The organism is Prodigiosinella aquatilis (assembly GCA_030388725.1).
GTDB lineage: Bacteria > Pseudomonadota > Gammaproteobacteria > Enterobacterales > Enterobacteriaceae > Prodigiosinella > Prodigiosinella aquatilis.
The window spans coordinates 2,823,165-2,938,507 of sequence record CP128857.1 but is presented as its reverse complement, the minus strand read 5'-3'; the positions used below and the strand labels follow the sequence as shown (position 1 = coordinate 2,938,507).

General features: G+C 48.3%; 97 protein-coding genes, 2 tRNA genes and 4 pseudogenes (2 of these 103 cut by a window edge). 65 read left to right on the top strand and 38 right to left on the bottom strand.

What is annotated here, in order from left to right; all coding sequences use genetic code 11:
• The 8 genes from PCO85_13615 to PCO85_13580 form a co-directional block, all read left to right on the top strand.
• Positions 1-449, top strand: the 3' portion of a protein-coding gene (locus PCO85_13615) for an ABC transporter permease (GenBank protein ID WJV52282.1). The gene continues 505 nt to the left of window position 1, outside the view; 449 of the gene's 954 nt are visible here — the last part of the coding sequence; the start codon falls outside the window, past its left edge; the stop codon is at positions 447-449.
• Entirely contained in the window at positions 449-1,300 is an 852-nt protein-coding gene (locus PCO85_13610; protein ID WJV52281.1) for an ABC transporter permease, read from the top strand. The genes PCO85_13615 and PCO85_13610 overlap by 1 nt, the downstream gene beginning before the upstream one ends.
• A complete protein-coding gene (locus tag PCO85_13605) occupies positions 1,297-2,973 on the top strand; it encodes an ABC transporter ATP-binding protein (GenBank protein WJV52280.1) in 1,677 nt (558 codons plus the stop codon). Before PCO85_13610 ends, PCO85_13605 begins: the two co-directional genes overlap by 4 nt.
• An 87-nt stretch (positions 2,974-3,060) precedes the next feature.
• Complete coding sequence (locus tag PCO85_13600) at positions 3,061-4,392, top strand: FAD-binding oxidoreductase (protein WJV52279.1); 1,332 nt, start codon at positions 3,061-3,063, stop codon at positions 4,390-4,392.
• A 7-nt stretch (positions 4,393-4,399) separates the two neighbouring features.
• The gene (locus tag PCO85_13595; GenBank protein WJV52278.1) at positions 4,400-5,245 is read left to right on the top strand and encodes a GNAT family N-acetyltransferase; all 846 of its coding nucleotides are present in this window, start codon (positions 4,400-4,402) and stop codon (positions 5,243-5,245) included.
• The gene (locus PCO85_13590) at positions 5,245-6,171 is read left to right on the top strand and encodes a glyoxylate/hydroxypyruvate reductase A (GenBank protein ID WJV52277.1); all 927 of its coding nucleotides are present in this window, start codon (positions 5,245-5,247) and stop codon (positions 6,169-6,171) included. Before PCO85_13595 ends, PCO85_13590 begins: the two co-directional genes overlap by 1 nt.
• Positions 6,172-6,346: 175 nt before the next feature.
• A complete protein-coding gene (gene gabT, locus PCO85_13585; GenBank protein ID WJV52276.1) occupies positions 6,347-7,663 on the top strand; it encodes a 4-aminobutyrate--2-oxoglutarate transaminase in 1,317 nt (438 codons plus the stop codon).
• Positions 7,664-7,823: 160 nt separating this feature from the next.
• Positions 7,824-8,339, top strand: coding sequence for an Lrp/AsnC family transcriptional regulator (locus PCO85_13580; GenBank protein ID WJV52275.1), 516 nt, complete (start codon positions 7,824-7,826; stop codon positions 8,337-8,339).
• Between the two features lie 62 nt (positions 8,340-8,401).
• On the opposite strand, the gene PCO85_13575 is transcribed toward PCO85_13580, so the two are convergent.
• From PCO85_13575 to PCO85_13560, 4 genes are all read right to left on the bottom strand, one after another.
• Positions 8,402-10,360 (bottom strand): methyl-accepting chemotaxis protein, encoded by a 1,959-nt coding sequence (locus PCO85_13575; GenBank protein WJV52274.1) that lies wholly within the window; start codon positions 10,358-10,360, stop codon positions 8,402-8,404.
• Positions 10,361-11,132: 772 nt separating this feature from the next.
• A complete protein-coding gene (locus tag PCO85_13570; GenBank protein WJV52273.1) occupies positions 11,133-11,474 on the bottom strand; it encodes a carboxymuconolactone decarboxylase family protein in 342 nt (113 codons plus the stop codon).
• Positions 11,475-11,671: 197 nt separating this feature from the next.
• Positions 11,672-12,190: a NifB/NifX family molybdenum-iron cluster-binding protein gene (locus tag PCO85_13565; protein ID WJV52272.1), complete on the bottom strand. Its 519-nt coding sequence runs from the start codon at positions 12,188-12,190 to the stop codon at positions 11,672-11,674.
• A complete protein-coding gene (locus tag PCO85_13560; GenBank protein WJV52271.1) occupies positions 12,165-12,482 on the bottom strand; it encodes a DUF134 domain-containing protein in 318 nt (105 codons plus the stop codon). Before PCO85_13560 ends, PCO85_13565 begins: the two co-directional genes overlap by 26 nt.
• Before the next feature lie 357 nt (positions 12,483-12,839).
• Here PCO85_13560 and efeU point away from each other — a divergent pair, with 357 nt between their 5' ends.
• From efeU to PCO85_13540, 4 genes are all read left to right on the top strand, one after another.
• Complete coding sequence (gene efeU, locus PCO85_13555) at positions 12,840-13,688, top strand: iron uptake transporter permease EfeU (protein WJV52270.1); 849 nt, start codon at positions 12,840-12,842, stop codon at positions 13,686-13,688.
• A 14-nt stretch (positions 13,689-13,702) separates the two neighbouring features.
• Positions 13,703-14,827, top strand: coding sequence for an iron uptake system protein EfeO (gene efeO / locus PCO85_13550; GenBank protein WJV52269.1), 1,125 nt, complete (start codon positions 13,703-13,705; stop codon positions 14,825-14,827).
• An 11-nt stretch (positions 14,828-14,838) separates the two neighbouring features.
• On the top strand, positions 14,839-16,134 hold the full coding sequence (gene efeB / locus PCO85_13545; protein ID WJV52268.1) for an iron uptake transporter deferrochelatase/peroxidase subunit: 1,296 nt from the start codon (positions 14,839-14,841) through the stop codon (positions 16,132-16,134).
• A gap of 298 nt (positions 16,135-16,432) precedes the next feature.
• Positions 16,433-17,119: a hypothetical protein gene (locus PCO85_13540; protein ID WJV52267.1), complete on the top strand. Its 687-nt coding sequence runs from the start codon at positions 16,433-16,435 to the stop codon at positions 17,117-17,119.
• A 98-nt stretch (positions 17,120-17,217) separates the two neighbouring features.
• On the opposite strand, the gene PCO85_13535 is transcribed toward PCO85_13540, so the two are convergent.
• On the bottom strand, positions 17,218-17,562 hold the full coding sequence (locus tag PCO85_13535) for a SymE family type I addiction module toxin (protein ID WJV52266.1): 345 nt from the start codon (positions 17,560-17,562) through the stop codon (positions 17,218-17,220).
• 623 nt (positions 17,563-18,185) lie between these two features.
• Between PCO85_13535 and PCO85_13530 the strand changes: the two genes are divergently transcribed.
• The 9 genes from PCO85_13530 (at position 18,186) to potE (ending at position 30,422) form a co-directional block, all read left to right on the top strand.
• A complete protein-coding gene (locus PCO85_13530) occupies positions 18,186-19,283 on the top strand; it encodes a linear amide C-N hydrolase (protein WJV52265.1) in 1,098 nt (365 codons plus the stop codon).
• An 825-nt stretch (positions 19,284-20,108) separates the two neighbouring features.
• Positions 20,109-21,329: an arginine deiminase gene (arcA, locus tag PCO85_13525; GenBank protein ID WJV52264.1), complete on the top strand. Its 1,221-nt coding sequence runs from the start codon at positions 20,109-20,111 to the stop codon at positions 21,327-21,329.
• Between the two features lie 22 nt (positions 21,330-21,351).
• Positions 21,352-22,266, top strand: a complete 915-nt coding sequence (arcC, locus tag PCO85_13520) for a carbamate kinase (GenBank protein ID WJV52263.1) — start codon at positions 21,352-21,354, stop codon at positions 22,264-22,266.
• Positions 22,267-22,366: 100 nt separating this feature from the next.
• Positions 22,367-23,371, top strand: a complete 1,005-nt coding sequence (gene argF / locus PCO85_13515) for an ornithine carbamoyltransferase (GenBank protein WJV52262.1) — start codon at positions 22,367-22,369, stop codon at positions 23,369-23,371.
• A 124-nt stretch (positions 23,372-23,495) separates the two neighbouring features.
• Complete coding sequence (locus tag PCO85_13510) at positions 23,496-24,899, top strand: YfcC family protein (GenBank protein ID WJV52261.1); 1,404 nt, start codon at positions 23,496-23,498, stop codon at positions 24,897-24,899.
• A gap of 123 nt (positions 24,900-25,022) precedes the next feature.
• Positions 25,023-25,511, top strand: a complete 489-nt coding sequence (locus PCO85_13505) for an ArgR family transcriptional regulator (GenBank protein WJV52260.1) — start codon at positions 25,023-25,025, stop codon at positions 25,509-25,511.
• A gap of 783 nt (positions 25,512-26,294) precedes the next feature.
• On the top strand, positions 26,295-26,399 hold the full coding sequence (speFL, locus tag PCO85_13500) for a leader peptide SpeFL (protein WJV52259.1): 105 nt from the start codon (positions 26,295-26,297) through the stop codon (positions 26,397-26,399).
• Between the two features lie 453 nt (positions 26,400-26,852).
• Entirely contained in the window at positions 26,853-29,015 is a 2,163-nt protein-coding gene (speF, locus tag PCO85_13495; protein WJV52258.1) for an ornithine decarboxylase SpeF, read from the top strand.
• Between the two features lie 78 nt (positions 29,016-29,093).
• Complete coding sequence (potE, locus tag PCO85_13490; GenBank protein ID WJV52257.1) at positions 29,094-30,422, top strand: putrescine-ornithine antiporter; 1,329 nt, start codon at positions 29,094-29,096, stop codon at positions 30,420-30,422.
• A 168-nt stretch (positions 30,423-30,590) separates the two neighbouring features.
• Here potE and betA read toward each other — a convergent pair whose 3' ends face one another.
• The 3 genes from betA to betI are packed head-to-tail and all read right to left on the bottom strand — an operon-like array spanning position 30,591 to position 34,387.
• On the bottom strand, positions 30,591-32,276 hold the full coding sequence (gene betA, locus PCO85_13485) for a choline dehydrogenase (protein ID WJV52256.1): 1,686 nt from the start codon (positions 32,274-32,276) through the stop codon (positions 30,591-30,593).
• A gap of 24 nt (positions 32,277-32,300) precedes the next feature.
• Positions 32,301-33,773 carry a betaine-aldehyde dehydrogenase gene (gene betB / locus PCO85_13480; GenBank protein ID WJV52255.1) on the bottom strand — a complete coding sequence of 491 codons (1,473 nt, stop codon included), beginning with the start codon at positions 33,771-33,773 and terminating at the stop codon, positions 32,301-32,303.
• 26 nt (positions 33,774-33,799) lie between these two features.
• The gene (betI, locus tag PCO85_13475) at positions 33,800-34,387 is read right to left on the bottom strand and encodes a transcriptional regulator BetI (GenBank protein WJV52254.1); all 588 of its coding nucleotides are present in this window, start codon (positions 34,385-34,387) and stop codon (positions 33,800-33,802) included.
• Positions 34,388-34,759: 372 nt separating this feature from the next.
• Between betI and PCO85_13470 the strand changes: the two genes are divergently transcribed.
• On the top strand, positions 34,760-36,796 hold the full coding sequence (locus PCO85_13470) for a choline transporter (protein ID WJV52253.1): 2,037 nt from the start codon (positions 34,760-34,762) through the stop codon (positions 36,794-36,796).
• Between the two features lie 108 nt (positions 36,797-36,904).
• Here the strand turns inward: PCO85_13470 and PCO85_13465 are convergent, their stop codons facing one another.
• Positions 36,905-37,804: a proline iminopeptidase-family hydrolase gene (locus PCO85_13465; GenBank protein ID WJV52252.1), complete on the bottom strand. Its 900-nt coding sequence runs from the start codon at positions 37,802-37,804 to the stop codon at positions 36,905-36,907.
• Between the two features lie 101 nt (positions 37,805-37,905).
• Complete coding sequence (locus PCO85_13460) at positions 37,906-38,661, bottom strand: LuxR family transcriptional regulator (protein ID WJV52251.1); 756 nt, start codon at positions 38,659-38,661, stop codon at positions 37,906-37,908.
• A 190-nt stretch (positions 38,662-38,851) separates the two neighbouring features.
• On the opposite strand from PCO85_13460, the gene PCO85_13455 reads away from it, so the two are divergent.
• The 6 genes from PCO85_13455 to PCO85_13430 are packed head-to-tail and all read left to right on the top strand — an operon-like array spanning position 38,852 to position 44,331.
• Positions 38,852-39,040 (top strand): hypothetical protein, encoded by a 189-nt coding sequence (locus PCO85_13455; protein WJV52250.1) that lies wholly within the window; start codon positions 38,852-38,854, stop codon positions 39,038-39,040.
• A gap of 2 nt (positions 39,041-39,042) precedes the next feature.
• Positions 39,043-39,981 (top strand): ABC transporter permease, encoded by a 939-nt coding sequence (locus PCO85_13450; protein ID WJV52249.1) that lies wholly within the window; start codon positions 39,043-39,045, stop codon positions 39,979-39,981.
• A complete protein-coding gene (locus tag PCO85_13445) occupies positions 39,978-40,823 on the top strand; it encodes an ABC transporter permease (protein ID WJV52248.1) in 846 nt (281 codons plus the stop codon). Before PCO85_13450 ends, PCO85_13445 begins: the two co-directional genes overlap by 4 nt.
• Positions 40,820-41,812, top strand: coding sequence for an ABC transporter ATP-binding protein (locus PCO85_13440; protein ID WJV52247.1), 993 nt, complete (start codon positions 40,820-40,822; stop codon positions 41,810-41,812). Before PCO85_13445 ends, PCO85_13440 begins: the two co-directional genes overlap by 4 nt.
• Positions 41,802-42,836: an ABC transporter ATP-binding protein gene (locus tag PCO85_13435; protein ID WJV52246.1), complete on the top strand. Its 1,035-nt coding sequence runs from the start codon at positions 41,802-41,804 to the stop codon at positions 42,834-42,836. The genes PCO85_13440 and PCO85_13435 overlap by 11 nt, the downstream gene beginning before the upstream one ends.
• Entirely contained in the window at positions 42,817-44,331 is a 1,515-nt protein-coding gene (locus PCO85_13430; GenBank protein WJV52245.1) for an ABC transporter substrate-binding protein, read from the top strand. Before PCO85_13435 ends, PCO85_13430 begins: the two co-directional genes overlap by 20 nt.
• Positions 44,332-44,527: 196 nt before the next feature.
• Here PCO85_13430 and PCO85_13425 read toward each other — a convergent pair whose 3' ends face one another.
• The 3 genes from PCO85_13425 to PCO85_13415 form a co-directional block, all read right to left on the bottom strand.
• A complete protein-coding gene (locus tag PCO85_13425) occupies positions 44,528-44,746 on the bottom strand; it encodes a hypothetical protein (GenBank protein WJV52244.1) in 219 nt (72 codons plus the stop codon).
• Complete coding sequence (locus PCO85_13420; protein WJV52243.1) at positions 44,736-45,038, bottom strand: hypothetical protein; 303 nt, start codon at positions 45,036-45,038, stop codon at positions 44,736-44,738. Before PCO85_13420 ends, PCO85_13425 begins: the two co-directional genes overlap by 11 nt.
• Before the next feature lie 535 nt (positions 45,039-45,573).
• Positions 45,574-46,395, bottom strand: coding sequence for an AraC family transcriptional regulator (locus tag PCO85_13415; protein ID WJV52242.1), 822 nt, complete (start codon positions 46,393-46,395; stop codon positions 45,574-45,576).
• Positions 46,396-46,658: 263 nt separating this feature from the next.
• On the opposite strand from PCO85_13415, the gene PCO85_13410 reads away from it, so the two are divergent.
• Complete coding sequence (locus PCO85_13410; protein ID WJV52241.1) at positions 46,659-48,056, top strand: MFS transporter; 1,398 nt, start codon at positions 46,659-46,661, stop codon at positions 48,054-48,056.
• A gap of 22 nt (positions 48,057-48,078) precedes the next feature.
• Positions 48,079-50,037: a glycoside hydrolase family 127 protein gene (locus PCO85_13405; GenBank protein WJV52240.1), complete on the top strand. Its 1,959-nt coding sequence runs from the start codon at positions 48,079-48,081 to the stop codon at positions 50,035-50,037.
• Positions 50,038-50,247: 210 nt separating this feature from the next.
• Here PCO85_13405 and PCO85_13400 read toward each other — a convergent pair whose 3' ends face one another.
• The 4 genes from PCO85_13400 to PCO85_13385 all read right to left on the bottom strand — a co-directional run bounded on the left by PCO85_13400 (position 50,248) and on the right by PCO85_13385 (position 54,667).
• Complete coding sequence (locus PCO85_13400) at positions 50,248-51,270, bottom strand: sugar kinase (GenBank protein WJV52239.1); 1,023 nt, start codon at positions 51,268-51,270, stop codon at positions 50,248-50,250.
• Positions 51,271-51,465: 195 nt separating this feature from the next.
• On the bottom strand, positions 51,466-52,992 hold the full coding sequence (locus tag PCO85_13395) for a DHA2 family efflux MFS transporter permease subunit (GenBank protein ID WJV52238.1): 1,527 nt from the start codon (positions 52,990-52,992) through the stop codon (positions 51,466-51,468).
• Between the two features lie 11 nt (positions 52,993-53,003).
• The gene (locus PCO85_13390) at positions 53,004-54,182 is read right to left on the bottom strand and encodes an HlyD family efflux transporter periplasmic adaptor subunit (GenBank protein WJV52237.1); all 1,179 of its coding nucleotides are present in this window, start codon (positions 54,180-54,182) and stop codon (positions 53,004-53,006) included.
• A 29-nt stretch (positions 54,183-54,211) separates the two neighbouring features.
• Positions 54,212-54,667 (bottom strand): MarR family transcriptional regulator, encoded by a 456-nt coding sequence (locus PCO85_13385; GenBank protein ID WJV52236.1) that lies wholly within the window; start codon positions 54,665-54,667, stop codon positions 54,212-54,214.
• Positions 54,668-55,378: 711 nt separating this feature from the next.
• Between PCO85_13385 and PCO85_13380 the strand changes: the two genes are divergently transcribed.
• Positions 55,379-56,545, top strand: a complete 1,167-nt coding sequence (locus PCO85_13380) for an iron-containing alcohol dehydrogenase (GenBank protein WJV52235.1) — start codon at positions 55,379-55,381, stop codon at positions 56,543-56,545.
• Between the two features lie 232 nt (positions 56,546-56,777).
• Here PCO85_13380 and PCO85_13375 read toward each other — a convergent pair.
• A pseudogene (locus PCO85_13375) lies at positions 56,778-56,942 on the bottom strand (IS30 family transposase).
• A 633-nt stretch (positions 56,943-57,575) separates the two neighbouring features.
• Between PCO85_13375 and PCO85_13370 the strand changes: the two are divergent.
• The 5 genes from PCO85_13370 to PCO85_13350 all read left to right on the top strand — a co-directional run bounded on the left by PCO85_13370 (position 57,576) and on the right by PCO85_13350 (position 61,698).
• Positions 57,576-58,277: a GntR family transcriptional regulator gene (locus PCO85_13370; protein WJV52234.1), complete on the top strand. Its 702-nt coding sequence runs from the start codon at positions 57,576-57,578 to the stop codon at positions 58,275-58,277.
• Between the two features lie 40 nt (positions 58,278-58,317).
• The gene (locus tag PCO85_13365; GenBank protein ID WJV52233.1) at positions 58,318-58,623 is read left to right on the top strand and encodes a PTS sugar transporter subunit IIB; all 306 of its coding nucleotides are present in this window, start codon (positions 58,318-58,320) and stop codon (positions 58,621-58,623) included.
• 123 nt (positions 58,624-58,746) lie between these two features.
• Positions 58,747-60,027, top strand: a complete 1,281-nt coding sequence (locus PCO85_13360) for a PTS sugar transporter subunit IIC (GenBank protein WJV52232.1) — start codon at positions 58,747-58,749, stop codon at positions 60,025-60,027.
• Between the two features lie 47 nt (positions 60,028-60,074).
• Positions 60,075-60,410, top strand: a complete 336-nt coding sequence (locus PCO85_13355; protein WJV52231.1) for a PTS lactose/cellobiose transporter subunit IIA — start codon at positions 60,075-60,077, stop codon at positions 60,408-60,410.
• A complete protein-coding gene (locus PCO85_13350) occupies positions 60,403-61,698 on the top strand; it encodes a 6-phospho-beta-glucosidase (protein WJV52230.1) in 1,296 nt (431 codons plus the stop codon). Before PCO85_13355 ends, PCO85_13350 begins: the two co-directional genes overlap by 8 nt.
• A gap of 212 nt (positions 61,699-61,910) precedes the next feature.
• On the opposite strand, the gene PCO85_13345 is transcribed toward PCO85_13350, so the two are convergent.
• Positions 61,911-62,819: a LysR substrate-binding domain-containing protein gene (locus tag PCO85_13345; GenBank protein WJV52229.1), complete on the bottom strand. Its 909-nt coding sequence runs from the start codon at positions 62,817-62,819 to the stop codon at positions 61,911-61,913.
• 90 nt (positions 62,820-62,909) lie between these two features.
• On the opposite strand from PCO85_13345, the gene PCO85_13340 reads away from it, so the two are divergent.
• The 3 genes from PCO85_13340 to PCO85_13330 all read left to right on the top strand — a co-directional run bounded on the left by PCO85_13340 (position 62,910) and on the right by PCO85_13330 (position 65,224).
• Positions 62,910-63,926 carry an NADP-dependent oxidoreductase gene (locus PCO85_13340; protein WJV52228.1) on the top strand — a complete coding sequence of 339 codons (1,017 nt, stop codon included), beginning with the start codon at positions 62,910-62,912 and terminating at the stop codon, positions 63,924-63,926.
• A 643-nt stretch (positions 63,927-64,569) separates the two neighbouring features.
• Positions 64,570-64,731: a hypothetical protein gene (locus PCO85_13335; GenBank protein ID WJV52227.1), complete on the top strand. Its 162-nt coding sequence runs from the start codon at positions 64,570-64,572 to the stop codon at positions 64,729-64,731.
• Between the two features lie 10 nt (positions 64,732-64,741).
• Positions 64,742-65,224 carry a glutathione peroxidase gene (locus tag PCO85_13330; GenBank protein ID WJV52226.1) on the top strand — a complete coding sequence of 161 codons (483 nt, stop codon included), beginning with the start codon at positions 64,742-64,744 and terminating at the stop codon, positions 65,222-65,224.
• A gap of 186 nt (positions 65,225-65,410) precedes the next feature.
• Here the strand turns inward: PCO85_13330 and PCO85_13325 are convergent.
• The 3 genes and pseudogenes from PCO85_13325 to mtfA all read right to left on the bottom strand — a co-directional run bounded on the left by PCO85_13325 (position 65,411) and on the right by mtfA (position 67,434).
• Positions 65,411-66,289, bottom strand: a pseudogene (locus PCO85_13325) (site-specific integrase).
• 162 nt (positions 66,290-66,451) lie between these two features.
• A tRNA-Asn gene (locus PCO85_13320) sits at positions 66,452-66,527 on the bottom strand.
• A gap of 148 nt (positions 66,528-66,675) precedes the next feature.
• Positions 66,676-67,434 (bottom strand): DgsA anti-repressor MtfA, encoded by a 759-nt coding sequence (gene mtfA, locus PCO85_13315; GenBank protein ID WJV52225.1) that lies wholly within the window; start codon positions 67,432-67,434, stop codon positions 66,676-66,678.
• Positions 67,435-67,527: 93 nt separating this feature from the next.
• Here mtfA and PCO85_13310 point away from each other — a divergent pair.
• Positions 67,528-67,617 (top strand) — tRNA-Ser (locus PCO85_13310).
• Between the two features lie 744 nt (positions 67,618-68,361).
• On the opposite strand, the gene PCO85_13305 is transcribed toward PCO85_13310, so the two are convergent.
• The 6 genes from PCO85_13305 to moeA form a co-directional block, all read right to left on the bottom strand.
• Positions 68,362-69,840 (bottom strand): sensor domain-containing diguanylate cyclase, encoded by a 1,479-nt coding sequence (locus PCO85_13305; GenBank protein WJV52224.1) that lies wholly within the window; start codon positions 69,838-69,840, stop codon positions 68,362-68,364.
• Positions 69,841-70,209: 369 nt separating this feature from the next.
• On the bottom strand, positions 70,210-70,764 hold the full coding sequence (locus tag PCO85_13300; GenBank protein ID WJV52223.1) for a flavodoxin family protein: 555 nt from the start codon (positions 70,762-70,764) through the stop codon (positions 70,210-70,212).
• A gap of 231 nt (positions 70,765-70,995) precedes the next feature.
• Complete coding sequence (locus PCO85_13295; GenBank protein ID WJV52222.1) at positions 70,996-71,595, bottom strand: nitroreductase family protein; 600 nt, start codon at positions 71,593-71,595, stop codon at positions 70,996-70,998.
• A gap of 175 nt (positions 71,596-71,770) precedes the next feature.
• On the bottom strand, positions 71,771-72,166 hold the full coding sequence (locus PCO85_13290) for an acyl-CoA thioesterase (protein WJV52221.1): 396 nt from the start codon (positions 72,164-72,166) through the stop codon (positions 71,771-71,773).
• A gap of 95 nt (positions 72,167-72,261) precedes the next feature.
• Entirely contained in the window at positions 72,262-73,014 is a 753-nt protein-coding gene (gene moeB, locus PCO85_13285) for a molybdopterin-synthase adenylyltransferase MoeB (protein ID WJV52220.1), read from the bottom strand.
• A complete protein-coding gene (moeA, locus tag PCO85_13280) occupies positions 73,014-74,249 on the bottom strand; it encodes a molybdopterin molybdotransferase MoeA (GenBank protein ID WJV52219.1) in 1,236 nt (411 codons plus the stop codon). Before moeA ends, moeB begins: the two co-directional genes overlap by 1 nt.
• Positions 74,250-74,377: 128 nt before the next feature.
• Between moeA and PCO85_13275 the strand changes: the two are divergent.
• A pseudogene (locus PCO85_13275) lies at positions 74,378-74,680 on the top strand (glutathione ABC transporter permease GsiD).
• A 47-nt stretch (positions 74,681-74,727) separates the two neighbouring features.
• On the opposite strand, the gene PCO85_13270 reads toward PCO85_13275, so the two are convergent.
• The 6 genes from PCO85_13270 to bioA form a co-directional block, all read right to left on the bottom strand.
• Entirely contained in the window at positions 74,728-76,425 is a 1,698-nt protein-coding gene (locus tag PCO85_13270) for an NAD-dependent malic enzyme (protein WJV52218.1), read from the bottom strand.
• A gap of 169 nt (positions 76,426-76,594) precedes the next feature.
• Positions 76,595-77,482, bottom strand: a complete 888-nt coding sequence (gene cdd / locus PCO85_13265; protein WJV52217.1) for a cytidine deaminase — start codon at positions 77,480-77,482, stop codon at positions 76,595-76,597.
• Between the two features lie 194 nt (positions 77,483-77,676).
• Positions 77,677-78,372, bottom strand: a complete 696-nt coding sequence (locus PCO85_13260) for a CidB/LrgB family autolysis modulator (GenBank protein WJV52216.1) — start codon at positions 78,370-78,372, stop codon at positions 77,677-77,679.
• Positions 78,372-78,767, bottom strand: coding sequence for a CidA/LrgA family protein (locus PCO85_13255; GenBank protein ID WJV52215.1), 396 nt, complete (start codon positions 78,765-78,767; stop codon positions 78,372-78,374). The genes PCO85_13260 and PCO85_13255 overlap by 1 nt, the downstream gene beginning before the upstream one ends.
• 172 nt (positions 78,768-78,939) lie before the next feature.
• Complete coding sequence (locus PCO85_13250) at positions 78,940-80,919, bottom strand: glycoside hydrolase family 3 N-terminal domain-containing protein (GenBank protein WJV52214.1); 1,980 nt, start codon at positions 80,917-80,919, stop codon at positions 78,940-78,942.
• Positions 80,920-81,118: 199 nt separating this feature from the next.
• Complete coding sequence (bioA, locus tag PCO85_13245; GenBank protein WJV56085.1) at positions 81,119-82,417, bottom strand: adenosylmethionine--8-amino-7-oxononanoate transaminase; 1,299 nt, start codon at positions 82,415-82,417, stop codon at positions 81,119-81,121.
• A 91-nt stretch (positions 82,418-82,508) separates the two neighbouring features.
• On the opposite strand from bioA, the gene bioB reads away from it, so the two are divergent.
• From bioB to bioD, 4 genes are read left to right on the top strand one after another with little or no spacing between them, the layout of a single operon-like run.
• On the top strand, positions 82,509-83,546 hold the full coding sequence (gene bioB / locus PCO85_13240; protein ID WJV56084.1) for a biotin synthase BioB: 1,038 nt from the start codon (positions 82,509-82,511) through the stop codon (positions 83,544-83,546).
• Complete coding sequence (gene bioF, locus PCO85_13235; GenBank protein WJV52213.1) at positions 83,547-84,695, top strand: 8-amino-7-oxononanoate synthase; 1,149 nt, start codon at positions 83,547-83,549, stop codon at positions 84,693-84,695.
• Positions 84,682-85,446 (top strand): malonyl-ACP O-methyltransferase BioC, encoded by a 765-nt coding sequence (gene bioC / locus PCO85_13230; GenBank protein ID WJV52212.1) that lies wholly within the window; start codon positions 84,682-84,684, stop codon positions 85,444-85,446. Before bioF ends, bioC begins: the two co-directional genes overlap by 14 nt.
• Positions 85,439-86,119 carry a dethiobiotin synthase gene (gene bioD, locus PCO85_13225; protein WJV52211.1) on the top strand — a complete coding sequence of 227 codons (681 nt, stop codon included), beginning with the start codon at positions 85,439-85,441 and terminating at the stop codon, positions 86,117-86,119. The genes bioC and bioD overlap by 8 nt, the downstream gene beginning before the upstream one ends.
• An 804-nt stretch (positions 86,120-86,923) precedes the next feature.
• Here bioD and PCO85_13220 read toward each other — a convergent pair.
• Complete coding sequence (locus PCO85_13220; GenBank protein ID WJV52210.1) at positions 86,924-87,844, bottom strand: LysR family transcriptional regulator; 921 nt, start codon at positions 87,842-87,844, stop codon at positions 86,924-86,926.
• A gap of 156 nt (positions 87,845-88,000) precedes the next feature.
• Here PCO85_13220 and PCO85_13215 point away from each other — a divergent pair, with 156 nt between their 5' ends.
• The 10 genes and pseudogenes from PCO85_13215 to acnB all read left to right on the top strand — a co-directional run bounded on the left by PCO85_13215 (position 88,001) and on the right by acnB (position 99,079).
• Positions 88,001-89,086: a 4-oxalomesaconate tautomerase gene (locus PCO85_13215; GenBank protein WJV52209.1), complete on the top strand. Its 1,086-nt coding sequence runs from the start codon at positions 88,001-88,003 to the stop codon at positions 89,084-89,086.
• Between the two features lie 76 nt (positions 89,087-89,162).
• Positions 89,163-90,398: an MFS transporter gene (locus PCO85_13210; protein WJV52208.1), complete on the top strand. Its 1,236-nt coding sequence runs from the start codon at positions 89,163-89,165 to the stop codon at positions 90,396-90,398.
• A 64-nt stretch (positions 90,399-90,462) separates the two neighbouring features.
• On the top strand, positions 90,463-91,326 hold the full coding sequence (locus PCO85_13205; protein ID WJV52207.1) for a fumarylacetoacetate hydrolase family protein: 864 nt from the start codon (positions 90,463-90,465) through the stop codon (positions 91,324-91,326).
• Positions 91,327-91,341: 15 nt separating this feature from the next.
• Positions 91,342-92,367, top strand: coding sequence for a [citrate (pro-3S)-lyase] ligase (gene citC, locus PCO85_13200; protein ID WJV52206.1), 1,026 nt, complete (start codon positions 91,342-91,344; stop codon positions 92,365-92,367).
• A 15-nt stretch (positions 92,368-92,382) separates the two neighbouring features.
• Positions 92,383-92,676, top strand: a complete 294-nt coding sequence (citD, locus tag PCO85_13195) for a citrate lyase acyl carrier protein (protein WJV52205.1) — start codon at positions 92,383-92,385, stop codon at positions 92,674-92,676.
• On the top strand, positions 92,673-93,548 hold the full coding sequence (gene citE, locus PCO85_13190; GenBank protein WJV52204.1) for a citrate (pro-3S)-lyase subunit beta: 876 nt from the start codon (positions 92,673-92,675) through the stop codon (positions 93,546-93,548). Before citD ends, citE begins: the two co-directional genes overlap by 4 nt.
• A 10-nt stretch (positions 93,549-93,558) precedes the next feature.
• Positions 93,559-95,070, top strand: a pseudogene (gene citF, locus PCO85_13185) (citrate lyase subunit alpha).
• Positions 95,071-95,077: 7 nt separating this feature from the next.
• Positions 95,078-95,617, top strand: coding sequence for a citrate lyase holo-[acyl-carrier protein] synthase (citX, locus tag PCO85_13180; GenBank protein WJV56083.1), 540 nt, complete (start codon positions 95,078-95,080; stop codon positions 95,615-95,617).
• Complete coding sequence (citG, locus tag PCO85_13175) at positions 95,595-96,434, top strand: triphosphoribosyl-dephospho-CoA synthase CitG (protein WJV52203.1); 840 nt, start codon at positions 95,595-95,597, stop codon at positions 96,432-96,434. The genes citX and citG overlap by 23 nt, the downstream gene beginning before the upstream one ends.
• A 47-nt stretch (positions 96,435-96,481) precedes the next feature.
• Positions 96,482-99,079, top strand: a complete 2,598-nt coding sequence (gene acnB, locus PCO85_13170) for a bifunctional aconitate hydratase 2/2-methylisocitrate dehydratase (GenBank protein WJV52202.1) — start codon at positions 96,482-96,484, stop codon at positions 99,077-99,079.
• Between the two features lie 750 nt (positions 99,080-99,829).
• Here the strand turns inward: acnB and PCO85_13165 are convergent.
• Together PCO85_13165 and PCO85_13160 are read right to left on the bottom strand one after the other, a co-directional pair.
• Positions 99,830-100,198, bottom strand: a complete 369-nt coding sequence (locus tag PCO85_13165) for a cytochrome b562 (protein WJV52201.1) — start codon at positions 100,196-100,198, stop codon at positions 99,830-99,832.
• A gap of 570 nt (positions 100,199-100,768) precedes the next feature.
• Positions 100,769-102,199, bottom strand: a complete 1,431-nt coding sequence (locus tag PCO85_13160) for an EmmdR/YeeO family multidrug/toxin efflux MATE transporter (protein WJV52200.1) — start codon at positions 102,197-102,199, stop codon at positions 100,769-100,771.
• 533 nt (positions 102,200-102,732) lie between these two features.
• Between PCO85_13160 and dsrB the strand changes: the two genes are divergently transcribed.
• A complete protein-coding gene (gene dsrB / locus PCO85_13155) occupies positions 102,733-102,939 on the top strand; it encodes a protein DsrB (GenBank protein ID WJV52199.1) in 207 nt (68 codons plus the stop codon).
• 53 nt (positions 102,940-102,992) lie between these two features.
• On the opposite strand, the gene PCO85_13150 is transcribed toward dsrB, so the two are convergent.
• Positions 102,993-104,723 carry a methyl-accepting chemotaxis protein gene (locus PCO85_13150; GenBank protein WJV52198.1) on the bottom strand — a complete coding sequence of 577 codons (1,731 nt, stop codon included), beginning with the start codon at positions 104,721-104,723 and terminating at the stop codon, positions 102,993-102,995.
• 1,325 nt (positions 104,724-106,048) lie between these two features.
• Between PCO85_13150 and flhD the strand changes: the two genes are divergently transcribed.
• The 9 genes from flhD to PCO85_13105 all read left to right on the top strand — a co-directional run.
• Positions 106,049-106,399: a flagellar transcriptional regulator FlhD gene (flhD, locus tag PCO85_13145; protein ID WJV52197.1), complete on the top strand. Its 351-nt coding sequence runs from the start codon at positions 106,049-106,051 to the stop codon at positions 106,397-106,399.
• Positions 106,400-106,404: 5 nt separating this feature from the next.
• Entirely contained in the window at positions 106,405-106,983 is a 579-nt protein-coding gene (flhC, locus tag PCO85_13140) for a flagellar transcriptional regulator FlhC (protein WJV52196.1), read from the top strand.
• A gap of 126 nt (positions 106,984-107,109) precedes the next feature.
• The gene (gene motA / locus PCO85_13135) at positions 107,110-107,997 is read left to right on the top strand and encodes a flagellar motor stator protein MotA (GenBank protein ID WJV52195.1); all 888 of its coding nucleotides are present in this window, start codon (positions 107,110-107,112) and stop codon (positions 107,995-107,997) included.
• Positions 107,994-109,094, top strand: a complete 1,101-nt coding sequence (motB, locus tag PCO85_13130) for a flagellar motor protein MotB (protein ID WJV52194.1) — start codon at positions 107,994-107,996, stop codon at positions 109,092-109,094. Before motA ends, motB begins: the two co-directional genes overlap by 4 nt.
• A gap of 17 nt (positions 109,095-109,111) precedes the next feature.
• Positions 109,112-111,133: a chemotaxis protein CheA gene (gene cheA, locus PCO85_13125; protein ID WJV56082.1), complete on the top strand. Its 2,022-nt coding sequence runs from the start codon at positions 109,112-109,114 to the stop codon at positions 111,131-111,133.
• A 36-nt stretch (positions 111,134-111,169) separates the two neighbouring features.
• Positions 111,170-111,667, top strand: a complete 498-nt coding sequence (gene cheW / locus PCO85_13120; protein ID WJV52193.1) for a chemotaxis protein CheW — start codon at positions 111,170-111,172, stop codon at positions 111,665-111,667.
• 137 nt (positions 111,668-111,804) lie between these two features.
• On the top strand, positions 111,805-113,499 hold the full coding sequence (locus PCO85_13115) for a methyl-accepting chemotaxis protein (protein ID WJV52192.1): 1,695 nt from the start codon (positions 111,805-111,807) through the stop codon (positions 113,497-113,499).
• Positions 113,500-114,020: 521 nt separating this feature from the next.
• Positions 114,021-114,893, top strand: coding sequence for a protein-glutamate O-methyltransferase CheR (gene cheR, locus PCO85_13110; protein WJV52191.1), 873 nt, complete (start codon positions 114,021-114,023; stop codon positions 114,891-114,893).
• Positions 114,893-115,343, top strand: the 5' end (the start) of a protein-coding gene (locus tag PCO85_13105) for a chemotaxis response regulator protein-glutamate methylesterase (GenBank protein ID WJV52190.1). It continues 602 nt past the right edge of the window; the window shows 451 of its 1,053 coding nt (coding positions 1-451); its start codon is at positions 114,893-114,895; its stop codon lies beyond the right edge, outside the window. The genes cheR and PCO85_13105 overlap by 1 nt, the downstream gene beginning before the upstream one ends.

Below are 115,343 nucleotides of genomic sequence, written 5' to 3'. Positions count from 1 at the left end.
TGTCTCTGGGGTCGCCGAATCAGGATCTGGCGGGGTTTTTACGTACCTACGCGCTGCCGGTGATAACCCTGTGTTGCGTGCTGGTGGCACAAATGGCGCGGATGACGCGTTCAGCCATCATTAATCAGATGGACAGCCCTTATCTTGAAATGACGTTGCTCAAAGGGGTTTCACCGCTGCGTGCCATCCTGCGTCATGCTTTACCCAACGCAGTAGGGCCGATTGCCAATGCTGTTTCGCTCAGTCTGTCCTATCTGTTCGGCGGGGTACTGATCATTGAAACCATTTTCAGCTATCCCGGTCTGGCCAGTCAGATGGTGGATGCGGTCAGCAACCGTGATCTGCCGGTGGTACAGATCTGCGTGATGTTTTTCTCGGTCTGTTATCTGTCGTTGTTACTGGTGGCGGATATCATCACCATTGCGTTCAATCCTAAGTGGAGGGGCTGATGAACCGACTCTTGTTGCCGTGGCGCTTTGTTTTATCACTGTCGAACGCTGGGCGGGTGGGTTTATCGATCACCCTGTTCTGGATCTTGATGGCGGTGTGCGGAAATAGTCTGGCGCCGCACAGTCTGGAGGATATCGGCAGCGGTGATCTGTTCGGCGACGTCAGCCGTCACTTCTGGCTGGGTACCGACTATCTCGGCCGGGATATGCTGAGCCGAATTCTGTATGGCGCGCGTTATACCCTCGGACTGGCGCTGACGGCCGCATTGCTGGCAAGCCTGCTGGGAACGACGCTGGCGTTGTTTGCCGCATTGGCAGGGCGCTGGCTGGAGGAAGTGATTGGCCGCATCAATGATGCGTTGCTGATTATGCCCGGCAAGATTCTGGCCTTGATGATGGTCGCGGTGTTTGGATCGTCACTACCAATGCTGATTCTCACTGCGGTGGTGACTTACTGGCCCGGCGCTTATCGTATTGCCTACGCGATAGCCGGTAGTCTGCGCTCAATGGACTATGTACAGGTGGCCCGCTTGCGCGGCGAAAGTCGCTGGTATATTGCCGTACACGATATCCTGCCGAATATGCTGCACCCGATGCTGACTGATCTGGGTCTGCGATTTGTCTATATCGTCCTGCTACTCAGTGGCTTGAGTTTCCTCGGGCTGGGCGTGCAGCCACCTTATGCCGACTGGGGTACGCTGGTACGGGAAAACATGCAAGGGTTGTTTGATGGCGCTCCGGCGGTGCTGATGCCGGCCATCGCTATCGCCAGCCTGACCATCGGCGTCAGCCTGTTTATTGACAGTCTGCAAACGCGGCGTCCACTTACGCTGGCCAGGGGGAGTGCATGAACGTGACAGCGCATACAGCGCGGCCGCTGGTTTCGGTAGAGAACCTGCGTATTGTCGCTCAGACTGATGAGGGACAGGAGGTGAATCTGGTCTCCGATATTCGCTTTACGGTACAGAAAGGCGAAGTGCTGGCGCTGATTGGTGAATCCGGTTCCGGCAAAACCACCATCGCACTGGCGTTGATGGGCTATGCCCGTCACGGTTGTCGGATTGCCGACGGTAACATTCACGTTGCCGGTACGGATGTCCGCTCGTTGACGCCATCCCGGTTATGTCAGTTTCGTGGCAATCGGGTGGCCTATATTCCCCAGAGCGCCGCCGCGGCGTTTAATCCGGCGATGCGCATTATGGAACAGGTCATTGAGCCGGTACTGATCCATGGTTTGATGCGGCGTAAAGAGGCACAGGCCAAAGCACAGACGCTGTTCCGCGATTTGGCGCTGCCTGAACCGGAAAGTATTGGTCAGCGCTATCCACATCAAGTGTCCGGTGGTCAGTTGCAGCGGTTGATGACGGCGATGGCCTTAATGAGCGACCCGGAAGTGGTAATTCTGGATGAACCCACCACCGCGCTGGATGTCACCACGCAAGTGGAGGTACTGAAAGTGTTCCGGCGTGTGGTGCGTCAGCGCGGCATGACGGCGATTTACGTCAGTCACGATCTGGCGGTGGTAGCCCAGATGGCAGACCGTATTCTGGTCTTGCTCAATGGCAATATCGCGGAATATGGCACCACCAACCAACTGCTGACGGCACCGCAGGCGGAATATACCCGCGCCTTGCTGGCGGCGGCCCGACAACATCAACGTGAAAGCGTATGGCAGCCACAAGAATCAACGGTGCAGCCGCTGCTGGAAGTGCGTGATTTGGTAGCAGGTTATGGACCAAAGGGGGCAGATGGGCAGCCACGGGTCAAAATACTGGACGATTTTAATTTCCGGCTATATCGCGGTCAGGCTCTGGGGATAATCGGTGAGTCCGGATCGGGGAAAACCACGTTGGCGCATGCGATTGCCGGCATCAACGTGCCGGGTGACGGTCACATTCTGTTTAATGGTCACTATATTGCCGCCAGCTTGTCGCAACGTTCACCGGATGAGCTGCGGCGTATCCAGTATGTATTCCAGATGGCGGATACGGCGCTGAATCCGGCCCACGCCATTGGCACCATTATCAAACGCCCGTTGATGCTGTTTCACGGACTGTGCGGCGCGGCGCTGGAACGGCGGATGCGGCAATTACTCGATCTGGTTAAACTGCCGCATGATGTGTTGCATCGCTGTCCCGCTGCGCTGTCCGGTGGTCAGAAACAGCGGGTTAATCTGGCGCGGGCGCTGGCCGCCGAACCCGATCTGATTTTGTGTGATGAGGTTACCTCGGCGCTGGATACGGTGGTCGCCGCCGCCATCCTGGATTTAATTACCGACCTGCGCCGGGAACTCGGATTGACGGTGATATTTATCAGCCACGATCTGCATGCGGTACGTGCCGTGTGCGATGAGATTATTGTCATGCAAGGAGGCCGTAAGGTGACACAGGTCGCGCGGGCCGATTACGATAAACCCTCGACTGATTTGTATTATGAACGATTGAAACGGGCGGTGCCGGAATTACGGCAAGGCTGGCTGGAAGAGCATGAAGCACTGCCTATCGAGATTTTAAAAGCGGAATAGTGTCGGATGACACCACTACCTTGCAGCAATAAGCTCGTATACCGGGCAAGATAATACGACAACATACGGTTAAACAGAGGAAAACAGATGCCAGCACCGATCAGATATGTTCAGGATAGCGGTCACTTACCGGAAGCAGTGGATGTGGTGGTGATGGGTGCCGGCATTGCCGGTGCCGCAGCGACGTACGAACTGGCAAAAAAAGGGATCAGTGTCTTGCTGCTGGAGAAAGGGTTGGTCGGGGCGGAGCAGTCCAGCCGTAACTGGGGCTGGTGTCGACAGCAGAACCGGGATGAGCGGGAGTTGCCGTTAATTATTTATGCTTTGCAGCGTTGGGAAGAAATACAGCATGAAACCGGCGAGGAACTGGGATTCCGTCGCTCCGGTTTACTGTATGCCACGCAGGATCAGACGGAGATTGATGCCTGGGATCGTTGGGGGCAAATGGCTAAAGCCTATGGTGTGCGCAGCGATATCCTGACCGCTGAGCAGGCCAAAGCCATGACGCCGGGCAGCACCACCCGTTGGTTGGGGGGCGTATCATCGCCGATGGATGGTCATGCTGAACCCGCGCTGGCCTGTGCCGGACTGGTGATCGCCGCACAACGTCTGGGTGCCGATGTTATCCAGCAGTGCGCAGTGCGCGGGCTGGATATTTCCGCAGGCAAGGTAAGTGGAGTGTGGACGGAACGCGGGCTGGTTAAAACGACCCGTGTGATTTGTGCGGGTGGCGTGTGGACCTCGATGTTCTGCCGCCGTCATGGTATCGAACTGCCATTGGGTAATGTTATCGGAACCGCGTTTCGTACCGCGCCGATTGAACAAGTGATCAGCATGCCTTTCTATACCGCCGCATTTGCCTGTCGACCACAGATGGATGGCAGCTATACGGTCTCCGTTTCTGGTCGGGGAAGATTGGAACCGGGCATCCAGAGCTTGCGCTATGCCCGGCAGTTCTATCCAACATTCAAGTCGCGCCGCAAAAATCTTTCACTCCGTATCGGGTTCAAGCCGTTCTTCACTGGCCCGGAAACTGTCGCGTCCTGGCAATTTGATGCACGTTCACCGTTTGAAAATGTACGTATCCTTGATCCGGCAGCGGATATGTCGATGGTGCAGGAAGGTCTGGCGGCGATGCGGAAAGAGTATCCGGCGTTGGCTGCCGTGCGAGCGGTACAAGCCTGGGGCGGGATGATCGACAGCACGCCGGACGCCATTCCGGTTATTTCTCCGGTGGAAAAATTGCCGGGTCTGTTACTGTCGGCTGGTTACAGTGCTCATGGTTTTGGTATCGGTCCCGGTGCCGGACGTCTGGCAGCCGACTTGATCGCGGGTGATACGCCGATTGTTGACCCGACCCCGTTTCGTTATTCACGACTGGTGGATGGTTCCGGGCTTGATGTGCCGGGCATGATGTGAGGGAAAAATGAGTCTGAGATTACGCACGATGACTACCGCAGATGCTGACTGTGGTTGGATGTTAACACAACAGATGGATTGGCCGCATCGCCGGGAAGACTGGCGGGATGCGCTGAAGCTTGGTACGGGTCTGATGATGGAAGCGGATGGTCAACCCGTCGGCACCGCACTGTGCTGGCGCTGGGGGCATGAGTGGGCGACTATCGGTCTGGTGGTGGTGGATAAGGCACGGCAAGGGCAGGGGATCGGACGTTTGCTGATGGAAGGATTGCTGGATGGGTTAGCGGGATGCAATGTCCGTCTGCATGCGACCGTCGCGGGTCAGGGACTCTATGCCAGGCTGGGATTCGCCGCCACTGGAGAAATTCACCAGTATCAATGTTCGCGACTGAGGCCAATAGCGGCGATCCCACTGCTGCCAGGCCAGCAATTACGTCTGGCGTTGCCCGATGACATGGCGTTGTTGACCTCGTTGGATCAGCAAGCTCATGGGTTGTATCGCCCGGCGCTGTTTGAGCATTTGTTGGCGACGGCCAGAGTGATAATGCTGGTGCAGGATGGCAAAACCGTGGGGTTCGCGGCCATACACCATTTCGGCCGCGGATGCGTGATCGGCCCCGTTATCGCTGATAGTGCGATGGCGGCGCAACAACTGATCAGTGCTTTGATGTCATCACGGCGCGGGGAATTTGTGCGCATCGACAGCGATCCAACATTAGGTCTGGGAAGTTGGTTAAGGGATTGCGGCCTGCAACAGGTGGATGCGCCGGTGATGATGATCCGTGGTACGCCCTGGCAACCGACACCGGCTGGCATGAGTGCCTTTGCTCTGATGACGCAGGCGCTGGCCTGATGAACATTCTGTTTAAATCCACGCCGGGGCGTGGACAACAATGGGCGGCGCTGATTGCCCAACAACAGCCAACGGCGATCTTTCGTCAGTGGCCGGAGATACCGGATCCCGCAGCGGTGGAGTATCTGGTGGCTTGGGATGCGCCAGCAGAATTGATGGCGAGTTTACCGAATCTCAACGTGCTGTTTTCAGTGGGGGCGGGAGCCGATCAATTTGATTTTCGCAGATTGCCGCAATCATTGTCGGTGGTGCGTATGGTTGAACCGGGCATTACCCGTGGGATGGTGGAATATGTCACGTTTGCCGTTTTAGGATTGCACCGTGACATGCCGTGCTATCTGCAACAACAACGTGAAGCTCGCTGGCAAGGGCATCAACTGATCCCTGCGCCGCAACGCCGCATCGGCGTGATGGGGCTGGGCACACTGGGAAAAGCGGTGCTGGCGCAGTTGCAACAGTTTGGTTTTGACTGTGGGGGTTGGAGCCGTACGCCTAAGGCGTTACCGGGTGTGCGCTGCTGGTATGGTGAAGCTGAACTCGACATGTTTCTGGCGCGTACCGATATTTTAGTTTGCCTGCTGCCATTAACACCCACGACGACTGGCATGCTGAATACCCGACTATTTGCACAGCTTCCGCAGGGGGCGGCGCTGGTTCAGGTGGGAAGGGGGGCACAGCTTGATCATCAAGACTTATTGCGGGCGCTGGATAGCCACCATTTACGCGCAGCAGTGGTAGATGTGACGGATCCTGAACCCTTGCCGGCCACACATCCTTTTTGGTCCCACCCGGCATTATGGCTGACGCCTCATATCGCCAGTCAGACTCAGGCTGAAGGAGCGGTTGCGGCATTGCTGGAGAATATCGCCCGTTTTGAACGAGGTGAAACGATGATTGGGCTGATTGACCGGCAACAGGGATATTAGCCGTTGATCTGCCATTGTCGGCGCTTCCATTCGTGCAATGTGCTCTGAAATGTAACTTACGCAATACCCATTAACTCAATACTCCATGCTATTGATACGGTGATTCCGATTGTCAGCAGAATGCGCTTATTACATTACATCAGCGCAGATATTTTCTCGTCGAGGAGGTAACGCAATGCAGAAATTTATGGCTGAACAGCAGGTATTTGCTGATAACACCCTTTTATTTGATTCCCGCGTAGAGCATATTCCGCGAGGTGTTGTTACCGCACATCCATTGGTTATCGCCAAAGGAAAAGGGGCCGAGGTCTGGGATATCGAAGGTAATCGTTATCTCGATTTTGTCGCCGGAATCGGCGTCTTGAATGTGGGCCATAATCACCCGGCGGTGGTGTCTGCGGTACAGCAACAGCTCCAGCAGGTTTCTCATGTCTGCTTCCAGGTGGCGGCGTACCCCGGTTACATTGAATTGGCACGGCGGCTGAATCAGTTGATAGGCAGCGATGTGGCGTATAAAAGCGTATTTTTTACCAGCGGTGCTGAAGCTGTGGAAAATGCGGTGAAAATAGCCCGAGCCTATACTGGGCGCAGTGGTGTGATAGCTTTTGACGGCGCTTTTCATGGCCGAACATCGCTAGGTATCGCGCTCACCGGCATGAGTCAGCCCTACAAACAGAATTTCGGCCCGTTCCCCGGAGATATCTATCGGGTTCCATTTCCCAATACCTTCCATGGCATCAGTGAAACCACCTGTCTGGCGGCGCTGGAGTCGCTGTTTGTCACACAAATTCAGACGGAGCGGGTCGCAGCGATAATTATCGAACCGATACAAGGGGACGGTGGTTTTTTGCCCGCATCACCTCATTTTATGCAGGCGCTGCGGCAATTGACCCAGCAGCACGGTATCGTATTGATTTGTGATGAGATCCAGAGTGGTTTTGGCCGCACCGGAAAAATGTTTGGCTATGAGCACAGCGGCATCGTGCCTGATTTGATCACGGTTGCCAAAAGTCTTGGCGGCGGATTACCGATTTCTGGTGTGATGGGTCGCGGCGATATAATGGATGCCGCTCTGCCAGGCGGGTTGGGCGGTACTTATGGTGGTAACGCCCTGGCCTGCGCCGCTGCGCTGGCGGTGTTGGATCTGATGGAAGAAGGGACGTTGCTGGTTCGGGCAAATACGCTGGGGCAGCAACTGTGGGCCAGATTGCAGCAACTGGCGGAAAAGTATGCCTGCATCGGTGACGTGCGCGGTACGGGCTTTATGCTGGCTGCCGAAATAGTCGATCCAGATAGCCGTAAACCGGATGCCACATTGGCGCAGAAAATTCTGGATTATGCCTGTCAGGAAGGGCTGTTACTGATTAAATGTGGGGTATACCGTAATACCATTCGTTTTCTGGCACCGCTGGTCACCAGTGATTCGCAACTGGAAGAAGCTTCGCATATCTTTGATATTGCTCTGGCTCGTGCCTCGGGACGGTTGGGATAGTAATTTCACTCCTTATTGATTTTAAAGCATTATTCACAAAGCACACACCGATGGTATGCCCAGGGTTAACACTGGCGTAACAGGCCGAAAGCGTGTTATACCGTCGGAGTCGTGCTATATCATCTGAGTAATAGCGTCTGACTGGCCAATGAGGGGGGTTATGAACGGTTTAATGAAACTTGACCGCATTGATATCAATATTCTGGTACACCTGCAAAAAGATGGTCGTATCAGTAACGTGAACCTTGCTGACGCGGTTGGCCTTTCCCCCAGCCCTTGCCTGCAACGGGTAAAAAGACTGGAATCCGCAGGCTTTATTACTGGCTATGAGGCACATATCAACCTCACTAAAATTACCGATTCGGTAACGGTGTTTACTGAAGTGACGTTGGCAGGGCATCGCCGGGAAGAGTTCATCAAGTTTGAAAACGCGATCCGCGAGGTAGATGAACTGATGGAGTGTCACCTGATTACCGGTGGGTACGACTATTTGCTGCGTTTCATTACCCGCAGCATTGAGCATTATCAGGAAGTGATAGAAGGGCTGTTGGACCGCAAAGTCGGTATCGATAAATACTTTAGTTATATTGTTATTAAATCGCCGATTATGAAAAGCAGTGTTCCGTTGCGATCACTGATTACCCGCCAGACTCACGTAGAATTCCCTTTATCCTGACTATTAATGCTGGCCCCCTCGTGTATTCGTCACGGGTAGGAGGGGGCCGAATATTCAGTACATCAGGATGATGTCAATCGTTGCAACATGGTTAATTGGTCAAGTGCGTCCTGCATGGCATCCATCCCTTTGACCAATTCTTTTAGATTATTCAGATTTGCGGTGAGGTTGCTGTGGTTTTTGTTGGTATCCGCACTCATGCTGGCAATCTGATTCGCAGCAGAAATGCTCTTATCAGCCATTCCTTGTGTCGTACTGACTGTTTGTGAGGCAATTTCCCGAATATGAGCAATGGTATTCACCGCTTCTTTAATGCTTTTTGTGGTGGCATCCACCTGCTCTTTTGACGAGCTGGCAAGTTTGCGCACTTCCTCAGCGACGACGGCAAAACCCCGGCCTGCCTCACCAGCCCGGGCAGCCTCGACTGCCGCGTTAAGCGCCAGCAGATTGGTTTTATCGGCAATGGCATTGATACCGCCGGTTATTTGACTGATATCGAGCGAAATATGCTCAAGATCGTTAAGACCGTTTTCCAGCCGATCCTGTTCGGAGCGGGTTAATGTCGCACTATCGCTGATTTCGAGGATACTAGATTGCGCCATTTCCAGTGTTTTGCTCTGACGCATCGTCGCATCTTCGAGTTGGGGCAGAGTGCTTAACAACGGCGCGAGTGTTCGTTCATAGTCTACGACCTGATTGACAACATGAGATTGAATGCTGTTGAGCGCTTCCCAGCGACGCAATGAACGTTGCGCATAATGACCAGCATATGCCGCATATTCGACAGGAAAGCGAGTCATGGCCTGGATATCGCGATTGAAGAAAGCCAGCGCTGACAAGGTTTGGTTAATAGGAACACCGAGAATTTCACCAAAGCTGGAAAAGCCTGCGGCCGGGACGTTTCCGAAAAAACTGGCCTTATCCAGCTTTGTGAGATTTCCCATTCGTCGTAGAACACAATCGTTAAGCAGCAGGCCACTAGGTGTTGTACCGCAGTGGGAAACGAACTGTTGCCAGTCATTGTGGGTTGTGGCGATAAAATCGGTTGCCTGAAGCAGATGGAGTCGGTCGCCGAACTCCAGATCGCAGAAAAAGTCGATATGGTCAGCTTTGATTGCCGCCACAGAACGAATGAAATATTCGTTATCCACTTTTACTGCAAAGGTTTTTCCCTCCAGGCGATTGCCGATTTGATCTGGTGGACAACGGAGGTAATCGGCTAATGCTGCAACAATGGGTATTGTCTGGCCTTGATCATCGAATACTGAGGTAACGGTACGTGCCACCGGGTCGGCTTCGGCAACCAGCCAGCTTTTTGATGTCGGTTCAAAGTTTTGACTTTTGAATGGTGCAAAGGATTTGCCTTTAGCCATTCGGCAAAAAATTAATACCGCTTTTCCCTGTAGTACTGCACCGCCAGTACCGATATAAGTGGCGCTAAAATCCAGTTTACCGCCAGCAGAACCACCAATCGGCAGGCAGGGAAAGCGTCCGCAGGCATACCAGGCCTGCATCAAAAAACCTTCCGAGGCAGAAAGTCCATCGCAATACACCAGGGCAAACGTTCTGTCCGCCGATAACGGCATTTTGACATCAAGTCGTTCCAATTCCTTGCGAATAGCATCAATCCGCTGACGTGCAGTGGCTTTTCTCTGCACGTGCAGATCAACCATGTGGACTTCATGTTGGGAAATCAATGACTGAGGTAACCATAACCAACTGCCCTGATGGCCCTCCATGTCGCAATAGGTGGAGGTGTCTGATTTGGTGCACAACGCTCCTGTCGATGAAAGGGTAACCACGGTTCTGTTAGGGGTGGAGAGCTGCTGCCAGGCAGCACTGACTTGCGAGAAATTTACATTGGGAGGCACGAAAGTAAGCAGCAGACCTGATTTATTGGGAACACCGGCTGCGTGGAGTGATGTTGGCAGGGCATCACAATCAAAGCTACCACTGGTGGGGCTGGTTCCGTGAATGCCGATTTTACCGGCAGTAGAGAGGAAAGACGATATTATTCCCATTATTCTCTCCATTATCCTTGAGTAAATGTTAAATCATCGTAAAGTATATTGATATGACATAACGTTGATCTGTGTCACGCGATGAATTAAGCAACCAATCTTTATTCCTTAATTCAGTGGAAATAATTATCTGTTTTCACTTTTTCGATAACTATTTTATCTGTACTAACTATGTCACGGGATTATATCGCAATGCTGTTATACCCAACAGGTTTCAATATGCCAGAAGATAGTAGGTGAGTGGCTTCTGATTTTACAATATAATTTATTGATTTTATTTAATATTATATAGAGTTATTTGCGTGCGACTGGCGGCTGGGCTAAGGGGGGAAACCCAGAGATGTGCCGGGTAACTGAAGGATACCAATATACCTGTAATACGTGAGATAACAGGTATATTCATCGGATCAGTAACTATGGTTATCACAATCTGTTATTAGTATGAGTAGTGATATTTTTTATTATTTTTTATTGAATGTTTCATGTTATGAATAATATAAGACTTAACTAAAAATTAATAATGCTGTTATCAGCCGACTCGCATTAGTACCTATTGCTATACTCATGATCCTTCAAATGGCAGGGGTGTTGGCTCTCCTTACTCATCCTGGTCACTTATGGGAGTAAGTTCCCGGGGATTCGCTGTGTTGCCGCCTTCCTGCAACTTGAATTATTCAGGGTATATTCTGGTTTTTACATCCGCGCCTTTTTGATAATTGCTGAAAGTAGTCAATGAATACAGGCTCAGGCGCGGTATGGAAGTCAGTCGAAATTACTCAGTTAATTCAGTAACGGCGGCAAGTGCCTGGGTGCCGTATATCATCGATGGGCCACCGCCCATTAAAATGGCAATATCAATAGCCTCTACCAGTTCTTCTCTTTTGGCTCCGGCCTTGAGTGAGTCGGCAACATGAGCAGCGATACAACCGTCGCAACGTGCGGCAATAGCGATGCCCAGCGCGATTAGCTCTTTTTGCTTGATGCTTAGCGCACCTTCCTTTATGGCTGCTTTGTGCAGCGCCATGAACGCATCCATGACCTCCGTACTCTCTTTTTGGTAAGCCACGCTTAACTGACGTTGTTCCTGATTAATGGTTTTGTAACTCTTGCTCATGCTTGGCTCCTGTTAACAAACGTATGGCTCGATAGTGGGTGTTCCCACCGCAAGATAAATAAGTATATACCCGTCATACTTCAAGTTGCAGGTGTGTTGGCTGCGCTCATTCACCCGAATCACTTATCTGAGTAAGCTTATCGGGATTCACTCTCTTGTCGCCTTCCTGCAACTCGAATTATTTTGAGTATAGAACATCATGAATGGCAGCATTTACCGTGACCATGACCGGATTTGTTCCCACCGGAATGGCAGGCGCTATGTCCAGGCGCATGAATGGCATCTTGCTGGCAGCAGCGTCTGACAATTCCGCCAGTAGCGGGATTGTCATCATGATGATGACAGCCACATCCACCTTCCGGCTTGTTAGCATGGTTTGGTGAGGCTTTCCCTTGACTGGCTTCAGTTAATGCGGTTACGGGGATGTCGTCTGGTTTGAGCGTATCAGGTTGACGGCCATTCAGCTGGAATACCTGGAAATGATGTTCCAGTAAGCGTCCCAGCATCTGTGTACCAATATTACGCACAATGATATGGTCGGCCTGTTGTTCAAGAAGTAACTCAATCAGTTGCTGCTTGCCGGTACAGTTGGTGTCCAGTGCCGGATTAGCATGGCGACTTATCTCTGTGCCATGCTCATTAATGAACGCTATGCTCAGCGCTTTGGTAAAGTGCCCGGCAATACGATCTTCATTCATCGGAATGGCTGTGATCATTGTCAATACTCCTCTCATTATGGGACATCATCAGGGCTTTCCCCTGAGACAGGCAGTTGACGACTTTAAAGCGGGCTGCTTTTAATACGTTGGCCAGTGTTTGACGGGAAACGCCCATTTCGACGGCGGCTTCCTGTTGTTGCATTCCCATCAGATCAACCAGCCGTAATGCTTCAAACTCATCTTCTTTCAGATAAACACGTTCAAGCTGGTTCATTGATCGGCCATTAGGTTTGAAACAGCTATTAGCGGGCCTTCCACAAATGATTCTTGGAATTTTAGGTCGCGGCATAACGTCTCCTCTTTAATAGCATATGCCATTTATACGCTTGGTTTATAGCATATGCAAATTATTATATTCAATTACGAGCCGATGCACTGATGTATAACGCGCTGCTACTCCGTCCAGTAGCGTCGGTATTTCAGCGCATTACCTGTGTTTTTCGGTTTCCGTGATGCAGGAACCCTATAGCCGGGCTGTCAGCGGGTTCGTTTTTTTACACTATTTAATTAGAAAAATCACTTTGTCTCATCTTACTTTTTATTGTTAAATAAGAACTATTATTGTTACTACTTGTGTTTGCATTTATATTGTTGCGGCGGAGGTGTATTCCGCTGCGCATCATGCCCGCTTAAGGAGCCATTATTCATGTTTGTTCCCTTACTCATCATGTTCCGTGAGGGGCTTGAGGCGGCACTGATCGTCAGCCTGATCGCCAGTTATCTGAAACGTACCCAGCGTGAACAGTGGCAGGGTGCGGTTTGGGCCGGGGTCATTCTGGCCGTAGTGCTGTGTCTGGCGCTTGGGGTGTTTATCAATGCCACTACGGGAGAGTTTCCGCAGAAACAGCAGGAACTGTTCGAAGGTCTTGTTGCGGTGATCGCCGTTGGCATACTGACCTACATGGTGTTCTGGATGCGTAAAGTGTCCCGGTCGGTTCGGGTGCATCTGGAAGGCGCTATCGATCAGGCACTCGGCGCCAGTAAACGTCAGGGCTGGACGCTGGTGGCGATGGTTTTTTTTGCCGTCGCGCGTGAAGGGCTGGAATCGGTGTTCTTTCTGCTGGCGGCTTTTCAGCAGGATGTCGGTATTGCCGCGCCGATTGGCGCCGTACTCGGGCTAGTGTGTGCCATCGTGGTGGGGATGATGATCTATTGGGGCGGCGTGAAACTGAATCTGGCCCATTTCTTCAAATGGAGCAGTCTGTTCATCCTGTTTGTTGCCGCTGGTCTGGCCGCAGGGGCGATCCGCGCCTTCCACGAAGCGGGCTTGTGGAACCAGTTTCAACAGGTAGCGTTTGATTTCAGTACCACACTTTCTACCCATACACTGTTTGGCACGTTGCTAGAAGGCATCTTCGGTTATCAGGAAGCGCCAACTGTCAGTGAAGTGGCTGTCTATTTTATTTATTTGATCCCGGTGCTGTTTTTCTTTTTCTTTCCGCAACGCGTGGGGCCAATAGCGGTTCCGGCACAACATAAAAATCATTATTTGTAAAAAGGGATATGTCTATGTCTGCACCATTCTTTAACCGTACATCGTTGTGCGTCGCTTTATTTACCCTCCCCGTGTTTAGCATACTGGCTGCGGATATTCCGCAAGTTAAGGTAACGGTTAGCGACAAGCAGTGTGAACCGATGCAAATCACCCTGAAGGCGGGTAAAACACAGTTTGTGGTATCGAATGACAGCCAGAAAAATCTGGAATGGGAGATCCTCAAAGGGGTGATGGTGGTGGAAGAGCGTGAAAATATCGCGCCAGGTTTTACCCAAAAAATGACCGCCAACCTGCAACCGGGTGAATATGACATGACTTGTGGTCTGCTCAGTAACCCTAAAGGCAAGATTGTAGTTACCGCGACGTCAGACAAGATGTCTGGAGCGCAAATCAATCTGTTGGATCTGGTCGGGCCGATCGCGGAATACAAGGTCTATGTGACTAAAGAGGTCGATGGACTGGTACAGCAGACCCAAAAGTTCACCGATGCCATCAAAGCCGGCAAGCTGGAGGAGGCGCGGCAGCTCTATGCGCCAACCCGCCAACATTATGAACGGATTGAGCCTATCGCGGAGCTGTTCTCTGATCTGGATGGAAGTATTGATGCCCGTGAAGATGACTATGAGAAGAAAGCTGAAGATCCAAACTTCACTGGTTTTCACCGCCTGGAGAAGGCGTTATTTGCTGATCACACCACTAAAGGCATGACGACGTATGCCGAGCGTCTGTACAGCGATACGCTGGAACTACAACAACGAATTGCGACGCTGACTTTCCCGCCGAGTAAAGTGGTCGGCGGCGCGTCCGGGCTAATTGAAGAAGTGGCAGCCAGCAAAATCAGTGGTGAGGAAGACCGTTACAGTCGTACTGACCTGTGGGATTTTCAGGCCAATGTTGACGGTGCGCAAAAGATTGTCAACTTATTGCGCCCTCTGCTGGAAAAAGCCAATCAGCCACTGCTGGCTAAGATCGATACCAATTTTAAGACCGTGGATGGCATTCTGGCTAAGTACCGGACCAAAGACGGTTTCGAATCTTATGAGAAATTGACTGATGCGGATCGCACGGCGTTGAAAGGGCCGATTACTGCGCTGGCGGAAGATCTGGCGCTGCTGCGCGGTGTGCTTGGACTGGACTGAGGCGGATTACCATGAGTCGTCATACAACTGGCCCGCATAACGGGCCACATGCACCGCAGCTGGAAGCCGCATCACCGTCGCGTCGGCGTTTGCTGCAAGGACTGGGTATGATAGGCGGAGCATTGGCGCTAGGAGGAGGCCGTGGGGTACAGGCGGAGGAAAAACCGTCGGCACCACAGGATGATCGTTGGGGAAAACAGCCGTTCTATGGCCTTCACCAGGCTGGTATTACCACCCCACAGCAAGCATCAATGTTGCTGGTGGCATTTGATGTACTCGCGACCAGTAAGGCCGATTTAACGCGCCTGTTTCAATTGTTGACCCAACGCATTGCCTTTCTGACCACCGGGGGCGAGGTGGCGGCAGTCAATCCTCTGTTGCCGCCAGTGGATTCAGGCATCATGGGACCGGTGATTTACCCTGATAATCTGACGATTACGGTGTCGGTGGGGACGTCTCTGTTTGATGAGCGCTTTGGACTACAGGCGCACAAACCGCTGAAACTGCAACGTATGGTTCGTTTCCCTCATGATTCGCTGGATGCCAGTCTGTGTCACGGGGATCTGCTACTGCAAATTTGTGCCAATAGCAACGAAACTGTATTGCATGCGTTGCGCGATATTATCAAACACACACCGGACCTGCTGAGTGTGCGCTGGAAGCGGGAAGGGTTCATTTCTGGCCATGCGGCGCGGACTAACGGGAAAGAGACGCCGATCAACCTGCTGGGTTTTAAAGACGGGACAGCCAACCCCAATACCGGCGATACCACGCTGATGGATAAGATTCTGTGGGTCGGTCCGCACTCTGGGGAGCCGGCATGGGCGGTGGGCGGCAGTTATCAGGCGGCGAGAATTATCCGTTTTTATGTCGAATCCTGGGATCGGACTCCTCTTCAGGAACAACAGACAATTTTCGGGCGCGAAAAAGACAGCGGCGCACCGCTTGGTATGAAACATGAGCATGACGAACCGGATTACCGTCAGGATCCGGCAGGCAAGGTGATCCCACTGGATGCCCATATGCGTCTTGCCAATCCACGGACACCCGAGACGCGTGTCAATCTGATGCTGCGTCGTGGTTACAGCTATTCTCTGGGCGTGTCCAACGCGGGCCAGCTCGACATGGGGTTGCTGTTTGTCTGCTATCAGGCTGACCTGGAAAATGGCTTTTTGACCGTACAAAAACGGCTCAATGGTGAACCGCTGGAGGAGTACATTAAACCGATCGGTGGTGGCTATTTCTTTGTACTGCCGGGGGTGAAAAACACCGGTGACTATCTGGCTCGTGGATTATTGACGGCTTGATTGTGTTGAGGGCGATATATTCGCCCTCAACATCGAGAATAGGACGATAGCGAGATCCTTTCTGATACGTATTCCTACTACACTTGCTCACAACGTATTACCAAATTCTGCAACTCGAATTATTCATAATATATATGGTTATTCAAATATATTAATACGTTATTCATAAAGCATTCTCAAATTTATACAGTTGCATGAAAATATATTGCTGCCATTTTATGGAAAAACACTCGTAGTAGTCTAAATATAAAAATAGGGTATGACACTGATAAGTTTCATCAATGGCAGAGGTTCTATTATGAAAACGACTCACGCAGAGAAAAGAACACATATACTAATAATGTGCATGCTAATTACAGGGTGTGTTAGTCCCTATCCCGTGCCAGTCACCGAGCCTTCCTCTGAAGAGATAAATAATGTACTCAACGAAGATATAAATGAGTATCAAAAAATGACGACTTTGGCGATTTTATATCGTGATGTCTGGAGTAGTAAATCATTCGGACTTGTCGCTCAATCCAATGCCTTTAGTGAATTGGGTTTTATCGGCACGGTCACGGCATTGGTTGCCGGGGTTAATGGTGCCACAACGACTGCCTGGGCTGGAGGCGGGGTCGCGGCAGGTTCTTCTATTTTGCCACAGCGGTATCAGTATTCGGCACAGGCCATGAATTACCGGAGTGCTGCTGAAGCGGCGAATTGTATTTATGATGTGGTAGTTAAGAACGGTGAATTTCTACGTGCTAGTAATAACATTAATTTATTCCCAGGGCTATTAGAAGAAGAAAAAAGATATTTAGGCGATATCACTTACGAACTAAAAAAGAAACAATCTGATGTAAAACTTCTGACACCTGATCTGGATACCTTGAAAAAAGCGCTGACGGGCGTTTCTGGTGGAACCAACAAAAATATTGATGATGAAAAAGTAAACCAATTAATTAATGATATGTATGTCTGCAAATTAGCAGTGACAGGTAAATAGGTTATGTCATTTCATTCTTCAGGAAAAAGCAGAACAGGCATTTAGCCCGACATAATCATAAAATATTCCCGGCTATTTTTATATATCCGGGATTTATATTACGCCAGCATACTATGTTGTTCAGCCCGGATAATGATCTTACCGGGCAACAGCTCAATATTATGCGTTGGGGTCATTAACCCACTGCGGGTAAGCCAGTCGCCCGCCAGATAGATTTCACCGTTGTCATGTACCCAGTCAGCGCCTTCCTGTTCAGTGCTATCCAACTGTGCCATCAGTTCGGCAATGTCGGTATCGTCGCTAAGCCGGGTGAGTACCAACCCGTTGCGGTATAGCTGGATATGAAACCATGTTCCCGCCGTAAACCCTGCTTCATCCAGCGCTTGCCCTGTCATGGTCAGCTCTGGTAGTCCATTGTTATGAAACGTAGACTGAACGTTCATTGCACACTCTCCTTTTTTATCTGGCTCATCGGGAAATCCTCTTGGTCAGCCGAATCACTTACTTTAGTAAGCTCATCGGAACGCCTTCACTTACCGCTTTCCTGCAACGTGAAAAATGACGGGTATAGTCAATTTCAACATTCCTGGAGATAAAGTAATGGTTTTACCTGGATGTTGTCCATCCTAATTCGCAGGATAGTGCAACTATAATGTCTATCTTTATTAAGACAGCGGATTACGCTATGGCGCGGCACGATTTTATCGATACAATTTTGAGTAAAAGGGGTGATATGTCGGTACGGTAAATTTTTAGTGGATTAAATCGATATTATTCTCGATGAGGATTTTTATAATCCGAATTTTGGTATGTGACGTTTTTTTTGGCTATTATGGTCATTTTTTTCTATCAGAGATAATACGCGGCCTTAATAAGGCAGTGGTTTGTCTTGGTATTCTGCCAATGTTTTAGCCAGATATAAAAAACCAACTATTATTTATAAAGTGTCGTTATGTAAGAGTGATGAGAATAAGTCTCTATCACCTGGATTATCCGGGGGACTTACAGTTCAGACTATGTGTTAACTGTTTTTTATTGCAGCAAGCCTAATAAAAGGATACAGCCCATGTGCTTAGATTTTTTAATTAACAAAAATGGTAATGAATATGCGGTAAATGGACGTTCAATGGAGTTTGCCGAGGAACTGGGTTCAAGGCTATTTTTCCGCAAGGCGGGATACCAGTACCACTCAACGGCGCGCCTTGAGCGATGCCAATTTAGTTGGATAGGAAAGTATAGTTTCGTGAGCATGAATGCTTTTAATCTTGATGTGGCAGTCGATGGCATGAATACCGACGGACTTTCTGGTGGCATGCTATGGTTGCCCGGTAGCGAATATCCTGAGAATACAAATCCAACCAACACCATTTCCAGCGTCGATTTTCTACAATGGATGCTCAGTCGTTTTTCTCGTTGCAATGAGGTCATTAGCGCACTAGGCAGAAACGTATTGGATGGAGCTGACCTCCACACATTTTTTGAGTATGAACCTCTGCCGGGCACTCAGCCACAAGTCAATGTCTCTAAAATCTCTTATAAAGAGCTTGGTATTAGTGACTCGAATGATTTCTTCCCTCTTCACTACGCCATCAATGATGCCACGGGACATAGCATTGTCATCGAATTTATCGCGGGGAAAATGCACATATATAATAATCCGGTGCATGTTTGTACTAATGTTCCTGAATTTCCAGTGCATCTTCAAAATTTGAGAAATCATGTTAATTTGCAGAAGACCAATATTACAACGGCCTCCTTCAACTCATACGTTGTAGCGGCGACAGGTAATGGAAGCGGGTTGCTTGGTATGCCCGGTGACCTGACTCCGCCAAGTCGTTTTGTCCGGGCTGTTGCCATAACCAGCTTTGCTGATCAACCAGTCAGTTCGGATGAAGCAATGAACTTGGCTTTCCATATTCTTAATACAACCGACATTCCCAAAGGGGTTCTCAAGGAACCGGGTGAACAAGGAGCGGAAGATTACACCCAATGGGTAGTAAGCAAAGATCTGATAAATAACGTGTATGCCATCCGTTATTACGACTCACCGCAAGTCACCGCAGTTAGACTCGACGATCTGGATTGGGAAGCACTGGATGGAAAATGCTATAAACCGGTATCTTCTCTCTATCACACCATCTCCAATAGCGAACTGGGGAAATAGTCAAAAAAGTATATACCCAATATATTTCAATCTGTTGTAAAGAAACAAACGAATAAATCCCTGTAGGATTGGTTTGAATGTGGTTCACAACGGCTTCAAAGAGACGAGGTCCAGGGATGGACCGGGTCACTGAAAGCAGACAAAACGCCTGCAATTTGAAAGGTGGCGGGTATGGATTTCAAACCACCGGGGTATCTTTTTCCTCTCTCTGCTATCGGTTTTCCAATATTCATTCTGACTACAGCACATAACTATTCCTTTATTATCCAAATAGCGACAAATTAAAGAGAAATGCTTATGCAACTATACTGAATAGGTAATTACCCCCGCTATCTATGTGACTATTTCAATGCGCTGTTATTAATAGAGAATTAAAAAAAATGACGACTGCGTCACGAGAATATGTTTCATCTTATTTTGCATATTTATGAATAACAATTCTGATAATTATGGCTAATGTAAAATAATTAATCGTGCCGAAAGGATACTTAGTAGATATAAGAAAAACATATGATAAATATCAATCGGTTAAATAATTCTGTAAATATTGATTTATAAATTAAAAATGGCCATTTGGAAATAAAAAAACCTTATTCATGTTATTTATTCAAATTTGATTTTATTTAAATAAATAAAACAATGCGCTGGCTCAACAAAAAAGGAGTTTATTTATTTCAAACGCCGTCATGTGATCTTTATCACAATAAGCCCACCGTTATTAAATAATATGGCCGCGTATTCCAGACAGGAATAAAAACGTTAATTGGTAAATGTTTATTATTTGCCGCGGATTAATATTGTCTGTTTTATTTAAAAGGAATCACCATGCAGAAACATTATGTCGGATCAGAGATAGGTCAATTGCGCAGTGTGATGTTGCATCGGCCAAATTTAAGTCTGAAAAGACTAACTCCTTCAAACTGTCAGGAATTATTGTTTGATGATGTGTTGTCGGTTGAACGAGCGGGCCAGGAACATGACATATTCTCTAATGTCCTGCGTCAGCAAAATGTTGAGGTTCTATTATTGACAGATTTACTTACCGAAACACTGGAATTGCCAGAAGCCAAAGACTGGCTGTTAAATACCCAGATTTCTGATTATCGTTTAGGTCCTTCTTTTGCGGCTGACATTCGTGGCTGGCTTGCTGAACAGCCGCATCGTCAATTAGCCCGGATTATGACTGGCGGGCTGACATATAACGAAATTCCCGAAACGTTCAGTAATATGGTTGTGGACACCAATCGGGCAACGGATTTTATCATGAAGCCGTTACCCAATCATTTATTTACCCGGGATACTTCATGCTGGATATATAACGGTGTTTCCATAAACCCCATGGCAAAAGTTGCACGTCAGCGAGAAACTAATAATCTGCGGGCAATATATCGCTGGCATCCGCTTTTTGCGTCAGGTGGGTTTATCAAGTATTTCGGTGATGATAACAATAATTACGATCATGCCACGCTGGAAGGCGGCGATGTACTAGTTATCGGTCGTGGTGCGGTATTAATTGGTATGTCCGAGCGCACCACTCCCCAGGGCGTTGAATTCCTGGCCCGATCTTTATTCCAGCATAAACAGGCCGATCGTGTTATTGCGCTGGAATTGCCGAAACATCGCTCCTGTATGCACCTTGATACCGTGATGACACATATTGATGTCGACACGTTCTCTGTTTATCCCGAAATCGTGAGTAACGACGCCCAGTGCTGGACGTTGACCGACGACGGTCATGGTGGGCTGAACCGTCAGGAGGAGGCGAATTTCCTGAAAGCTATTGAACGGGCACTGAGTATCGATCACGTCAGATTGATTACTACCGGTGGCGACCGTTTTGAAGCAGAGCGTGAGCAGTGGAACGATGCCAATAATGTCCTGACTGTGCGTCCCGGTGTGGTGATTGGTTATGAGCGCAATACATGGACCAATGAGAAATATGATAAGGCAGGCATTACGGTGTTACCTATTCCCGGTGATGAACTCGGACGAGGACGTGGTGGTGCGCGTTGCATGAGTTGCCCACTTGAACGTGACGCTATCTGAGCCACATCACAGGAGAAACAGAATGACAAAACCAACATTGGTTGTTGCGCTCGGTGGCAATGCCTTGCTCAAACGGGGCGAACCGCTGGAAGCGGAAGTTCAACGCCGTAATATCGACCTGGCCGCTCGGACCATTGCCGGTCTAACTGAACACTGGCGTGTGGTGCTGGTACACGGCAACGGCCCACAGGTTGGATTGCTGGCACTACAGAATAACGCTTATGCCGAGGTTACTCCTTATCCGCTGGATATTCTGGGGGCGGAAAGTCAGGGCATGATCGGCTACCTGTTGCAACAAGCCCTGCGCAATGATCTGCCGCAGCATGAGATCAGCACGTTGTTGACGCAGGTGGAGGTTGATCCGCACGATCCCGCTTTCACTCAGCCAACAAAATATATCGGCCCGGTCTATCAGCAGGAGCAGGCCGAGACTATTCGGCGGGAAAAGGGTTGGATCATGAAAGCGGATGGCGGGCATTTTCGCCGTGTTGTCGCATCGCCACAACCGCAACGCATTGTTGAGAGCGATGCCATCAGTACCTTGATTGCGCGTGACCATCTGGTTATTTGCAATGGCGGTGGGGGGGTTCCGGTGGTCCGTAACCACGAGGGTCAGCTATCGGGTATCGAAGCGGTTATCGATAAAGATCTTTCGGCCGCCATGCTGGCGCGTCAAATCAAGGCCGATGCTTTGCTGATACTGACTGACGCCGACGCTGTCTATCTCGACTGGGGGAAAACCACCCAGCGGCCACTGGATAAAGTCACGCCCGGCGATCTGGCTGGCATGTCTTTCGATGCCGGTTCCATGGGGCCTAAAATCGCTGCCGCTTGTGGGTTTGTCAATCAATGCCATGGGGTGGCAGGCATCGGATCACTCGCGGATGGTGCGGCAATTCTGGCTGGGAAAAAAGGCACCCTCATCCGTTTCGCATAAATAACACCTGGTTAATTAAACCGTTATTCACGGTCAGGAATTCTGTGCGCCAAATTCCTGATGCGTAAATATTATCCAATTGATTTTAAAGGAATAAAATATGTCTGTTAATTTATATAACCGCCATTTTCTGAAGTTGCTGGATTTCACTACCGAGGAAATACAGTTCCTGATCAACCTGGCCATTGATTTGAAAAAGGCCAAATACAGCGGTACGGAGCAACCGAAATTAACCGGTAAAAATATCGCGCTGATCTTTGAAAAAACCTCCACCCGCACGCGTTGTGCATTTGAAGTGGCCGCGTTTGATCAGGGGGCGCGAGTGACTTATCTCGGCCCCAGCGGTTCACAGATTGGCCATAAAGAATCGATGAAAGACACCGCCCGCGTGCTGGGCAGAATGTATGACGGCATTGAATATCGCGGGTTTGGTCAAGCCATTGTTGAGGAACTGGCCCGGTTTGCCGGTGTACCGGTATGGAATGGTCTGACCGATGAATTCCATCCAACCCAGATTCTGGCCGACCTGATGACCGTGCTGGAACATGCGCCGGGTAAACAACTAAACCAGCTTTCCTTTGCCTATCTGGGCGATGCCCGCAACAACATGGGCAATTCGTTGATGGTCGGTGCCGCCAAAATGGGCATGGATATCCGGCTGGTGGCACCGAAAACCTACTGGCCGGAAGACACTCTGGTACAGCAGTGCCGGGACATCGCCCACCAGACCGGGGGTCGTATTACCTTGACCGAATTCGTCGATGAAGGCGTCGCAGGGGTCGATTTCCTCTACACCGATGTCTGGGTGTCAATGGGGGAACCCAAGTCGGCCTGGGCCGAACGAGTCAGCTTGATGAAACCGTACCAGATCAACCGTGCCGTGATGGAGGCTACCGGTAATCCCCAGGCCAAATTCATGCACTGTCTGCCCGCTTTTCACAATGAGCATACCCAGGTAGGCCGTGAGATTGAACTGGCTTACCAGCTAAAAGGGCTGGAAGTGACGGACGACGTTTTCGAGTCCGAGAACGCCATTGTTTTTGATGAGGCGGAAAACCGCATGCATACCATCAAAGCCGTCATGGTTGCCACGCTGGCTGGTTAACGCCCGGTCAAGGTAGTTGTCGCCACCGGGGATGATGGATACCTCGTTTTCTCCGGTGTTTATTCCGCGATGATTATTTACCACACCTGTCAGTGCTTAATGCACTGCGCAAGGAAGTAACATCATGAAAACATTTAAATTCCCTTCAGCCTACACCATTCTTTTTTTACTTATCACACTTATGGCCATGCTCAGTTGGGTTATTCCAGCGGGTCAATATGATATGAAGATGAACCCCACATTGGGCAAAGAGGTGCCAGTGGCCGGAACCTGGCATCCGGTTGCCTCCCACCCACAGGGGATTACGGATGTGCTGCTGGCGCCGATCGATGGTCTATACAATCATCGTACTAATGAAGCTGGTGCCATTGATGTGGCGCTATTTGTTCTTATCGTGGGTGGTTTTCTCGGCATTGTGACTAAAACCGGTGCGATTGATGCCGGGATAGAACGTGTCACGGTGCGCTTAAAGGGGCACGAAGAGTGGATGATCCCCATTCTGATGGCCCTGTTTGCCGCCGGGGGAACCATTTATGGCATGGCGGAAGAGTCGCTCCCTTTTTACAGTCTGATGGTCCCCGTCATGATGGCGGCGCGTTTTGATGCGGTTGTGGCCGCCGCAACGGTGTTGCTGGGTGCGGGCATCGGTACACTCGGTTCCACCATCAATCCCTTCGCTACCGTGATTGCCGCCAACGCGGCGGGAATTCCGTTTACGGCGGGTATTGGTTTGCGCATTGCCATTCTGATTATTGGCTGGTTGATTTGTGTCGCTTATGTCATGCGTTATGCCCGTAAAGTGAAGCGAGATCCTGCCACGTCGATAATAGCCGATCAATTGGACGCCGATCGTGAGCATTTTTTGGGCAATAAAAGTCATGAGATACTGCCATTTACCACTACCCGCAAAGTGGTGCTAACCCTTTTTGCCCTGGCTTTCGCCGTGATGATTTACGGTGTATCTGTTCGGGGCTGGTGGATGGGGGAAATTTCCGGTGTTTTCCTGACCGCAGCAATTATTATCGGCTTGATTGCCCGGATGAGTGAAGCGGAACTGACTTCCACTTTCATCGACGGCGCCAGGGATCTGCTGGGTGTGGCACTGATTATCGGCATCGCTCGCGGCATTGTGGTCGTTATGGACAATGGGATGATCACACACACGATTCTCAATCAGGCGGAAGAGTGCGTAAGCGGGTTGTCCTCGGTGCTGTTCATTAACGTGATGTTCCTGCTTGAAGTAGTACTCTCTTTTCTGGTGCCTTCCTCTTCCGGTTTGGCGGTGCTCACCATGCCGATCATGGCACCGCTGGCCGACTTCGCCAACGTTGGGCGCGAGCTGGTCGTCACGGCATATCAATCCGCTTCTGGCGTGGTCAATCTGATTACACCTACTTCCGCTGTTGTGATGGGCGGATTGGCAATCGCCCGTATTCCCTATGTGCGTTGGTTGCAATGGGTCGCGCCGTTAATCGCGATTCTGACCGTACTGCTGATGATCGCTCTGAGTCTGGGGGTACTTCTGTAAGTTCCCCCGTTTTTCGGCTGTATTTCGTTGCGTAATCGTTTCTGCGGCTGATGTGCAAATTTGCCTTAGTAAACCCTTTATTTCCTATAAATTTGGCACTCTATTGTCTACAGGATTGTCGTTATGGTGAAGAAATCTCAAACAACACTCGATAAGGAACAGGCTCAACTGGCACTTTGTCAGCAGCTAATTATTGGCAATAGCTATTGTTCTCAGGAGCAACTACGTAAGGAAATGCAACGGCGTGGGTACCAGGGGATTAGTCAATCCACTATTTCCCGGCTATTAACGCTGCTCGGCGTCATTAAAATCAGAAACGCGAAAGGACACAAAATCTATGCACTTAGTCCACAAGGGCAACCTGAACCGGATGCTTCCCGACCAATCGCCGATATGGTGGTACATGTTGAGCATAACCATGAGTTTATCCTGATTTCAGTCGTTTCCGGTTATGCGCGGGCAGTTGCGCGAGTCATTGACCACCACGCTCTGCCAGAGGTTTTGGGCGTGGTGGCAACCAGTAATATTGTCTGGATCGCCCCACGGGATACTCGCAATATTTTGCAGGTACACCAGCGGGTTCTGCGTTCTCTGGGGCTGGAGGAGGCTTAACGGGGCGCCTTTCCTGACTGGCTGTGCAGCAAGGGCAGGGCGTGATAGCCCTCACACAAGAATAACGACGTAAGCGGTTCCGCGTCTGAGTGATTAACTCTTTAAATGGCGCAGTGATTATAGTCTGAGAGGGGTGATATACCGTTCTCAGATTTTTTGTTTGTGCGGTGTACTGATTCCAGATAGCGATCTGCTTTTGAACCGAGGCCGAAAATTTACACTTGTCCACAGTATTACTCCCTGAAACGATAAAATTATGCTTATCTTCATGCGACAAGTTACCCATATAACTAATTGTATTTAATGAATTATTGTTGGTTTTCGCTTTTTCCTGTTCTGATGTGGGTATTTTTTACAACCTGTTTATTTGAACTGCATCACATATTCAGCAATTCGGTTAAATTTCAATTATGCATAATTATGCATTATTTATGCACTCCAGTTTTGATTCTCCGCATCTGCCATGAATTCTTCCCGGCAGGTAACACCTTGCGAACATGTCTCCTCCGGCATTGCACTATAATGGGGCATATTACTTAGCAAGAGAACCATTAATGTTTCCAGACTGTTAATGAAATAATGATTTAAAAATAAAATAATAAAATTAACGTATAAATGAAGGAGAAAATAAAAGTCAAAATAAGTGTTTTTTTATGCAAATAAATCCATTTCTGACTGCATGGTTATTTATAATGAGCGGGAATAATTGATCTATATCACCGTTTGATGGCTTTTTAACGCTAGAATTAGCGCTAAATCATCAACCCAGGAAGGTGTCAGAAAATGGAGAACAATAACCGTTTTATGCCGCATATCAGGCGGGTTACTCATCTAATGAAGATGTCTTGTCGCAGTTGTTTTACTTTCGCCTACTTCAATAAAAAATAGTCGCCCTTCTTTAATGGCATCCGTTAATTTTGATTTTCAATTATTACGGACTGTCATCCATCTCTATTGAAACAAAAATTCACGTCGATTATTTTTTTCGAAAGGTGATGCTTTGTCTTCAATAATGGATATCACTGGATACATCCTTAATTATTGGAATCATTGCCATAACTTACGGCATTACATGTTTGCGTAGTCAACGGTAATAGGAAGAACAATTCTACTTGTCATACTTCAAGTTGCTGTGCGTTGGCCGAGCTTATTCACCCGAATGACTTACTTGAGTAAGCTCATCGGGATTTATTAGCTTTCTGCCTTCCTGTAACTCGAATTATTTAAAGTGTACAAGAATTGTCAGGCCTCCTTGCGCCCTGAATTAGGCAAGTAATAAGTTGGACTGATTAATTCAGCCTGACGGGATTGATTCACCCTAAAATAAAAGAAGATAACCAGATGCAAAAATTAAAGATTGCCACTAGTACATCGGTACAATCCTGCTTCGAAATACAAAGGGAAGTGGTGGATATTAATAATACTGATTTTACTGATATTGCAGCGGTCGTGATTTCAGTTGATGACGTTAATAATGGCATGATTAAACAGGTCGAAAGTACGGGATTTTCTATCCCGATATTTATTGCAGTCTGCTGTGAAGAAGAATTGGACAGTACGACGTTATCGTCGCTGACCGGGGTATTTGAACTGTGTACAGCGAATACTGACTTTTATGGTCGGCAACTGGAAGCGGCAGCGGCAAAATATGAAAATGAACTATTGCCGCCGTTTTTTAAAACATTAAAACAGTATGTGGAGATGGGGAATTCAACCTTTGCCTGTCCGGGGCATCAAGGGGGACAATTCTTCCGTAAACACCCTGCGGGTCGCCAGTTTTTTGATTTTTATGGCGAAACGATATTCAGGTCGGATATGTGTAACGCGGATGTCAAACTGGGGGATTTACTGATCCATGAAGGAGCCCCTTGTGACGCGCAAATTCACGCAGCTAAGGTCTTTAACGCCGACAAAACCTACTTCATTTTAAATGGGACCTCTGCTTCTAACAAAGTGGTCACCAATGCGCTATTAACCCGTGGCGATCTGGTGCTGTTCGATCGTAATAATCACAAGTCCAACCATCATGGTGCACTGATTCAGGCTGGTGCCACGCCGGTGTATCTGGAAACGGCCCGTAACCCGTTCGGTTTTATCGGTGGTATTGATGCCCACTGTTTTACGGAAAAATATCTGCGCGATCAAATCCGCCAGGTTGCCCCGCAACGTGCCAATGAAGCACGGCCATTCCGGCTGGCCATTATTCAACTCGGTACTTATGACGGCACCATTTATAACGCGCGCCAGGTCGTGGATAAAATAGGCCATCTGTGTGATTACATTCTGTTCGACTCTGCCTGGGTTGGCTATGAACAGTTTATTCCCATGATGAAAGACTGCTCGCCGTTACTGCTGGAACTGAACGAAAACGATCCCGGGATTCTGGTGACACAATCGGTACATAAACAGCAAGCCGGTTTTTCACAGACATCGCAAATACATAAAAAAGATAAGCATATCAAAGGACAAGCCCGTTACTGCAACCATAAACGCTTCAATAATGCCTTTATGCTACATGCGTCCACCAGCCCGTTTTACCCATTGTTTGCCGCATTGGATATCAACGCCAAAATGCATGAAGGGGAGAGTGGGCGTCGCTTATGGCGCGAATGCGTTGAGTTGGGTATCGAAACGCGCAAGATGCTGCTGGAAGCTTGTAAGATGATCAAGCCTTTTGTGCCGGTTACTGTGGATGGCCGTCCCTGGCAGGACTACGATACCTCTGTCATGGCCAATGATCTGCGTTTCTTTAATTTTATTCCCGGTGAAAAATGGCATGCATTTAGTGGTTATGACGAATCACAATACTTTATTGATCCTTGTAAATTACTGTTGACGACACCGGGTATTGATACCAATACCGGTGAATATACTGAATTCGGTATTCCGGCTACGGTATTAGCCAATTACTTGCGTGAAAATGGTATTGTGCCGGAAAAATGTGACCTCAATTCTATTCTTTTCCTGCTGACTCCAGCGGAAGATATTGCCAAAATGCAGCATCTGGTCGCATTGCTTGCCCGTTTTGAAAAACATATTGAACAAAATACATTGCTGAGCGAGGTGTTACCTACCATATATAAAAACAACGAGGTCCGTTATAAAAATTATACCCTACGGAAACTCTGTCAGGAAATGCACGATCTTTATGTTAGTTATAATGTCAAACAGCTACAGAAAGAGATGTTCCGCAAAGATTATTTCCCTGCCATCGCCATGAATCCACAAGATGCCAATACTGAACTTGTTCGCGGTAATGTTGAATTAATTCCGCTGTGTAAGGCAGAAGGGCGAATCGCCGCAGAAGGCGCATTACCGTACCCTCCCGGTGTATTATGTGTGGTTCCCGGAGAAATATGGGGTGGTTCAGCACTGCATTATTTCCTGGCGTTGGAAGAAGGCATTAATTTATTACCGGGTTTCGCACCAGAATTACAGGGTGTTTATATCCAACAGGATGATGATGGAATAAAAAGAGCTTATGGCTATGTCATTAGCTGCTAATTAATGCCAGTAAATTTACTGAAATACCCTGCGTTAGTAATACATTCTCACCAGGGAAAACAGAAAGAGAGATTAACCATGAGTAAGTCCAATAATAAAATGGGCGTAGTCTCGCTCACGATTTTGACGACCGTAAATATGATGGGATCGGGTATTATTATGCTGCCCACAAAATTAGCCGAAGTAGGGACGATATCCATTATATCTTGGCTGGTAACCGCAGTGGGTTCAATGGCACTGGCTTTCGCTTTTGCCAAATGCGGCATGCTAAGTCGTAAACCCGGAGGAATGGGTGGATATGCTGAATACACCTTCGGCAAGCCAGGTAACTTTATGGCGAATTATACTTACGGGGTTTCTTTACTGATCGCCAATATTGCCATCGCGATTTCGGCGGTTGGCTATGGCATCGAATTGCTGAATACGTCGTTGTCGCCGTTTGGTATCTGTATCGCGACCATCGGGGTGTTATGGTTGGCCACTGTCGCCAACTTTGGTGGTGCGCGGATTACCGGACAACTTAGTAGTATCACCGTGTGGGGGGTAATTGTTCCGGTAGTCGGGATATCCCTGTTCGGTTGGTTCTGGTTCAGCAGTGACGCCTATGTTTCGTCCTGGAATCCACATCATGTGCCAACGTTTGAAGCTATCGGGTCGTCTATCTCTATGACATTGTGGGCATTCCTGGGGTTGGAATCCGCCTGCGCCAATACCGAAACTGTGGAAAACCCAGAGCGTAACGTCCCCATCGCAGTATTGGGTGGAACATTAAGCGCAGCGGTCATTTATATTATCTCAACCAATGTTATCGCCGGGATTGTGCCTAACATGGAATTGGCCAATTCCAATGCGCCATTTGGTCTGGCGTTTGCCCATATGTTTAATCCGACGGTGGGTAAAATCATCATGGCATTAATGGTGATGTCCTGTGTGGGCTCCCTGCTGGGTTGGCAGTTCACTATTGCCCAGGTGTTTAAATCTTCTGCCGATGCCGGTTTTTTCCCCAGGATTTTCTCAAAAGTTTCCAAAGCGGATGCGCCGGTTAAAGGCATGCTGGTCATTGTTATCCTGCAAAGTGCTATGTCGTTGATGACAATTAGTCCGTCGCTGAGCAAACAGTTTGACGTACTGGTTAATCTGGCGGTGGTGACGAATATCATTCCGTATATTCTGTCGATGGCCGCGTTGCTGGTTATTCAGAAAATGTCTGGTATTGAGGCGGGTAAAGCGCGCATCGCCAATGTGATTGCTTTTATCGGTGCCTTGTACAGTTTTTATGCACTGTACAGTTCCGGTTCAGATGCGATGATGTGGGGCGCGATTGTGACGTTCCTCGGCTGGACGCTGTACGGGTTGGTCTCTGCACGGTTTATGGCATCGAAGCGGATATCGGAAGGAACGCGTTAAACAACTCCTCTCTGTCGTTGGTAACGTCGCTTCCCTGGCAAAGGGTGAGGGGGTAGAACCAGAACGGTTATCATCAAACTGAAGTCCCATTGTTATGCAATGGGACTTTTTACTGTTTGTTTTCAACTATTGTTCGAAAGCGGCCTGAGTGAGCGAAATCTGAATCTGTCAGGCAATTTCTCTAACCGGTGCTGTTCTGGCCGGCGTATCCCCGGCGACGAAATAGTTGGCCGTGCTTTTCGCCAGCGGCTGATGACCTCGTATGCGGTCGGCTATCTTTTCGGCCATCATGATGGTGGTGGCGTTAAGATTGCCGGTAATGATTTGTGGCATGATGGACGCATCGACAACCCGCAGTCCTTGAATACCATGCACGCGTCCCTGACCGTCCACCACCGCCATCTTATCGCTACCCATCTTGCATGAGCATGACGGGTGGAATGCCGTTTCGGCATGTTCGCGGATAAAGGCATCCAGCTCTTCATCACTTTGTACCTGTTCACCGGGGCTGATTTCCCGTCCACGATAGGGATCCAATGCCGGTTGCGCCATGATTTGGCGGGTAATGCGGATCGCGTCACGAAACTCCTGCCAGTCCTGTTCTGTCGACATGTAGTTAAACAGGATACTCGGATGCCGGCGCGGATCCTTTGACCTGACCTGCACACGACCTCGGCTTGGTGAACGCATTGACCCGACATGTGCCTGAAAACCATGCTCTTTCACCGCATTACTGCCGTTGTAGTTAATGGCTACCGGTAGAAAATGATACTGGATATTCGGCCAGTCAAAGACCTTGCTGCTACGAATAAATCCGCCCGCCTCGAATTGATTGCTGGCGCCGACCCCGGTGCCTTTTAGTAACCATTCCACCCCTATCTGTGGCTGATTGAACCACTGCAACGCCGGATAGAGCGATATGGGTTGTTTGCAGCTATATTGCAGGTACATCTCCAGATGATCTTGCAGGTTCTCGCCGACCCCGGGTAGATCGTGTATCAGCGGAATATCCAGCCGGTTGAGCAGTTCAACTGGTCCCACCCCGGAGCGTTGCAGGATTTGCGGCGAGGCGATGGCACCAGCGCACAGCAAAACGTCCCGGCGGACACAGGCATTTCTGGCACGGCGTTCATTACCTCTGAAATAGCTGACACCGACGGCACGCTTGCCATCAAATAAAATCCGCTCGGTTAGTGCGTGGGTGATGATGGTCAGGTTTTTACGCTGACGAGCTTGATCCAGATAACCTCTGGCAGTGCTGGCCCGACGCCCTTGCGGTGTCACGGTACGATCCATTGGACCGAAGCCCTCCTGCTGATAACCATTGAGATCGTCGGTGCGCGGATAGCCCGCCTGAACCCCGGCTTCCACCATCGCATGGAACAGTGGATTGTTGCCGTCCTGCGGTGTGGCGACACTCACCGGTCCATCACTACCGTGAAAATCATCCGGCCCGCAGTCACGGGTTTCCGCTTTGCGGAAATAGGGCAGGCAATCAAGATAACTCCAGTCCTCCAGACCGGGAAGTGTGGCCCAGTTATCAAAATCCAGTGCATTGCCACGGATGTAACACATACCGTTGATCAATGATGATCCGCCCAACCCTTTACCGCGCCCACACTCCATGCGGCGGTTGTTCATGTGCGGTTCCGGGTCAGTTTCATACGCCCAGTTATAGCGTTTCCCCTGTAACGGGAAAGCCAGTGCCGCAGGCATCTGGGTGCGGAAATCCAGCCGATAGTCTGGTCCGCCAGCTTCGAGCAGCAGCACCGTTATGGCCGGATCTTCTGTCAACCGGGTTGCCAGCACGTTGCCGGCCGAACCAGCACCAATAATGATGTAGTCGTATTCCATCGGATATTCCCTCCTGTTTATGGATTAGAAAACCGAGCTGAAATTACCCAACTCAATCTGTACCGATTTGATTTGCGTGTAGTGTTCCAGCGTACTGATCCCGTTTTCACGTCCCACGCCAGACTGTTTGTAACCACCGACCGGCATCTCCGCCGGGGATTCTCCCCAGGTGTTGATCCAGCAGATACCCGCCTGAAGCTGATGAATAACGCGATGTGCCCGGCTGATATCCTGGGTGACCAGTCCCGCCGCCAGGCCGTATTCAGTGGCATTGGCACGGTGGATAACCTCATCTTCATGCTGATAGCCAAGAATGCTCATCACCGGCCCGAATATTTCTTCACACACGATCTGCATCTCATCACGACAGTCGGTAAATACGGTCGGTGCGACATACGCGCCCTGTGCCAGTGGGCCTTCCGTCAAACAATGTCCGCCGGTCAGCAACGTGGCGCCTTCGCGCTTACCACTATTTATATAGCGCATCACCGCATCACGGTGTTGAAAACTGACCAGCGGGCCAAAGTTGACGAGCGGATCGGCAGGATCGCCAATACGGATGCGGTTCACGCGTTCAACAATTTTCTGCTCAAAGGCGCGCAGCAATAATTGCGGCACAAACACCCGTGTTCCATTGGTACAAACCTGTCCTGAGCTGTAGAAGTTGGCCATCATGGCGATATCTGCGGCTTTATCGAGATCCGCGTCGTCGAAAATAATCAGCGGGGATTTTCCCCCCAATTCCATGGTGACCTCTTTTAGCGTTGAACCTGCTGCATTGGCCATCACCTTTTTGCCGCTGGCGACACCGCCGGTGAAAGAGACCTTGGCAATCCCCGGATGTCCGGCCAGCCATTGCCCCACTTCTTGACCGCTACCGGTCAATACGTTGAACACGCCATCCGGCAAGCCGGCCTCGGTATAGATTTCCGCCAGTTTGAGGGCGGTCAGCGATGTGACTTCGCTGGGTTTAAAGATCATCGCGTTGCCTGCCGCCAACGCCGGGGCCGATTTCCATAAGGCTATCTGGATAGGATAGTTCCATGCGCCGATACCGGCGACAATGCCGAGTGGCTCACGACGGGTGTAGACAAACGCGCTGTCACGCAGTGGGATCTGCCTGCCTTCCAGTGCCGGGATCAGTCCGGCGTAATATTCCAGCACATCAGCGCCGGTCACAATATCGACAGTCTGGGTTTCGGACAGGGGTTTACCGGTGTCGGCGGTTTCTATCGCTGCCAGTTCATCGTTGCGTACGCGCAGGATATCCACCGCCCGTCGCAGGATGCGCGAACGTTGCATGGCGGTCATCGCTGCCCATATTTTCTGCCCGTGCGCGGCGGCAGCCACCGTATTGTCAACATCCGCCGCGCTGGCGGCCTGAATTTGCGCAATGATTTCGCCGTTGGCCGGGTTTATGGCATCGAAAGTGTCATCACGGGTGCTGTCGGTATAGGCACCGTTGATATAGAGTTTTTGTAAGCCGTAGCGGGACATGGTTTCTCCAGTCTTTTTCGTTGCGATTAAACGCCATTCAGTTGCTGCTCAATAAACTGATGGGTGATCAGCAGGGCTTCATCGCGGTTAAAGGTTTGCTCACTCAATGCGCTGCGTAACCATAATCCATCAATCAGGCCCGCCATTCCCTTGGCGGCCAGTCGGGCACGGTCGCGCGGCAGACAACGCCTGAATTCGGTGCATAAATTTGAGTAAAGTCGGCGATTATTGACCCGTTGTAGCCGATAGAGCTGAGGGCTATGCATACTGCTGGCCCAGAATGCCAGCCAGGTCTTCATGGCGGCGCTGTTGGTTTGGCTCTCATCGAAGTTGCCTTCTATAATGGCTCGCAACCGGGTACGAGGATCGTTATCGTTCAACGCGGCAAGCCGTTGTGTGACAGCCTCACCAAGGCGACTTAACAAGTAACGCATGGTCGCTTCCAACAGGCCATTCTTGTCACGGAAGTAGTGACTGATAATGCCATTAGATACGCCAGCCCGACGTGCAATCTGTGAAATCGACGCATCGTGCATTCCTACTTCGTTCACTGCGGACAGTGTCGCCTCAATCAATTGCTGCCGTCTTATCGGCTGCATTCCTACTTTGGGCACGGGTTTGACTCCCATCAATCCGATCAATAAATGCCATCAGAAAAGAGGTCTTCTGATGGGCCGTCTGTCTTCGATTGTGCCCATTAAACTTTTTTTTGATTGAACGTTCAATCAAAAATGAATATATTTTATTACCGCCATGTTAATAAATTGTATGATTTGTGGTCGGTGATTGTTGAATCTCAGGCATTAATTCTCTGTGGCGAATTAATGATTTTTTGGGGTTCATAACGAGTGGAGGAAGGCAAGTGTACTCAGCGGATCTCCCGTGGTTAGCCTGGTGTTATTGGCTTACTTCATCTTGATATGCGCTAAGGCACGCTTACCCAACTCACTCTGGAGCTTTAACTTTAAACCTATGCAGGGGAAACGATGGCGACTTCAGACATCGACACAAAACCGCAAAAGGATACGATAAATCCGGTGGTGTTTTTCACGTCCGCAGGACTGATCCTCGCGTTTACGTTAATGACTATTTTTTATCCCGTACTTTCCAATAAATGGATCGGTATTGTTCTCAATTGGGTATCGGTTACGTTTGGCTGGTACTATCTGCTGGCCGCCACGCTCTATATCGTTTTTGTGATTTATATCGGGGCCTCGCGTTATGGTTCCATCAAACTCGGGCCTGAACAATCCAAGCCAGAGTTTAGCCTGTTGAGCTGGGCGTCGATGTTGTTCGCCGCAGGCATCGGTATTGATCTGATGTTCTTCTCGGTCGCCGAGCCGGTAACACAATATATGATGCCGCCGGAAGGTCAGGGACAAACCCTGGAAGCGGCGCGTCAGGCGATGGTCTGGACGTTGTTTCACTACGGGCTGACCGGTTGGGCAATGTACGCGCTGATGGGGATTGCCCTGGGTTATTTCAGTTACCGTTACAATTTGCCGCTGACCATTCGTTCGGCGCTTTATCCGATTTTTGGTAAGCGTATTTACGGCCCGATTGGTCACAGCGTGGACATTGCCGCTGTCATCGGTACTATTTTTGGCATTGCCACGACACTCGGGATCGGTGTGGTGCAGCTTAATTACGGCCTCAACGTTCTGTTCCACATTCCGGAAGGTCTGACGGCGCAAGCGGCATTGATCATGCTGTCTGTGGTGATGGCGACCGTCTCGGCAACCTCTGGTGTTAACAAAGGCATCCGCTTTCTCTCCGAGCTAAACGTGCTGCTGTCTATGGGGCTGATTCTGTTTCTGCTGTTTTGGGGCGATACGGAATTTCTACTCAATGCGCTGGTGCTCAATGTAGGTGACTACATCAATCGCTTTTTGGGGATGACGCTGAACAGTTTTGCTTTTGATCGACCGACCGACTGGATGAATAGCTGGACGCTATTTTTCTGGGCCTGGTGGGTTGCCTGGTCACCGTTTGTCGGCTTGTTCCTGGCACGTATCTCACGAGGCCGGACTATCCGTCAGTTCGTGGCGGGTACACTGGTTATTCCGTTTATCTTCACCTTGCTGTGGCTGTCTATCTTCGGGAATAGTGCGCTGTATCAGGTTCTGCATGGCAACATCGGTTTTGCCAAAGAAGTAATGGCCTATCCGGAGCGTGGTTTTTACAGCTTGCTGGCACAATATCCCGGATTTACCTTCAGCGCGTCAGTGGCAACCATCACCGGTCTGCTATTTTACGTCACCTCGGCGGACTCGGGGTCTTTGGTGCTAGGGAACTTCACCTCCCGCCTGACTGACATCAATAATGACGCACCCAACTGGCTACGGATTTTCTGGTCTTTGGCTATTGGTTCGCTGACGTTGGGCATGTTGATGACCGACGGTATTACCGCTTTGCAGAACACCACGGTGATAATGGGGTTACCGTTCAGTTTTGTGATGTTTTTTGTCATGGTTGGTTTATATAAATCATTGAAAGTGGAGGATTACCGTAAAGCTGGGTCGCAGCAAATCTTCGCACCAATGCCGGTTTCTGGCGATGAAGTGCTGAACTGGAAACAGCGTTTGTCTCGGGTGATGAATTATCCTGGTACTACCCATACCGAGGAGATGTTGAATACAGTTTGTCGTCCGGCTATGCAGGACGTGGCCCGGGAGTTGGAGCTGCGTGGTGCGAAAGTGGAATTCAACGAACTGCCGCCGCAGGACGATGAACGCCTGAACCATCTGGAATTGCTGGTCCGGCTGGGTGATGAGGAGAACTTTGTGTATCAGATCTGGCCGCAACGCTATTCGATACCGGCATTTACCTATCGGGCGCGCTCAGGCAAATCTCATTATTACCGGTTGGAAACCTATCTTATGGAAGGAACCCAGGGCAATGATCTGATGGATTACAGTAAAGAACAGATCATCAATGACATTCTTGATCAGTACGAACGTCATATGCAGTTTCTGCATATCCATCGAGAGGCTCCGGGGAACACGCTGACCTTCCCGGGGTAATACCGTGTAGTCTGAAGCGTCATCGTATTACTGTGATTCCGCTTCAGGCTTCCGTCAGGTTGGTGATAAACGCCGGTCTGAAATGATTTCTGTCAATGAGGGAAATGTTCAGGCGGGCGTTTTTCGTTGCAGAAACGTCGCCACTTTGGCCATGCAGGCTTCGCGTTCTTCAACGTGCGGCATATGGCTGGAGTGTTCGAAAATCACCCATTCCACATCCTTGATGTGATCGGCGAAAGGCTGCACCACTTCCGGTGCTGCTTCGTCATAATAGCCAGAAATCAGCAGTACCGGGACGTCGATAGCGGACAGGCGATCAATCACCGTCCACTCTTTCATACTGCCGATGACATGGAACTCGGTGGGGCCGTTCATGGCGTGATAGACCGTCGGGTCGAGGTCCATGGCGTCGAAGGTGCGCTTGACGTCGTCTGGCCAGGGATCGAGGCGGCACACATGACGCTGATAAAATACTTGAGAGGCGGCTTTGTACTCGTCGCTGTCCAGCGTACCAGCAGATTCGTGAGCCAGTAGCGTGGCTTGCACCTCCTCTGGCAATTCGCTACGCAGACGGGATGCGGCTTGCAACCATAAGGCCATCGAGGCTGGCGAGTTGGCGATGATCAGCGCTTTCAGGCCTGGCGGATTGGTGACGGCATGTTCGGCGCCCAGCATGCCACCCCAGGATTGTCCGAGCAGCGCGTAGTTGTTTTCGATACCGAGATGACACAACAGGGTATCCAGTTCAGCCAGAAACAATGAAGGCTGCCAGAAATCGGCGGGTTGGTCGGGAAGGTGAGTGGAGCGGCCATTACCCAGTTGGTCGTAATGAATGACAGCCCGGCCGGTTTTGGCAATATCACGAAAGGCATCCACATAGTCGTGGGTGCATCCCGGTCCGCCGTGTGCCACGACCAGCGGCGTCATGCCATTGTGAAGGTCGCCACAGATACGATACCAGGTCTGATATTCCAGATAAGGCGCGTAGCCTTCGGTGATGTTGTACATAACGTTTCCCTTGTCGGTGAATAATAACCACAGGGTAAACGTCCGAACGGTATTGAACAGCTAGTAAAAAAGATAGAAAAGCACTGCGTTCTGACGCGTGCTCAACTATCGAGCAGACGATAGTGCAGGGCACGAACCACCGCTTGTACCCGGTTATTGGCGCCGAGTTTGCGCCCCGCGGTATTAAGATGCAGCGTCACGGTGGCGATCGATCGGTTAAGTTTGCGGGCGATCTCTTTGGCCGTCAGTCCTTCAGCCGCCCAGGACAGACATTCGCGCTCGCGTTTACTCAAGTGCACATGATGGCAGGTGAGAACACGGTCATCAAACAGCGGATAGATCTGTTCCTGAAAAGTCTGTGCCAACAAGCTGAATTCGGCCAGTACATCATGAATATCCAGCTCATGCCCGGTACCGGTGTGAATGCCCGTCACGGTCACGAAACTGCCATGAGGAAGGTGCAACGGCACTGTCGCGCCACTGGGCATATTGTTGTCACACATGTAATGAGTGACGGGTTTGTTCTTGTCGCTGAGCCGATTGTGCAGTGAGGTGCTATCTGGCCGTTGATAAGACCAGATGAAAGGGGCACAGCTTTCCAGCGCATAATGTTGAACTGGGTCGACCTGATAATAACCGCTCTCACTCCACAGCCGTTGCATATCAGCAGGCACGTTGTGCATATGCAGTATCGACGGCGTGATCAACTCACCTTCCAGCGAACGTGGTACGGGTGTGTAGTCGTAAATCAGCGCGTCAAAACCAAGACGGGATGTCCGCGCGAAAAGCTGGTTAAACGCACTATCCACCGTTGTTTCCCGCATTGGTGTGGTTCTGTCTTGCACCGCGACCTTCATGAAACTATCTCCTCTTCATCGGCACTTGCCTATTCGGGCACAAATACTGCTACCGATCAGACACCATGCAAACACGGTGCCAGCTTCCTCATTACGAAAAACTAGTATTTTTACTAACTACCGGCGGCACACCACAGAGGCTAACGTAGCTGTGAGCCTGGCAAGTATCCATCAGAAGCAGGGGGGCAACATGATAAAGCGTGACCATTCAGCGCAGCAGCAAAGGCGGGATGCCCGAATGGAAGGTCTGGGCAGTATGCGTTGTTATACCGCGTTGCACCAATCAGGTGCGCAGCCATACCCGACATTCAGGTGGCATACCCATGATCCGTTGTTTCGCCATCGTACACCGAATTTTAAGCATCACATGAGGGGATAGCCATGCACCGTTACCGCTTTATGTTGTGGCGCCCGTTGCAATTGCTGCCGGTATTGTTCGGTATCAGTGTGCTCACTTTTATTATGGTGCGAGCCATTCCCGGCGATCCGGCGCGCATTCTGCTGGGAGTACACAGTACACCCGCCGCTATCGCCCGCGTTCGGGCGCAATATGGGTTGAATGAACCGCTGTGGCTGCAATATTTCTATTTCCTACGTAATTTGCTGCACGGTGAGATGGGAAAATCGATTATCTATCGAGTTGATACCCTGAAACTGATCATGTCACGCCTTGAACCGACGGTGTATCTGGTGTTGGGCAGTGTGCTGCTATCGATACTGTTTACCATACCGCTGGCCGCCAGTGCCGCCCGTCATCGTGGAAAGCTGGCCGATCAGGCGGTCCGCCTGTTCTCTACCATTGGCCTGGGTTTGCCCTCGTTCTGGTTGGCGATCATGATGATTCTGCTGTTCAGCCTCTCGCTGGGGTGGTTTCCGGTCTCGGGCTATGGCAGTGACTGGGGCGAACGTTTGCATCATATGTTCTTGCCTTGTCTGACGATCGCGCTGGCGTTGTCCGCCGTGCTGACCCGTAATTTGCGCGCCAGCCTGCTGATGGAATTACAAACCGATTATGTCACCGCCGCTCGGGCGCGTGGACAGAGCGAAAATCGTATTTTCTGGCGTCATGTTATACCGAATTCACTGGTGCCGACTGTCAATCTGCTGGCGGTCAATATCGGGTGGCTGATTGGCGGTACTGTGGTGATTGAAAGTGTTTTTGCTATTCCCGGCATGGGGCAATTGCTGGTTAAGGCGATCATCAGCCGTGATTACATGGTGGTACAGGGCGTGGTACTGGTATTTTCCCTGGCAACGGTGGCGGTGAATCTCCTGGCTGACGTGTTGACCGTGGCGCTAGACCCGAGGGTAAAACTATGAGCGCGATGACAATCCTCTCTGGTGTCAAACGTCGCTGGCTACCGCGCCAGCAGGCGTTAAGAACCGGCATGGCGATTCTGTTTGTTTGGGTGTTACTGGCCCTGTTTTGTCCCTGGCTGGCACCTTATGATCCCATTGCTCAGAACGTTGCCGCGACACTGTTGCCGCCCGATCTGCTTCATCCTTTTGGTACCGATAACTTTGGCCGGGATATTTTTTCCCGGGTGATGTGGGGTGCACGGGTGGATCTGCAAATCTGCATCATCGGGGTGATTTTCCCCTTTACCATCGGTACGGTCATCGGCGCGTTTTCCGGGTATCTCGGTGGTGCGGTGGATACCGTCTTGATGCGGATCATCGATATTGTGCTGGCGTTTCCATTTCTGGTGTTGATGTTGTCGATTATTGCCATTCTTGGCCCGGGCCTCGGCAGTTTTTATATCGCTATGGCGATGGTGGGATGGGTGTCTTATGCGCGGTTGGTGCGCTCACAGGTACTGACGCTTAAACATCGGGACTTTATTCTGGCCGCGCGAAGCTTGGGTTATACCCACCCGCGCATTCTGTTTATACATATATTACCTAACGCGCTTACCAGTTCGATCGTGTTCTCCATGTCTGACTGCGTGCTGGTGTTGCTCAATGGCGCGGCAGTGAGTTACCTCGGTCTTGGCGTTCAGCCACCGATTGCCGAGTGGGGTGTGATGGTGGCCGAAGGCCAAAGTTTTATCACCACCGCCTGGTGGATAACCACGTTTCCCGGACTGGCCATTGTTGTGTTGGCGATGGGCTTCAGTCTGCTGGCTGACGGATTGGGCGACAAGCTGGGAGCACAGCCATGACACTGTTGCAGGTTTCAGGCCTGATGATTGAAGACCGTCAGGGTACGGCGTTGGTGGATGCGTTGTCACTGTCATTGGACGCCGGGGAAATTCTCGGTCTGGTGGGGGAAAGCGGCTCAGGAAAAACCCTGACCTGCCGGGCGATGATGCGTCTATTACCCGGTGAGGGATTGACGATTCGCGAGGGTCAAATCAGGCTCAATGACACGGATGTATTGACGCTCAACGACAAGCAGATGACTGCCATCCGCGGTCGGGAAATTGGCATGATTTTCCAGAATCCAGCCAGTCATCTGAACCCGGTGATGACCATCGGTCAGCAGATTGCCGAAAGTCGGCGCCTGCATTTCGGCGCCAGTCGCCACGATGCGCGCCAGCAGGCGATCACATTATTACGTCAGGTTGGCATCCCCGATCCGGTTCGGCGAGTGGATAACTACCCGCATGAATTTTCTGGCGGTATGCGTCAGCGTGCCATGATTGCCGTGGCACTGGCCTGTGAGCCGAAGGTGCTGATTGCCGATGAGCCTACCACAGCGCTGGATGTCACCGTGCAGATGCAGATTTTGCGACTGCTTAGCGACCTGCGGGACCGGCTGGGCATTGCCATCATTTTGATCACTCATGACCTCGGCGTGGTGGCACAAACCTGTGATCGTATTGCGGTGATGTACGGCGGAAGACTGTGTGAATCTGGGGATAAACGCCAGGTACTTGCGCAGGCGTGCCATCCCTATACGCGCGGGCTGATTGATTGCCAGCCCGCCAGCGAAGGTGGATTAGGGCGATTGATCACCATACCGGGCCAGCCGCCATTGGCGCAGCGTTTTCCCACCGGTTGCCGTTTTCATCCACGTTGCCCGCACGCCACCCTTGACTGTCAACGTGTTCAGCCGGTGATGCAGACTGCCACGCCCGGTAGTGCGCATGCTGCCGCGTGTCACCATCCGCTACATGCCATGCTGTGTGGGAGGGAACATGGCCAGTAAATTATATCCATTGCTGGAAGTGGAAGATCTCACGGTCGCTTTTCCAGTGTCCGGTGGTTTTAGTCTTAAAAAACGGTATGTTCACGCCGTCAATGGGGTGTCCTTACACATTCAGGCCGGTGAAACACTGGGGCTGGTAGGGGAATCCGGCAGCGGAAAAAGCACGCTGGGCCGGGCGATTCTGCATTTGGAAGATGCCACTTCAGGCCGTGTGCGTTTTGACGGTCGATTGATTACTGATGGGATGAGGCCGGATATTACCCGGTTGCGCCAGCAAACCGCGATGATTTTCCAGGACCCATTTTCGTCGTTAAATCCGCGTCAGACGCTAGGCGAAAGTCTTGCCGAAGTGCTGCGTGTGCATCACAAAGTGGCGGAATCTGCCATCGCGGCACGGGTTGCCGAGTTGCTGACGCTGGTGGGTTTGAGCCCGGAGCAGGCGACGCGCCGTCCGCAGGCATTGAGCGGTGGGCAGTGTCAGCGGGCCGGTATCGCCCGGGCGCTGGCCATTGAGCCACGTTTAATTGTTGCCGATGAATGTGTAGCGGCGCTGGACGTCTCTATTCAGGCGCAAATTATCAACTTGTTGATGGACCTGCGTGAGCGTATGGGGCTGGCGATTCTGTTTATCGCCCACGATCTGGCGATTGTGCGTCGCCTATGTGACCGGGTGGCGGTGATGTATCTCGGCCGTATTGTGGAAAGTGGGCCAACACCCATCGTTTTCAGCACACCGCGACATCCGTATACCGCGGCATTGGTTGCAGCGATCCCCGAGATTGACCCTGACCGGCCGCTGCCCAGGCATTCGCTACAGGGCGAGCCACCCAGTCCGCTGGATATTCCCGCCGGTTGCGCTTTCCATCCACGTTGTGCCTATGCCTTACCGTCATGCGGTCAGGGTACAGCACCCGAAACCCGGCATATTGCCGACCATGCCTTCGACTGCGTGCTTGATGACAGCAGCAGCGACAGGATTTATCCGTTGACTGAGGAAATGTTACATGAAGCAAAAGCATTTTAACGTTATTGCCGCCGGGCTGATGCTGGCGTTCAGCCTGGTCAGTGAAATGGCACAGGCTGCCGGGATTCTCACTATTGGACGCCATGAAGACAGCACCACGTTTGACCCGATAAAATCGGCACAAAACGCGGATAATTGGGTGTTCTCCAATGTGTTTGATCCGTTGATTCGCGTTGATGACAGTGGCACAAAATTGGTGCCGGGGCTGGCGGAAAGCTGGAGTATTTCTCCGGATGGCAAGGTCTATACCCTGAAAATGCGTGATGCCAAATTTTCAGACGGTACACCGGTGACGGCGGCCGATGCCGCCTTCAGCCTGCTGCGTATCCGCGACAGTGCCGAATCATTGTGGCGAGACTCTTACAGCATTATTGATAAGGTGGAAGCCAAAGATCCGCACACGTTGGTGATCACCTTGAAAACGCCGTCAGCGGCATTTCTGTCACAGTTGGCGTTGCCTAATGCGTCGGTGATATCGCAACAGGCGTTGACCAGGCAAGGTGAAGAGGACTTTGCCGAACACCCGGTAGGTTCTGGTGCCTTTAGTGTCAAAGAGTGGGATCGGGGTGAGAAGGTGGTGTTGGTGAAGAATCCCTATTACTGGGAAGCCAACAAAGTGAAACTGGATGGCGTGGAATGGCTGACGCTGCCGGATGACAACACCCGTATGTTGAAAGTGCAGGCTGGCGAGATTGATGCGGCCTTGTCCATCCCGTTCTCCCGTATCTCGTCGTTGCAGAAAGATCCTAACCTGAACGTTGAGCTGGACCGCTCAACTCGCGAAGATCACTTGTTAATTAACCATTCGCATGGTCCGTTAGGCAAGGTGGCGGTGCGTCAGGCGATAGATTTTGCGATAGATAAAAAATCCATCGTCGATACCATCACGTTTGGCTACGGTAAAATCGCCAATTCCTATATTCCTGAAGGAGCGCTTTATCACTACGCGGATAATCTGCAACGGCCTTACGATCCACAAAAAGCTAAGCAGCTGTTAGCCAGTGCCGGCGTAAAAAATCTGACGCTCAATTACCTGGTGAATGCCGGTGATGAAGTGGATGAACAGATTGCCATTTTGTTGCAGCAACAGTTAGCAAAAGCGGGCATCACCGCCAAATTGCAGAAGGTGGACCCAAGCCAGAGCTGGAGTATGTTGGTTGCTGGCGACTATGACATTTCAGTGATGTACTGGACCAACGACATTCTTGACCCTGATCAGAAAACCACCTTTGTGTTGGGTGATGATTCCAACATGAATTACATGACCCGTTACCACAATGCAAAGGTCAAAGCGTTGGTTGCCGCAGCTCGTGTCGAAATGGATCCGGTCAAGCGTAAACAGATGTATATCGATTTGCAAAAAATGGCCAAAGCGGATGTGAACTGGATCGATCTCTATTACAGCCCGTACCGCAATGTCACTCGTAAAAACATTAAAGGATTCCACCAAAACCCGCTAGGCCGTTTCACGCTGGAAGAAACGGTAAAAGAGTAATTTTTTGCCATTCCTGGGGAAATAGGGACCGACCAAAACAAAAATGTAATCAAATAACAAAAGTTAAAAGCCCGCTTAAAAAAACATAAGCGGGCTTTGTTTTGTTGTTTGGCACGGCTTACCGTGCCAGAGAATCCCCGTCCGGCTGTTCCGGATAATGTCGTAGTGTGCTGATTTAATAATTTTTTATAGGTTGTTATTTTTTAGCGGGAAGAAACAACCATAACAGCAAAGAAAGCATACCCAGGCCGAGACCACCAACGCCGACTTTGACAAATATTTCAACCAACAGGGCATGATGGGCTGCTGCACGTCCTATTTGAGGCGCGTAGAAAAACATGGCAAACCATGCCATAGGATAAAAGAACGACAGACCCATCAGGATAGAGGTGATCTGTTTACGGCTATTCGACATATCTGTTAGCGCAGTAATAGTAATCATCCCCAGCACAAAGGCGGCGATACCCCCGGCATGGAAATGAGCTCTCAACCCAGCGCCAAATGATGTCCTGATCCTTGGCCGGATCAGTGAATAAAGACGGATGAGCCATTATGCCAGCATGGATATAGTTTTGAAAAAAATCCTCATGAACGCCGAACAAAATACCTAAAAAGATATTCATTAAGATCATCAAAAACACTAATGCCAGGCCGATTTTTACCGGCGAAAAATCGACCGACAAAGCGACTTTGTTATTATCTGCCATAAATTAATTTCTTTCAGTTAACCATTTAATTTTCAAGATAAAACACGAAACACGGAAATTTTTTTAGTATTGGAGTATCAGTGTTTTAATAAGGTTCTACTTTTATTAAAAATAAAAGAAGGAAATAACATTCAGTTACGTAATACTCGGGTATTAATGCAACATAAAATGACATGTTGTTCGAAATCTATGACAAAAAAACACTTATCCTTGTAATTCGGATTTTAATATTTAGTTTTGTAAAATTTCACCATGATAATTTTTTTAACACATGTGAATTTTAATAAATAAATGATAGTAAATATTGCATTTATTAATGGGTGTTAATACTCTCAGAGGAATGAAAATATAGATTATTTGTCTAATGACCGCTATTTTGCATGTTGCTTTTATTGGAACTGTATTCTTTGAAATAACGCCCTGAATTTGTCGCCTTTTAATTAGCCTGATGATACCTGATTCCCGTCGCTTTGGTGGGGGCTGTTGTATTTTTCGATGTCGTGCGTTCCGTCGATATGCCGATGGCTCGCCCCGGCTAGATATCCGAATTGATATGCTCTTTGCAGTAGCGCTTTTTATATTCCAGCGGTGTCAGACCAGTCAGCCGGCGAAATAGCCGCCTGAAGTATCCTACATCCTGAAAACCACAGCGTTTTGCTATATCGGCAATGACGCCGCAGTCCGCTATCAGCATTTTTTCGGCGTTACCGATGCGTCGCCGATGAATGGCCTCGGTGAGGGTCATGCGGAAGGTCATTTTATAGACCCGCCCCAGATAATCAACATTACAAAAGAGCTGTGATGCCAATCCGGATGCGGTAAGGGGCAGATGAAACTGGGTACCGATAAGCTGTTGCGCCTTCCATGCCAATGCTATACCCGGTTCTGCCGGTTCAGTACTTTCGGTCCAGCCGTCCGCCACTTGTTGTAGCAGCAACAGTAGAATCAGTTCCAACGAGGAGGCAGGCGACCGGTTTTCCTGCTCGCTGAGAAACAGTCTGAACAACGTAACAAACCGGCGAGGATCGCGTATTTTACTATATTGCGGTATGGGTAATTTAATTGCCTCTTCTTTCGGGGGCCGGGTAGACACACTATCGAAGTGCAGCCAATAAAATTTTAAATCTGCGGGAAAATCACCTATTCCTGCATGTGTCCTGCCTGGCCATAATAAAAGTGATTCCCCGGCTTTGACATAAAAATCGTGCTGATTTTCGCGAATCGCTAATATCCCCTGTTCAACAAAAATCAATTCATAGGATTCCAGAATACGGGTGGGGTGATGGCCAAGTCCACGAGAAATGAATAAACCGCCATTTTCAATTCTAATTGGATAATTGACTGATATTTCAAGCATAATTAATTACCGTAATTGCTGCTTTTTTTTAACTTAGCAAACAAGTACGGGAATTTCAGGTAATACGGCTGCACTATTGATCTACTTCACAATTTTAAATCCATGTCGGAATCGTACCGTTTATCTACCTTTTCCGCACCTTGTTGCGGCCCATATAGTGTGCGAGTTTTAACCAGTGGAACAATAAAAATATGTACTAAATTGAGTCATTAACTTCTTACCCTTCCGCATGCCAATAACTCGTTATCGGCGAGGAGAAAATAATGTCAACCACCGCCATTCCCCATACCGCTGTCCCGGAAATAACTGTCGGCAGCTATTTATCCATTCGTGAAAAGATCGGCTACGGTTTAGGCGATGCGGGTGGCACCGTTATTACCAGCCTGATGATGAATTTCCTGACCTTCTTTTATACCGATATATTCGGCCTCACTCCGGCGCTGGTGGGCATCATGTTTATTGTGCTTCGTGTCGTAGATGCTGTATCCGATCCTCTGATGGGGGTGCTAGCGGACCGGACCGTGAGCCGTTGGGGGCGATTCCGCCCCTGGCAGCTATGGGCTGCTTTGCCCATCGGTATTATCGGTATCCTGACGTTCACTGTGCCCGATGTGAGTCTCAATGTAAAAATCCTCTGGGCCTTTGTCACCTACCTGATGCTCTCCTTGAGCTATACCGCCATCAATGTACCTTATTGCGCGTTGATAAATACCATGACCGGTGCCCACCGGGAGGTGATTTCCTGTCAGGCCTGGCGCTTCGTGTTGTGCGGCATTGCTGGTTTCCTGGTCTCAGTGGGATTGCCCTGGCTGGTGGCTACACTGGGTAACGGCAATGCAGCCCACGGCTATCAACGCGGTGTCGCTGTGCTGTGTGTTATGGCGGTAACGATGTTTCTGTGCTGCTTTTTCTGGGTGCGCGAACGGGTGCCCATGACGGTGCTGGGTAAGTTTTCACCTCGGGAACATTTACGGGGTCTGCGTCAAAATGATCAGTTGCTGCTGATGTTACTGATGTCGTTTTTGCTGATAAATGTCTTTAATATTCGCGGCGGTGGGTATATGTATTTCATCTCCTATGTGCTGCACGGTAGCTCCAGTTACACTTCGCTGTTTTTTACCGCTGTCACCGTGGCATCCATTTTTGGTGCAATGATCGTCAATGGTTTATCTCGCCGCATCGACACAGTAAGACTGTATTATTACACCAATATCGTTTTGGCGGTCCTGGGTATTCTGATGTGGTTTATCCCTACGGGAGAAGCCTATCGCACCCTATGGCTGGCGGTGATTTTCATCAACAGCGTTATCCTTGGTTTTACCCTGACGCTGCATTTCTCCCTGATGGCGTTTGCCGATGATTATGGTTTCTGGAAAACGCGTATTCGCTCATCAGGTATGAGCTTTGCATTTAATCTGTTCTTTATCAAACTGGCCTGGGCATCCAGTGCCGGTATTATCAGCCTGGTGTTTGTTCTGGTGGCCTATGTCCCCGGTATTGATCATCAAACTCCCGCGTCACTCCACGGTATCCGGATGATGGAAAGCTTAATACCGGCGATATTTCATGTATTGCTGGCTGTCGCCCTGCATTTCTGTCGACTGGACAATGGCAGTATGGCTCGCATATCCCGTGATCTTCAGGATCGTCAGTTGGCTTAAACCTTTACCAGGGAATCAAAAAATGGGAAAAACATCTGAAATAGACCTGCATCATATCAAGTTGACCGATTCCTTCTGGCTGGATTATCAGCGATTGGTCAAGGATGTAGTCTTGCCGTACCAGTGGGAGGCGCTAAACGATCGTATCGCCGACGCAGAGCCTAGCCACGCCATAGAAAACTTTCGTCTCGCGGCCGGATGCAGCCAGGAAGAATTTTACGGTATGGTATTCCAGGACAGCGATGTGGCGAAATGGTTGGAGGCGGTGGCCTGGATGCTGAGCCAACAGCCGGATCCGCAACTAGAGCATACCGCTGATGAAACCATTGAACTGATCGCCGCTGCACAACAGCCAGACGGCTACCTGAATACCTATTTCACAGTGAAGGCACCGAAGCAACGCTGGACTAACCTGGCGGAATGCCATGAACTGTATTGCGCCGGACATATGATCGAAGCCGGTGTAGCTTACTACCGCGCCACCGGTAAAACTCGCTTGCTCGAGGTCGTGTGCGCCCTGGCTGATCATATTGATGGGGTTTTCGGCCCCGGCCCCCAGCAGCTTCACGGGTATCCGGGTCACCCGGAAATCGAACTGGCATTGATGGAATTGTATGACGTCACCGACAAGCAACGTTATCTCTCCCTGGCGCGCTATTTTGTTGAACAACGTGGCACCGAACCTCATTTTTATGACCTTGAATATGAACATCGCGGTCGCACCGCCTATTGGCAAAACCACGGCCCGGCCTGGATGGTGAAAGACAAATCATACAGCCAGGCGCATAAGCCCATTGCGTTGCAGACGACAGCGGTAGGACATGCGGTCAGGTTTGTTTATCTGCTGGCGGGTGTCGCCCATCTGGCACGTATCAGCGGCGATGAAGATATGCGCCGCGCTTGTCATCGCTTATGGGACGATATGACTCAACGTCAAATGTACATTACCGGCGGGATTGGCGCGCAAAGCCATGGAGAGGCGTTTACTTCCGATTACGATCTGCCCAACGACACCGCCTATACAGAAAGCTGCGCGTCTATCGGTCTGATGATGTTTGCCCGGCGTATGCTGCAAATGGAGACAGACGGGCAATATGCCGACGTGATGGAGCGGGCGCTGTATAATACCGTGCTGGCAGGTATGGCTCTTGACGGGAAACACTTTTTCTACGTCAATCCGCTGGAGGTCCATCCTGGCGCCATCAAATGCAATCATATTTTCGATCATATCAAACCGGTACGTCAGCAGTGGTTCGGTTGTGCCTGCTGTCCACCCAATATCGCTCGGTTGTTGGGGTCCCTCGGAAATTACATTTACACCCGAAGTGAAGAAACCCTGTTTGTGAACCTCTATATCGGCAGCGAGGTGACCCTTCTCGTGGGCGAGCATTCTCTGACGGTGTGTCAAACCGGTAATTATCCTTGGGATGAAACCGTTAATATCACGGTAACTTGTCCGTCCGCGACGTCATTTACGCTGGCGCTGCGTTTGCCAGGTTGGTGCCCGGAGCCACAGGCGATCCTGAACGGCGAACCTGTTGATATGACGCCTCGGCGAGGATATGTCTATTTCACGCGTACCTGGTCTGAAGGTGACAATATTCAATTGATCTTACCGATGCCGGTGCGCCGGGTACGAAGCAATCCTCTGGTACGCCAAAACCTGGGCAAGGTTGCTTTGCAACGTGGGCCGCTGGTGTACTGCCTGGAACAGGTTGATAACGGCGATAATCTGCATCAACTGAGTTTGTCTGCTGGCAATAATTTTCGCTTGTTGGCCGGCGAAGGAGTACTGGCAGGGAAAACACTGATCCAGGCACCGGGGGAAGGTCTATCGGTAACCGATGTGTTGCAACAGCCTCTTTATGATTATGACGGTGAACCTCCGCGGCGCCGACCGTGTTCCTTGCTCTTTATTCCCTATTTTTGCTGGGCCAACCGAGGCGAAGGGGAAATGCGAGTATGGATTGCGGAAACCTGATCCGATATCGCCATGCATAAGAAGGCCATGCAGCAGGGAGCGCCTTGGTACAGGTAATTTTTGTGCCAACAACCTGCTGCACCAGTAATGCAGCCAGGCTTAATGGGATATCCACTTCATTCTGTTGGGGTGCTGCGTAACCAGATGTCATCAGTAAGCGGTGGGTGTATTCCGGCTGATAGCTTCAGCCGGAATGCTTTTTCCTGCTGCTTAGCGGTTGAGGCTTGCACCACCGCCTTTTTTCATCACCGAGCGGATATCTGACTCCTGAACCAGATTCAAATCACCGCTGATGGTCAGTTTCAATACGCTGGCTGCAATCGCAAATTCAATCGCTTCCTGCGAGTCAAATTTGTGTAGCAGGCTGTGCATTAAACCAGCGCCAAAAGCATCACCTGCGGCAACGCCTTCCATCACATGCACATTGTAACGGTTGGTTTCATAGAATGTATCTTCACTCAGTAACAGACCCATCCACTGGCTGTCTTCAACGGATTGGATATTACGCAGAACACTGACCACCATTTTGCAACCTGGATATCTTCTGGTGACCTCCCGCATGCCGTCTTTAAACGCGTCAATCTGTTCGATGCCGCGGGACATATCGCCATCAAATGCCTTGATGCCGAGCGTCGCTTCGAAATCTTCATCATTGGCAATACAAATTGTGACATAGTGCATCAGCCTGGACATCACTGTTTGCGCTTTTTCTGGTGACCACATCTTGCCACGGTAATTCATGTCGCAGACCACCGGGATATTATGCTTCTGGCAGTAGAGGCAGGCAGCTGTTACGGCTTGTTCCAGCTCTACTGAAATGGCGGGAGTGATACCGGAGAAATAGAAATAATCGACATCCCTGAAAATGGCTTCCCAGTTGAACTCTGTCTGTTTCACTTCCGCGAAAGCGCTCCCAGCACGATCATAGACGACATTGGTAGCGCGTACGCTGGCACCTTTCTCGAAGAAGTAGATCCCCAAACGGTTTCCGCCACGTAACACTTTTGTCGTATCGACACCATATTTACGCAGTGTGGAAAGTGCTGTTTCACCTAATAGATTTTTGGGCAATTTGGTCAGGTAGGCGGCGTTATTTCCAAGCAGTGCTAATGATACTGCGACGTTGGCTTCGGCACCGCCATAGGCGGCTTCAAAAATATCGGACTGAATAATGCGATTGTTTCCGACAGGTTTCAGTCGCAGCATCATTTCTCCAAAAGTTAACACTTTCATTTATTTCGTCCATTTCTGAATAAGTTAGCGAATTATATACCCAATAGATTGGGCATTGCAGACAGACGGCAGTCGGTTGTGACACAGATTAAGGGAGTGTGCGGGTTTTTGACGTATTCAGGATCGCTTTATGGCAAGGATTATGGCGCGCGCCTCTGTTCCTTCATCAGCGACGCTCTGATATCGTTAAGCCAGCTAATGTCCTGACGATACTGTTCCTGGCGTCGTAAACGGTGGTTTGGCAAACCAGATAACCACGATCAGTCCCAGAAAGCCCCACCCCAATAAATGGAAGTAATCAATAGTCGAGGACATCCACGCCTGTTGTTGCACGGTTTTATCCAGTTGTGCCAGATTGGTTTGCGTGATACCGCCCATCCGATGGAGGTAACTTACCGCCGCCGGATTATATATGGACACGCTCTCGCTCAGTATCGCGTGGTGATAAATCTCACGATTTGACCAGATCCAGGTGGAAAGCGATGAGGCAAAACTCCCACCCAATACGCGCAAAAAGGTTGCCAGTCCTGAGCCTTCAGCCACATCCTTGCCATGCAGACTCGAGAGCAAAATAGAGGTCAGTGGCACAAAGAAAAACGCCACGCCCATTCCCATAAACAATTGCACACCTGCAATAGTCATGAAATCTACATTAGTGTTGAATTGAGCACGCATCAGACATGATAATCCCATGATCACAAACGACACTGTGGCGAGCAGCCGTAAATCAACCCGGTTGCCGTAACGTCCAATAATCGGCGACAGTATCACTGGCAACATCCCCATTGGTGCGGCTGCCAGTCCCGCCCAGATTGCGGTATATCCCATCCACCTCTGAAGCCATTGAGGCAGGATCACGTTAATGGCAAAAAATGCGGCGTACCCGAGCATCAGCGATAGCGTACCGACGGTGAAATTTCGGTCGGCAAACAGCCTTAGGTTAACAATTGGGTGGCGTTCTCCCAACTCCCAGATAATAAAGGACACCAGCGCGATGGCGGAAATAATCGACATCGTTACAATATTCGTAGAAGAAAACCAGTCCAGATCATTACCTTTATCCAACACCACCTGCAACAAACCAACGCCGATGACCAACAGCCCAATACCGATATAGTCGACACTGACGCGCTCTATGGTATTCCGCCAGTCACGTAGCTGCATCCAGACAATGATCGAGGCAAAAATGCCGATCGGCACGTTGATGTAAAAAATCCACGACCAGGAATAACTATCGGTGATCCAGCCGCCAGTAATAGGGCCGACGATCGGACCTACTACTGTCACCATCGCCAAAAGTGCCAGTGCCATGTTGCGTCGTGAGGGTGGGAATATCATCAGCAACAGCGTTTGGCACATGGGGTACATTGGACCGGCAAAGAAACCCTGTAAGGCCCGGAAAATAATCAGCTCTGTCATGTTCTGCGCAAAACCGCAAAGGAAAGACGCAAGACTGAACAGTAAAACCGAGACAATAAATAGTCGTAGTTGACCAATGGTACGGGAAAGCCAGCCCGTCAATGGCAGGGAAATGGCGTTGCACACGGCGAAAGAGGTTATCACCCAGGTACTCTGATCCGAACTGACACCGAGACTACCGGCAATCGTCGTCAACGATACGTTGGCAATCGTGGAGTCCAGCACCTGCATAAATGTAGCCAGCGAGATTGCAAATGTCGCCAGTGCCAGACTCGGCGGTGTAAAAGCAGCCTTATCGTTCATCACTGCCTTCCTTAGCCATGTGTGTTCGTCAACGGTAAACTGTTGTCATGGAGAATTTGCGCTACCAGTTCGTCAGCTTGCTTAAGAGTAACGTCGTAAACGTCGGTGTGATAGCGTGGCGTATTGACCGTTTCTGTGGGTAATAATTTGCCTTGATCATTGTGAATATCCACTTTGGCGTACATCGACAGACCGATACGCAGCGGATATTGCTTTATACTTTCTGGCTCAAGAGCAATGCGCACCGGCAGTCGCTGGACGATTTTTATCCAGTTTCCGCTGGCATTTTGGGCAGGTAACAAGGCGAAGGCACTGCCAGTCCCGATACCAAGGCTTTCTATCGAACCCTTGTACACCACTTTATCGCCATAAATGTCGGACGTCAGGGTAACCTCCTGACCAAGCCGCATTTGCTGCATTTGGCTTTCTTTAAAATTGGCATCGACCCATATCTGATTGAGGGGCACGATTGTCATTAGCGTCGCGCCGGAACTTACGTGCATCCCCAACTGAACGGAGCGCTTCGCAACATAACCGCTTACTGGAGCAACAATAGCGCAGCGTGCCCAATCCAGATACTTGCTACGTAGGTCTGCCACCGCACTTTTGATCTCAGGATGATTGTCGACCACGGTATTATTGACCATGGCCTGATTGACGCGCAGAGACTCTTCTACTGCATTAAGGTTGTTGCGGGCGCTGTTGACCGCATCCTGATAATGCGCCAGCGATTCTGTGGAGATAGCGCCTTTGGCGGCCAGTCCTTTACGACGGTTATAATCACCAATGGCTTGTTGCAGTGCCACCTGCTTGGCTTTAACCTGCGCTTGATAGTTATCCACGGTACTGTACAGACCACGCACCTGGCGCACGGTCTTGGCCAGCGAAGCTTCCGACTGTTGCAAGGCGATGAAGGTATCGCTCGGACTGAGTTGCACCAGTGTTTGTCCTTTCTTTACATAATCTCCGACATCAACACTGATTTTTGTCACGGTACCATCGATTTGTGGTGTCAGTGTTATCTGGTTGCCATCAACATAGGCATCGTCGGTGGTCTCATAAAAACGCACGTACAGTTGGTAGTAGATCCCACCAGCAGCAGCAGCCAACAGCAAAATAACCAGCAAAACAGTAAAATTACGTTTACGGTGACTGGTGTGTGGAAGAGGGGAATCTGGTTTTGTTTCCATGGTGGTGGTGACCTTTGCCATTTGTTCGTTTATTGAGGGAAAAAGCGTTCTATGACGTCATTCGGCAACATCTTGGTGAGGAGTTGTGTGAGTTGTTCTGTCTCCTGAGGGGTTAGCCGGGCGGTCATCTGTACCGGTAAAATCTGTCTCCCCTCCAGCTCGAAACGCTGACAAATCGTCGTCCCTTTTTCAGTCAACGCCAAGATCACTTGACGCTTATCGCTGGGGTGAGGTAGACGCAGAATCAGTTTCCGTTTCACCATCCGTTCGATCATGCGACTCAGTGCACCCCCATCCATCATCGTGTTCTTACTCACTTCCACCGGACTGACAAACCCGTTACGAATATTGATTAATACCTTGAACTGAGCAGCGGTAATGTCACTACCGGCAAGGTATTCATTAATTAATTGATCTTTAAATTGGTTTGCCAGGTGAATCAGCAAACCAAGTGGATAGGTATTTTCAGCAAGTTTTTTCTTCATACTTACAACATATTGACTAGGCATTTATTACGTATGAAATTAATGCCTAATCAGTTAAATGTCAATTAATTATCATTACAGTTTGTTTCTTATTGGTGTGATGTAGGCTAAATCGGCAGCCTTTTCATAGAAACGACGGTGACAGGCGTGGGTGACACCCTTCCGTGGTGGCGGATAAACAGTTGCAGATCAAAGTTCTCTTCGAGGTTTTTGGATACTTGGCATTTCCTTATTTAATAATGATGCTTTCCTTCGTATTCACGGCAGATGTTACATTGTGAAATCACATGGTGACATTTTATGCTACTTTAGGTGGGTGGTTTACGAAATATAACTTATATTTTTATGATGTAAGCACGTAGCATTAATGGATATATTGGAATATGAAAGTGTTTGTTATTTTTATCAATAAAATAAAGAGATGCGGTTGCACCATCGTATTATCTTGCAACAATAGTGCTGATATATCTGTAACCTTTTAATGACAAAAACCTTATATTTTGTGAGTTTGCTCACAACTATTATTTGGGTTTCATATATTATTCTCAGCATATGTCCTGTCGCCGCGAGTATAGTGACATTATAAGGTTGTATCAATTTTCTGTGAAAATATGTTTCCGAAATTTTTGGCGGTGTTTTTTTATTTTTTTGGCGATAGTTTAAATATATTTATGGACACAATGTAAAGACTAATCAATGAGAGGAAAATACATGTCAACTTATTATTTTTTACCGACACGCAATGTTTTCGGCGAAGGTAGTGTGCAAGAAGTAGGTGAATTAGCGAAAACGCTAAACGCTAAAAAAGTACTGATCGTTACTGACAAATTTCTTGCTCAGAGTGGTATGGCGGATAGAATCGCTGAAATTTATAAAAAGTCGGGAATTGACACTCATGTCTTCTCTGGCGCAGAACCTAACCCAACAGATAAAAACGTCGCTGATGGCATTATGGTCTATCGGGAACAAGGTTGTAACTCAATAGTCTCGCTTGGTGGTGGATCGTCACACGACTGTGCCAAAGGCATTGGCCTGGTTGCGGCCAACGGCGGAAATATAAGGGACTATGAAGGCGTTGATAAATCCAGTAATGATATGATCCCGTTAATGGCAATTAATACCACTGCCGGCACGGCCTCTGAAATCACGCGTTTTTGCATCATTACCGATACCGACCGCAAAGTTAAGATGGCCATTGTCGATTGGCGTGTTACACCGCAAATTTCAATTAACGATCCTGAGTTAATGGTAGGTATGCCGCCCTCGTTAACTGCCGCAACGGGGATGGATGCATTGACCCATGCGATTGAAGCGTATGTATCAACAATGGCTAATCCACTTACTGATGCCGCAGCATTAAAAGCAATTAAAATGATTACCCAATATTTACCTAAGGCTGTTGCTAATGGTGAATATATGAAAGCCAGAGACAATATGGCTTATGCTCAATATTTGGCCGGCATTGCATTTAATAATGCCTCTTTAGGTTATGTGCATGCTATGGCTCACCAGCTTGGCGGTTTTTATAATTTACCGCATGGTGTATGTAATGCAATTCTATTACCTTACATAGAATCATTTAACCTAATGAGCAATCTTAATCGATTCAAGGATATTGCAGAAGCGATGGGAGAAAATATAGTTGGTCTTTCCACTGATGAGGCTGCGGTTAAAGCTATCAACGCTATTCAAAGATTGAGCAAGCAAGTTGGTATTCCTCGTGATCTGAAGAGCCTTGGTGTTAAACCAGAAGATTTCGCCATTATGGCTGAAAATGCTAAAAAAGACGTTTGTCAGCTGACCAATCCGCGTAAAGCGACTAAAGAACAGGTTATCGAGCTCTACAGAAAAGCTTACGAAGGTGAACCAGCTATATAATCTAATGGTAATATATACCGAATAGATTTCGAGTCCCGATGAGCTTACTCAAGTAAGTTCATCGGGCAAATCTGCCGGGAGTAGATTTGAACGCTGCTTGCAGCGACCATAAAGGGGCGAGGCCCAAGGATGGGGGAAGTAGTTGAGCGCCGCAGCCAACGCACATGCAACTTGAAAGATGGTTACAACATATTGAAATGGAAACTGATATTTTAAAAATGCTACTGTAGATTCAATTTGTCAACGCAACATCATTTAAAAAAACGTGTTTTGGCGTTTTAAATTTCAGTGTTTTTCTCGACCTGTTATTTAATTGTTCTGCGACTTGATTAATATCCTGTTGTGAATGTTGAGCCAGACAGGTCCTTTCAGGGAAGTATTGCCGAATAAGGCTATTTCTTTTTCGTGAACTTCAGCGCCAGTTATTTTCCAACTGAACACATTTCCTACCAGATACAGATAGTGCCAGCGACCACGTACCTCTGACGACAAGGTCACGCATGATGTGCACTGGCCGCCACGGCTTCATTTATCCGGCGGATAAATTGACATTGCTCATTCGTCGGCGTCAGTCGTCTTCAGTTTCTCCATAATAGTTCCTGCGCTTTTTCGTAGCAGCAGTCTCGCTGTTGTTTTTGCCAGTGCTTCTGCTGGTCATTGTTCACTGTTTTGTCTGCACTCGTACCGGTTTTCCTCATATTTAGCCTGATTACACCAGTTACACAGGATAACTGCGGATGTTCCTTCCCGCTGCGCAACTGCGGCTATGCCCGTAATTTTGCCCGCACACCAGCTTTATGCTCGGGGGAAATTCGCTTTACGTGTCACTCCATCACTCTCTGGATCATTCTTTCATAGAGGGTGACATTTATATGATGACACTGAGGGGGACCACGTCATCCTTCAGATAGTGGCGCGTGAACTATGTGAGTCCAGTCACAAAATTATAAAACGAGAGTATACTAATGGTATACATACATCTGCAAAATGTATACGGTATGTACATTAGTAAATATGCATAAGAGTTAATATGAAGCCAGTTTATATCAGTATCGCCGACGACCTGGTCTATAAAATTAATGAGGGTTTCTATTCGGAAGGGGACATGCTGCCCACCGAAGTCGAGCTATGTGAGATTTATAACGTAAGTAGGATGACCCTGCGTAAGTCACTGGCTTTACTGGCGGAGCAAGATTTGCTTGTAAGAGTGAAGGGGTCAGGTACTTATGTAAAGAAAAATAAATCAGCGATTCATGGCGCTGCTGAGCTAACGGGTTTCCAGCAAGAGATTAAGAAACAAGGAAAAGAAGTCACTACCAAAGTGATAACATTTGAGATCATTCATCCAGATGCAATGGTAGGTGAACGGCTTTGTTTAGGACCTACAGATCAGGTTTTTCATATTGAGCGCATCAGATATATAAATAATGAAGCTGAGATTTTTGAACGGACATACATGCCAGTAAATATGTTCTCTGACCTAACAGTCGAGATTATGTCAGGATCAAAATATAGCTACGTCCGTTCGAAAGGAATAAATATTTATGGGAATAAACAAATCGTATCAGTTGAGCTGGCTGATAAAAGGTTAAGCAAAGTCCTTGATGTCAAAGTAAACCACCCACTTTTGAAAGTAATTTCAATGGGGGAATATGAAGAAGGAAAAGTATTCGAGTATAGCATCAATATTTTCCGATTAAATCAATACAGCTTTGAGTTTTACGCACGATAAGAGAGATACATTATATAATCATATTTAAAGAGGCTTTATCATGACGGTTAAAATTTTTTTATGTTGTGCTGCGGGTATGTCGACATCAATGGTTGTTAATAACATGAGGAAAGTTGTAACTGCGAAAAATCTTGATGTTGCTATTGAAGCATATTCAATTTCTGAGTTTGAAGATATGCTGCCACGTTATGATATTTGTATGGTAGCTCCACAGGTAAGTTATAAGTTTAATGATTTTAAAAAACGATGCGATGAGTCTGGTAAGGCGTGTCATAAAATAGAAATGAAAGACTATGGAATGCTTAATGGTGAGGCAATTCTAAATCAGGCTTTGTCAAAAATCTAATCGTCAATGTTTTATGAAAAAATAACTACCCTATTTTAAAATATAAATGAAAGATTTAGGCATATTTATTGGAGAAGCAGCCATAAACCAAGCCTTGTCAAAAATCTAATTACCAGGTGTCTTATGAAAAACAAATTATTCTATTTTTTAGAAGAGCATCTTGCGCCTTTCGCAGGTAGGATCGGGGCTCAACGACACGTTATGGCAATTAGGGATGCCTTTATTGGTGCAATCCCTTTTATTATTGTCGGTTCATTTGCGCTTGTTATTGCGTACCCTCCTTTTTCAAAGCAAACAGTAAATTTTTGGACTGTTTTTGCAGCGAAATATCATAATGAGATTATGGCGCCATATAATTATACTATGGGAATAATGGCATTATGGGTAGTAACTGGACTCGGTTATAACTTAGCCAAGAACTACCGTAAACTTAACCCATTTCTTGCAGGCATCTTATCACTAGTAACGTTTTTAATGCTTTCAGCCCCCATGACGAGTAATGAAGCACTACCCATCGCAAATATGGGGGGGACAGGAATTTTTACGGCAATGATCATCGGGATTTTCATTCCTGAGATGATGCACTTCTTAATAAAAAACAACATTGGATTAAAACTACCAGAACAAGTTCCTGATAAAATCAGGCAATCCTTTGACTTACTGATTCCAATAGCTTTAGTCATGGTTGTTGTATATCCACTGAGTGTGATTGTTTACAAGCAAACTGGGATGATCATTCCTGAGTTAATAATGCAAGCATTCAAACCGCTTATTTCTGCTTCTGACAGTCTGGGGGCTGTTTTGCTGATCACCCTCGTTGCTCAGGTTCTATGGTGGGCTGGTGTCCATGGGGCAACGATTGCTAGTGGAGTGATAGCTCCGTTTGTTTTATCAAACTTAGCTGTTAACCAGCAAGCCCTTGCGGCAGGTACTCCAGGGACAGAGCTACCAAAGATTTTTGCTCAACCATTAATTGACTTTTTCATTCAGCTTGGCGGATCAGGTGCGACCTTTGGGTTAGTGCTACTATTCTTGCGGTCACGCTCATTGCATTTAAAATCAATTGGTAAATTATCATTGATTCCAGGTTGTTTTAATATAAATGAGCCTATGGTATTCGGTACTCCTATTGTGCTCAACCCTTTATTCTTTATTCCATGGGTTGTGGCACCTTTAGTCTGTGGTACCGTAACATGGTTTGCATTTAAACTTGAACTGCTTCATCGGATTGTTATTCTTCCGCCATGGACCACGCCTGCTCCGATTGGCGCTATGTGGGCAACAAACTGGTCAGTTCAGGCACTGGTAGTTATTGCAATTAACTTTACTCTTGCCACTATTATATATTTCCCATTCTTTAAGATATATGAAAGATCTTTGCTAAAAGAAGAGATGGCACAATAACTTCAAAACTTAATGATCTAATTTAAATTATAAATATAGGTTTAACTATGGAAACTAATTCTGTTCTTGATGAAGAATATTTAATGAATTTACTTTGTCAGGCAGGTGCTGCTAAAAGCGCAGCTATGGACGCTATCTTTAAAGCTCGCGAGGGTTCTCATTCGGAAGCACTTCATCAGTTACAAATTTCTGATGAAATATTCAAAGAGGTCCATAAATGTCAGACTGAATTAATTAGTATGGATGAGGGTAAAGGTAAAATACAAATGACCTTAATTTTAACCCACATCCAAGATCATATTATGAATGGTATGTTATGCAAAGAAATTGCAATTGAACTTGTTGAGTTGTATCGTCAATGTAAGGAAAAACAGAATGCTTAAAATAGCAATTATTGGTGGTGGTTCCAGCTATACTCCGGAAATCGTTGAAGGGTTTATCAACAGGTACCATGAATTACCTATTACTGATATCTGCCTGTATGATATTGAGGAAGGTCGTTATAAAGTTGAAACCGTTGGTGCTTTTGCTAAACGAATGATTCAAAAATCAGGTTTGCCAATTAATCTGACGATTACCTTCAATCGTGCTGAGGCATTAGACGGCGCATTATTTGTATGTTCTCAAATGAGGGTAGGCATGATCCCTGCCCGAATTAGAGACGAACGTCTTGGGCATAAATATGGAATGATTGGCCAGGAAACAAATGGTATCGGTGGGTTTGCAAAAGCAATGCGAACCATTCCTGTGACATTAGATCTTTGTCGAGATATTGAAAACATTTGTCCAGATGCCTGGCTTATTAACTTTACTAATCCATCAGGTATCATTACTGAAACCGTATTAAAGCATACCAGTGTTAAAGTTATTGGCTTGTGCAATGTTCCTGTTATCACTCAATATGGTGTCGAAGAATTACTTGGGGAAAAGGTTCAGATACAGTTTGCTGGCCTAAACCATTTTATCCATGCATTTCACATTTGGGATAATAAAGGAAAAGATCATATTAAAGAAGTCATCAATCGAATGTGTGAAGGGGATGATTTCGAGTTACCCAAAAACCTCGGTAAGGTAACATGGGTACCAGAGCAACTAAGACAACTTAATGCAATTCCGTGTGGCTATCACCAGTACTATTATATGCAGGATGATTCTGAGCATAAGGAAATGGATGCAAAAGATTTCGTAACGCGTGGGGAAGAGGTCCAAGCGATCGAAAAAGAACTGTTTAAATTATATGAAGATATTAATCTTGATATTAAGCCTAAGCAGCTTGAAGACCGTGGCGGCGCTTACTATTCTGATGCAGCATGTGAATTGATTAATAGCATTTACAATAACAAAAGTATCCTTATGCACGTAAATACACGTAATAATGGTACTATTTCTGAACTACCTCCAGATTGTGCGATTGAAGTAACATCGCTGATTACAGCTTCTGGGGCGCACCCATTAAATATTCCTGCCATTGAAAATCCAGCAATTCGTGGGACATTGCAGCTGCAAAAAGCCTTTGAAGAATTAACTGTTAAGGCAGGTGTTGAAGGTGACTACGGTACAGCCCTTCAGGCCTTGACAATTAACCCACTAGTGAGAAAAGGAAATGTTACTAAACAGATTCTGGATGAGATGATTGAGATTAATAAGGATTATCTCCCTCAATTTAAATAAATAGGTTGAAAAAAACAAAAGGGCATGTCTCTTTTGTTTTTTTATGGATTTTATATCACAACATCAAGAGTTCGCTCTGCGCTATAAACAGATGTTGCGAGGTTCAGTGCGTCAATTAAAAAAGGGGCAGGGCAAACGACATAGCTACAAGTTGAAATGTAGTCGTGCGGTGTGGGGTATAAACCAGCATCCGTGCGCTGCTACGCAGTGTGTCACGCTTTCAAACGCTCAAATAACAGATCCAGAAAGGCGCGTACGGCTGGATTTGCGCGGCGGCTTTCAGGCCAGAGAACGGTCAGGTTATGCCGTTTTACGGCAAATGCTGGCAGTACAGGGATCAACTCTCCTCGCTCAAGCCAGGACGCGGCCATAAAGCTTGATGCCATTCCAATGCCGGTACCGGCCGCTATCGTTGCCAATACGCCCTCGCTTGCATCGGCGACAACCGCAGAGGGGAGCAACATCTCGATTTCCCGCTCCCCAATGCGGAATGGCCAGCGAAACAACTGACCGGTACTTTTATAGCGAAGGTTCACTGTTTCGTGCTCCATCAGTTCGTCGGGATGCAGTGGGGCGCTGTGTTTGCTCAGATAGTCAGGGGAAGCATAGCAACACAGCTGATACGGCGGGAGACGGCGCGACAACAGCCGCGAGTCAGGGAGATCGCCAATCCGTATGGCAACATCAATGCCCTCATCAACCACATTAGCAAGATTGTCGCTCAGACGCAGATCAATGTGCACGTCAGGCTGACGCTGGCGAAACAGCGCCAGTAGTGGGGGAAGCATATGCAGTCCCACCGGAAGCGAGGCGGCAACACGTATGGTGCCGCTGGGTTCCGCACGCGCTATTTTCGCTACCTGCTCAATCTCTTCGGCATCCCGCAATAATCGCAGCACCCGCTCATGCAAGTCACGGCCTTCAGGCGTAAGCGTCAGCGATCGGGTGGTTCGCGTGAAAAGTGTCAGCCCGAGGTGCCGTTCCAGTCGCTGGATACTTTTACTAACAGCGGAAGGTGAAACAGATAAAGCGCGGGCGGCGGCCGTATAACTGCCCAGCGATCCGGCGCGAGCAAAAGCGATAAGCCCTGTCAGGCTTTCAAAACCAATTTGTTCTTTCATGTCATAAGTAAAGCGAAACAGAGCACTATTATCAACTCAAGGTAACTGTCCTAATCTGCTTGAATCGAACATACAGCAGAGGAAACAGTAATGACAGCAATGATGAAAGCCGTACGGTTGCATGAGTTTGGCGGACCCGAAGTGCTGCATTATGAAAATGCACCCCGACCGACACCAGGCACTGGTGAAGTCCTGGTGCGTGTGCATGCAGCGAGTATTAACCCGCCGGATCTTTATCTGCGGGATGGGTACCGTACGCTGCCGCCCCAATGGCGACCCAGCCCCACGTTTCCACTTATCCCCGGCACCGATATAGCCGGTGTCATTGTGGCTGCAGGAGAGGGTGTCCGCCATTTTCAAGTTGGTGATGATGTATATGCCATGGTGAGATTTCCACAGGATCTGATGAAAGGCAGTGGAGCCTATGCAGAATACATCTGCGTTGCTGACGACGAGCTTGCGTTAATACCGCCGGGAATCGATTATGTGCATGCCGCAGCCGCGCCTATGTCACTTCTGACTGCATGGCAGTTTCTGGTTGATACCGGTCATGATGCACCCAATCCTTTCCAGTCCTTTCCGCATGTACCTGTCGCACTGGAAGGCAAAACGGTTCTGGTCAATGGGGCCGGGGGCGGTGTAGGCCATCTTGCCGTACAGGTTGCCAGATGGAAGGGGGCGCGAGTCATCGCTGTCGCGTCCGGCAAACATGAAGCACTGCTGCGTGAACTGGGCGCCAGCGAGTTTATTGATTACACCCGGCAAGCCGCAGAAACGGTTGTGCAGAGTGTCGATCTGGTTATTGACGCTGTTGGTGGTACAAATGTGGAACGGTTTCTCAATATCATCAGACCCGGCGGGGCGCTTTATCTGGTTAATCCACTGGGTTTTGCCGGGCAGAGCGAAGCCGACCTTCGCGGCATTATCGTTTCATCTACACAGGTTCGTTCCAGCGGTCAGCAACTTCAGGAAGCAGGCCAGTTGCTTTCAAGCGGGTTACTGCGTGTGGTGACAGACAGCACTTATCATCTCTTTGACGCCGCCGCTGCGCATGAACGCGCTTCCAAAGGACGTATTCAGGGCAAGATAGTTCTTCGTGTGAATTGAAAGCGTATGTCCTTTATACACTGACAGCGTAAGCGGGACGCTTTATTTTGGCGCACCAGATAACTATAAAAAGCGTGGCCTGTACCAGAAAACGGTGCGGATACGTATCGTCTTTGAAAATAAACGGCTCGCCAATGCTTACATTTCCCGGTTCGCTAGGATGAATATCAAGCTTATCTGGCGCTCTTCACTGCGAACCGGGTGTAAGAGATTGCCGTAAATGATGGGCACTTTGCGGAAGATTCGTCGCCAAGCGCAAAACCGGTGATCTCCCTGATGGCATGAATACACCAGACTCTATGCGGCTGTCTCTGCGGGCGAAAGCCGATAACACCGTCAGGTAACAACGCGTGACCTGGTCATGTCTATGAGACCACGGTTTTGAGTAATGGGCATCACTATGCGCAAAAGTTTAAAAAGTGAATGGCAAACGTTGTTGCTGGCGGGGTTAATAGTCATATACTCAGCACAATGCAATTTCATATGGCTGACCTGGTGCCAAAAACAAAGGTGACCAACATATGGTGTGTTAATTAATGGGGCGCAGGTCAAAGATCGTCTGTTTGTTGTCCTTTTCGTTCGACTTTGCAAAGACGTATCACACTCAGTTTAATTGCGCTAAAAACCGCCGAGGAACGATGTCATGAAGCGCTTCTACCAAACTCAAGACACCATCACCGTTGGGATCGCCCTCGCGGTAAAGCTTAACGTCACGACTCCGGACCTGCTACGCAATCAGGAGCAGGATTTACCCGCCACCAGCACACTGCGCGGCAATGCCGTGGTCGAACTGGTTTTGCGCTGAGGATGCCGTCATGACCGCTTTTCATCAACTGACTGCCACCAGCCTGCGTGGTCAGCTCATTTCTATGGACGACTATGCTGGTAAACTGGTTCTGGTGGTTAATACCGCCAGCCATTGTGGCTTCACGCCACAATACGCAGGCCTTGAAGCGCTCTACAAGAAGTACGCCGCCCGGGGGCTGGTGGTGCTTGGTTTCCCCTGCAACCAGTTCGGTAAGCAGGAACCCGGCGACGCCGACGAAATCGCTCAAACCTGTTACATCAACTACGGTGTGAGCTTCCCGATGTTCGAGAAAGTGGAGGTCAACGGCACCGCTACGCACCCGGTGTTCCGTTATCTGAAAGAAGCATTGCCCGGTGTGTTGGGTGGGCGGATCAAGTGGAACTTCACTAAGTTCCTGATTGGACGTGATGGCAAACCGCTCAAGCGGTTTGCACCGTTTACTCCCCCCGAGAAAATGGAAGCCGCAATCCTTGCTGCACTTGAAAGCTAAGTGCGCCTGTAATTCGAACAACAATTTCTCCGAATTGAAGCCAAAAAAATGCCGTACCAGTACAGACTGATATGGCTATTTTTGTGGTTTATTTTGTCAGAAGGGTAATCCCATTGTGCAGATGCTTCCCTTCCTACAAATATAAGGTGGAACATACGCTTTCCGGCACATATCCAGATGATCTGATCACCATTGCATCATCGCTTTAGGGGCATCTAGATATTCTGCTTTATGGATGTAAGCCGCACACACGCTGTTGCGCTCCTGATGGCTCATTTGACGCTCAACCGCATCCTGCTACGCCCACAGTCCAGATTCCATCAGCGCGCTACAGGCCATTGCCCGGAATCCGTGGCCGCAGATGTTATTTTTTGTGTCATAACCCATCAGGCATAAAGCCTTGTTGACGGTGTTTTCGCACATTGGCTTATACGGATTGTGATCACCGGGGAATATCAGTACCTGATGCCCGGAGATTTCCCGTATCTGTTTCAGAACAGCGATGGCCTGCCGGGAGAGGGGAACGATATGTGGAGTGCGCATTTTCGCCCCACGCCCTGAGTAGCGGACACCGGGGATTGCCTCGTGAGTGGCAGGAATGGTCCAGATTCTGTTCCTGAAATCGATCTCAGACCAACGGGCGAAACGCAATTCTCTGGAGCGGATAAACAGATGCCGAGTGAGTGATACGGCCAGCCGGGTTAGTTCTCGTCCTTGCTGATAGTCCTCTATGCGAGCCAACAGCTCCGATAGTCGCTCCAGTGGAAGGGCAGGGTAGTGGCGTTTAACGGGAGGGGCCGTTACGCCTGACAGATTCAGCGCCGGGTTAATGTTCTGTGCCAACAGCTTGCGAATACCGTCACGTTGCTGACGAGCGTCGGCCAGCGATACATCGGGGCAGATACCTAGGCCGAGGCGAGATTCTTTTCTATTGATACGATATTTGAGATACCAGAGACGCGAACCGCCGGGATTAACTAACAAATATAGACCGTGTGAATCGGAGACTTTAAAGGGTTTGGCAGATGATTCTAATCTGCGGATTTTTGAGTCGTTAAGAGACATTTGGGGGTCACTCCGTCATCGAACCAACCTGACCCCAAATCTGACCACCAAATTCTCCCGATGCGGAGGGAAAACTGAACATGCATCGGGAAGACTTTTCACGCTATCACGCTGAAAAAAAGGCAAAAAGCAGATGCCTTTCGACATCTGCTTTTTTAAATTTGGCTCCTCTGACTGGACTCGAACCAGTGACATACGGATTAACAGTCCGCCGTTCTACCGACTGAACTACAGAGGAATTGTGTGACCGGGGCGCATCTTATCCGGCCATCCCTAATGCTGTCAACGCTAAAATCACGATTGCTGGCTGACTGCTTAGCCTCTGTACAATTCAGTAGGGGAGTGGACACCGATAAAAGCCAGGAAGGTATGGTGGGGGAACGCGGTTAGCGTTGTAGCCGGGCCAATGGTGTCTGGCGGTAGAAGGCACAGAAATCCTGATATACATCAGGGAAACGCTCATACAATAGCTCAGGAGCGCTGAAAAAATACTCTGATAATACAGCGAAACACTCCGCCGGATTAGTAGCCGCATAAGGATCCATACTGGCCGCGTCTTCCCCCACCAATTCTATCTCTTCTTCCAGGGCTGTCATCACAGCATGAATATGGTGTTCCCAGGGAGCGACGTCACGCAACGGTATGGCGGGAACCCCATTGCTCATTCCACCGTTGCGGATGTCCAGTTTGTGGGCCACTTCGTGGATGATCAGGTTAAAACCTGACAAATCAAAAGAGTCCTGCACCTCCAGCCAGTTTAATACAATCGGACCTTGTTCCCGGCTTTGTCCTGACTGTACTAATGGGCCTGCGTGTATCAATCCGATATCATCCTGCCATTCATCCTGCACAACAAAAGGGGCAGGGTGGATTAACACTTCATGAAAACCATCCAACCAGTCAATCCCCAATTCCATGATCGGTAGCACGAAAAGCAGGGCAATCCGTTGTTCTATCAGCTCTGTAAGCGTCAGCCCTTGTAATGGCACCAGCCGTTTTTGCCGCAAAAACTGTCTGGCGAGCGTCACCAGCTTCTGTTGTTCCGTATCATTTAACGGTGTCAGCAGAGGAATAGAGAGTGCCGGTTGCCACTGCTGGAGTGTTTCCGGATCGGGTTGATGTGTTTTCCATTGCCACTTAATCATGGTATTGCTCGTTAACTCATCACTTGAATTTAAAGGCGTGGGGTAGGTCTGTTAAAATGCCACAAAAACGTGCATGATAAGCACCACTTACACGGAGAGGTGCCGGAGCGGCTGAACGGGACGGTCTCGAAAACCGTTGAGGGAGTAATCCCTCCGAGGGTTCAAATCCCTCCCTCTCCGCCAGTATTCAATCAGTTACCCCAATCTTTTTCAGTGACCAAAATCCCGTTGAGAAAATCTGCTAAGAGTATATTGCCTTGGATCAAGCTCCGACGCTATGATTTGATATTGCATTTTTCTATTTAGTGTTGGGCTTATTCTGGCTTTGCGGCCATAAACAAGAACCTGTGAGCTGGTTTCTGTACCAGTGGCAGGCGCTCAGGTTCGTTACATACTATGACTATTTGATGCTCTTCGACAGTCAGTTTATTTGTCGGCGCTGGATGTACTGCTATGGGTTGACGGTTTTCAGCCGTGATTTTTTGTTGCGAATGACAAAAATCATGTTAATAAAATCATCTCGTGATAATTAATGTCATTATTCAAAACTAAATAAGCATCCCAGTTAGTGTGTTTATTAGTTGATTTTTACAAATAATTTTTTAATCATTCAAGGAGATGCTATTTAAAAAATGAGAGCGGCTCATTACGCTGATTAATTTTATCTCCGGTTAAAAAGTCTTTTCAATAATGAAAGTATTCGCTTTCGAGTTGGATTAATTTTATATTTTAATTCATTTTTTATTTGTATCGTTTGATTGAATGCATTTCTTGCGTGTTCAACATCACGAGTGAGACGTTTAATTAGCTCATCTCTTTGATTATTCGGTGATATAGTGTCATATCTTGTTGTGGAAGACATATGAAATCAAGCTCTACAATCGCACCATGCTCATAATCTGCATGCTTCGTTCTTGGTAGATGAGACTACCCTTCTTCTGCCATTACCACTTGATTTCGGCCCTGATCTTTTGCCTGGTAGAGCGCGATGTCTGCACGGTTAAGCAGCATATCCAGATTTTCTCCCGTTTGGAGCTCGGCTACACCACAGCTGACAGTGAAGTGTAATGCATGTTTTTTGACTAAAACTGTCGAGATATCAACTGCACGACGCAGTGTCTCCGCTCGTTGCAGTGCATTTTCCTTACTACAACCATCAAGCAGAATAACGAACTCTTCCCCTCCCCAGCGGCAGGCTTTATCGGTACTTCGTATGGTTCTCTGAATCAGTCTGGTGAGATGTTGCAATGCCCGATCACCAATACCGTGCCCGTAGCGATCATTTATCTGTTTGAAGTAATCGATGTCGATAAGAATAATCGATATCGACTTACGGTGTGTGAAGCGTAGTGCCCGCAATCGCCTGAAGAACTCTTCGAATGTCTGCCGGTTCATCAGCCCTGTCAGTTTGTCTGTTGTCGCCATTGTCTCTAGACGACGCTGATAATTACCGATGGTTAGCCACATCAGTAGCAAGAACAGTGCACTGACGAAAATGCTGATAAACAAGTTTTTGAGCAGCATGATCCATAACTGATGTTCATGGCGATAGCTACTTTGTTCTACCATCAACCGCCAGCCGAATTCAGGGATGAATCGAGTATTAAGAAAAATATTTTCATTATCACGGCGATATTGATAGCTGCCGCCTGGCATAGTTAGTATCGCGGTTGCAATCCGTTTAATGCCAGGTTGTTGATGGATATTCGCTGCTCGATGGTAATTTCCGCCATGTAGCATGACTTCACCATCATCATTAATAAAATAGATAGTCCGGCTATAACGTTGCTCATATTTTTCAATCAGTATCTTCAGGCTTACTACAGACAAACCGATACCGGCCACACCAATGAAATTCCCCTGATAATCTAATACTTTATGATTGATAAAAATATCCAGATGGTCACGGACTTCCGGGTCATACCCAATATCTATACTGTAAGGTATGTTCTCGGGGAGCTGTTTAGTGTCGAAGAACCATTGGTCTTCTTCATCCGGTTTAGAGACCATTTTAAATACTTGGTGAGGATCATAATAAAGTTTAGTTTTGTCAGAAGCGAAAAAAGAGAGAAAGGTAGAAAAACGATGATCAATTTCCTTGAGATAGCGAATCATCGCCTGCGAGTCGGATTCATTATTAAGTACCCAGTCTTTGAGAAAAGTATCATGGGCCATCAACGAGGAAATGAAAATTGGTCGTAACAAGTCCCGTTGAATTTCAGAGTAAACATTGTCACTGGTTAACGGTAGCGAATTTTCTTCTATTTCTTCAAATACGGAATGACTGGCAACTTCGTAGCTGCTCCAACTGATAATTAAAAAGGCGATTAATAGCATGATGGCGAACAAACCGATGGCTCGTTTTTTATTCAACCAATTAAGGTCGGGAATTACATCATGCTGCAAAACAACATCCCCTATACGTTACCTATGATAGAAAAATGACGAATATAAAACCATTAAAAATACCTACCTTACTGCAGTTAAGCAATAGAACCACAAAATATCAATACTGAACACCATATTTAAGGTATGTATGATGTTATCTGTGCATTGGTTCACGGTGATTCATATTGAAAATTCAATGTTACCGAACGGTCTTCAGATAATGATGTATTATGTTGTGATTGATAAAAGTGTTAAATACGATGGGATTAAAGGCAGATAGATTAACAGGCAAAAAACAAATCAAAATAGTATTGAACAAAAATGCCTGGTAAATAACCCAGGCATAGGGAAATGAGTGATATTTGACAGACAAAACAGAACTGGATATCAACTATTCAGGCGTTGAGCAATTTCAGCAACTCGTGCACCGTATAATTTTGCCGTATCCAGATCGCCAGTCGGAATAGCATCAGCACCAGCATCGGAAGGTGACTGGATTAGCGCGCCGACTGACCCGCCCAGATTATTGATATCGTTACGGGTAGCGGCCTGCGTATTGGCAGGTAATAGCCCTAAGCTGACCCAAATTCCGCCGTGCTGAGACGCCAGCGTCTGGAGATAAATCATACAGACTTGTTTATCGCCATTCAGGCTGGCGCTATTAACAAACCCGCCAAATACCTTGTCTTTCCAGCCACTTTGAGACCAGACTTTAGAAGAGGCATCGGCGAATTTTTTGAACTGCCAGGGTACAGAGCCCATATAGGCTGGCGAACCGAAAATAATACCATCCGCATTGTTCAGCGTTTGCCAGTCATCTTCAGTAATATCACCATTGTTATCAATAGCTATCAGTGTCGCTTCAGCGCTTTCTGCCACTATTTCTGCAATAAGTTTAGTGTGGCCATAGCCAGAGAAATAAATTACTGCGATTTTACTCATATATATTTCCTTATTTTTCATCAGAGTAAATCAGATGCTTCAGTCTTGATAGGCAAGTACAGCGAAGCTCTGATGAGGATATTGAAATAGTATCTTTTAATTACTGACTAAACAATAAGTTACCTTTCAGTTCGCAGGTTACCCAGTGGTAACTTGTTACAGAACAACCTGAATGACGGACAAGATAACTGTTGGGAACACCGTTGGCTTACCCAGCCCGCGAAAACGTTATTATTTAAACACGCGGAAGCGTTGTTCATCCGGCATAAAGGTTTTTTCACCAGCAGGTTGTACGATAGAACCGAACGGCATTTGCGAGCGGAGTTTCCAACTGTCTGGCAGGCCCCACTCATTTTTTACATCGTCATCAATGAGCGGATTGTAATGTTGCAGTGATGCGCCAATGTTTGCCTGTGCCAGTGCACTCCAGACAGAGAACTGAGCGATACCCGTCGAATGTTCAGACCATACTGGAAAATTATCAGCATAAAGTGCGAACTTTTCCTGCAAGTCTTTCACCACCTGGCAATCTTCATAAAAAAGTACCGTACCTGCTCCGGCGGCAAAAGAAGCCAGTTTTTGCTTTGTTGCGTCAAAAGCATCGGCTGGAACGATCTTTTTCAACTGCTGCCCGGTGATGTCCCACAGTTTTTTGTGTTGCTCCCCAAGCAGAATGACGACACGGGAACTTTGAGAATTGAAGGCAGAAGGGCTGAGCTTTACTGCCTCGGTAATAATATGAGTAACCTGATCTTCCGATATTGGTAGCACACTGTTTATGGCATAGATGGAGCGCCGTGCCTTGATCGTTTCTAAAAATGCATTATTCATTGTTAACTCCTCTTTTACAGGGTTACTGATGCGCTAGCACTTCTGCACCGATAGTAACCAAATTCAATGAGCCGGTATTGGATTTCCCTATGGAAAGGCATAACGCTAGTGGAGCCGAATATACCCTGGCGGTACTTGCCGTTTCCTGAGATGCTCCAGAAAATGGGATAAATAATCAGAATAATGGTACTGGACGGCCATCATCATTGACGGCAACAAAATTGAACTGTCCGGATATAACCTTAGTTCGTTCTTCGGTATACATCTGTTCAAGAAATACGGCAACGTCTACCGTCAGGCTGGTTCTGCCCACCCGGCTGACCTGACCGATAAGCTCAATGATAGTGCCTGAAGGGATCGGCGTATTGAAATTAATCTTCTCCGTCGATACGGTCACCAGTGGTTTATGGCAAAATCGTGTGGCGGTGATAAACGAGATTTCGTCCATCCATGATAACGCAGTGCCGCCAAACAGCGTGGAATGATGGTTAATATTAGTGGGGAAAACGACCTTTGCCACACGAGTAATCGCGTTCTGAATTCTTTCGTCAATGGTTAGTGTTGGGTTCATGGTGCTGACAACCTGATAGATCGATAGGCTATTATCTTACACCAATAGTTCCCGGAGCGGCGGCTCAGCTATATTATGCTGAGCCGCCGTCGGTATCAGGAATGACAAACGTCACAATCAGGGTTTTTCGGCAGTTTCATTTCACGGAATTGCAGGGTCATGGCATCGAAAATCAGTAGTCGCCCAGACAATACCTGTCCATAGTGAGTTAGTAGTTTGATGGTCTCCATAGCCTGCAGGGAACCTATCGTGCCGACCAGTGGTGCCATCACTCCGGCTTCCACGCATGTTAGCGCTTGTTCACCAAATAATCGGCTCAGACAGTGGTAGCAGGGTTCGTCTGGCTGATAGGTAAATACGCTGACTTGACCCTCCATACGAATGGCCGCGCCGGAAACCAGCGGCTTCTTTAACAAGAAACCGATGCGGTTCAGGCGATCACGAATCGAGACGTTATCCGTGCAATCGAGCATGACATCGTGTTGCCCGGCCAGTGCCTGCAATGGCTCATCGTCAAGATTGTCGTTCACCGCGTCTACTGTCAGATGGGGATTTATTTCCATCAATGCGATACGGGCAGATTCTACTTTCGGCATGCCAATACGCTCGTCACGATGCAATATCTGCCGCTGTAAATTAGAGAGTGATACGGTATCGAAATCTAACAGCGTCAAGTGGCCCACACCTGCAGACGCCAGATATTGCGCGGCGCTACAACCCAGGCCGCCAAGGCCGACAATCAGTACGCGTGAGGCTTTCAGCTTTTCTTGTGCGTCGAAATCGAACCCACGCAAGACTATCTGACGGTTATAGCGCAGTGTTTCGGCATCAGTAAGTTCCGGTAGCATTATGCTTTTCCCAGTAGCGCGTTAAAGGGTTCAATATCCACCCATTCTCCGGCCGCAATATTACTGCGTTCGGCTTCCAGCACGATAAAACAATTACCCAGACTGAAAGAGCTGAATACGTGCGAGCCTTGATGTCCGGTGCTGCGTACTTCTAGTTCGCCCTGTGCATTGCGGCTGAAAATGCCACGCTGAAAATCGAGGCGCCCTGGAGATTTCTTCAGCGCGCTAACCGTTTTGACTCGAATTCGTGGCGGCAACTGCCAGTGTGTATGGCCGGAAAGCCGTGCCAGCAGCGGTTGAACCAGTTGATAAAACGTGACCACCGCCGACACCGGATTTCCCGGCAGGCCACAGAACCAGGCCTGTGACAGTTTACCGAAAGCGAACGGTTTGCCGGGTTTGATTGCCAGTTTCCAGAAGTGAATATTACCCAGCTCATCCAGGATCTGTTTGGTGTAATCCGCTTCGCCCACGGACACACCACCGCTGCTGATAACCAGATCAGCCGCATGATCCGCTTCTTGAAACGCCTGGCTCAGTGCGCGGGGATCATCGCGGATAATGCCCAGATCAATGATGTCATAACCTAGTTGCTCCAGCATCAGGCGCACGGCAAAGCGGTTAGTGTCGTAAATCTGCCCATCCTGTAATGGCTGACCAACTGGCTGTAACTCATCTCCGGTTGAAAACACCGCCACTCGCAAACGACGATAAACATTGACCTGTGCAATACCTAATGAGGCCAGTAGTGGTAGCTCAGCTGTGCCGAGCCGGATACCGGCAGGTAACACCTGGGCATTTTTATGAATATCTTCACCGGGCAGTCGAATATTCTGCCCACGTTTGATCTCCCGGGTAATACGCACACCCGCATCATCGCTTTCGGTATGTTCCTGCATCACTACGGCTTCGGTGCCATCAGGTAGCGGGGCGCCGGTCATGATGCGGATACAGGTCCCTGTTGGCCATTCACCCTGAAATGGTGCGCCAGCGAAAGCTTTGCCAGCGACCGGCAAAGGTTGATGGGACAGATCGCTGCACCTTATGGCATAACCATCCATCGCTGAATTGGCGAATGACGGGACGTCAAACGGCGAGGTAACAGGATGGGATGTTATTCTGCCTGATGCCGTGTGGAGTGAAACGGTTTCGGTACCCGTGATCGGATCAACCTGTGCTAGCATTTTTTCCAATGCCTGTTGCAAAGAGAGTAAACCGGGTTTTGATGTGTTCATGGGGGCTCCGTGATCAAGTGTGTCTCGCCGGGATGAACGGGCGAAAACAAATTGCATATGCAACCATTATGTCAGAGATCGATGATAGGGAGAACGCTGCTCATTCATGGAATCAAGGTGTAGTGATTATTGTATGGCGTCATGTTTTACCCGATACGACATCGGCCATTATGGTCTGTTTTTCAATGTGCATAGGGATGTCGATCAGTCCGTCATTTATTGGTCTGAGCGCACTAGTCGTGACGCCGGAATGGGGAGCGATGCTAAATGAAGCCCGAGCCGACATGGTTATTGCCCCTCATATGGCGGTTTCCCCCAGTCTGGCGTTATACCTCGCAGTGTCGGCGTTTAATCTGCCGGGTGAGGGTTTGCATGATGCACGAGATTCGGAATTGAAGAATTCGCGTGTATTTCATGTTGATGAAAGTTGATGAAAGAGCGGGCGCAGCCAGATGCTGCGCCCGTATATCAGGGACAATCAGAAAGAGGTCCGCTTGTAAGTGCGGTACTGAGGTCGCCAGAAGTTGTGGGTAATCGCTTTTATCAGGGCATCTTCAGAGGTTAGCACAGCAACCCCTTGCTGCTGAGCGGCTTTACCTACTTCCTGCGCAATGTATTTTGATACGTCCTGAATATTGGCAAGATCCGGCAATAACGAGCCTTCGCCGTGGTTGGCCAGCGGTGAGCAGTCAGCCAGTGCCCGGCTGGCGGCCATCAGCATTCCATCGGTGATGCGGGTAGCGCCGGAAGCCAGTACGCCAAGGCCAATGCCTGGGAAGATATAAGAGTTGTTGCACTGATCTATCTGATACACCTTGTCTTTATAGGTTACCGGTGTAAACGGGCTACCGGTTGCGACCAACGCGGCACCATCAGTCCAGTTAATAATGTCTTCCGGACGGGCTTCCACGCGGGACGTCGGGTTGGACAGCGGCATCACGATGGGGCGCGGGCAGTGGCGATGCATTTCACGGATGATCTCTTCCGAAAACAACCCAGGCTGACCGGATACGCCAATCATGATGCTGGGTTTGGCATTACGTACCACTTCCAGCAACGAGATAGCGTCGCTGCTGACATCCCAATGAGCCAGGGCACTGCTTTTTTGTACCAGCTTGCTCTGGAAATCGAGCAGATTAGGTAGCTTATCTGTCAGCAGGCCGAAGCGGTCAACCATGAAGACTCGACTGCGTGCTTCTTCGTCGCTTAGCCCTTCAGCTTTCATCTGGGCAATAATCTGTTCGGCAATACCACAACCGGCGGAGCCGGCACCGAGGAAGGTCACCGTCTGATCACGCAACTGGCTGCCTGCGGCACGACTGGCGGCAATCAGGCTTCCCAGCGTAACGGCTGCTGTACCCTGAATGTCATCGTTGAAGCTACAGATCTCGTCACGATAACGGTTCAGCAGTGGTGTGGCGTTGTTTTGGGCGAAATCTTCAAACTGCAACAGAACGTCCGGCCAGCGGTTTTTTACTGCCTGAATGAAATCATCCACGAATGCATAGTATTCATCACCGGTAATCCGTGGGTGACGCCATCCCATATAAAGCGGATCGTTCAGACGCTGTGGGTTATTGGTGCCAGCATCCAGTACCACTGGCAGCGTGTAGGCTGGGCTAATGCCACCACAGGCGGTGTACAGTGACAATTTTCCGATGGGAATACCCATGCCGCCGATACCCTGATCACCCAGACCGAGAATGCGTTCACCGTCGGTCACGACAATGACTTTGACATTCTGTTTGGTGGCGTTTTGCAGCATATCGTTGATATGTGCACGATTGGGATAGGAGATGAATAATCCACGGGCCCGGCGATAGATATCGGAGAAGTGTTCACAGGCTTCGCCTACTGTCGGGGTGTAGATGATGGGCATCATCTCGCTTAGGTGATTTTCCAACAGGCGATAGAACAGCGTTTCGTTTGTATCCTGAATATTGCGCAGATAAACGTGTTTCTCAATATCATTGGTGAATTCCTGATATTGACGCCAGGCACGTTCCGCCTGTTCTTCTATGGTTTCAACTGCTTCTGGCAACAGACCATTCAGGTTGAATTGAGCGCGTTCTTCTTCGGTAAAGGCACTGCCTTTATTCAGCAGCGGGAATTCAAGCAGAATGGGACCAGCATAAGGGATGTAGAGGGAGCGTTTACTTTCGTGTTCTAATTCCATGACTTTTAACTCTTTGAGTAACAGAAATGTATACGGTGGCAAGATGTTAGCGGGGATCTTAAGGTACCCGGAGAATATGTACAGAAAATGTTAATTAAAATAATTACAGATAGGTTGCATCCAGCAGCAAAGCGAAGAGGTTACAATTCACGCCTCTACTAATGAGATATCAATTAATTAGCTGTTGTCGTATATCAGAACAACCCAGCGTGGAGAGTATGGAATGGGTTATTGACCATTGGCTCAGTAACGAATTTTTACGTTCTACCAGTACAGCACGTTTGATGTCGGTAAGTGCTTCACCCGATAGGTTCATCATATTCAGTGCAGTTTGTAATGGCGGTAGACTAGGGTTAAACGCCGCGTTTTCTGCATAACTTCCGGCATAAACCGTACCAGTTATACTCTCCAGCGCCACACCGCTGAATGCTTGGCTGTAAGGGGCATGGCTACGGTTGGCCGCTACTAGCGCCGCCACTGTCAGCGGATCGGTTTCGGCCAACGTCAGTCCGTGATCTACCGTATCCATCAACAGTGTGCTAATGGAGAGATCCTGTGGACCAAAAGCGTCTGGCAGATAATGGCTCAAGGGCGCTGTCTGTCGGTTGGGTAAACAGATTTTCAGCGCTGGCGCACTATTCAACTCGGCCATAAACTGCCGGCAGTGGCCACAAGGCGTGTAGTTGACCATGAGTGCACGTAACTTGCTTTCGTTACGCATCCAGGCATGTGTAACGGCGCTTTGTTCCGCGTGCATGGTTTGCTGTAGAGGCATGGTGGCCAGCTCGATGTTGGCACCGAAATACAAGTTACCGCTGCTACCCTGTGCAATCGCTCCAACATGAAAAGCGGAAATCGGTGTCAGGGCACAGGCTGCGGCCAGAGGAAGCAATGATAAAGTCAGTGTCTCTGCATCCATCCCGCAATCCGCGCAGATGCGGTTTACTTCTTTGGCGCTCAAACAAGCGGCGAAATGATCGTTGTCCAAAATGGGTTTAAGCGCAGATTGAAGAGACAAGGGCAATTGCGCAAAAGCGGAATGAAAACGAGGTTGCATTATTATTCACCTTATCTAGTGATCCTATGACGGCGTGGTGGCAGGATGCGATTATTATCACTTTAATAATAATATCAGCGAAAAATTATTAACGAATAGAGTATGGATATCAACTTACTGATAGGCAAGGATGTAAAGATGATTGCCCTCTCACAATCTTAATGACCGTGAGGGGCAGATTCAAGAACGAAGACTTAACTGAACAGGTGCAATAACACAGGAAACAGAAAAGGTGCGATCAGCGAAGTAATAATGCCGCAAATGACCAGCGCCAATGAGCTGAAGGCCCCTTCCTGGAAGTCAACTTCCGCACAACGAGCAGTGCCCAGCGCATGGGAAGCCGTTCCCATCGCCAGACCGCGTGAAGCTTTGGTGGTGATTTTCAGGCGGTTAAACAAACTGTGGCCTAACACGGCACCAAGAATACCAACAAAGATAACGCATACCGCGCTGATGGCAGGTATACCGCCAATCGCGCTGGAAACCGCCATGGCGATCGGCGTAGTGACCGATTTTGGCATGACCGAAGCGGCGATTTCTGGCGAGGCGCCCATCCATAGTGCGACCACTGTGCCGGAAACCATAGCCGTTACGCTGCCGATGAAACACACGCTGATGATGGATTTCCACCGGGCGCGAATCTGGTGCAACTGTTCATATAAAGGAAACGCCAGTGCGACTACGGCGGGTTGCAGTAGACTGTTGAGTATTTGACTGCCCTTGAAATAGTGCTCATAAGGGATTTTTAACACCAGCAGAATAGGGATAATCACCGCCATTGCTACCAGCAAAGGGTTGAGCAATGGCATTTTTACTACGGTTGCCAGCTTGCGGGCCGCAAAAAAAACCAGCAGGGTTAACGGTAGTGACCACCATAAATACGCCAACATTACTTTTTCCCCTTATCGGTGCTGGTGATGCGCTCGCGTTGCATGATCTGTGTGCTGTAACCTACCACGACCATGATAATCAGAGTGCTCACCAGGCAGGAAACAATGATCGGACCGAACTGGCTGACCAGCAGCGAATAATAATTCATGACGCCTACGCCGATAGGAACAAACAGTAGCGCCATATAACGGATAAAGAGGTTACAACCGGGTTTGACCCAGTTGGCGGGTAAAATTTGCGAAGCCAGCAAGGCGAAGAGGATGAGCATACCGATAATACTGCCGGGGATGGTAAGCGGAAGTAACGCTGATATCGCATTGCCTGCCAATAAACACAGGTAAATCAGTGCGAAAGCGCGTAAATACTGCCAGCACACGTTGAACGTATTACGCATGAGAAATTCCTGATGAACTGAAGGTGTAATGATAACGCTAAAGTTATTAGCGTGCTACAGTTCACAAATTTAGAATTTAAAGAAAATGCCAATCAGTGAAGGCTGACTGGCATAGATAGTAGATGTTTTCTTGTCAAACGGGGAAAGGCGGTTGAGTGTCGGTTTCCAATTTTTAATGTTCCAGACCAAACCCGAATGGAAACAAGGCATTTTTACTGTCGTAGGGCAGATCAGCATGTTGTTTACGTACTGCGCTCATGGACGAGGGTAGCTCGAAAGGCAGTTTTCCGGTAAAGGCATTAGTGGAGGTGAGCTTGCTGAGTAGTACATCGTCACTGACACCAAAGTTGGCGATAATCGCCTGGGTTTTATTCACTATATTGCTGAGAATCGCTGGGCGATCCAGATACACCGTCACCACTGTCGGTACTTTGGCGCTGACGCTGGCAATGACTCGATAATCCGGATTATTAGCGTTGAATGCCAGAGAACCTTCGTGATGTTTAGCTCCAAAGTAGTAATTTTGGTGTGGTTGCTCGTAGGGTGCCTGAGTACGGATCAGCGCGATTTCAGCGTTCTCCGGTTCGGCTACCACCATGAACCCGGCGTTCTGTGCGGCCTGTTTTTCTACGCCATAGAGCCATATTTTCTGACCTTTATGCAATGGCAGCAGATGGTGGTTCTGCAATAACACCAACGAACGAGCCTGAGCGTTATCGGCTTGCTGTTGCCATTCGGGGTTTCCAACAATCTGATTTGCCTGCTGCGCATTGACGTAAGGCCGTTCGAACAAGCCGGTCTGGAATTTCTGTTTCAATATTCGGACTACTGACTCATCCAGACGGGAGGCTGTCAGTTTCCCGTTCTGAACGGCTCGAATCAATACCGTGGAGTCGGTTACGCCGCCAAACTGATCAATACCCGCCTTGACTGCCTGAATAAATCGTTGATCGACCGTCATATGTTCAACACCCCAAGGCATGCCGCGGGGTACTGGTTTTTCACCGGGTTTGAAACCGTTGATGCAGTCAGCTTTGCAATCTTGGGTAATCAGCCAGTCGCTGAGGATGACGCCGTTGAAACCATATTGGCCGCGAAGCAGATCCGTCAGCAGGAATCGATTGAAGCCCGCGCCCAACGGTGCAATTTTTTTCCCTCGCCAAGTGGCGTGTTTAAGAATCGAATAGGTGGGCATGACACCGGCGACATGCGCCTCGAATGCGCCGGTAAAAGGTTCGATGTGCTGTTGCAGATTATTCTTGCTGAATACGGCGTATTTGCCATAAGCGTTATGACTGTCCCAGCCGTCTTGTGCCGCGCCATAACCGACCCAATGTTTGACAATAGAGATAACACTCTGATCATTCAGTCCATTTTCGCCATTTTGCATACCGGTAATATAGCCACGTACCATCTTTTTGGTTAGCGCGGGATCTTCACCAAACGTACCATTGATTCTTGGCCAGCGTGGCTCTGTCGCTAAATCTGCCTGTGGTGACAAGGCCTCGGTGATTCCTACGGCGCGATATTCCTGACGAATAATATCCGCATAGTGGCGGGCCAGTGTTTCATCACCAATAGCGGCAATGCCCAATGTTTCCGGCCATTTGCTAAATTTTCCGGAAGCGACGGTCGCGCCAGTCAGATACTGAAATGAATTACGGGGGTCGGTACTGATAGTAATGGGTATCCCCAGCCGGGTATTTTCGGCAATTTGTTGCAGCTGGTTGTTCTCTTCCGCCATCTGTGCCGGTTTTTCACCTGACAATCTGGTGATAAAACTATTGACGTGTTTTCCCACGATCATCTCTTTTGCCGCCACAAAATCGTAAGTGGTTCCCGCGCCGGTCACACTGCCTGCGGTAGGTGCAGAACCATGCATCATCACTCCGGCTTTTTCTGCCAATGTCATGCGTGACACCAGATCGGCAGTACGCTGTGCGGCGGAGAGGCGCCAGTCTTCATAGGGGTTAAGCTTGCCATCACGGTTGAGATCCTTAAATTGCAAGCCATCGACAGTGATGAGCTTTATTTCTCGGAACTCCAGTGTGGTTTGTTGTCCGGCCAATACCAATGGAGAAAATAGTAAAGAGAGAATGGTAATGAATGGAAACGATAATGGGATAGCATACCGAATATGATAATTGGTCATATTTTGGGTATAGAGTTTATAAAAAGGATAATGACCAGGATAAAGTTTTACGCTCTGAAAACGTCAGTGCTTATCACCATTGCAACGTTAATTTTGTTATTTCCGCACTCATCGGGATAAAGACTAAACTGCTTTTTTAACCATCAATAACGATATTGAGTTCCGTTATTGATGGCTTTGTCGTCGCGGAAGTAACGCGCTATTGATGTGTCTGCGGGAATAACGTCGTATCGTATAGTGCTTCCCGGATGGCATCGGTCAGTTGTTGCAACTGTGCTGGCTGGATAATAAACGGCGGCATCAGATAGATGAGTTTGCCAAATGGTCGAATCCAGACACCTTTTCCCACAAAAAAACGCTGTAACCGCGCCATATCGACCGGATGCCGGGTTTCTACTACGCCAATCGCCCCCAGTACCCGGATATCCGCTACCGGCGGAGCTTCAGCCAACGGCAACAAAGCCTGACGCAATTGTTGTTCGATACTCTTGACCTGCGCCGACCACTGTCCTGACGCCAGTAGCGTCAGACTGGCATTGGCCGCAGCACAGGCCAGTGGATTGGCCATGAACGTCGGGCCATGCATGAAGCAACCGGCTTCGCCATTGCTGATAGTTTCTGCAATGTGGCGAGTGGTCAGCGTGGCCGACAGCGTCATGTAGCCACCGGTCAGCGCTTTGCCCAGACACAGGATATCCGGTGTAATGCCCGCATGTTCACAGGCAAATAGCTTACCGGTACGACCAAAACCGGTGGCAATTTCGTCGGCGATCAGTGGAATGGCATAGTGATCGCACAGCGCACGTACCCGTTGCAGATAGGTCGGATGGTAGAATCGCATCCCGCCTGCGCCTTGCACGATGGGTTCGAGGATCACGGCCGCCATCTCATCGGCATGCTGCTCTAACAGCGTCTGGAACGGCTGGATGTCCGCTTCTTGCCATAGATCGTCAAAGCGGCATTGGGGCGCGCTGGCAAACAGATGTTGTGGCAGATAGCCTTGATATAGGCTGTGCATGGAGTTGTCTGGATCGCATACCGACATGGCGCCAAAAGTATCGCCGTGATAGCCGTGGCGTAAGGTCAGAAAACGTTGCCGTGACAATCCCTGGGCCTGCCAGTATTGCAGTGCCATTTTCATTGCCACTTCCACTGCGACTGAACCGGAATCTGCCAGAAAAACACACTCCAGCGCAGCCGGAGTCATCGCCACCAGTTTGCGACATAACGTAATGGCGGGCGCATGGGTGATACCACCGAACATGACATGTGACATCTGCGTCAGTTGTTGTTGCAGCGCCAGATTGATGTGCGGATGGTTATAACCATGAATGGCAGCCCACCAGGATGACATGCCATCGACCAGGCGTTCTCCATTTTCCAACTGTATTTCAACCCCATGAGCCGAGGTGATCGGATAACAAGGGAGCGGGTGGGTCATTGACGTATAAGGGTGCCAGATATGGCGTTGGTCAAAGTTGAGATCGTCGGGTGTTATCATTGGCGTCAACCAAATCATGATCAATTTGGTTGACAGTATAACCCCATTAATTACACTGACTACACCTTTTTCACCCGGAGTAGTCATGATGACGAAAAGCATTCGCTGGACACTGAAGCAAGCGCAAGCGCTGTTTAATAAGCCTTTTTTGGAATTAATGTTCGAAGCACAACAGATACATCGTCAGCACTTTGATCCCCGACAGGTGCAGGTCAGTACACTGCTTTCCATCAAGACTGGTGCCTGTCCGGAGGATTGTAAATACTGTCCGCAGAGTTCCCGCTACCATACCGGTATCGAAACGGAACGCCTGATGCAGGTAGAGCAGGTGATGGAATCCGCCCGGCAGGCGAAAGCAACGGGTTCAACCCGTTTTTGCATGGGGGCTGCCTGGAAGAATCCACATGAACGCGACATGCCTTATCTGGAGGAGATGGTGAGAGGCGTAAAAGACCTGGGCATGGAAACCTGCATGACGCTGGGAACGCTGAGTGCTGATCAGGCGCTGCGTCTGGCTTCGGCTGGACTTGACTTTTACAACCACAATCTGGATACCTCGCCGGAATTCTACAGCAATATCATTACTACGCGGACGTATCAGGAACGGTTGGAGACGCTGGAGAAAGTCCGGGATGCCGGCATCAAAGTCTGTTCCGGTGGTATCGTCGGGCTGGGAGAAACGGTGCGTGATCGCGCCGGACTGCTGGTACAGCTGGCAAATCTGCCGACACCACCGGAAAGTGTGCCGATCAACATGCTGGTGAAAGTAAAAGGCACACCGTTGGCGGAAAACGACGACGTTGAACCGTTTGATTTCATCCGCACCATTGCCGTGGCCCGTATCATGATGCCGACATCTTATGTGCGCTTATCCGCTGGCCGTGAGCAGATGAATGAACAAACCCAGGCCATGTGTTTTATGGCGGGCGCCAACTCCATTTTCTATGGGTGTAAATTGCTGACCACGCCGAATCCGAAGGAAGACAAGGATCTGGCCCTGTTTCGTAAGCTTGGGCTTAACCCGCAACAGACCAGTACCGATTACGGTGATAATCAGCAGCAACAGCGCCTGACGGAACAGCTGCTGCATGCAGACAGTGATCAGTACTATAACGCGGCGGTGTAAATGAGCTGGCAACAACGTATCGACGGCGGGCTGGCGCAACGGCGGCAGCAAGAGGCTTATCGGGTTCGGCTGGCGAATAATGGCGGTGGTGGCCGTTGGCTGGAGTACGACGCGAGACGCTATCTTAACTATTCCAGCAATGATTACCTGGGGTTGGGCGCGCATCCGGCTATTGTACGGGCGTGGCAACAGGGCGCTGAACGCTATGGCGTGGGCAGCGGCGGCTCTGGTCATGTAACGGGATATACCCACGCACATGCGACACTGGAGCAACAACTGGCCGACTGGCTCGGCTATCCGCGGGCGTTACTGTTTATTTCCGGTTATGCCGCCAATCAGGCGGTGGTCGCCGCGTTGATGGAGCCGGGCGATCGTATTCTGGCTGACAAGCTCAGTCATGCTTCACTGCTTGAAGCCGCCACTCACTCTCCGGCGACGCTGCGCCGTTTTCATCACAATCAGGCTGACTCGTTACAATCATTACTGAGCAAACCTGCCGGTGGGCAGACGCTGGCGGTGACGGAAGGCGTGTTCAGTATGGATGGCGATTCTGCCCCGTTGGCTGCGTTACATCAGCATTGTCGTGAACATGCGGCCTTGCTGATGGTGGATGATGCCCACGGTATTGGCGTGATAGGTGAACAAGGCCGAGGAAGTTGCTGGCAGCAGGGCGTTAAGCCGGAATTATTGGTGGTTACGTTTGGCAAGGCGGTAGGTGTCAGCGGTGCGGCGGTATTGTGCAGTGAACCGTTGGCCGAGTATTTCCTGCAATTTGCTCGCCATCTGATTTACAGCACGTCTATGCCGCCTGCGCAGGCCTGTGCGCTGAGTGCGGCTCTGCAGGTAGTACAGGAAAGCGATGATCGGCGTGTCAGGTTGAACGCCAATATCCGACGTTTTCGTGAAGGTGCGCGGTCATTGTCATTTCGTATGCTGGATTCTTCCAGTGCCATCCAGCCACTGATTATCGGTGATAACGGCCGGACGCTGGCGGTGTCCCAACGGTTACGAGCGCAGGGCATGTGGGTCAGCGCGATACGGCCACCCACGGTGCCGCCAGGTTCGGCTCGGCTGCGCATTACCCTTACTGCGACACATCAACCAGACGACATTGACCAACTGCTGGAGGTGTTACATGCGGCTGGCTGAACCCCATGATAAACAGGCGATCGCCCGGGCATTCGGCCGGGCGGCCAGTCGTTATGACCGTTTCTCTGCCTTACAGCGCGAGAGTGGCGAAAAGCTGATGGCGTTAATTGCTGATCATCCCGGTATTGATGTTCTGGATGCCGGCTGTGGTACTGGTTATTTCAGCGCACGTTGGCAACAGCGGGGAAAAGCGGTCACAGCACTCGATTTATCTGAAGAAATGCTGCGGTACGCACAGCAGCAGCGGGTAGCGACGCATTATCTGCCAGGAGACATTGAGTGTCTGCCCTTACCGGATGCGAGTGTGGATATCTGTTTCAGTAATCTGGTGGTGCAGTGGTGTGATGATCTATCCCTGGCGCTGGCAGAACTGTACCGGGTGACTCGTCCCGGTGGTGTGATTGCCTTTTCCACTCTGATCACCGGGACACTGGCAGAGCTGGATTCAGCCTGGCAACAGTTGGATGGTTCCCGGCATATCAACCGCTTTTTGGCTTATGAGACCGTTGTGGCTGCCTGTCAATGTTACCGTCATCAGGTCTTTTCCGACCCGGCTATTTGCTATTTCCCGGACGTGATCAGTGTGATGAAGTCGCTGAAAGGCGTAGGTGCGACCTGGCTTCATCAGGGCAGGAACGCCGGATTACTGGGGCGTTCACGATTCAATGCGCTGGCTGCGATTTATCCGCGTCAGGATGAGGGCTATCCCCTCACGTATCAACGATTGTTTGGAGTGATTTATCGTGATTAAACGCTGGTTTGTTACCGGAACAGATACGGACATCGGTAAGACCATCGCCAGTAGCGCACTGTTACAGGCGGCCCATCGGGCCGGATACCGCACTGCGGGCTATAAGCCTGTGGCCTCGGGCTGTGAGATGACGCCGCAAGGATGGCGGAACAGTGACGCATTATTGTTGCAGGCAAATAGCAGTGTGGAATTGAGCTATGAAGCGGTCAATCCGTTGGCGTTTATCGCGCCAACGTCACCGCATATTGTCAGTGTCATGGAGCAGCGGCCGATTGTGTTTGATAGCTTAAGCCACGGGCTGCAAAGGTTATCCACACAGGCGGACTGGATAGTCGTTGAAGGGGCTGGTGGCTGGTTTACACCGTTATCCGAGCAACAGACTTTTGCTGATTGGGTGTATCAGGAACAACTGCCGGTGATTCTGGTTGTGGGGGTCAAACTGGGTTGTATCAACCACGCCATGCTGACGGCCCGTGCCATTCAACAGGTCGGACTCACGTTCAGTGGTTGGATTGCCAATGTGGTGGCACCACCAGGGCAGTATCACACCGAGTATCTGACAACACTACAACAATGTTTGCCTGCACCGATGTTGGGGGAGATACCGCATTTACCGTATCCCTCACAGCAGGAGCTCGGTCATTACTTAAATATAGCTTTACTGTCTGTCTGATAATGCGTTTCCCTAAGTGACTGCTTTTGCTTCTGACTGACAATATTGATAGACAGAATCATCTTGAAAATGTGGTCTTATCCATTTGAAGCAGCAAAATGGCTTCTTTTTTGTCAGAGGTGATTATCACTTTTGCATATAATAGGTAACAGTTGCGTAACCAGAATTTTATTCAAAAAATCCATATTGTCGGACCAGTAAGAAGCGCCTGTTATGGCGCTAGTGTAGGAAGGATGCGCACTTGTGGGAGTTATCCACTATTTCTGTGGATAACTGTGTGTATTAGGATTAGAAAAGCCATGCCAACCAAGAGCTGGCGCGGCTCTTGCTCCGGTTGTCGTTATTCTCTGCTTTTTTATAAAGATATTAAAAATCAATTGATTATCTAAAATCAAGCACCTTGTTCAAGGTTGACAACCGGTTGCATAAATTAGTAGCACCGGTAATAACAGTTAAGTTGAGAAAAATGATTTCTGGGGATAAATGCGCTATTTTTCTGGATACCAACCTCACTCTGTGCTAGCTATGCTAAGAGATATGTCGACTCCCCGTTATCTGAGACAGACACTGATTAGCGTTTTCTAACTGTTTACGGTATATCTCCGGAGGGAGGTTATTCAAACTTTCATATCTGAATCAGCCAGTTTCAGCGCTTCATTACGGCATTTGGGCGATGCAGTTTCCGTGGCTTCTTGTTGATTGCTATGGGCTGTCCTGCCAGCAACTGCGGATTCAGTATTGACTCATTGCACCGCGTGTTCGCTCTTGCGGGGTCTGCTCGCCCCGCTCTTCTCACGGTACGCTTCAGACTCCGCCAATCCAAAGATTTTTCTCCTCTTCTGACCACAAGTGCAGAAGCATTTCCCTGAATTTTTCCGCCGCCGTACTCATCGTATTACCTCTTTTGAGCACCAGTCCAAGCGTTCTTCTTATCACCGGATCAACCAGGGGACGACTGACGAGGGTGTGGTGTTCTTCCATGGGCATCGCAAGTTTAGGCACGACTGCAATGCCCAGACCCGCTTCAACCATACCTAGCGAGGTGGATAAATGCCTGACTTCGTAAAACCAGTTCGGCTTCCATTCTAACGATTCCAGTGCACTGTCGATCAATAATCGGTTTCCACTCGATCTGCGTACCCCAATTAATTTTGCATCAGACAATTCATCCCAGCTAATGAGTTCCTTTTTTGCCAGTTCATGATCATTTCTGCAGGCTAAAACAAACGGCTCATTTACCAGCGGGGTGAAGTCGATATTTGAATGTGTGATGTTTATCATGTTTATACCGAAATCAGCATCACCATTCAGTACGGCCTCAAGACAATCATTGGCACCGTGCTCAAGGATACGAAATCGAATATTTGGGTAGAGATTGTTGTAATCTTTAATTACCGAAGGTAAGAAATAGAAGGCCGCTGTCGGCAGGCAAGAAATTGTTATCATCCCACTTTGATGGGTCGCCATTTCTTTTATGCCAAAAATGGATGACTCATAAAAATCCAGTAAATTCTTAGCCTTAGGTAAAAAGCTACGGCCTACCGCAGTCAGTTTTACTCGTCGCGTTGTCCGCTCAAATAGCGGCGTACCCAGATTATCCTCCAGCTTTTTGACTCTTCTTGTTAATGCGGGTTGTGAGACATGTAAAACTTGTGACGCACTGGTAAAACACCCTATTTCTGCAATTTTTACAAAGGCTTGAATACCCTGGAGCTCATGGAGCATTTCTCATTATTCCTGTTGTGGTTATACAACAAACTTTAGCGGATTATTTATTAATACGCAAAACGCATGAATCGCTGGTTTTTTGGCATTAGAAGTATCTATTCCTCTGTGGAACACTGCCTGCCAATGAATAGCACCTAAGCAGAGAAACTCAACATGTTCCAAATTCCTTGCGTATTAATGCGTGGTGGTACATCAAAAGGCCCTGTAATTCTGGCCAGCGATCTACCTGCCGATATCAAAGCACGCGATGCGGTTTTATTAGCGTTGATGGGGGCCGGGCATGAACTGGAAATAGACGGTATTGGTGGCGGAAGCCCGCAAACCAGTAAAGTGGCTATCGTCAGTAAATCAGCAAGCCCGGATGCCGATATTGATTATTTATTTGCGCAGGTCATGGTCAAAGAACGACGCGTGGATACGATGCCCAACTGCGGTAATATGCTGTGCGCCGTCGGACCGTTCGCCATTGAAAAAGGGTTAATCGCAGCCGAGAATTCGGTCACAACGGTTCGCGTGCGTAACGTGAATACCAATACCTTTATTGATGTTCAGGTGCAGACACCGGGCGGCCGGGTCAGTTATGAAGGTGATACCCATATTGATGGTGTGCCGGGTAAGGCCGCACCACTCGGCCTGACTTTTTTAAATTCCGCCGGTTGTAAAACCGGGAAATTACTCCCGACGGGAAATGCTGTTGACAGCATTGATGGCGTTGAGGTGACCTGCATCGATATGGCAATGCCGATGGTATTGATTGATGCGCGAAGTCTGAATAAGACAGGTAATGAATCACCGGCCGAGCTGGATGCTGACAAAGCTTTTATGGCCCAACTGGAAAACCTGCGTTGTAAAGCCGGGTTGGCGATGGGGTTTGGCGATGTCTCGGGTATGGTTATCCCTAAACCGGTATTACTGAGCTCGCCAACAGCGGGTGGGACGATTAAAGCCAGATACTTTATGCCGCATAATTGCCATAAATCGCTGGCTATCACCGGTTCTATTGGTATTTCTACCGCGACGATTATTCCAGGATCAATAGCAAATAAAATTACTAATAATAACTCTGTTCACGCAAACACTGAAATTGTTGATATTGAACATCCCAGTGGGAAAATTTCCGTTTCTCTGCTTCGTGGCAGTGAAATAGAAAATACGCGGGCCGCTGTCATCAGAACCACACGAAAGTTGTTTGAAGGTAATGTGTGTATACCCGATGTAGCCTTAACTGAAACGGTTTAACTTATTATCCGAATTCACACAAATACTATTTTAAAATGTGAAACCCTACCTATGAAATAATGAAGCCGAGGACCCTATGGCTAATAATAATGCAACTGGAAGTGAAAGCGTGATGAGCGCTAAGTATATTCGTATAACAATAGCTATGGCATTATCGGGATTAATTGAACTGGCCTCTTTGTTCTTTATTCAACCGTTAATGCCGGAATTAACTATTAACTACCATGTTCCGGTACAACATGTAAGTATTATCTTGTCAGCCAAAACGGCATTTATGGCAGTAGGTCTGCTTTTTACCGGTACGTTGGCAGATTATTTTGGCAGGAAGCAGTTAATTATAGGTTCGTTAGTTTTGGGCGGTATGCTGACATTGCTGTGCCCGTCGGTGCACTCCTGGACTGCACTGGTGCTCATTCAGGCGACAACGGGTCTGGCATTGTGTGGGATTGCCGCTGCGGCCACTGCTTATATTAGTGAAGAAGTTGTTCCTGTGATCGCCGGTATGGTGACGGGATATTTTGTGTTTGGCAATTCAGTCGGCGGTATGTCAGGCCGTATTGTGGCAAGCCAATTAATGGGGAATGTATCTCTTGATGCAATTTTCTACGGTTTTGGTATTTGTTTACTTATTGCCTCGGTTGTGGTTTTCCTATTGCTGCCCACATCGCAAAACTTCAAACCGACACCGAGTCTGAGTGTGCTGAAAATTATTAAAGAAGGTATTGTGCACTTTAAAAATAAGAATTTAGCCCTGGTGTTTGTGATCGGCTTTATTATTTTTGGGGTGTTTACTTCTCTGTACAATTATCTTGCCTTTTTCCTGAAAGGAGAACCTTTTCATATCTCACCCGTTCATGCTGGATTGTTATCCTTTAGTTTTGCCTTGAGCTTCTTTACTGCACCACAGGCAGGACGGTTATCCACAAAATACGGCAGTATGAAAGTATTGCGTGTCTTACTGATAACAATGGCTATCGGAATGTTGTTAACGTTAATGCCAAATGTGTATGTATTTATTGCTGGCTCTGTCATTTTTACCGCATGTTTTTTTGGTTGTCATTCCGTAGGGCTGAGCTGGGTAAGTAAAAATGCATCTCATGCTCGTGGCCAGGCTGTCGCGCTGTATTTGTTCTTCTATTACATGGGTGGGGCCACGGTTGGTTTTATCAATGGCTTTATTTTCCATTTTACGGGCTGGAAAGGAATGACTGTTTTAATTGTTATTTTATTAGCCATTGGTGCCTTGGTAGCAACCTGGCTGGATGCAACCCATAAATCGAAAACCGCTCTGGTTGCAGTTGAAAATAAATAGGCATTGTTTACATAACTCGCTGTACGGGCATCAGATGTGCAGCGAGAAAAATAAAGGTATTCGTATGAAACTGGCAAATTACATTCATGCAGGGCGTAAAAGCTACGGTATTTATACCGATGCAGGAATTATTGACCTTGAAAGCCGTATCGGAAAAATATATCCCACACTGAAAGATTTTTTGGCTGCTGGTTTTATTAGCATTGCTCAGCAATATAGCCGGTCGCCTGTGGATTTAAGCGAAAACGACGTTCAGTTTTTGCCGGTCATTGATGAGCCCGGAAAAATTCTTTGCGTTGGCATGAACTATGCCGATAAGCGCAAAGAATTCGATCAGCATAATCCGGCACCTACGCTGTTTGTGCGTTTCCCTGATTCACAAACCGGGCATAACACACCCGTGCTGAAGCCGTGTCTTTCCAGTGAGTTTGACTATGAAGGCGAACTGGCGGTCATTATTGGCAAGGGCGGCGAACATATTCGTGCGGATGTCGCACTTTCTCATGTGGCTGGGTATAGCTGTTACATGGACGGTTCTGCGAGGGACTGGCAGCACAGCTGGTTTACCGCCGGTAAAAACTGGCCCCAAACCGGGGCATTCGGGCCCTGCATAACCACCACGGATGAAATCCCCGATCCCCATCAGTTGGTTATTCGTACCTGGCTTAATGGAAGAATGGTTCAGGAAGATACGACGGCCAGTATGATCCATCGGGTAGCAAACCTTATCGAATACATCAGTACATTTACCTCTCTGAGCACTGGCGATGTCATCATCACCGGATCGCCGGGCGGCGTGGGTAAAAAGCGCAATCCTCCGCTTTTCATGCATGCAGGAGATAGGATCGAAGTTGAAATTGAACGTATCGGACGTCTGAGCAACATCATCATGGATGCCCCGCAATATGAAATGGCGGAATCTCTGTAACCGGGGCGGTGTGGTATGACAGAACTTACTCTCACTTTCAGCGTTACCGACCTTCAACGCCACCCTCAACGCGTGGAGCCTGTTCGTCAGTTACTTGCTGATAGCGGACTGGATATGGACTGCGATATTCACTGGATGGTGGAAGCTCGCAGAGAGGGCGAATTGGTAGGCTGCGCGGGGCTTGTCGACAACGTTATCAAGTGTGTTGCGGTGAGCAAAAGTTTGCGCGGGGAGAATCTCAGCGCGCGTTTGCTTAGCGAAGTGCAGAATTTGGCGCTGTCCCACGGTCATTTCCATCTGTTTCTCTGCACTCGACCCTGTAATCGTGAGCGTTTTCAGCACAGCGGGTTCTGTCCTGTGGCGCAAAGCGGTGAAAACGCCATTCTGATGGAAAACACGCCACGGGGGATCCAGCGTTACTGTCAGCGCCTGGCCGCATTCAGACAACCCGGTACGCACATCGGCGCGATTGTGATGAACGCCAACCCTTTTACCAAAGGGCATCGCTATCTGGTGGAGCAGGCCGCCCGTAGCTGTGACTGGCTTCATATTTTTGTGGTGCGCGAAGATGCCTCTTTTATTCCTTTCGCCGATCGTCTGGCGATGGTGCAGAGCGGCGTCTCGGGGCTACCGAATGTAACCGTGCACCCAGGTTCGGACTACGTGATTTCACGAGCCACCTTTCCTGCCTATTTTCTGAAGGATACCGGGAAAGTTCAGCGTGCATGGAGTGAGATTGATGTCCTGATTTTCCGCGATAATATCGCGCCGGCATTAGGCATCACCCACCGTTTTATAGGTTCCGAACCTTTCTGCAAGATAACCCGACAATACAACCAGACGCTGCACAGTCTCCTGCGTGGGCATATCACCGTGGTGGAATTACCGCGCATTGAAGCGGACGGACAGGCTATCTCTGCCTCAGAAGTCCGCCGCTTACTGAAGACAGAACAATTTGCTCGTCTTCGGGACATCGTCCCGGAGACAACCTTTACACACCTTGTCGCTCGCTATGCGGCGGCGAAGATAGTAGTGGCTTAATACCAGGACAGGAATATGAAGATTGTTAAGGAGGCGCTGGCAGGAACGATGGAGTCCAGCGACCTGATGGTCAAAATCGCTCCCGCAAACGGTGAGCTGGAAATCATTATTAACAGCGAAGTGATCAAGCAATTTGGCGAACAGATCCGACAGGTTGTGACAGATACGCTACGCAAAATAGATGTTCGTGAAGGTCTGATCATGATTGACGACAAAGGTGCGCTGGATTGTGTGATCCGTGCACGTTTACAAAGTGCCATTCTCCGCGCCGTTGATGTGCAGGATATCGACTGGGGAAAACTGAAATGAAAAAACTCCGTCGCAGTATGTTGTTCCTGCCAGGCGCCAATGCCGCCATGCTTTCCACTGCATTTATTTATCACCCGGACTCTATCATGTTCGATCTTGAAGATGCCGTGTCGTTGCGTGAAAAGGACACCGCTCGTCTGCTGGTATTCCATGCGCTTCAACACCTGATGTATCAGGGGATTGAAACCGTGGTGCGCATCAACCCGTTGAATACGCCTTTTGGTCTTCCTGATCTGGAAGCGGTGGTTCGCGCCGGTGTTGATGTGATTCGCCTGCCGAAAACTGACACACCTGAAGATATTTACCAGCTGGAAGATCATCTGGAACGTATTGAGGCTGACTGTGGTCGTGAGCCGGGCTCAACCAAAGTGATGGCCGCCATTGAATCAGCGATTGGCGTTATTAATGCGGTTGCGATTGCGCGTAGTTCAAAACGCTTGATTGGTATTGCTCTGGCGGCATTTGACTATGTGATGGACATGCAAACAGAGCGGGGTGACGGTACAGAACTGTTCTACGCACGTTGCGCGGTACTTCACGCCGCCCGGGCAGCCGGTATTGATGCATTTGATGTTGTCTGGTCTGACATTAACGACGAGGCCGGCTTTCTTCGCGAAGTGGATCAGATCCGCAAGATGGGCTTTAACGGTAAGTCATTGATTAACCCACGGCAGATTGAGTTGCTGCATAACGCGTACGCCCCGACCCAGCAGGACGTGGATTATGCAGCTCAAGTCATTGAAGCTGCGCAAGAGGGCGCTCGCAATGGGCTGGGTGTCGTGTCGCTGAACGGAAAAATGGTCGATGCCCCGATAATTAACCACGCTCAAATGGTACTGGAGCGTGCCGCTGCTTCTGGCGTGCGCCGCTAAGGACAACATCATGAATCAAACAGAACATCTTCATAAACAGTTTCCTCACCTGAATCTGAAACCTTTCGAACGTGCGCACACGGCAACCCCGTGGCTGGATGACATCGACAGTAAGCATCAACGCAAGCTGTGTTCTTCTCTGGTTGAAGCAATTGAACGCAGTGGGCTGCGTGATGGAATGACCATCTCTTTTCATCATGCTTTCCGTGAAGGGGATCGGGTGATTAATCGCGTTGTGTCACAACTGGCTGCGATGGGTTTCAAAAACCTGACTCTGGCGTCCAGTTCGCTGATGACCTGTAATGACGAACTCATTGAGCATATTCGCAACAACGTTATCTCCCGTATATTTACTTCAGGAATGCGCGGCAAACTAGCGGAAGCGGTTTCTCATGGCCTGATGGCTGAACCAGTGCAAATTCATTCCCACGGCGGTCGCGTTAAATTGCTGCAAGATGGGGAGTTAAAGATTGATGTTGCCTTCCTGGGCGTGCCGTGCAGTGATGAATTTGGCAACGCCAATGGCACGGGAGGCCCGGCAAGTTGTGGTTCGCTTGGCTATGCAATGGTGGATGCGCAGTTTGCGCACAAAGTGGTGCTGCTGACTGAAACGCTGGTGCCATTTCCGAATATGCCCGCCAGTCTGGGACAGGACCATGTGGATTATATCGTGCAGGTGGATAGCGTTGGTGACCCTGACAAAATCAGTACCGGCGCCGCCCGTGTCACCAGTAACCCGCGTGAACTGATGATCGCCCGCCAGGCCGCTGAGGTCATAGAGCATTCTGGTTACTTCAAAAATGGTTTCTCGATGCAAACTGGATCTGGTGCTGCCGCAACGGCCTGCACTCGCTTCATGGAAGATAAAATGGAGCGTAATGGTGTACAGGCGCGCTTTGCGCTTGGCGGTATCACCGGCAGCCTGGTTGATCTTCATGAGAAAGGGTTGATAGAAAAACTGCTCGATACCCAGTGCTTTGATAGCCAGGCCGCCGCCTCACTGGTGCGCAACCCTAATCATATTGAAATTTCAACCAATGTGTATGCCAATCCGGGCAGCAAAGCTGCCTGCTGTGATCAGCTGGATGTGGTTATCCTCAGTGCTCTGGAAATTGATGTCGACTTTAATGTCAATGTGATCACGGGATCGGACGGCGTGATGCGCGGTGCTTCCGGTGGGCATTGTGACGTCGCCGCCGCAGCTAACCTGACCATAGTGGTCGCGCCGTTGCTGCGTAGCCGTATTCCTACTGTAGTGAAACGTGTTACCACGCGTTTAACGCCTGGGGAAAGCATTGATGTGCTGGTCACCGACCACGGGATAGCGGTAAATCCTGCCCGACCGGAGATCCGTGAGCGTCTGGAAAAAGCGGGGCTGAAGGTGGTGGCGATTGAAGCGTTATACCAACGCGCTATCTCCCTGACTGGTGTGCCAGAACCGATTGCGTTCACCGATAAAATTGTCGGGGTTATCCGTTACCGTGACGGCAGCGTGATTGATGTCGTCTACCAGGTTGAGGAGCAGAAGCATAACTATCTCGACGTCTGTGAAAACAGGTGTCAGCCTGGATGCTCTACTCAGCGCGAGAGACAATCGTGCTGAGCGACAGACGGGCTGGCTGACCCACTACCGTAAAACAGTGATTTCGCTGACCCTGGTCACCCCAGGGGCGGTGAAGGACAGCATCCGTTATCGCAATACGATGGGGGTGGCGCTGCAGGCCTGCGATCAACTGCTGTGGCAGCAACGCTGGCGCGTCCTGGATCGCCAGGTGCTGTGGCTACCCACCGGGCCAGAAGCGATGTGGTGCGTGGACCATGCTGCCAGCGAAGTGAAAGCGCTCAGTGCTCAGCTTGAACAAACGCATCCGCTGGGGCGGCTGTGGGATATTGATGTGATTTGCCCGCAACAGGGACTGATCGGCCGTAAGGCCTTGGGAGGCACGATGCGCCGATGTCTGCTGTGTGATGAACCTGCTCATGTCTGCGCCCGCTCTCGCCGGCATTCGCCAGCGCAAGTGATCGCGTGTGTGGAGGCTATGATTGATGACTGGTTTGCCCGCGACTAAACGGATTTTCCCTGATGTTTCAGTCCTGGCTGAAGAGGCGCTGCTTCGGGAACTGGAGCTAACGCCGAAGCCCGGGTTGGTCGACAGGGATAACAACGGTTCACATCGGGATATGGATCACCGCTTGTTCCAGAAGAGTATCGACGCGATTTCGCCCTGGTTTCAGATTTTTACCGAACAGGGAGAGCTCTATGCACATTTGCCTGTGGATCAACAATTGCAACTGCTGCGTCCTTTAGGCATGGACTGCGAGCAGGCCATGTTTGCCGCGACGGGGGGAGTCAATACCCATAAAGGCGGCGTTTTCTCTCTCGGATTGCTCTGCTTTGCTGCGGGACGTTTGCAGGCACAAGGGCAATGGCTTAGCTGTGAGCGGCTGTGCGATGAAGTCAGCAAAATGTGCCAGGGCCTGGTGGCTCGCGAGCTGGTGGGCCGTAATGAAAGTGACATGGCAACAGCAGGTGAAAGACTGTTTCGCCGCTATGGGCTGCGTGGCGCAAGAGGTGAGGCCGAAAGCGGTTTTGCCACTGTCCGTCATCATGTGTTGCCGTTCTGGAATCAGGAAACAGAAATGCGACAACTTCACAGCGCGCTGCTCAGACTGATGGCCGTCAACCTTGACAGTAATCTGGTGTCGTGTGGCGGACCTGATGGGCTGGCATTTGTGCAGAACTATGCCGCTGAACTGTTAAAAAATGGCTGGGCGCACCGTGATCTCTGCGCAATGGATAAGATCCTCATCTCCCGCAATCTCAGCCCGGGTGGGAGTGCGGATCTACTTTCTGTTTCCTGGGTGCTGGCGTCAATTCAGGCATAGCGATTCGGGGTACTACCTCCCTCGTATTATTCATAAGGAATTTAATTGTGTTAAATGATTATTGCCAGGCGCAGGCCGGGCGTGCGGCTCAACATATTCCTCCTCTGCCGCTGAATCAACACCAGATGAGCTCACTGACTGAGCTTCTGAAAAATCCACCAGTGGGCGAAGAAACTTTATTATTACATTTGCTCGTACACTGTGTGCCGCCAGGTGTTGATGACGCTGCTCGTGTTAAAGCCGAATTTCTGGCTGCAATCGCGAAAGGCGAAGCAATTTCTCCATTGGTATCACCGCAAAAAGCAGTCGAACTGCTGGGAACGATGCAGGGAGGTTACAACATTGAACCCTTGATTGCGGCACTGGACGTGCCGCAACTGGCACCGATCGCCGCCAGTGCGTTATCGCAGACACTGCTGATGTTTGATAGCTTCTATTCTGTTGAAGAGAAAGCAAAAGCGGGAAATACCTTTGCACGGCAGGTGCTTCAGGCGTGGGCCGATGCACAATGGTTTATCTGCCGACCGTCCATCCCCGAAAAAATCACTGTAACGGTTTTTAAAGTTACGGGTGAAACTAACACCGACGATCTCTCCCCGGCCCCGGATGCCTGGTCACGGCCCGATATTCCGCTTCATGCGCAGGCTATGCTGAAAAATGCACGCGAGGGCATTGTGCCGGATGAGCCAGGAGTAGTGGGGCCCGTTGCGCAGATAGCGGCGTTAAAGAGTAAGGGATTCCCTCTGGCCTATGTGGGCGATGTGGTGGGTACCGGTTCTTCGCGCAAGTCTGCCGCTAACTCTGTGCTCTGGCATATGGGTAATGACATCCCGTTTGTACCCAACAAGCGGGCGGGTGGCGTAGTGCTGGCCGGGAAAATTGCGCCAATCTTTTTTAATACCATGGAAGATGCGGGGGCATTACCAATAGAAGTGGATGTGACTCGCCTGAATATGGGCGAGGTAATCGATATCTATCCGTATCAGGGGGAGATTCGCCAGCATCAGAGTGGTGAGTTAATCGCCACGTTTAGGCTTAAAACGGATGTGTTGCTGGATGAAGTGCGTGCCGGCGGGCGAATTCCGCTAAGCATTGGGCGAGGCCTGACCGCTAGAGCGCGTGAATCCCTGGGCTTGCCAGTAAGTGATGTTTTTCGGCAGGCCAAAGAAGTGACCACCGGCCAGCGCGGATTCACCCTTGCGCAAAAAATAGTGGGGCGGGCTTGTGGTGTACGGGGAGTGCGTCCTGGGTGTTATTGCGAACCGAAAATGACGTCAGTGGGATCCCAGGATACCACCGGGCCAATGACGCGAGATGAACTTAAGGATCTGGCTTGCCTCGGTTTTTCGGCCGATCTGGTGATGCAGTCTTTTTGTCACACCTCGGCGTATCCGAAGCGTGTCGATGTTCAAATGCAACAGACCTTACCGACTTTCATCATGAACCGGGGCGGCGTCTCACTGCGCCCGGGGGATGGTGTTATCCATTCCTGGCTCAACCGGATGCTGCTGCCAGATACTGTGGGGACAGGAGGTGATTCGCATACGCGCTTCCCTATTGGGCTTTCCCTGCCTGCGGGCTCAGGTCTGGTGGCATTTGCTGCTGCAACGGGGGTTATGCCGCTCGATATGCCTGAATCGGTGCTGGTACGCTTTAAAGGAACCATGCAACCGGGCATCACTTTACGCGATTTGGTTCATGCTATTCCGTATTACGCTATCCAGCAAGGGTTGTTGACCGTTGAGAAGAAAGGGAAAAAGAATATCTTCTCAGGCCGCATTCTGGAGATAGAAGGGCTGCCCGATCTCAATGTCGAGCAGGCTTTTGAACTCACGGATGCCTCTGCGGAACGCTCGGCGGCGGGTTGTACTATCAAGCTGGATCAGGAGCCTGTCGTGAAGTACCTGCAATCGAATGTTGTACTGTTGCGCTGGATGATTGCAGAAGGATACGGTGACAGACGCACACTGGAGCGTCGTATCCAGGGAATGGAAAAATGGCTTGCTGATCCTCAATTGCTGGAAGCCGATACTGATGCTGAGTACGCCGCCGTTATCGAAATAGATTTGGCGGAGATTAAAGAACCCATCGTCTGCGCGCCAAACGATCCTGACGATGCACGCTTACTCTCAGAAGTACAGGGAACGAGCATTGATGAAGTTTTTATTGGTTCCTGCATGACTAATATCGGTCATTTCCGGGCTGCCGGTAAGCTGATGAATGAGCATCAGGGCGTGTTACCGACACGGCTATGGGTTGCTCCGCCGACGCGTATGGACGCCTCGCAGTTGATAGAGGAAGGCTACTACAGCGTATTTGGTAAAAGTGGTGCCCGCGTTGAATCGCCTGGCTGTTCCTTGTGTATGGGGAATCAGGCACGCGTCGCTGAGGGTGTCACCGCAGTGTCAACTTCGACGCGTAATTTTCCCAACCGGATGGGGACTGGTGCGAATGTCTACCTTGCTTCTGCTGAACTTGCGGCTATCGCCGCACTGACCGGGAAACTTCCCTCACCAACAGAGTATCACCAGCGGATGTCCGCGATTGCAGACACTACTGCGGATACGTATCGTTATCTGAATTTTGATAAGATCCGGCAGTACACTGATAAAGCTGGGGATGTCATTTTTCAGACGCAGCCTTAACGCATGCAGGTGCAACACCCTGGCAGGTGCATTCTGCCTGCCAGGGCGCGGGAGGAACGCCGGTATATCAACGGTTCAGGAAAATATTGCGCATTATTTGAATTGTGACGGCTTCGGGCCTCCATTCTTGAATGACCCGTGGCGTAGTTTAACCAGCGTATTGTTTCCTCAGTTGTATTCACAATTCAAAGATGTCTGCGCCCCCGCTCTGTTTAAAAAACCGGCTTGTCACGGGATGCGTTCTGTTTTCCTGGTAACTCAGACATCGGCGGAGAAGGCCACGCTGATGATGTTGGACAGTTGCATCGATATCTGGGATTAACATTACCCGCGAATCAGCAAAGGCCGGTCTATTCACGGAGCAAATCTCATGCTTTCTTGACTATCAAGAAATGTAAAATATTTCCGATGGGCTATTTAGTGCGTAACGTTATTTATCTGGCGATTCAGTCAGCATTAAAAAATGAAGTATGCCGAACCAGAATTGGCGGCGGATAATAGTCCGTTCTACTATTGGGTTTGGTGACCGCCCCGAGCGATCACCTTTAATTCTGTGACAGTTATACCCGTCATCTTTCAAACTGCAAGTGTGTTGTCTGTCCCCCTTACCCTAACCACTTATTAGAGTATGCCCCCGGGGATTCACTCGGTTACCGCTTTCCTGCAATTTGAAATCTATTGGATATATAAGTAATTATTTACAAGGTAAATGATTTTAAATAATCACAACCTTGATAATTTAGTTTTCACTCATACACCGAGCTTTCTATGATATTCATCTCGGATTTTTCTGATATTTGCAGTGGCAACCTTGGCTTCCTTTAATTTCCCTGCATCAACTAACGCGATAGCATCGTCAATTTGTTTAATAAGCTTGGTCAATCCTTCATTGAAGACTTTGTCTTTCGCAAATCCAGGATCTGCTTTCGCTTTGTTGGCATGTTCTTTAAGTTTCAATAAATCAGCTTTGAGCGTAGCCGCATCTGTAGCAGTAGAAGCGGCACTGTAATTTTTCTGCATGGAATGCATTTCATTGTTCACTCCCGCAATGCTGGTGTAAGGCAACATCGTGGCTGAAACAGATAACGCTAAACAGATTGTCATCATGGTTTTTTTCATTGCTCACTCCTGTTAATTAAGTCAATAGCATGGCTGGTTGGTAATTCTTGCCGTAGCAGTATTAATAACAATTGAGAGGCGGTCAAATAAAAAATATATTATGGAAATAAGAATCATTCAAATTAATAAGTAGAGGATTACTATTTTGTAGAGCATTGCGAGCTGAATTAATTAACTAATGTAATGGGTTGCGAAACATGTCAATACATGTCGTCTTTCAGATCACAGAGGCGTGGCGGCGCTTAATGACTCGGCTCATCTTCTGGACTTCGCCCTTTTGGAGCTGCTGCAAGCAGTGTCTGAATCTGCGCCTTGCAGAGATTTGTCACCTGAATGGCTTATCAGCGTAATTTCATCGGAATTTCTTTACTGGCCGCCTTTTTGCAATTCGAAATATATTGGGTGTAATGTTTTAAATCTAAAAGCTATTGCATTATTTTTTATTCTATCTTCTGTTCTTAACCTGTTTTCAACTTCATCAACACGGAATCCTGTTGTGAACAATCACTATTTAATTTTGATGGTGGTTGTCGACGTGAGGTCTGATCATAAAATAGCAAGTCGCGTTTGTTATTGCCCTAATGGACGTTGATAGCGCCATAACCACTTGCCACTGATCATGCGGTGATAAAATAATATGCCGCGTACTATCCAATCAAAAAACATTCCCATCCATATGCCAACAACACCTAAACCTAATATAACGCCCAGAATATATCCGGCAATTACCCGACATCCCCACATGCTCGCTAAAGCGACCCACATCGTATAGCTGGCGTCTTTTGCTCCTTTCAGTCCGGCTGGCAGGACCCATGAGGCGGCCCAGATTGGCATAAACAGCGCGTTTAGCCAGATTAGTTGCTGAACAACTCTGATCACTTCCGGTTCGTTAGTGTAAAATGACGCCAGCAGTGTGGCGCTGGGTACTGACAGTAGGGCTAGGGAACATAGACCAATATTGGATAACCAAAATATATATTTAAGTTGCCGGACAGGCTGCATAATTTGTCCTTTTCCTAATCGAGTGCCGACAATAATCGTAGAGGTAGAACCCAGAGCATTCCCCGGTAGATTAATTAATGACACGATAGAAAAGGCAATAAAATTCCCGGCAATCACCTCTGTGCCCATTCCGGCTACAAACCGTTGGGTGATCAATTTTCCTACATTAAACATCACTGACTCAACACTGGCAGGAACTCCAATACTAAGTACTTCGTATAATATGGCCGTAGTAAAGGGGGTAAAATACCCTTTAAAAGGAATACGCAAAGCACTATTGAAACCTTTCATTAATGTCAGAATGACGAATAGGGCACCGATATAGCGAGAAATGGTAATCCCTATACCCGCACCGATAAATCCTATTCCCTTCCAGGAGAAAATACCGTAAATCAAGACACTGCTAAGTAAAATATTCAGTATATTCATTCCGATATTAATGAACATTGGTAGTTTGGTATTACCCGCTCCGCGTAGCGCACCACAACCAACTAGTGTGATGGCCACCGCGGGATAACCCCACACGGTAAGCCTCAAGAAAGTCAGTGCCAGGCCTTTGACCGCCATATCCGCATTATGTGCAATGAGGTTGATGATGGTATCGCCAGCAAACTCCACAAGACCAACCAGCAGGAATGAAATGAGTACTAGCAGGGAAATTGATTGTCGAGCAGCAAGCCTTGCTTGTTTGCGATTACGTTTTCCCAAACTGAACGAGACAACAACGGCGGTTCCTAGTGCTACGGCGGTAAAAAAGGCGATGATCAACATGTTGAAGCTATCGGCTAACCCAACCGCAGCCATGGATTCTTTACCCAACCAGCTAACCAGGAAGGTGCTGAATATGCCCATCAATACGACACAGAGCCCTTCAATAAATATAGGTACGGCGAGAGGCACTATTTCTCGGTAAAACAAGACATGGTTGGAGTGACGTTCTTTGTACCAGGTTGTTTTCTGCAATATGGCTATGAAGTGCTTTACTGTACTCAAAATCATGCCTACCTATGTTCACGGGCGCAGGGTGTCGCATACTCGCTGTTCAGCGTTTTTCATCGTAGAAAGATGACAGCAGAAAAGGCGCTGTCAGTGCTGATTTCAAGTCAGGATGTAGATCAGGTGTGTAATAGGTTGAACATGTAAACCATGATCTTATTGGGCTTCTTTATCTGCCTTTCCCAGGGGGTAAAAATGAACCTTCGGATCAGTGAGTATTCATCTGTATCGTATTGATACCGCTGAATGAGATTGGTGCAGATCATGGCCAGCGGGGCTATAACCAAGAGTTTACTACGGTTGACAAACTATCCACATTGGCGATTATAACCGGTACATGTAGTGCTCGCGATTACCAAAGAGTATAAAACACTAATTTGGATGAAACGCTATTTCAAAATTGTATATGCAAAATTTATCTCTATCTGAACGAGCTATTGTGTGAATAAATTCTGTCGTGATTCCTTTTATTCATTGACTTAAAAAACTGAAAATTAGTTTATCGTTAAAACCGGAAGAAGAAAAAGAGATTCACTATGAAAATAAATGATTTAGTCACGGTAAAAACCGATGGGGAGGCTCGTCGAGAGGGCGTTATTCTGGCAGTGGAGGTGTTTCAGGAAGGAACGATGTATTTGGTTTCTCTTAAGGACTATCCTGCCGGTATCTGGTTTTTTAATGAAATTAACAGTAGTACCCCTGATAGTGTTTTTGTCGAATCAAGGATATTGACTAAAAAATAACACCGGTACTTGCCTTATCGGGAAATTGTAGGCTAATACCGGTGTTGTGGCTGTTAGAACGTTTCCCAGTTGTCATTACCCGGTTTGGTGGATGGTCGTCCGGTTAGTGCTAAGGTTGAAGCGGACTGTGCTGCCAGTATTGGCTGAACTGTTGGGGTCGCAGCATAATCCTGAGAATGCCGTGAAGATAATTTGAATGCGGCTACAGCTCGTGTTAATACGGCAGCCTGTTCTTCCAGAGACGCTGCGGCAGCCGATGCTTCTTGAACCAAGGCGGCGTTTTGTTGTGTCACACTATCCATTTCAGAGATAGCCTGCCCGACTTGTGTAATGCCTCGACTCTGTTCATCAGATGCTGAAGCAATCTCATTCATGATATCGGTTACGTTGGTCACGGCATGGACAATCTCTTGCATGGTTTGTCCGGCTTTATCGACGAGAGTTGAACCGCTGTTCACTAATGACACCGATTCCGAAATCAATCCTTCAATTTCTTTTGCAGCTTGTGCACTACGCTGAGCCAGATTGCGCACTTCTCCGGCTACGACGGCAAATCCACGCCCTTGTTCTCCGGCTCTGGCTGCTTCCACTGCGGCATTGAGGGCCAGAATATTTGTCTGAAAAGCGATACTGTTAATCACGTTAGTGATTTCGGATATTTTTTTGGAGCTACCAGTAATATTGTTCATGGTACTGACAACACCAGCAACAATTTCGCCGCCTTGTCTGGCCTTACCTGAGGCATTTGATGCTAGTTGGCTGGCATTATGTGCATTGTCAGAGTTCTGTTTTACTGTGGACGTTAATTGTTCCATGCTTGCTGCCGTTTGCTCGATAGCAGCTGCCTGCTGTTCCGTGCGAGAGGATAAGTCTGTGTTCCCAGCGGTAATTTCTATTGAACCCTGATAAATGGAATCAGCGCTTTCCCGGACGGTAGATACAGTGTGAACTAATGCTGCCTGCATTTGCTGGACGTTTGAGCCGAGTATTCCAATTTCGTTATGGCCATAGTTTTCATCTGCCTGGGTGAGATCGCCTTGAGCAATACGCTGGATGCGGCTCACCAGCTGATTCATCGGTTTAATCAGCACGCTTTTCAGTAACAAGAACGTGATAGTCGTCATGATTGCTGCAATGATAAAACTGATACCCATCAAGCTATATCCCAAGAGCGCGTCTTTTTGCGCTTTTGTATTCAGCGCCTTGGCTCGTTCGGTTCGATAGGCAACAGCTTGCAATAGTGGTTTATTGTATGCAGCATCCAGAATACGATTCTCTTCTGATTCATGTGAAAGAACTTCTTCAAAGTAACCATCTTTGGCTGCTTGTAGCGTTGGCATAATGCCTTGTTCTATATAAGCGTTGTAAGCTTTTTTTAGTGCCGGATCGAGAGCGATATCCGTTGCAGTTTTAATACTACGGTTCTCATAAACCTGATAAGCGCGTTTGGATTGTGCAATGCGGTTTTCGGCTTGCTGCAGATTATCATTATAAACTTTAGTGTCACCAACACGGACTGCAGCGGCAGCCTGAATAAGTAATAAGCGGGCGGTGCGCAGGTTATTAGAACTGTTAGATATGCCTAAGCGAACATCAATCTCTTGTGTTACGTAATCCAAGGTTTGGTTGCTGCGTACCAGAAAATAACTGGATACGCCGATAGACAATGCAAACAGTAGCATGATGCCGCCCAGAATAATGACGAATAAAGGCACTAAACGGAGGTTATTCATCGTTCCAATTTTACCCTGTTGTTCTGATTTTGATATCATTTTCATATCCATTTGCTCATTTTCAAAGGGAAGTAATGGTGACTCACCTTACTACTCACTGGTAGTGTGGGCGCTTTTGCTAAAAAATCGGTTGTGCCAACGGCTCGACTTTTCTAGGACCAATATAAAAGATAATGAGTATCTAGTGGGAAACATTAATGTGCATCAATGCGACGTTGATCACGATTTTGCCGTCTAAAAAGAGGGATGGGAAAGACAGTGATTAATTATTCGGCATATTAATTATTTGATTATATGAATAAAATAATATTTATACCCGTTGGGTTCATAATTATTTAATGACTAAAATTTTAAGTTATGGCCAGTTACATAACCAGAAATCTATAAAATACAGATGAAGGTACTTGTAGAAATAAAATGTGAACATGAGCACAACTGTGGATAAAATGTCCGCGAGACGAGTGATTTTAGGAAACTGTCAGGGAGGGTCATGCTGCTAATAGATAATTAGTATTATTATCTCAAATTACCTTTGCTGCATGCATCAGAATGAAAGTGTTAAAGTTAAGTTAAATATTTTCGAGGTTAGTGTGGGTTCGTTTTCTTTCGATATTTTACATATGGTCAATATTTTGCGCTTCCGTTTCCTATTTATTCTATGATTAACAAAAAATATGGAGTTTTAACGGAAATGTTCTCTTATTTCGCTGATTTTATTCTATCCACAAAAGAACCCGATTTGGAGTAAAATACTAGAATTGGGTATTTCCGGGACATTGGATCAGTTTTTTTAAAGATGATGCAATAGTAACTGAGGTGATAACTTGATCATTATAGATGAAAAAGCCACGTGATCTTATATGTAGTCTTCACAATTGATAAATATTCTACTTTTTTATTTTATAAATCAATCCGTTAAATTTCATTGGTCAATAAATAGAGTCTGTTTTGATAGGGTTGTGTGTAGTTATGGTTATTTCGTGTGCAAGAAAATAGGTATTAATTATAAAAAAAGGAAATAATCAGGACCAATCCCTCCATTTTTGTGATCTAAATCACGTTTTTGTCAAATTTCATGTACTATCGCGTTGTATGTGCTACGGCTTAGGCGGTAGAGTAAACAGGAATTAGGATTATTCTTATGCTCCATGTGTCAGAATGATTGTCAGCAAAGGATGGGTTAGTGTTATGGGCAGAGGGAATCTGATGTGCTTTAAGGACAGTGCTGCTGTCTTTGTCATAATAAAATATTTTAAAATTATAAATTTCATTTGGCACCGATAGTTTTCATGCCACCTATGGAGAGTATTTATTGAACTGGGATGATATACATATCATCTAATTTATGTTTAAACATAGCTTGCCGGGATGAGATTATGGGTACTTCTGAGTTACTTAAGCATATTTATGACATAAATTTGTCTTATTTGTTACTTGCGCAACGTTTAATTAACGATGAAAAAGCATCGGCCATGTTTCGCCTTGGTATTAATGAAGAAATGGCTAATGCGTTGATGCAACTTACCTTGCCACAGATGGTGAAATTAGCTGAAACTAATCAGTTGATATGCCATTTCCGCTTTGATGATCACAATACTATTAAACTACTGACACAAGAATCCCGTGTAGATGATTTACAGCAGATACATACAGGTATTCTATTGTCGAGTCAGTTGTTACAACAATTTTCTTCAAAAGAAGAAAATTTGCCTAAAAAAAGGGCGTAATAATAATGGTGGAAAAAAGTATTGTTCAAGAGGCTAAGGACATCCAACTGGCGATGGAGCTCATTTCTCTTGGTGCTCGCCTGCAGATGCTTGAAAGTGAAACCCAGTTAAGTCGTGGGCGCTTGATCAAGTTATATAAAGAGTTAAGAGGAAATCCTCCACCTAAAGGGATGCTGCCTTTTTCAACCGATTGGTTTATGACATGGGAGCAAAATATTCATTCCTCCATGTTTTATAATGCTTATATTTTCTTACTGAAAAATGGACACTGTAGTAGCGTTGAGGCGGTAATTAAAGCTTATCGTCTTTATCTTGAACAATGTTCACCTCAAAGCGAAGCCCCGTTATTAGCATTGACCCGAGCATGGACGTTAGTCCGTTTTGTTGACAGCGATATGCTTCAATTATCTCCCTGTAATTGTTGTAATGGTCTGTTTATTACCCATGCACACCAGCCTAAAAATGGATTTGTCTGCAGTTTGTGTCAACCCCCTTCCCGAGCTGTAAAAAGACGTAAACTTTCGCCGAATGTTGCCGATATCATACCTCAACTGCTGGATGAACAAGTAAAACACGCAGTCTGAGCCTGGTAGCGATTTATAAGCCTGTTACTTTTCTGGGTAAGGAGTGGCAGGTTTATCCTCAAGTAGTTCCTGGCAAAAATTGCGTTATAACTCATCCATACGACCTCTTGATTATAAGGAATTCTTGTGCTGGTTATATTGGGTTATATCGTCATCATAGGCTCCATATTGGGCGGTTATCTGATCGTTGGTGGGGAATTAGGTGCACTTTATCAGCCATCTGAGTTGTTGATTATTGCCGGTTCGGCTATAGGTGCATTCACTGTCGGCAATAACGGTAAAGCAATTAAAGCAACGGCTCGCAGTTTACCGCTGTTGTTTCTTGGTACTAAGTATACCAAAGCAATATACATGGATCTCATGGCCGTACTCTTTCGCCTAATGGCAAAATCCCGTCAGCAGGGCATGCTTTCTTTAGAGTTTGATATTGATAATCCACAAGATAGTGAGATTTTTTCTAGTTACCCCCGTATTTTGACGGACTCTTATATCGTTGAATTTGTTACTGATTATCTACGATTGATGGTTAGTGGCAACATGAATGCGTTTGAAATTGAAACACTGATGGATGAAGAGATAGAAACGGTCGAACACGAAATCGAGGTCCCTGCCAACAGCTTGAATTTAATAGGGGATGCTTTGCCGGCATTTGGTATTGTTGCCGCAGTTATGGGGGTTGTGCATTCTCTTGCTTATGTAGACCGTCCAGCCGCTGAATTAGGCATGATGATCGCACATGCCATGGTCGGGACCTTTTTAGGGATTTTGCTGGCATATGGTTTTGTATCTCCGTTAGCCTCTTTACTGCGCCAGAAGAATGCCGAAAAGATAAAAGTATTGCAGTGCATCAAAGTGACCTTGCTATCGAATCTTAATGGTTATGCACCACAGATAGCCGTTGAATTTGGACGTAAAACATTGTATTCCACCGTTCGGCCTTCTTTCACCGAAATGGAAGAACATATTCGTAGCGTGAAAGCTCCGGCTCAGCAGGCAGCGGAAAATGACGCATGAAACACCAGCATCCCATTATTCGCAAAAAGCGTAAATCTGGACACGCAGTTCATCACGGAGGTTCATGGAAGATTGCCTATGCTGACTTCATGACTGCCATGATGGCGCTATTTTTAGTCATGTGGCTTATCTCCATCTCTTCTCCATCTCAATTAGCGCAAATCGCAGAATATTTTCGTACCCCTTTAAAAGTGGCTATCACCAGCGGTCCTAAAATGAGCGACTCGACGAGTCCTATTCCTGGTGGTGGTGACGATCCGACTCAGCAAGAAGGGGAAATGAGAAAGCAGATAGATACTATGGATGGGAAGCTAGAGGAGATAAGGCTGAATAAGCTGCGTGATCGTCTGGATCAATTGATTGATACTGATCCGCGACTGAAAGCATTACGTCCACATTTGTTGATCGAAATGGTTGATCAGGGATTGCGTATTCAGATTATCGATAGTCAAAATCGCCCTATGTTTAAAACAGGCAGTGCTCAAGTAGAGCCTTACATGAGTGATATTCTGCGGGCCATAGCACCAATTCTGAATGATATTCCTAATAAAATCAGTCTCTCTGGACATACTGATGATACGCAATATGCAACGGGTGAGCGCGGTTATAGCAACTGGGAACTATCAGCCGATCGTGCAAATGCATCTCGTCGAGAGTTGATAGCAGGTGGGCTTTCTGAAGGGAAAGTTTTGCGCGTTGTTGGCATGGCGGCCACGATGAATTTGAAGCAAGCGCAGAATGGCAATGATGCTATTAATCGCCGCATTAGTTTATTAGTGCTGAACAAGCAGGCTCAGGAGAAGATTGAGCATGAGAATTCAGAAGACAACGCAGTCAGCATAGATAAGATAGAAAATTTACAAAGTATGGGGTTGGATAATGCTAAACCTGTGACCCAACCTGCCGAAAATAGTAATAGTGGTGCAGTTTTGCCTAGGCCCATAGCCAATGATATGCCTGCATCTGGTACGACTGAAGTATCTGGGAAAAATAAAGCACCGGCAACGGGCCGTCAGCAGCCGACTACAAAACTACCTGCTGCACCCGATAGCCAGGCGACACCTTCATCAATAGGCCGCGATTCACAGCAGAGGTGACCCACGTGAGCATGGATATGAGCGCTTTTTATCAAACATTTTTTGATGAAGCAGACGAATTGTTGGCGGACATGGAACAACATTTATTGTTGATTGATCCGTTAGCACCTGATACCGAGCAGATGAACGCAATATTCCGTGCTGCTCACTCAATCAAAGGTGGCGCAGGAACTTTTGGTTTTACGGCATTACAGGAAACCACTCATCTGTTGGAAAACCTGTTAGATGGTGCCAGACGCGGTGAAATGCAATTGAGCACCGATATCATCAACCTGTTTTTGGAAACCAAAGATATTATGCAGGATCAGTTGGATGCTTATAAAACTGCGCAGGAACCCAATGCTGAAAGCTTTGAATACATTTGTCAGGCCCTGCGTCAACTCGCTCTGGAATCTAAAGAGCAAAGTGAATCTGTTTCTGCTGTTTCAACTGAAACAGGTTCAACAGTTTCGTCTGCTTCAGCGTCGGTCCCTAGTGGCGGACAAAATGAATTACGTATTGTACTGACCGATCTTAAAGAGCAGGAAATTCCTCAACTGCTTGAAGAATTGGGTAATCTTGGCACGGTGAAAGATTCTCACCAAACAGATAGCAGTATTGAAGTTACATTGTCCACATCCACTGATAAAGATGACATTAGTGCAGTGCTGTGTTTTGTTCTTGAACCAGAACAAATCAACTTTAAACCTGTGGACGAAGTTGCGGCGGCGGCACCTGTGGTTCAGTCGCCGATTGATACCCCAACTGCACCAGCAGAGAGCGCCCCGATAACACCAAGTAAACCCGCTACTGCAGTACCTGCAACAGTTGCGGCAAAAGTTAATGAAGCAGCCAAGGGGCGGGTAAAAGCAGGTGACACTAGTATTCGTGTCGCTGTCGAAAAAGTTGATCAACTGATTAACCTGGTTGGAGAACTGGTGATTACACAATCAATGTTGGCTCAACGTTCAACAGAACTGGATCCTGTTGCTCATGGTGATTTGCTTAACAGCATGGGACAGTTGGAAAGGAATGCACGTGACTTACAAGAGTCAGTGATGTCCATCCGGATGATGCCGATGGAATATGTGTTTAGCCGATTTCCTCGTCTGGTTCGTGATTTGGCTGCGAAGTTGGGGAAAGAAGTTGAACTGACGCTGTCCGGGAGTTCAACTGAGCTCGATAAGAGCTTGATTGAACGCATTATTGATCCGTTGACGCATCTTGTTCGCAATAGCTTGGACCATGGCATTGAATCACCGGAAAGCCGTATTGCTGCGGGTAAACCAGCCGTAGGGAATTTAACGCTGTCCGCAGAGCATCAGGGTGGAAGCATCTGCATCGAGGTTGTTGATGATGGTGCCGGGTTAAATCGAGAAAAAATACTGGCTAAGGCACTTTCCCAGAAAATGGCGGTTAGCGAAAGCATGACTGACGAGGAAGTCGGTATGCTGATCTTCGCACCTGGATTTTCAACAGCAGAAAAGGTTACGGATGTTTCAGGCCGTGGTGTCGGGATGGATGTTGTGAAACGTAATATCCAGGAAATGGGGGGACATGTTGAAATCCATTTTCAGAAAGGAAAGGGTACTACGATACGTATCTTGCTACCACTTACATTGGCCATTCTGGATGGTATGTCGGTTAAGGTTAGCGGTGAGGTTTTCATTCTGCCACTCAACGCAGTAATGGAGTCTCTGCAACCCCAGTCTGAAGATTTATATCCTTTGGCGGGGGGAGAAAGAGTGCTGCAGGTTCGTGGTGAATACCTGCCATTAATTGAGCTTTACCAAGTCTTTGATGTTGCCGAGGCTAAAACGGATGCAACACAAGGGATCGTTGTAATCCTGCAAAGTGCTGGCCGTCGTTATGCTTTGTTGGTCGACCAATTAATCGGACAGCATCAAGTTGTCGTGAAAAACCTGGAAAGTAATTATCGCAAGGTGCCAGGAGTTTCAGCCGCTACTATTTTAGGTGATGGTAGTGTCGCGCTAATTGTTGATGTTTCAGCGTTACAGGCGCTTTATCGGGAAAAGCGTGTGGTTGAAACCGCTGCTTAACAACAAAATAACGGTTATTGATTAAAGGTGATAAACATGACTGGACTTGCAAACGTCACAAAACTAACGGGTGAAACGGTGGGACAGGAGTTCTTGATTTTTACGCTTGGTGACGAAGAGTACGGCGTTGATATTTTAAAAGTGCAGGAAATTCGTGGTTATGACCAAGTAACCCGTATTGCCAACACGCCGGCCTTTATTAAAGGTGTAACGAATCTCCGTGGTGTCATTGTTCCAATTGTTGACTTACGTATTAAATTTGCGCAACAAGAAGTGGATTATGACGATAACACCGTTGTTATTGTCCTGAATTTGGGTCAGCGTGTTGTAGGGATTGTTGTTGATGGTGTTTCTGACGTGTTGTCATTAACGGCTGATCAGATTCGTCCTGCACCGGAATTTGCAGTAACCCTGTCGACTGAATATTTGACCGGATTGGGATCTCTGGGCGAAAGAATGCTGATACTGGTTGATATTGAAAAACTGCTTAGCAGTGAAGAAATGGCGTTGGTAGATAGTGTTATGAAAGTTTGATTAACCACTATTGATTTGGACCACCTATTGAGTGGTCCAAACTATTCTTACTACACTTTTCCATAAATTGGAAGTCAATAAATATATCTTAATGAATGCCGTTAATATCGGTAATAGGGGTATAGAAAAGGCTCAATATGTTTACTCGTATAAAAGTAGTTACTAGTCTTATTATTGTACTAGGGTTATTTTGCATATTACAGATTATATCAGGTAGTTTATTTTTCAATTCATTGAAAACAGACCGGGAAATATTTAGTAGCACGCGAATTATTAATCAGCAAAAATCAGAACTAGATGCAACATGGTCTTATTTGTTACAAACGCGTAATACGCTGAATCGCGCAGGTACCCGATTTGCAATGGAGTCATCCGGTAACGTTACTGGCGGCGCGACTACCAAAGATTTGATTGAACTGGCAAAAAAACAACTGATAACAGCTAATACTCATTATGCTAACTATGAAAATATTCCTTATTTAGACAAAGAAGATAGCCAGGTCGCCAAATCTATAAAGAGTAATTACGATGAATTAAATGCTGCTTTAACTGAGCTAATCCAGTTTATTTCTACTGCTCGATTAAAAGAGTTTTTTGAACAGCCAACACAAGGCTATCAAGATCGTTTTGAAAAAGCTTATTATTCCTATAAAAAGTCCTACGATAAAATCAACAGTATTGCCATAGCAGAAAATAATGCGGCTTATTCGTCTGCACTTTGGATTCTGGGAACGATTATTACCATTGTGATTATTGCTGTAGTCGCTGTCTGGTTGGGTATCAATAGAACCTTGATCCATCCATTACATAATCTCGTTGAACATATTCGTCACATGGCCAAAGGTGATCTGACTCAGCGGATTGATTTTAACGGCACTAATGAAATGGGTATGCTGGCAGATAGCTTGCGGCATATGCAAAATGAATTTATCACGACAGTAAGCGCTGTCCGCCAAGGGAGTGAAGCAATTTATACTGGCGCCACCGAAATCAGTGCCGGTAATAATGATTTGTCTTCCCGGACAGAGCAGCAGGCAGCCTCGCTTGAGGAAACTGCGGCCAGTATGGAACAGTTGACTGCGACAGTTAAACAGAATGCTGAAAATGCACGCCAGGCTAGCCAGCTTGCTTTAAGTGCATCGGAAACTGCACAGAAAGGCGGTAAGGTCGTCGATAATGTTGTGACGACAATGCATAACATTGCTGGAAGTTCCCAAAAGATTGCCGATATAACGAGTGTAATTGATGGCATCGCTTTCCAGACAAATATTCTGGCCCTCAATGCGGCAGTAGAAGCCGCCCGAGCTGGCGAGCAAGGACGTGGATTTGCTGTCGTGGCCGGAGAGGTGCGTAATTTGGCGCAACGCAGTGCTCAGGCAGCAAAAGAGATTAAGACTTTGATTGACGACTCAGTTAATCGGGTTGATGAAGGATCTGTTCTGGTGGAGAGCGCTGGTGAAACAATGGCCGAAATTGTGGGGGCGGTAACTCGGGTAACTGACATCATGGGAGAAATTGCTTCCGCGTCTGATGAGCAAAGCAAAGGTATTGAGCAGGTAGGTCAGGCAGTAACGGAAATGGATCAGGTAACTCAGCAAAACTCAGCGTTGGTTGAGGAGTCCGCATCGGCTGCTGTTGCTCTAGAAGAGCAGGTTCGTGCCTTGAATCAGGCTGTGGCAGTTTTTCAGTTACCTAGAGAAAATGATAATTTTAATTTTCGCTCAACAGGCCAAGCACCTGTACCAGAAACGGCCACACTGCTGACGACATCCGTCGAAACCGGTAAAAAAGCCAAAGCAAGCCAGACGACTGATAACTGGGAAACATTCTAATAATAATTGATAGACATAAGCCGCTGTAAAGCTGGCTTATGTCTGATGTGAAGTGGTTATGTGTTTAGCTGATTATTTATTCTGACAAGCCATGTTTGTTGTGAGTAATCCTGGATACTTGGCTATTGGGGCATCATTATATTTTATCTTTTTACCACAATAATTACTCCAATTTAGCTAAAGAAAGCGTTATTACAGCCGATGGAGATAGTACGTGGATGTTTTAACCTGATTGTGGTGGTCGTTTATCTGGGTAGATTGCGGCTTTTTCCCACAATAAAATTCGTATAAGGTTCAATGTAGATTGAGTCGAGACGACCGGTAATATGGTGAATAGCGTTAGATAGATCTCATTATGGATTATTTCGTTTTTTCGATGTACAGCGTCGTTATTGAGTGGGTAATAGGTGCTCCCGAAAGGATGGATGTCTGACAAGTAAATGTGCAAACCTGCAGTTGATGTGAGGAACGTCCTGATTGGACAACAATAAAATAACTTATCCATTTTCGGGCGGTTAGATATGAAAAATATGCCATCGCCAAATCGTACTGGTTCTGCGTCCATTTTGACGCAGATGGTTGAACGGTTACCTCTGTCTGATGCGCATTTTCGGCGTATCAGTCAGCTTATTTATCAGCGAGCTGGTATTGTGCTGGCCGATCACAAACGGGAAATGGTTTATAACCGTCTCGTTCGTCGATTGCGGCTGTTGGGCATAACTGATTTTGGTCAGTATCTGGCATTATTAGAGTCAGATCTCAACAGTGCAGAATGGCAGGCATTTATCAACGCATTGACGACTAATCTGACCGCTTTTTTCCGTGAAGCACATCATTTCCCTATTCTGGCAGAGCACGCGCGAAAACGACCTAATGGATATACTGTCTGGAGTACGGCAGCATCGACAGGAGAGGAACCCTATTCATTGGCCATGACATTATCTGAAGTGTTAGGCGATCGAGTTAGTGGTTGTCAGGTCTGCGCCAGCGATATAGACACCCAGGTCCTGGAAAAGGCCGCAGCTGGCATATATAGGCAGGAAGAGCTGCGTTCGCTTTCTCCTCAGCAGTTACAACGTTTTTTTTTACGAGGTACCGGCCCGCATAGTGGGTTAGTGCGCGTCCGTCCGGAATTAGCTTCCATGGTGCATTTTCAGCAACTTAATTTGTTGGCACCAGATTGGCCTGTTCCAGCACCATTTGATGCCATATTTTGCCGCAATATTATGATTTACTTTGATAAAGAGACGCAGGAGCGCATCTTGCGTCGTTTTGTTCCGCTGCTTAAACCGGGCGGGCTGTTATTTGCCGGACATTCAGAAAATTTCAGTCAAATCAGCCGAGAATTCTACCTGCGTGGGCAGACTGTCTATGGGCTGGCTAAGGAAAGATAATGAACAAAATAAAAGTATTATGTGTTGATGATTCTGCACTGATGCGTCAGATCATGACTGAAATTATTAATAGCCATCCTGATATGGAAGTCGTTGCTACCGCACCAGACCCATTGGTCGCACGTGATTTGATTAAAAAATTCAATCCACAAGTATTGACGCTTGATGTTGAAATGCCGCGTATGGATGGTTTGGATTTTTTGGAAAAACTGATGCGTCTTCGTCCAATGCCCGTAGTCATGGTGTCGTCATTGACGGGGAAAGGTTCTGAAATTACGTTACGTGCATTGGAACTAGGGGCAATAGATTTTGTTACTAAACCGCAGTTGGGTATTCGTGAAGGGATGCTGGCTTATAGCGAGCTGATTGCGGAAAAAATTCGCATGGCGGCCAAAGCCAGGTTACCTCAGCGTAATGCCCATAATATACCAACAGTAATGATCCCCAGCA

Coding starts and splice junctions, on each gene's coding strand:
- PCO85_13600 (WJV52279.1), top strand. CDS start 3,061: ATGCCAGCACCGATCAGATATGTTCAGGATAGCGGTCACTTACCGGAA.
- PCO85_13400 (WJV52239.1), bottom strand. CDS start 51,270: ATGAAAGTGTTAACTTTTGGAGAAATGATGCTGCGACTGAAACCTGTC.
- PCO85_13540 (WJV52267.1), top strand. CDS start 16,433: ATGAAAACGACTCACGCAGAGAAAAGAACACATATACTAATAATGTGC.
- citD (WJV52205.1), top strand. CDS start 92,383: ATGAAGATTGTTAAGGAGGCGCTGGCAGGAACGATGGAGTCCAGCGAC.
- PCO85_13590 (WJV52277.1), top strand. CDS start 5,245: ATGAACATTCTGTTTAAATCCACGCCGGGGCGTGGACAACAATGGGCG.
- citG (WJV52203.1), top strand. CDS start 95,595: ATGACTGGTTTGCCCGCGACTAAACGGATTTTCCCTGATGTTTCAGTC.
- PCO85_13450 (WJV52249.1), top strand. CDS start 39,043: ATGCACCGTTACCGCTTTATGTTGTGGCGCCCGTTGCAATTGCTGCCG.
- mtfA (WJV52225.1), bottom strand. CDS start 67,434: ATGATTAAGTGGCAATGGAAAACACATCAACCCGATCCGGAAACACTC.
- PCO85_13270 (WJV52218.1), bottom strand. CDS start 76,425: ATGGAATTAGAACACGAAAGTAAACGCTCCCTCTACATCCCTTATGCT.
- PCO85_13365 (WJV52233.1), top strand. CDS start 58,318: ATGACGGTTAAAATTTTTTTATGTTGTGCTGCGGGTATGTCGACATCA.
- PCO85_13535 (WJV52266.1), bottom strand. CDS start 17,562: ATGAACGTTCAGTCTACGTTTCATAACAATGGACTACCAGAGCTGACC.
- bioF (WJV52213.1), top strand. CDS start 83,547: ATGAGCTGGCAACAACGTATCGACGGCGGGCTGGCGCAACGGCGGCAG.
- PCO85_13150 (WJV52198.1), bottom strand. CDS start 104,723: ATGGATATGAAAATGATATCAAAATCAGAACAACAGGGTAAAATTGGA.
- PCO85_13160 (WJV52200.1), bottom strand. CDS start 102,199: ATGATTTTGAGTACAGTAAAGCACTTCATAGCCATATTGCAGAAAACA.
- cdd (WJV52217.1), bottom strand. CDS start 77,482: ATGCAACCTCGTTTTCATTCCGCTTTTGCGCAATTGCCCTTGTCTCTT.
- PCO85_13425 (WJV52244.1), bottom strand. CDS start 44,746: ATGTCGAATAGCCGTAAACAGATCACCTCTATCCTGATGGGTCTGTCG.
- speFL (WJV52259.1), top strand. CDS start 26,295: ATGGAGAACAATAACCGTTTTATGCCGCATATCAGGCGGGTTACTCAT.
- PCO85_13605 (WJV52280.1), top strand. CDS start 1,297: ATGAACGTGACAGCGCATACAGCGCGGCCGCTGGTTTCGGTAGAGAAC.
- PCO85_13260 (WJV52216.1), bottom strand. CDS start 78,372: ATGTTGGCGTATTTATGGTGGTCACTACCGTTAACCCTGCTGGTTTTT.
- PCO85_13570 (WJV52273.1), bottom strand. CDS start 11,474: ATGAGCAAGAGTTACAAAACCATTAATCAGGAACAACGTCAGTTAAGC.
- PCO85_13370 (WJV52234.1), top strand. CDS start 57,576: ATGAAGCCAGTTTATATCAGTATCGCCGACGACCTGGTCTATAAAATT.
- cheR (WJV52191.1), top strand. CDS start 114,021: ATGAAAAATATGCCATCGCCAAATCGTACTGGTTCTGCGTCCATTTTG.
- PCO85_13395 (WJV52238.1), bottom strand. CDS start 52,992: ATGAACGATAAGGCTGCTTTTACACCGCCGAGTCTGGCACTGGCGACA.
- PCO85_13565 (WJV52272.1), bottom strand. CDS start 12,190: ATGATCACAGCCATTCCGATGAATGAAGATCGTATTGCCGGGCACTTT.
- efeU (WJV52270.1), top strand. CDS start 12,840: ATGTTTGTTCCCTTACTCATCATGTTCCGTGAGGGGCTTGAGGCGGCA.
- PCO85_13465 (WJV52252.1), bottom strand. CDS start 37,804: ATGTACAACATCACCGAAGGCTACGCGCCTTATCTGGAATATCAGACC.
- cheA (WJV56082.1), top strand. CDS start 109,112: ATGAGCGCTTTTTATCAAACATTTTTTGATGAAGCAGACGAATTGTTG.
- PCO85_13460 (WJV52251.1), bottom strand. CDS start 38,661: ATGAAGGTCGCGGTGCAAGACAGAACCACACCAATGCGGGAAACAACG.
- PCO85_13355 (WJV52231.1), top strand. CDS start 60,075: ATGGAAACTAATTCTGTTCTTGATGAAGAATATTTAATGAATTTACTT.
- PCO85_13410 (WJV52241.1), top strand. CDS start 46,659: ATGTCAACCACCGCCATTCCCCATACCGCTGTCCCGGAAATAACTGTC.
- moeA (WJV52219.1), bottom strand. CDS start 74,249: ATGAACACATCAAAACCCGGTTTACTCTCTTTGCAACAGGCATTGGAA.
- PCO85_13220 (WJV52210.1), bottom strand. CDS start 87,844: ATGCTCCATGAGCTCCAGGGTATTCAAGCCTTTGTAAAAATTGCAGAA.
- speF (WJV52258.1), top strand. CDS start 26,853: ATGCAAAAATTAAAGATTGCCACTAGTACATCGGTACAATCCTGCTTC.
- PCO85_13330 (WJV52226.1), top strand. CDS start 64,742: ATGACCGCTTTTCATCAACTGACTGCCACCAGCCTGCGTGGTCAGCTC.
- PCO85_13390 (WJV52237.1), bottom strand. CDS start 54,182: ATGGAAACAAAACCAGATTCCCCTCTTCCACACACCAGTCACCGTAAA.
- PCO85_13290 (WJV52221.1), bottom strand. CDS start 72,166: ATGAACCCAACACTAACCATTGACGAAAGAATTCAGAACGCGATTACT.
- gabT (WJV52276.1), top strand. CDS start 6,347: ATGCAGAAATTTATGGCTGAACAGCAGGTATTTGCTGATAACACCCTT.
- potE (WJV52257.1), top strand. CDS start 29,094: ATGAGTAAGTCCAATAATAAAATGGGCGTAGTCTCGCTCACGATTTTG.
- PCO85_13215 (WJV52209.1), top strand. CDS start 88,001: ATGTTCCAAATTCCTTGCGTATTAATGCGTGGTGGTACATCAAAAGGC.
- PCO85_13115 (WJV52192.1), top strand. CDS start 111,805: ATGTTTACTCGTATAAAAGTAGTTACTAGTCTTATTATTGTACTAGGG.
- moeB (WJV52220.1), bottom strand. CDS start 73,014: ATGCTACCGGAACTTACTGATGCCGAAACACTGCGCTATAACCGTCAG.
- efeO (WJV52269.1), top strand. CDS start 13,703: ATGTCTGCACCATTCTTTAACCGTACATCGTTGTGCGTCGCTTTATTT.
- PCO85_13505 (WJV52260.1), top strand. CDS start 25,023: ATGGTGAAGAAATCTCAAACAACACTCGATAAGGAACAGGCTCAACTG.
- betB (WJV52255.1), bottom strand. CDS start 33,773: ATGTCCCGCTACGGCTTACAAAAACTCTATATCAACGGTGCCTATACC.
- PCO85_13470 (WJV52253.1), top strand. CDS start 34,760: ATGGCGACTTCAGACATCGACACAAAACCGCAAAAGGATACGATAAAT.
- motB (WJV52194.1), top strand. CDS start 107,994: ATGAAACACCAGCATCCCATTATTCGCAAAAAGCGTAAATCTGGACAC.
- bioB (WJV56084.1), top strand. CDS start 82,509: ATGACGAAAAGCATTCGCTGGACACTGAAGCAAGCGCAAGCGCTGTTT.
- PCO85_13300 (WJV52223.1), bottom strand. CDS start 70,764: ATGAGTAAAATCGCAGTAATTTATTTCTCTGGCTATGGCCACACTAAA.
- PCO85_13405 (WJV52240.1), top strand. CDS start 48,079: ATGGGAAAAACATCTGAAATAGACCTGCATCATATCAAGTTGACCGAT.
- bioC (WJV52212.1), top strand. CDS start 84,682: ATGCGGCTGGCTGAACCCCATGATAAACAGGCGATCGCCCGGGCATTC.
- PCO85_13530 (WJV52265.1), top strand. CDS start 18,186: ATGTGCTTAGATTTTTTAATTAACAAAAATGGTAATGAATATGCGGTA.
- PCO85_13340 (WJV52228.1), top strand. CDS start 62,910: ATGACAGCAATGATGAAAGCCGTACGGTTGCATGAGTTTGGCGGACCC.
- PCO85_13345 (WJV52229.1), bottom strand. CDS start 62,819: ATGAAAGAACAAATTGGTTTTGAAAGCCTGACAGGGCTTATCGCTTTT.
- PCO85_13560 (WJV52271.1), bottom strand. CDS start 12,482: ATGCCGCGACCTAAAATTCCAAGAATCATTTGTGGAAGGCCCGCTAAT.
- arcA (WJV52264.1), top strand. CDS start 20,109: ATGCAGAAACATTATGTCGGATCAGAGATAGGTCAATTGCGCAGTGTG.
- PCO85_13380 (WJV52235.1), top strand. CDS start 55,379: ATGTCAACTTATTATTTTTTACCGACACGCAATGTTTTCGGCGAAGGT.
- PCO85_13295 (WJV52222.1), bottom strand. CDS start 71,595: ATGAATAATGCATTTTTAGAAACGATCAAGGCACGGCGCTCCATCTAT.
- citE (WJV52204.1), top strand. CDS start 92,673: ATGAAAAAACTCCGTCGCAGTATGTTGTTCCTGCCAGGCGCCAATGCC.
- PCO85_13610 (WJV52281.1), top strand. CDS start 449: ATGAACCGACTCTTGTTGCCGTGGCGCTTTGTTTTATCACTGTCGAAC.
- PCO85_13360 (WJV52232.1), top strand. CDS start 58,747: ATGAAAAACAAATTATTCTATTTTTTAGAAGAGCATCTTGCGCCTTTC.
- cheW (WJV52193.1), top strand. CDS start 111,170: ATGACTGGACTTGCAAACGTCACAAAACTAACGGGTGAAACGGTGGGA.
- arcC (WJV52263.1), top strand. CDS start 21,352: ATGACAAAACCAACATTGGTTGTTGCGCTCGGTGGCAATGCCTTGCTC.
- PCO85_13250 (WJV52214.1), bottom strand. CDS start 80,919: ATGACCAATTATCATATTCGGTATGCTATCCCATTATCGTTTCCATTC.
- argF (WJV52262.1), top strand. CDS start 22,367: ATGTCTGTTAATTTATATAACCGCCATTTTCTGAAGTTGCTGGATTTC.
- betA (WJV52256.1), bottom strand. CDS start 32,276: ATGGAATACGACTACATCATTATTGGTGCTGGTTCGGCCGGCAACGTG.
- PCO85_13415 (WJV52242.1), bottom strand. CDS start 46,395: ATGCTTGAAATATCAGTCAATTATCCAATTAGAATTGAAAATGGCGGT.
- PCO85_13165 (WJV52201.1), bottom strand. CDS start 100,198: ATGAAAAAAACCATGATGACAATCTGTTTAGCGTTATCTGTTTCAGCC.
- dsrB (WJV52199.1), top strand. CDS start 102,733: ATGAAAATAAATGATTTAGTCACGGTAAAAACCGATGGGGAGGCTCGT.
- PCO85_13455 (WJV52250.1), top strand. CDS start 38,852: ATGATAAAGCGTGACCATTCAGCGCAGCAGCAAAGGCGGGATGCCCGA.
- PCO85_13580 (WJV52275.1), top strand. CDS start 7,824: ATGAACGGTTTAATGAAACTTGACCGCATTGATATCAATATTCTGGTA.
- PCO85_13575 (WJV52274.1), bottom strand. CDS start 10,360: ATGGGAATAATATCGTCTTTCCTCTCTACTGCCGGTAAAATCGGCATT.
- PCO85_13210 (WJV52208.1), top strand. CDS start 89,163: ATGGCTAATAATAATGCAACTGGAAGTGAAAGCGTGATGAGCGCTAAG.
- PCO85_13510 (WJV52261.1), top strand. CDS start 23,496: ATGAAAACATTTAAATTCCCTTCAGCCTACACCATTCTTTTTTTACTT.
- PCO85_13385 (WJV52236.1), bottom strand. CDS start 54,667: ATGAAGAAAAAACTTGCTGAAAATACCTATCCACTTGGTTTGCTGATT.
- PCO85_13350 (WJV52230.1), top strand. CDS start 60,403: ATGCTTAAAATAGCAATTATTGGTGGTGGTTCCAGCTATACTCCGGAA.
- PCO85_13595 (WJV52278.1), top strand. CDS start 4,400: ATGAGTCTGAGATTACGCACGATGACTACCGCAGATGCTGACTGTGGT.
- PCO85_13440 (WJV52247.1), top strand. CDS start 40,820: ATGACACTGTTGCAGGTTTCAGGCCTGATGATTGAAGACCGTCAGGGT.
- PCO85_13335 (WJV52227.1), top strand. CDS start 64,570: ATGAAGCGCTTCTACCAAACTCAAGACACCATCACCGTTGGGATCGCC.
- PCO85_13430 (WJV52245.1), top strand. CDS start 42,817: ATGAAGCAAAAGCATTTTAACGTTATTGCCGCCGGGCTGATGCTGGCG.
- PCO85_13420 (WJV52243.1), bottom strand. CDS start 45,038: ATGGCAGATAATAACAAAGTCGCTTTGTCGGTCGATTTTTCGCCGGTA.
- PCO85_13435 (WJV52246.1), top strand. CDS start 41,802: ATGGCCAGTAAATTATATCCATTGCTGGAAGTGGAAGATCTCACGGTC.
- flhC (WJV52196.1), top strand. CDS start 106,405: ATGGTGGAAAAAAGTATTGTTCAAGAGGCTAAGGACATCCAACTGGCG.
- PCO85_13255 (WJV52215.1), bottom strand. CDS start 78,767: ATGCGTAATACGTTCAACGTGTGCTGGCAGTATTTACGCGCTTTCGCA.
- PCO85_13445 (WJV52248.1), top strand. CDS start 39,978: ATGAGCGCGATGACAATCCTCTCTGGTGTCAAACGTCGCTGGCTACCG.
- PCO85_13205 (WJV52207.1), top strand. CDS start 90,463: ATGAAACTGGCAAATTACATTCATGCAGGGCGTAAAAGCTACGGTATT.
- citC (WJV52206.1), top strand. CDS start 91,342: ATGACAGAACTTACTCTCACTTTCAGCGTTACCGACCTTCAACGCCAC.
- efeB (WJV52268.1), top strand. CDS start 14,839: ATGAGTCGTCATACAACTGGCCCGCATAACGGGCCACATGCACCGCAG.
- flhD (WJV52197.1), top strand. CDS start 106,049: ATGGGTACTTCTGAGTTACTTAAGCATATTTATGACATAAATTTGTCT.